This is a genomic window from Bradyrhizobium agreste (assembly GCF_016031625.1).
Lineage (GTDB): Bacteria > Pseudomonadota > Alphaproteobacteria > Rhizobiales > Xanthobacteraceae > Bradyrhizobium > Bradyrhizobium agreste.
Genome location: NZ_JACCHP010000021.1, coordinates 57672 through 173014, shown reverse-complemented (window position 1 = coordinate 173014; position 115343 = coordinate 57672). Strand labels below are relative to the sequence as shown.

The 115343-nt window shown below is 65.1% G+C and carries 95 protein-coding genes, 1 tRNA gene and 1 pseudogene (2 of these 97 cut by a window edge); 44 read left to right on the top strand and 53 right to left on the bottom strand.

The window, feature by feature from the left end; translation table 11 throughout:
- The 3 genes from HZZ13_RS27990 to HZZ13_RS27980 all read right to left on the bottom strand — a co-directional run.
- On the bottom strand, positions 1–1960 hold the 5' portion of the coding sequence (locus tag HZZ13_RS27990; RefSeq protein WP_197962747.1) for an SLC26A/SulP transporter family protein. Its footprint begins 257 nt before the window's first position; only the first 1960 of its 2217 coding nucleotides appear in the window; the start codon lies at positions 1958–1960; the stop codon falls past the left edge of the window.
- A gap of 207 nt (positions 1961–2167) precedes the next feature.
- On the bottom strand, positions 2168–3082 hold the full coding sequence (locus HZZ13_RS27985) for a phosphoribosylaminoimidazolesuccinocarboxamide synthase (protein ID WP_197962746.1): 915 nt from the start codon (positions 3080–3082) through the stop codon (positions 2168–2170).
- A 63-nt stretch (positions 3083–3145) separates the two neighbouring features.
- A complete protein-coding gene (locus HZZ13_RS27980) occupies positions 3146–4063 on the bottom strand; it encodes a pirin family protein (RefSeq protein WP_197962745.1) in 918 nt (305 codons plus the stop codon).
- 157 nt (positions 4064–4220) lie between these two features.
- On the opposite strand from HZZ13_RS27980, the gene HZZ13_RS27975 reads away from it, so the two are divergent.
- Both HZZ13_RS27975 and HZZ13_RS27970 read left to right on the top strand, forming a co-directional pair.
- On the top strand, positions 4221–5276 hold the full coding sequence (locus HZZ13_RS27975; protein ID WP_197962744.1) for a helix-turn-helix domain-containing protein: 1056 nt from the start codon (positions 4221–4223) through the stop codon (positions 5274–5276).
- A 142-nt stretch (positions 5277–5418) separates the two neighbouring features.
- Complete coding sequence (locus HZZ13_RS27970) at positions 5419–6846, top strand: serine hydrolase domain-containing protein (RefSeq protein ID WP_197962743.1); 1428 nt, start codon at positions 5419–5421, stop codon at positions 6844–6846.
- 196 nt (positions 6847–7042) lie between these two features.
- Here HZZ13_RS27970 and HZZ13_RS27965 read toward each other — a convergent pair whose 3' ends face one another.
- Entirely contained in the window at positions 7043–8410 is a 1368-nt protein-coding gene (locus HZZ13_RS27965) for an MmgE/PrpD family protein (protein ID WP_197962742.1), read from the bottom strand.
- Between the two features lie 117 nt (positions 8411–8527).
- On the opposite strand from HZZ13_RS27965, the gene HZZ13_RS27960 reads away from it, so the two are divergent.
- Together HZZ13_RS27960 and HZZ13_RS27955 are read left to right on the top strand one after the other, a co-directional pair.
- Entirely contained in the window at positions 8528–9643 is a 1116-nt protein-coding gene (locus HZZ13_RS27960) for an FUSC family protein (protein ID WP_197962741.1), read from the top strand.
- Between the two features lie 310 nt (positions 9644–9953).
- Positions 9954–10448: a septal ring lytic transglycosylase RlpA family protein gene (locus HZZ13_RS27955; protein ID WP_197962740.1), complete on the top strand. Its 495-nt coding sequence runs from the start codon at positions 9954–9956 to the stop codon at positions 10446–10448.
- 35 nt (positions 10449–10483) lie between these two features.
- Here HZZ13_RS27955 and HZZ13_RS27950 read toward each other — a convergent pair whose 3' ends face one another.
- The 12 genes from HZZ13_RS27950 to rpsT all read right to left on the bottom strand — a co-directional run bounded on the left by HZZ13_RS27950 (position 10484) and on the right by rpsT (position 24615).
- Positions 10484–10972 carry a DUF2867 domain-containing protein gene (locus tag HZZ13_RS27950; protein WP_197962739.1) on the bottom strand — a complete coding sequence of 163 codons (489 nt, stop codon included), beginning with the start codon at positions 10970–10972 and terminating at the stop codon, positions 10484–10486.
- A complete protein-coding gene (locus HZZ13_RS27945) occupies positions 10969–12363 on the bottom strand; it encodes an MATE family efflux transporter (RefSeq protein ID WP_197962738.1) in 1395 nt (464 codons plus the stop codon). Before HZZ13_RS27945 ends, HZZ13_RS27950 begins: the two co-directional genes overlap by 4 nt.
- A 185-nt stretch (positions 12364–12548) precedes the next feature.
- Entirely contained in the window at positions 12549–13844 is a 1296-nt protein-coding gene (murA, locus tag HZZ13_RS27940; protein WP_197962737.1) for a UDP-N-acetylglucosamine 1-carboxyvinyltransferase, read from the bottom strand.
- Positions 13845–14103: 259 nt separating this feature from the next.
- Positions 14104–14571 (bottom strand): inner membrane protein YidI, encoded by a 468-nt coding sequence (gene yidI, locus HZZ13_RS27935; protein ID WP_197962736.1) that lies wholly within the window; start codon positions 14569–14571, stop codon positions 14104–14106.
- A 36-nt stretch (positions 14572–14607) separates the two neighbouring features.
- On the bottom strand, positions 14608–14745 hold the full coding sequence (locus tag HZZ13_RS27930) for a hypothetical protein (RefSeq protein ID WP_197962735.1): 138 nt from the start codon (positions 14743–14745) through the stop codon (positions 14608–14610).
- A gap of 26 nt (positions 14746–14771) precedes the next feature.
- Complete coding sequence (gene gyrB / locus HZZ13_RS27925) at positions 14772–17207, bottom strand: DNA topoisomerase (ATP-hydrolyzing) subunit B (protein WP_197962734.1); 2436 nt, start codon at positions 17205–17207, stop codon at positions 14772–14774.
- Between the two features lie 282 nt (positions 17208–17489).
- On the bottom strand, positions 17490–18233 hold the full coding sequence (locus HZZ13_RS27920; protein WP_197962733.1) for a hypothetical protein: 744 nt from the start codon (positions 18231–18233) through the stop codon (positions 17490–17492).
- Positions 18234–18343: 110 nt separating this feature from the next.
- Complete coding sequence (recF, locus tag HZZ13_RS27915; RefSeq protein WP_197962732.1) at positions 18344–19480, bottom strand: DNA replication/repair protein RecF; 1137 nt, start codon at positions 19478–19480, stop codon at positions 18344–18346.
- A gap of 88 nt (positions 19481–19568) precedes the next feature.
- On the bottom strand, positions 19569–19934 hold the full coding sequence (locus tag HZZ13_RS27910; protein WP_197962731.1) for an endonuclease domain-containing protein: 366 nt from the start codon (positions 19932–19934) through the stop codon (positions 19569–19571).
- Positions 19935–20182: 248 nt separating this feature from the next.
- Positions 20183–21301, bottom strand: a complete 1119-nt coding sequence (gene dnaN, locus HZZ13_RS27905; protein ID WP_036002613.1) for a DNA polymerase III subunit beta — start codon at positions 21299–21301, stop codon at positions 20183–20185.
- A gap of 398 nt (positions 21302–21699) precedes the next feature.
- Complete coding sequence (gene dnaA / locus HZZ13_RS27900; protein WP_197962730.1) at positions 21700–23109, bottom strand: chromosomal replication initiator protein DnaA; 1410 nt, start codon at positions 23107–23109, stop codon at positions 21700–21702.
- 1239 nt (positions 23110–24348) lie between these two features.
- A complete protein-coding gene (rpsT, locus tag HZZ13_RS27895; RefSeq protein ID WP_024338506.1) occupies positions 24349–24615 on the bottom strand; it encodes a 30S ribosomal protein S20 in 267 nt (88 codons plus the stop codon).
- Between the two features lie 413 nt (positions 24616–25028).
- Here rpsT and HZZ13_RS27890 point away from each other — a divergent pair, with 413 nt between their 5' ends.
- Together HZZ13_RS27890 and HZZ13_RS27885 are read left to right on the top strand one after the other, a co-directional pair.
- A complete protein-coding gene (locus HZZ13_RS27890) occupies positions 25029–25346 on the top strand; it encodes a hypothetical protein (RefSeq protein ID WP_025033220.1) in 318 nt (105 codons plus the stop codon).
- Between the two features lie 273 nt (positions 25347–25619).
- Positions 25620–26360, top strand: a complete 741-nt coding sequence (locus HZZ13_RS27885; protein WP_197962729.1) for a polysaccharide biosynthesis/export family protein — start codon at positions 25620–25622, stop codon at positions 26358–26360.
- 146 nt (positions 26361–26506) lie between these two features.
- On the opposite strand, the gene HZZ13_RS27880 is transcribed toward HZZ13_RS27885, so the two are convergent.
- From HZZ13_RS27880 to HZZ13_RS27870, 3 genes are all read right to left on the bottom strand, one after another.
- Positions 26507–27178 (bottom strand): dienelactone hydrolase family protein, encoded by a 672-nt coding sequence (locus tag HZZ13_RS27880; RefSeq protein WP_197962728.1) that lies wholly within the window; start codon positions 27176–27178, stop codon positions 26507–26509.
- Between the two features lie 203 nt (positions 27179–27381).
- Positions 27382–27717 carry a hypothetical protein gene (locus HZZ13_RS27875; protein WP_197962727.1) on the bottom strand — a complete coding sequence of 112 codons (336 nt, stop codon included), beginning with the start codon at positions 27715–27717 and terminating at the stop codon, positions 27382–27384.
- Positions 27718–27741: 24 nt separating this feature from the next.
- Positions 27742–28506 carry an alpha/beta fold hydrolase gene (locus tag HZZ13_RS27870; protein WP_197962726.1) on the bottom strand — a complete coding sequence of 255 codons (765 nt, stop codon included), beginning with the start codon at positions 28504–28506 and terminating at the stop codon, positions 27742–27744.
- A gap of 498 nt (positions 28507–29004) precedes the next feature.
- On the opposite strand from HZZ13_RS27870, the gene HZZ13_RS27865 reads away from it, so the two are divergent.
- The 3 genes from HZZ13_RS27865 (at position 29005) to HZZ13_RS27855 (ending at position 33256) form a co-directional block, all read left to right on the top strand.
- On the top strand, positions 29005–29496 hold the full coding sequence (locus HZZ13_RS27865) for a (2Fe-2S)-binding protein (protein WP_036002624.1): 492 nt from the start codon (positions 29005–29007) through the stop codon (positions 29494–29496).
- Entirely contained in the window at positions 29493–31778 is a 2286-nt protein-coding gene (locus tag HZZ13_RS27860; protein ID WP_197962725.1) for a xanthine dehydrogenase family protein molybdopterin-binding subunit, read from the top strand. Before HZZ13_RS27865 ends, HZZ13_RS27860 begins: the two co-directional genes overlap by 4 nt.
- A gap of 383 nt (positions 31779–32161) precedes the next feature.
- The gene (locus tag HZZ13_RS27855) at positions 32162–33256 is read left to right on the top strand and encodes an HD-GYP domain-containing protein (RefSeq protein WP_197962724.1); all 1095 of its coding nucleotides are present in this window, start codon (positions 32162–32164) and stop codon (positions 33254–33256) included.
- 104 nt (positions 33257–33360) lie between these two features.
- On the opposite strand, the gene HZZ13_RS27850 is transcribed toward HZZ13_RS27855, so the two are convergent.
- Together HZZ13_RS27850 and HZZ13_RS27845 are read right to left on the bottom strand one after the other, a co-directional pair.
- Positions 33361–34941 (bottom strand): AMP-binding protein, encoded by a 1581-nt coding sequence (locus tag HZZ13_RS27850; RefSeq protein ID WP_197962723.1) that lies wholly within the window; start codon positions 34939–34941, stop codon positions 33361–33363.
- Between the two features lie 194 nt (positions 34942–35135).
- The gene (locus HZZ13_RS27845) at positions 35136–35546 is read right to left on the bottom strand and encodes a VOC family protein (RefSeq protein WP_197962722.1); all 411 of its coding nucleotides are present in this window, start codon (positions 35544–35546) and stop codon (positions 35136–35138) included.
- 124 nt (positions 35547–35670) lie between these two features.
- On the opposite strand from HZZ13_RS27845, the gene HZZ13_RS27840 reads away from it, so the two are divergent.
- The 4 genes and pseudogenes from HZZ13_RS27840 to HZZ13_RS27825 all read left to right on the top strand — a co-directional run bounded on the left by HZZ13_RS27840 (position 35671) and on the right by HZZ13_RS27825 (position 38343).
- A complete protein-coding gene (locus tag HZZ13_RS27840; RefSeq protein ID WP_197962721.1) occupies positions 35671–36645 on the top strand; it encodes a Bug family tripartite tricarboxylate transporter substrate binding protein in 975 nt (324 codons plus the stop codon).
- An 83-nt stretch (positions 36646–36728) separates the two neighbouring features.
- A complete protein-coding gene (locus HZZ13_RS27835; protein ID WP_311972757.1) occupies positions 36729–37244 on the top strand; it encodes an ArsR/SmtB family transcription factor in 516 nt (171 codons plus the stop codon).
- An 8-nt stretch (positions 37245–37252) separates the two neighbouring features.
- Positions 37253–37588: pseudogene (locus tag HZZ13_RS27830) on the top strand (SRPBCC family protein); the annotation flags it as partial.
- 17 nt (positions 37589–37605) lie between these two features.
- A complete protein-coding gene (locus HZZ13_RS27825; RefSeq protein ID WP_197962720.1) occupies positions 37606–38343 on the top strand; it encodes a DUF899 domain-containing protein in 738 nt (245 codons plus the stop codon).
- 175 nt (positions 38344–38518) lie between these two features.
- Here the strand turns inward: HZZ13_RS27825 and HZZ13_RS27820 are convergent, their stop codons facing one another.
- On the bottom strand, positions 38519–39763 hold the full coding sequence (locus HZZ13_RS27820) for a S1C family serine protease (protein ID WP_197962719.1): 1245 nt from the start codon (positions 39761–39763) through the stop codon (positions 38519–38521).
- 203 nt (positions 39764–39966) lie between these two features.
- Between HZZ13_RS27820 and HZZ13_RS27815 the strand changes: the two genes are divergently transcribed.
- The 4 genes from HZZ13_RS27815 (at position 39967) to HZZ13_RS27800 (ending at position 42304) form a co-directional block, all read left to right on the top strand.
- Positions 39967–40584: a hypothetical protein gene (locus tag HZZ13_RS27815; RefSeq protein WP_197962718.1), complete on the top strand. Its 618-nt coding sequence runs from the start codon at positions 39967–39969 to the stop codon at positions 40582–40584.
- Positions 40571–40945 (top strand): transcriptional regulator, encoded by a 375-nt coding sequence (locus HZZ13_RS27810; RefSeq protein WP_197962717.1) that lies wholly within the window; start codon positions 40571–40573, stop codon positions 40943–40945. Before HZZ13_RS27815 ends, HZZ13_RS27810 begins: the two co-directional genes overlap by 14 nt.
- A gap of 30 nt (positions 40946–40975) precedes the next feature.
- The gene (locus tag HZZ13_RS27805) at positions 40976–41716 is read left to right on the top strand and encodes a di-trans,poly-cis-decaprenylcistransferase (RefSeq protein WP_197962716.1); all 741 of its coding nucleotides are present in this window, start codon (positions 40976–40978) and stop codon (positions 41714–41716) included.
- Between the two features lie 102 nt (positions 41717–41818).
- On the top strand, positions 41819–42304 hold the full coding sequence (locus tag HZZ13_RS27800) for a Crp/Fnr family transcriptional regulator (RefSeq protein ID WP_197962715.1): 486 nt from the start codon (positions 41819–41821) through the stop codon (positions 42302–42304).
- On the opposite strand, the gene HZZ13_RS27795 is transcribed toward HZZ13_RS27800, so the two are convergent.
- Positions 42243–43070: a metallophosphoesterase family protein gene (locus HZZ13_RS27795; RefSeq protein ID WP_197962714.1), complete on the bottom strand. Its 828-nt coding sequence runs from the start codon at positions 43068–43070 to the stop codon at positions 42243–42245. The genes HZZ13_RS27800 and HZZ13_RS27795 overlap by 62 nt on opposite strands.
- A 205-nt stretch (positions 43071–43275) precedes the next feature.
- On the opposite strand from HZZ13_RS27795, the gene HZZ13_RS27790 reads away from it, so the two are divergent.
- The 3 genes from HZZ13_RS27790 (at position 43276) to HZZ13_RS27780 (ending at position 46242) form a co-directional block, all read left to right on the top strand.
- The gene (locus HZZ13_RS27790) at positions 43276–43962 is read left to right on the top strand and encodes a DNA-3-methyladenine glycosylase I (protein WP_197962713.1); all 687 of its coding nucleotides are present in this window, start codon (positions 43276–43278) and stop codon (positions 43960–43962) included.
- Positions 43963–44112: 150 nt separating this feature from the next.
- Complete coding sequence (locus HZZ13_RS27785) at positions 44113–45711, top strand: hypothetical protein (RefSeq protein WP_197962712.1); 1599 nt, start codon at positions 44113–44115, stop codon at positions 45709–45711.
- A 237-nt stretch (positions 45712–45948) separates the two neighbouring features.
- Positions 45949–46242: a hypothetical protein gene (locus HZZ13_RS27780; RefSeq protein WP_036024052.1), complete on the top strand. Its 294-nt coding sequence runs from the start codon at positions 45949–45951 to the stop codon at positions 46240–46242.
- Between the two features lie 102 nt (positions 46243–46344).
- Here the strand turns inward: HZZ13_RS27780 and dinB are convergent, their stop codons facing one another.
- The 15 genes from dinB to HZZ13_RS27705 all read right to left on the bottom strand — a co-directional run bounded on the left by dinB (position 46345) and on the right by HZZ13_RS27705 (position 67864).
- On the bottom strand, positions 46345–47445 hold the full coding sequence (gene dinB, locus HZZ13_RS27775) for a DNA polymerase IV (RefSeq protein WP_197962711.1): 1101 nt from the start codon (positions 47443–47445) through the stop codon (positions 46345–46347).
- 120 nt (positions 47446–47565) lie between these two features.
- The gene (locus HZZ13_RS27770) at positions 47566–49563 is read right to left on the bottom strand and encodes an acyltransferase family protein (RefSeq protein ID WP_197962710.1); all 1998 of its coding nucleotides are present in this window, start codon (positions 49561–49563) and stop codon (positions 47566–47568) included.
- Between the two features lie 344 nt (positions 49564–49907).
- A tRNA-Arg gene (locus HZZ13_RS27765) sits at positions 49908–49984 on the bottom strand.
- A gap of 63 nt (positions 49985–50047) precedes the next feature.
- Positions 50048–51085 (bottom strand): sensor domain-containing diguanylate cyclase, encoded by a 1038-nt coding sequence (locus HZZ13_RS27760; protein ID WP_197962709.1) that lies wholly within the window; start codon positions 51083–51085, stop codon positions 50048–50050.
- On the bottom strand, positions 51085–54207 hold the full coding sequence (locus HZZ13_RS27755) for a bifunctional diguanylate cyclase/phosphodiesterase (protein WP_197962708.1): 3123 nt from the start codon (positions 54205–54207) through the stop codon (positions 51085–51087). Before HZZ13_RS27755 ends, HZZ13_RS27760 begins: the two co-directional genes overlap by 1 nt.
- Positions 54208–54342: 135 nt before the next feature.
- Positions 54343–55425 carry a branched-chain amino acid ABC transporter permease gene (locus HZZ13_RS27750; RefSeq protein WP_197962707.1) on the bottom strand — a complete coding sequence of 361 codons (1083 nt, stop codon included), beginning with the start codon at positions 55423–55425 and terminating at the stop codon, positions 54343–54345.
- Positions 55422–56432, bottom strand: coding sequence for a branched-chain amino acid ABC transporter permease (locus HZZ13_RS27745; protein ID WP_197962706.1), 1011 nt, complete (start codon positions 56430–56432; stop codon positions 55422–55424). Before HZZ13_RS27745 ends, HZZ13_RS27750 begins: the two co-directional genes overlap by 4 nt.
- Positions 56429–57151 carry an ABC transporter ATP-binding protein gene (locus HZZ13_RS27740; RefSeq protein ID WP_197962705.1) on the bottom strand — a complete coding sequence of 241 codons (723 nt, stop codon included), beginning with the start codon at positions 57149–57151 and terminating at the stop codon, positions 56429–56431. Before HZZ13_RS27740 ends, HZZ13_RS27745 begins: the two co-directional genes overlap by 4 nt.
- On the bottom strand, positions 57148–57936 hold the full coding sequence (locus tag HZZ13_RS27735; protein ID WP_197962704.1) for an ABC transporter ATP-binding protein: 789 nt from the start codon (positions 57934–57936) through the stop codon (positions 57148–57150). Before HZZ13_RS27735 ends, HZZ13_RS27740 begins: the two co-directional genes overlap by 4 nt.
- A gap of 157 nt (positions 57937–58093) precedes the next feature.
- Positions 58094–59278: a substrate-binding domain-containing protein gene (locus tag HZZ13_RS27730; RefSeq protein WP_197962703.1), complete on the bottom strand. Its 1185-nt coding sequence runs from the start codon at positions 59276–59278 to the stop codon at positions 58094–58096.
- Positions 59279–59383: 105 nt separating this feature from the next.
- Entirely contained in the window at positions 59384–61417 is a 2034-nt protein-coding gene (locus tag HZZ13_RS27725; RefSeq protein WP_197962702.1) for an acyl CoA:acetate/3-ketoacid CoA transferase, read from the bottom strand.
- A 103-nt stretch (positions 61418–61520) separates the two neighbouring features.
- Positions 61521–62825, bottom strand: coding sequence for an MFS transporter (locus tag HZZ13_RS27720; protein WP_197962701.1), 1305 nt, complete (start codon positions 62823–62825; stop codon positions 61521–61523).
- Between the two features lie 196 nt (positions 62826–63021).
- Positions 63022–64464 carry a sigma-54 interaction domain-containing protein gene (locus HZZ13_RS27715; protein WP_197962700.1) on the bottom strand — a complete coding sequence of 481 codons (1443 nt, stop codon included), beginning with the start codon at positions 64462–64464 and terminating at the stop codon, positions 63022–63024.
- Between the two features lie 279 nt (positions 64465–64743).
- A complete protein-coding gene (locus HZZ13_RS27710) occupies positions 64744–66480 on the bottom strand; it encodes a putative bifunctional diguanylate cyclase/phosphodiesterase (protein WP_197962783.1) in 1737 nt (578 codons plus the stop codon).
- Between the two features lie 412 nt (positions 66481–66892).
- A complete protein-coding gene (locus HZZ13_RS27705) occupies positions 66893–67864 on the bottom strand; it encodes a sensor histidine kinase (RefSeq protein ID WP_197962699.1) in 972 nt (323 codons plus the stop codon).
- A 179-nt stretch (positions 67865–68043) separates the two neighbouring features.
- On the opposite strand from HZZ13_RS27705, the gene HZZ13_RS27700 reads away from it, so the two are divergent.
- Positions 68044–68883, top strand: a complete 840-nt coding sequence (locus HZZ13_RS27700; RefSeq protein WP_197962698.1) for an SDR family NAD(P)-dependent oxidoreductase — start codon at positions 68044–68046, stop codon at positions 68881–68883.
- Between the two features lie 144 nt (positions 68884–69027).
- Here HZZ13_RS27700 and HZZ13_RS27695 read toward each other — a convergent pair whose 3' ends face one another.
- A complete protein-coding gene (locus HZZ13_RS27695; RefSeq protein WP_197962697.1) occupies positions 69028–70404 on the bottom strand; it encodes a cytochrome P450 in 1377 nt (458 codons plus the stop codon).
- Between the two features lie 272 nt (positions 70405–70676).
- On the bottom strand, positions 70677–71912 hold the full coding sequence (locus tag HZZ13_RS27690; RefSeq protein ID WP_197962696.1) for an LLM class flavin-dependent oxidoreductase: 1236 nt from the start codon (positions 71910–71912) through the stop codon (positions 70677–70679).
- A gap of 475 nt (positions 71913–72387) precedes the next feature.
- On the opposite strand from HZZ13_RS27690, the gene HZZ13_RS27685 reads away from it, so the two are divergent.
- Positions 72388–73587 (top strand): extracellular catalytic domain type 1 short-chain-length polyhydroxyalkanoate depolymerase, encoded by a 1200-nt coding sequence (locus HZZ13_RS27685; RefSeq protein ID WP_197962695.1) that lies wholly within the window; start codon positions 72388–72390, stop codon positions 73585–73587.
- A 30-nt stretch (positions 73588–73617) separates the two neighbouring features.
- Here the strand turns inward: HZZ13_RS27685 and HZZ13_RS27680 are convergent, their stop codons facing one another.
- A complete protein-coding gene (locus HZZ13_RS27680; protein WP_197962694.1) occupies positions 73618–73920 on the bottom strand; it encodes a hypothetical protein in 303 nt (100 codons plus the stop codon).
- 193 nt (positions 73921–74113) lie between these two features.
- Between HZZ13_RS27680 and HZZ13_RS27675 the strand changes: the two genes are divergently transcribed.
- Positions 74114–74482, top strand: a complete 369-nt coding sequence (locus tag HZZ13_RS27675) for a winged helix-turn-helix transcriptional regulator (RefSeq protein WP_197962693.1) — start codon at positions 74114–74116, stop codon at positions 74480–74482.
- Between the two features lie 6 nt (positions 74483–74488).
- Here HZZ13_RS27675 and HZZ13_RS27670 read toward each other — a convergent pair whose 3' ends face one another.
- The gene (locus HZZ13_RS27670; protein WP_197962692.1) at positions 74489–75157 is read right to left on the bottom strand and encodes an MBL fold metallo-hydrolase; all 669 of its coding nucleotides are present in this window, start codon (positions 75155–75157) and stop codon (positions 74489–74491) included.
- Positions 75158–75316: 159 nt separating this feature from the next.
- Here HZZ13_RS27670 and HZZ13_RS27665 point away from each other — a divergent pair, with 159 nt between their 5' ends.
- Entirely contained in the window at positions 75317–76915 is a 1599-nt protein-coding gene (locus HZZ13_RS27665; protein WP_197962691.1) for an alpha-amylase family glycosyl hydrolase, read from the top strand.
- Positions 76916–77096: 181 nt separating this feature from the next.
- On the opposite strand, the gene HZZ13_RS27660 is transcribed toward HZZ13_RS27665, so the two are convergent.
- Complete coding sequence (locus HZZ13_RS27660; protein WP_197962690.1) at positions 77097–78797, bottom strand: alpha-amylase family protein; 1701 nt, start codon at positions 78795–78797, stop codon at positions 77097–77099.
- A gap of 151 nt (positions 78798–78948) precedes the next feature.
- Between HZZ13_RS27660 and HZZ13_RS27655 the strand changes: the two genes are divergently transcribed.
- Positions 78949–79437 carry an MmcB family DNA repair protein gene (locus HZZ13_RS27655; protein WP_036024021.1) on the top strand — a complete coding sequence of 163 codons (489 nt, stop codon included), beginning with the start codon at positions 78949–78951 and terminating at the stop codon, positions 79435–79437.
- A 151-nt stretch (positions 79438–79588) separates the two neighbouring features.
- Here the strand turns inward: HZZ13_RS27655 and HZZ13_RS27650 are convergent, their stop codons facing one another.
- Together HZZ13_RS27650 and HZZ13_RS27645 are read right to left on the bottom strand one after the other, a co-directional pair.
- Positions 79589–80143 carry an ActR/PrrA/RegA family redox response regulator transcription factor gene (locus HZZ13_RS27650; RefSeq protein WP_271541680.1) on the bottom strand — a complete coding sequence of 185 codons (555 nt, stop codon included), beginning with the start codon at positions 80141–80143 and terminating at the stop codon, positions 79589–79591.
- Positions 80144–80337: 194 nt separating this feature from the next.
- Entirely contained in the window at positions 80338–81660 is a 1323-nt protein-coding gene (locus HZZ13_RS27645; RefSeq protein WP_197962782.1) for an ActS/PrrB/RegB family redox-sensitive histidine kinase, read from the bottom strand.
- A 118-nt stretch (positions 81661–81778) separates the two neighbouring features.
- On the opposite strand from HZZ13_RS27645, the gene HZZ13_RS27640 reads away from it, so the two are divergent.
- The 4 genes from HZZ13_RS27640 to HZZ13_RS27625 all read left to right on the top strand — a co-directional run bounded on the left by HZZ13_RS27640 (position 81779) and on the right by HZZ13_RS27625 (position 86058).
- The gene (locus HZZ13_RS27640; protein ID WP_197962689.1) at positions 81779–82582 is read left to right on the top strand and encodes an ABC transporter ATP-binding protein; all 804 of its coding nucleotides are present in this window, start codon (positions 81779–81781) and stop codon (positions 82580–82582) included.
- Positions 82583–82733: 151 nt separating this feature from the next.
- Positions 82734–83552: an ABC transporter permease gene (locus HZZ13_RS27635; protein ID WP_197962688.1), complete on the top strand. Its 819-nt coding sequence runs from the start codon at positions 82734–82736 to the stop codon at positions 83550–83552.
- A gap of 120 nt (positions 83553–83672) precedes the next feature.
- Positions 83673–85001 carry a polyhydroxyalkanoate depolymerase gene (locus HZZ13_RS27630; RefSeq protein ID WP_197962686.1) on the top strand — a complete coding sequence of 443 codons (1329 nt, stop codon included), beginning with the start codon at positions 83673–83675 and terminating at the stop codon, positions 84999–85001.
- A gap of 217 nt (positions 85002–85218) precedes the next feature.
- Positions 85219–86058 carry a M48 family metallopeptidase gene (locus HZZ13_RS27625; RefSeq protein WP_197962684.1) on the top strand — a complete coding sequence of 280 codons (840 nt, stop codon included), beginning with the start codon at positions 85219–85221 and terminating at the stop codon, positions 86056–86058.
- Between the two features lie 345 nt (positions 86059–86403).
- Here the strand turns inward: HZZ13_RS27625 and HZZ13_RS27620 are convergent, their stop codons facing one another.
- Positions 86404–88614 (bottom strand): transglycosylase domain-containing protein, encoded by a 2211-nt coding sequence (locus HZZ13_RS27620; protein WP_197962682.1) that lies wholly within the window; start codon positions 88612–88614, stop codon positions 86404–86406.
- 170 nt (positions 88615–88784) lie between these two features.
- On the opposite strand from HZZ13_RS27620, the gene HZZ13_RS27615 reads away from it, so the two are divergent.
- Positions 88785–89210: a DUF1330 domain-containing protein gene (locus HZZ13_RS27615; protein ID WP_197962680.1), complete on the top strand. Its 426-nt coding sequence runs from the start codon at positions 88785–88787 to the stop codon at positions 89208–89210.
- Between the two features lie 128 nt (positions 89211–89338).
- On the opposite strand, the gene HZZ13_RS27610 is transcribed toward HZZ13_RS27615, so the two are convergent.
- Positions 89339–90565, bottom strand: a complete 1227-nt coding sequence (locus HZZ13_RS27610) for an ABC transporter substrate-binding protein (protein WP_197962678.1) — start codon at positions 90563–90565, stop codon at positions 89339–89341.
- Between the two features lie 276 nt (positions 90566–90841).
- Between HZZ13_RS27610 and HZZ13_RS27605 the strand changes: the two genes are divergently transcribed.
- Positions 90842–91372, top strand: a complete 531-nt coding sequence (locus HZZ13_RS27605) for a methylated-DNA--[protein]-cysteine S-methyltransferase (RefSeq protein WP_197962676.1) — start codon at positions 90842–90844, stop codon at positions 91370–91372.
- Positions 91373–91530: 158 nt separating this feature from the next.
- Here the strand turns inward: HZZ13_RS27605 and HZZ13_RS27600 are convergent, their stop codons facing one another.
- Positions 91531–94320 (bottom strand): [protein-PII] uridylyltransferase, encoded by a 2790-nt coding sequence (locus tag HZZ13_RS27600; RefSeq protein WP_197962675.1) that lies wholly within the window; start codon positions 94318–94320, stop codon positions 91531–91533.
- A 244-nt stretch (positions 94321–94564) separates the two neighbouring features.
- Here HZZ13_RS27600 and HZZ13_RS27595 point away from each other — a divergent pair, with 244 nt between their 5' ends.
- Together HZZ13_RS27595 and HZZ13_RS27590 are read left to right on the top strand one after the other, a co-directional pair.
- Positions 94565–95074 carry an OsmC family protein gene (locus tag HZZ13_RS27595; protein ID WP_197962668.1) on the top strand — a complete coding sequence of 170 codons (510 nt, stop codon included), beginning with the start codon at positions 94565–94567 and terminating at the stop codon, positions 95072–95074.
- 207 nt (positions 95075–95281) lie between these two features.
- A complete protein-coding gene (locus tag HZZ13_RS27590) occupies positions 95282–96085 on the top strand; it encodes a hypothetical protein (protein ID WP_197962667.1) in 804 nt (267 codons plus the stop codon).
- A gap of 136 nt (positions 96086–96221) precedes the next feature.
- Here the strand turns inward: HZZ13_RS27590 and mutS are convergent, their stop codons facing one another.
- Positions 96222–98960 carry a DNA mismatch repair protein MutS gene (gene mutS, locus HZZ13_RS27585; RefSeq protein WP_197962665.1) on the bottom strand — a complete coding sequence of 913 codons (2739 nt, stop codon included), beginning with the start codon at positions 98958–98960 and terminating at the stop codon, positions 96222–96224.
- Between the two features lie 322 nt (positions 98961–99282).
- On the opposite strand from mutS, the gene pcaF reads away from it, so the two are divergent.
- From pcaF to HZZ13_RS27555, 6 genes are all read left to right on the top strand, one after another.
- The gene (gene pcaF, locus HZZ13_RS27580; RefSeq protein WP_197962664.1) at positions 99283–100491 is read left to right on the top strand and encodes a 3-oxoadipyl-CoA thiolase; all 1209 of its coding nucleotides are present in this window, start codon (positions 99283–99285) and stop codon (positions 100489–100491) included.
- 73 nt (positions 100492–100564) lie between these two features.
- Positions 100565–101458 carry a dioxygenase family protein gene (locus HZZ13_RS27575; RefSeq protein WP_197962663.1) on the top strand — a complete coding sequence of 298 codons (894 nt, stop codon included), beginning with the start codon at positions 100565–100567 and terminating at the stop codon, positions 101456–101458.
- A 124-nt stretch (positions 101459–101582) separates the two neighbouring features.
- Positions 101583–102284: a protocatechuate 3,4-dioxygenase subunit beta gene (gene pcaH / locus HZZ13_RS27570; protein ID WP_197962662.1), complete on the top strand. Its 702-nt coding sequence runs from the start codon at positions 101583–101585 to the stop codon at positions 102282–102284.
- On the top strand, positions 102285–102887 hold the full coding sequence (gene pcaG, locus HZZ13_RS27565; RefSeq protein WP_197962661.1) for a protocatechuate 3,4-dioxygenase subunit alpha: 603 nt from the start codon (positions 102285–102287) through the stop codon (positions 102885–102887).
- 282 nt (positions 102888–103169) lie between these two features.
- Positions 103170–104858: a methyl-accepting chemotaxis protein gene (locus HZZ13_RS27560; protein WP_197962660.1), complete on the top strand. Its 1689-nt coding sequence runs from the start codon at positions 103170–103172 to the stop codon at positions 104856–104858.
- Between the two features lie 248 nt (positions 104859–105106).
- Positions 105107–105988, top strand: coding sequence for a phosphotransferase (locus HZZ13_RS27555; RefSeq protein WP_311972756.1), 882 nt, complete (start codon positions 105107–105109; stop codon positions 105986–105988).
- 143 nt (positions 105989–106131) lie between these two features.
- Here HZZ13_RS27555 and HZZ13_RS27550 read toward each other — a convergent pair whose 3' ends face one another.
- The 3 genes from HZZ13_RS27550 to HZZ13_RS27540 are packed head-to-tail and all read right to left on the bottom strand — an operon-like array spanning position 106132 to position 109362.
- Positions 106132–107688 (bottom strand): MDR family MFS transporter, encoded by a 1557-nt coding sequence (locus tag HZZ13_RS27550; protein WP_197962658.1) that lies wholly within the window; start codon positions 107686–107688, stop codon positions 106132–106134.
- Positions 107689–107723: 35 nt separating this feature from the next.
- A complete protein-coding gene (locus HZZ13_RS27545) occupies positions 107724–108887 on the bottom strand; it encodes an HlyD family secretion protein (RefSeq protein WP_197962657.1) in 1164 nt (387 codons plus the stop codon).
- Positions 108880–109362, bottom strand: coding sequence for a MarR family winged helix-turn-helix transcriptional regulator (locus HZZ13_RS27540; protein WP_197962656.1), 483 nt, complete (start codon positions 109360–109362; stop codon positions 108880–108882). Before HZZ13_RS27540 ends, HZZ13_RS27545 begins: the two co-directional genes overlap by 8 nt.
- 156 nt (positions 109363–109518) lie before the next feature.
- Here HZZ13_RS27540 and HZZ13_RS27535 point away from each other — a divergent pair, with 156 nt between their 5' ends.
- From HZZ13_RS27535 to HZZ13_RS27515, 5 genes are all read left to right on the top strand, one after another.
- A complete protein-coding gene (locus HZZ13_RS27535) occupies positions 109519–110013 on the top strand; it encodes a Fur family transcriptional regulator (RefSeq protein WP_197962654.1) in 495 nt (164 codons plus the stop codon).
- A gap of 36 nt (positions 110014–110049) precedes the next feature.
- Positions 110050–111003 carry a DMT family transporter gene (locus tag HZZ13_RS27530; protein WP_197962653.1) on the top strand — a complete coding sequence of 318 codons (954 nt, stop codon included), beginning with the start codon at positions 110050–110052 and terminating at the stop codon, positions 111001–111003.
- Between the two features lie 13 nt (positions 111004–111016).
- Positions 111017–112300, top strand: coding sequence for a flavodoxin-dependent (E)-4-hydroxy-3-methylbut-2-enyl-diphosphate synthase (gene ispG / locus HZZ13_RS27525; RefSeq protein ID WP_197962651.1), 1284 nt, complete (start codon positions 111017–111019; stop codon positions 112298–112300).
- 265 nt (positions 112301–112565) lie between these two features.
- Positions 112566–113462: a TauD/TfdA dioxygenase family protein gene (locus tag HZZ13_RS27520; RefSeq protein ID WP_197962645.1), complete on the top strand. Its 897-nt coding sequence runs from the start codon at positions 112566–112568 to the stop codon at positions 113460–113462.
- 17 nt (positions 113463–113479) lie between these two features.
- Entirely contained in the window at positions 113480–114271 is a 792-nt protein-coding gene (locus HZZ13_RS27515; RefSeq protein ID WP_311972758.1) for an N-acetylmuramoyl-L-alanine amidase, read from the top strand.
- A 37-nt stretch (positions 114272–114308) separates the two neighbouring features.
- Here HZZ13_RS27515 and HZZ13_RS27510 read toward each other — a convergent pair whose 3' ends face one another.
- On the bottom strand, positions 114309–115343 hold the 3' portion of the coding sequence (locus HZZ13_RS27510) for a Na+/H+ antiporter (RefSeq protein WP_197962639.1). 573 nt of this gene lie beyond the right edge of the window; only the last 1035 of its 1608 coding nucleotides appear in the window; the start codon falls outside the window, past its right edge; its stop codon occupies positions 114309–114311.

Genomic DNA, 115343 nt, shown 5'->3' with positions numbered 1-115343 from the left:
CTTCTGCGGGCACCATCACCCCCACGCGTCCCTCGAGGATGAAATGCATGGAATCGGCGGGATCGCCGGCCTGCACGATGACCTCGCCCGCTTCGACCTCGAGACGCTGGCAGCGGCGGATCAGTTCGTCGGCGTCCTCCTCGCTGTCGAGTATCCCCGTGAACCAGTCGCGCAGGCTGGCTTCTTCTCGCACCAGACCCTGATGCTGCGAGATGATCTCGTTCTCGCACCATTCCAGCGCATGATCGAGCTCGGGAATGATGATGACGCCCTCGCCGATGAAATCGCTGGAGCGCAGCACCTTCTCGGCCGCGGCCGACAAGTGCACCAGGATCAGCTCGACGCCCAGATCGGCCGCGATCCGCTTGATCTGGGCGAAACTGTAGGCGGCCGATGAGTCGACGCCCGTAACGAGTTTGAAGTCGAACAGCAGATAGCGGCACTCTGGACGCTGTTGAAGCAGGCGCTTGACGTGCTGGTAGAGCCGGTTGGCGGAGCCGAAGAACAGATAGCTCTGCAGATTGAGCCCCTGGATCTTGCCGCCATGGGCCAGCAGCACCTCCTGGTCGTCACGCGAGCGGTCCAGCGAGGAGCGGTATTCCGATCCGTCGAAGCTGTACTTGACCGATTCCACCCGCGCCGCGCTGAACGCAAAGGTCGCGCAGCCGATGATGACGCCGATCAGGATGCCCGGCACGAAGCCCCAAATGACGATGATCGCGATGATGGCAATCAGCGAGAGATATTCGAGCTTCGAAAGCCGCCTGCGCGATTCGATGATCCATTTGTGCAGCTGGTCTGCGCCGAGATAGAGCAGCAATCCGCCAAGCACGAATTTCGGGATCAAGCCGAGCAGTGCCGGCGCGATCACGAGCATCAGCAGAGACAAGGCCGCAACGGTGAGGCCGGACAGGCGGCCGCGGCCGCCGACGGAGAAATTCAGGATCGAGCGGCTGACCGAGATGCAGCCGGCATAGCCGCCGAGCAGGCCCGTCAGCATGTTCGCCGCGCCGGTGACGTTCAGCTCGCGCTCCAGGTTGGCCTCGCGATGCACCGCCACCTCGATGCCGGTGGTGTTGAACAGTGTGCTCGATGCCGTGACGAAGATCACGGCTGCGAGATTGCCAAGCAAGTCCGGTATTGCGAACCAGGGATACTGGACCAGACCGTCAGTGTGCCAGGGAACCGCAAAGGAAGCGGCCGGCAGCGCTGAGAAGGTCCATCCGAGCGCGCGCGCTTGCTCCGGCGAGATGCCGGAAATCGAGAACGCCAGATGCGCCGCGAGCACGCCGCCGACCAGGATGATCGGCAGTCCGAACGGATTACGCGAACGATGCCAGGTCAGGTATAGCACCAGGGCCATGGCGCAGGCCGCGCCCAGCTCCGAGAGCGCGACCCCGTTGGCTAAGCGCGTCAGCGTGTCGAGCTGCACGGGATGATCCGTGATCACCCGGATTGCGCCCATGACGATCAGCAATCCGGTGGCGCCGAGAAAGCCGCCGACGACGGGATAGGGCACGTAGCGAATGGCACGGCCCATCCGGGTCAGGCCCAATCCGCACAAGACGGCGCCGGTCAGGAGGGTGGACAGGCAGAGGGTGATCAGCACGGGTGAGAGCAGCGGCATCGACGGGTCGATCGCCGCAATGCGTTCGACCAACGAGGCTGCCAGGATACCGGTCACCGCTGCGGTCGAACTATCCGGCGCGGCAATTGCGAAGGGCAGGGAGCTGCCGAGCGCGATGACGGCCGCAAGCACCGCGGAGCTGATGAAGGTCGCCGCGATTCCGTAGGACAGATAGGGCGATAGAGGGCCGGCGAAGATCAGCAGCGAATAGGACAGACCGAAAGTGACGGTCAGGACGCTGGCGGCACTTCCCCCTAATATATCATTCAACGCACGCTTGATCGCCGGACTGAAGCGGGGAGCCGGACTGAAAACAATTGCTGGATCGGTCACGCCGTTGCGCTCGCCCCTGAAAAGTCCGTCCTAGAGCATGATCCGGAAAAGTGTGTAGCGGTTTTCCGAAAAGATCATGCTCAACAATAACCTAAAGCGCAATGACGATTCATCCTAATCGCATCGCGCTTTAGACGACTACCGGCTTAACGCAACAGGATTCTTGTAACTATGAAATATCCGACACTTTTGCGGTGAGGACCGAGCCTAAATCTTCAGCTCTTTCCCCGTCACGCGTCGATACGCTTCCAGATATCGCTTGCTGGTCGCGTCCACCACGCTGGCCGGCAGCGGCGGCGGCGGGGCGTCGCCGTTCCAGCGGCCGGCGCGGCGCTCGACGTCGAGATAGTCGCGCAAGGGTTGCTTGTCGAAGCTCGCCTGCGGCTGGCCCGGCTTGTAGGCGTCCACGGCCCAGAAGCGCGAGGAATCCGGCGTCATCACCTCGTCGATCAGGATGATGCGGCCGTCCTTGTCGCGGCCGAACTCGAACTTGGTGTCGGCGATGATGATGCCCTGCTCGCGCGCCAGCTCCTCGCCGAGCGTGTAGATCGCGCGCGTCATGCTTTCCAGCGTGTAGGCGACCTCGTCGCCGACCACCGCGCGCATCTTCGCGATGGTGATGTTCTCGTCATGGCCGCTCTCGGCCTTGGTTGCCGGGCTGAAGATCGCCGGCTCCAGCTTCTCGCTCTCGACAAGGCCTGGCTTCAGCTTCTCGCCCGCGAGCGTGCCGCTCGCGGCATATTCCTTCCAGGCGGAGCCTGAGAGATAGCCGCGGATCACGCATTCGATCGGAAACACAGTGGTGCGTTTGCACAGCATGGCGCGGCCGAGGATCTGGTCGCGATGAGCCTTCAGTGCCGGCACGGCCGCAACGATCTCGTCGGTGTCCGCGCTGATCATGTGATGCGGCACCACGCCTTCCAGCTCATTGAACCAGAACGCGCTGATCTGCGTCAGCACCGCGCCCTTCATCGGGATGGTTTCGCCCATCACCACGTCGAAGGCGCTGATGCGGTCGGTGGTGACGAGCAGCAGGCGGTCATCGTCGACGGCATAGATATCGCGCACCTTGCCGCGTCCGATCTTGGGGAGCGGCAGGTCGCTGGAGAGCATGGTGGTCATCGGCAAAGCCTTCGCACAGGGAATCCAGCCGCATTCGGTTGCGCGGCCGGACACCGGATTAGCCTATTCCGGCAGCGGAATGAACTCGTGTTCCTGCGGAACTGGCGCGAAGCGGCCGGTTTTCCAGTCCTGCTTGGCCTGCTCGATCCGTTCCTTGCTGGATGAGACGAAATTCCACCAGATGTGGCGCGGGCCTTCCAGCGCATCGCCGCCGAGAAACATCATCCGCGTGGCTTGAAGCGCCTTCACGGTGATGCGGTCGCCAGGCCGGAAGATCAGCAGGCGCGGCCCCTCATAGCGCTCGTTCGCGATCTCGACCTCGCCATCGACCACGTAGATCGCGCGCTCCTCGTGATCGGGATCGAGCGGCACGCTCGCGCCTGCGGCCGCCGTGACCTCGGTGTAGAACCAGGGCGAGACCATCGACACCGGCGAGGTGATGCCGAAGGTCGAGCCCGCGATCACCCGCGCGGTGAAGTCGCGCTCGGAGATCATCGGCAGGTCGCCCGCCGCATAGTGCTGGAACGACGGCGCGATCTCTTCGGAGCCCGCAGGCAGCGCGATCCAGCTTTGCAGGCCGAGCATCTTCTGGCCCGAGGCGCGCTGCGCATCCGGCGTGCGCTCGGAATGCGCGATGCCCCGTCCGGCCGTCATCAGGTTCATCGCGCCGGGCTCGATCTGCTGCACGTTGCCCGCGCTGTCGCGATGCATGATCGCGCCGTCGAACAGATAGGTGACGGTGGCGAGCCCGATATGCGGATGCGGCCGCACGTCCATGCCCTTGCCGGAGACGAACTGCACGGGACCGAAATGATCGAAGAAGATGAAGGGCCCGACCATCTGCCGCTTGCCGTGCGGCAGTGCCCGCCGCACCGCGAACCCATCACCGAGATCGCGCGTGCGCGGCACGATGACGAGATCGAGCGCATCGCAGGACATGGGATCGCCGAGCACGGGATCGTTGTCGGGCATCCAGCTCATGACGGGCTCCTTTTGGCTGTTGGACGCGACGGTAGCAGAATTTCGCATCGCCGTCGCGGCAAAGCTCCGCTAACCCTTGCATGCAGATGGACCTTGAAAAAACGAGCGCAACGAATGATGTTCGGCGGCCTTTAACCGCAACTGTTCGACCCAGCCGATGACCTTTGCCGCAACCGAGCTCGCCTTTCGCGCTGCCAGCGTCGCGCTGCTGCTGGTGCTGGCGGCGTCATTGCTCTCCGAGTTCCGCAATGTGCTGGCGGCCCGCCTCGGCGTGGCCTTCGCGCTCGGCTCGGCGGCGCATGCCGCGAGCTATTCCATCGGCGTGTCGTCGCTCGTTCCGGCCTGGCACGCGCCGCTGATTGCGCTGTCGACCGGCAACATCGTCGTGTTCTGGCTGTTCACGCGCGCGCTGTTCGACGACGAATTTCGGTTGCGCTGGTGGCATGGTTTGATCTGGGCCGCGGTGACCGCCTTCAGCTTGATCGGATGTCTCTGGATTGCGCCCGGCGGCAACGCGCGGTTCTCCGTAACTATAGTGAACCTGATCGTGCTCGGCTTCATCGTGCTCGCAGTGGCGCAGACGATCCGATCGTGGTCCGCCGATCTGGTGGAGCGTCGCCGCCGCCTCCGCCTCTTCATCGTCTGCGCCGCCGCGCTCTATGGCGGGCTGAATGCGGTGCTCCAGATCCTCATTGCCGGGAGCGCGGGCGATATCGCCAATACGATCAATACGGGCGTGCTCGCCTGCATCGTTGCCGCGATCGCCTGTGCAATGCTGCGCGTCGATGGCGCCGATCTGTTTCCGGTTGCGCCAGAGCCCGCACCGGCGCTCGCGCCGCTCCAGCCTGTGGCCGAGGATGCCGACCAGAAACTCATCGACGCCTTGATGCACCTGATGGCGGACGAGCGGATCTATCGCCAGGAGAACATCACCATCGGCGTGCTCGCGACCCGGCTCAAGATTCCCGAATATAGGCTGCGACGGCTGATCAACCAGCGGCTCGGCTATCGCAATTTCAACGTGTTCCTGAACAACCACCGCATCGAGGAAGCCAAGGCCGCGCTCGCCGACCCCAGCCAGGCCGAGGTCCCCGTCATCACCATCGCCATGGACGCCGGCTTCCAGTCACTCGGCCCCTTCAACCGCGCCTTCAAGGCGGTTACTGGCGTGACGCCGACGGAATACCGGCGGCTCAAGGTGAACGCGGCCTAATTTCAAGCTGCTGTAATTACAGCATTATTTCGAAATCGACCAGCTCGGTCCGAGTTCGGCTAGACCGTCTTTCGAATCCGGCGAGCTCGCCTGCAGCTTCTCCCGCTTCCTTGCGGCAAGCGCCCCTTTCAGGAGAAAGCAAGTGACTCGCCGCCGCAAGATCGCCCTCCTCACCGCCACCATCGCCACTGCCGGCCTCGCGCTCGGCGCGGCCCGGGCCCGCGACGTGCCGAAGGTCGCGACCGGCTTCGTCGCCGACATCCTGTGCGCCGAGACGTTCGTTTCCGGCCTCGATCCCAGGCGCAACTTTGCCGAGACCACCGACACCATGCCCGGAGCGAGCCTGATCAGCTGGGCGATGGACTACACGGTCGACCGCGCGCGCAAGGATGTCACGGTGACGCTGTTCGGCCTCGGCCGTAGCCTCGCCGTCTATCGCGAGGGCCTCGGCTGCACGCTCGAGCACGGCGCTGGCATCCTCCCCGTCGAGCTGCCGCCCGACGACAAGCGGCCCGCATTGCTGCCCGAGACCGCCGGCCCCGCGATCGTGCCGCCGCAAAGCCCCGCGCTCGCCGCCGCGCTCGACCGGGCCTTCGCCGAGCCCGCGCAGCCGCCTTACCGCCGCACCCGCGCCATCGTCGTGATGAAGGCCGGCCGTGTCGTCGCCGAGCGCTACGCCGACGGCATCGGCCCCGAAACGCCGCTGCTCGGCTTCTCCATGACGAAGTCGGTGATCTCCGGCCTGATCGGCGTGCTGGTGCGCCAGGGCAAGCTGCAGCTCAACGGCCCCGCGCCGGTCGCGGCCTGGAAGGATCCTGACGATCCGCGCCATGCCATCACCGTCGACCAGCTGCTGCGTCACACGGCGGGCCTTGCGCTCGGCAGCTCGCTGCAGGCCTCGCTCGGCTCCGCCTTCGAGCCGGTCAACCGGATGAAATTCGCCGAGAAGGACATGGCCGCCTATGCCGAGAGCATGCCGCTTCAGACCGCGCCCGGCACCGCGTGGAATTATCACGACGGCAACATCCTCATTCTCTCGTATCTGATCCGCGACGCAGTCGGCGGCACACCGGAGGACGCGCTGCGCTTTGCGCGCCGCGAATTGTTCGCCCCGCTCGGCATGCGCCATGTCGTGCTCCAGCTCGACGGCGCCGGCACGATCGAAGGGTCGAGCGAGATGCTCGCCTCCGCGCGCGACTGGGCGCGCTTCGGCCAGCTCTATCTCGATGACGGCGTCGCCGGCGGCAAGCGCATCCTGCCGGAAGGGTGGGTGACCTATTCGGCGACGGCCACGCCGAATGCGTGGGTCGGCATCGGCGCCGGCTTCTGGACCAACCAGGGCGACAGCTTTGGCGCAAACTTTCGCGTGGCGCACGGCTGGCCGCGCGATGCCTTCTTCGCCAAGGGCACGATCGGGCAGTACACCATCGTGATCCCGTCGGAGCAACTGGTGATCGTGCGCCTGGGACGCTCGCCGAACGCACCGCCGCAAGCCGACGGCGTGTTCGATCTCGTGCGCGATGTGGTGGCCGCAACGCGCGAGAGGGGGAAGATGGCGGGGGCGGATTGAGGTCTTTTCTTACCCTCCCCTGGAGGGGGAGGGTCGATCGCGCGCAGCGCGAGCGGGGTGGGGTGACAGTCTCTCCGCGATGAGCAGTGCCTGAGTGGAGAGATCACCCCACCCCGTCACGCAATCTCGCTTCGCTCGATCGCATGCCGACCCTCCCCCTCCAGGGGAGGGTAAGCAAGCGCCGCGGTGAACTTACTTACCTTCCCAATTCCGTCGCCTGCGCCACGCGATCGAACCGCTCCAGCGTCATGATCGCATCGGCAAACTTCTCCGCGCGCGCGTTCAGCACCGGGCGGGCCAATGTCAGGAATTTCTGCTGCATCGCCTGCGTATCCGGGAAAGAATTCGGCTCCCCGGACGGATCGGCGTAGAGCCGCTCGTGCACGCCGTCGTCCGTGGTGATGCTGACGCGGGCGCCGAAGGGGTGGCTGCGGCCGATCTCGAGGCGATCGTCCTGCACCACGTCGAACTTGTCGGCGAGCGCGTCGATGGCGGCATCGCCCAACCGGTTGTAATCGTCCCAGCCGAACGAACCCTGGTCGAGCGCGAGCGCGCCGGTGAAGAACATCGAGAACTGGCCGCCGACGATCGAGCGCGGGTGGCGCTTGGTCGCGGCATCGCCGGTCAGCGTGATGCCGTTGCGGTGCAGGCCGATCTCGACACGCTTGACCTGGTCCGGCGTCAGATTGTGCTCGCGCCGCATCGCGATCAGCGCGTCGATCGCCGCATGGGTGTAGCGGCAGCTCGGATAAGGCTTCACGCCGATCTTCATCGTCTCATAGGTCTTACCGAGCTCGGCCACCGCCTTGTCCGGGTGCGCATCGTCGGTATAGCCGGCGAGCAGGCCGTGCTTGCCTTCGATGGATTCGGTCGCGCCGACGAAATCGTTGCGCGCCAGCGTCGCGGCGATCACGCCATTCATCGCGGCGGCGCCGACCTGGTAGCGCTTGTTCCAGGCGCCGTTTACCAGAAATTGCAGCGAGCCCGCGGCCTGGCTGCCGGAGACGCCGAACGCGGCGATCAGCTGCTTCTCGGACAGGCCGAACAGCTTGCCGGCGGCCGCGGCCGCACCATAGGTGCCGGCCGTCGCGGTCGGGTGGAAGCCGCGCGCATAATGCGAGGTCGGGTCGAGCGCATTGCCGAGCCGGCAGCACACCTCATAGCCAGCCACGATCGCCGTCAGCACGTCGCGCCCGGAGGCACCCACCATCTCGCCGACGGCAAAGGCGGCCGGCACCACCGGGGCGCTCGGATGCAGCGAGGAATCGGCATGGGTGTCGTCGAAATCGAGCGAGTGGCCGAGCGCGCCGTTGAGGAGCGCTGCCACCGCCGGCGTCCAGGTCTTGGCATCGCCGAACACGGTGGACTCGCCCCTGGTGTCGAGCGCCAGCGCCTCCAGCATCTTCAGCATCGACGGGGTCGATTCCGCCTCGCGCCGTGCCCGAATTGCGCTACCCAGGAAGTCCAGCGTCAGCACCTTGGCGCGCTCCAGCACCTCTGCCGGAATATCCTGGTATTTCAGATTGAAGACATAGGCGGCGAGCGTTGCGGTTTCGTGAGCCATCGTGTTTCCTCGTTTTGGCGCGCAAGTTAGGCGGGCTGATTTGGCCTTTCAAGCGGCCTTGCGGGGGCGGGGATCAGCCATGCTTTTGCTTAGGCGAAGAGGATCGGGATATTCCGTATGACGCGCGCAAGGCAGCTGTTCGAGCAGGTTCGAGCGCGGCGGACGCAATTGGGGCTCGCGATCCGGGTCACGGTCGCCGCGACCGCGGCCTATGCGATCGCGACTGCGCTGCATCTCTTGCTGCCGCTCTGGGCTGTGCTGACCTCGCTGATCGTGACCCAGATGAGCGTCGGCCGCTCGCTGAAGGCGACGCGCGACTACATGCTCGGCACCATCGGCGGCGCGATTTATGGCGGCGCCATCGCGATCCTGATTCCCTATTCCAGCGAGGCGGGCCTGCTCGGCCTGCTGGTCCTCTCCGTCGCCCCGCTCGCCTTCATCGCCGCGATCAATCCGAGCCTCAGCGCCGCCACGGTGACGGCCGTGATCGTGCTGCTGGTTCCGACCATGCATCATTCCGATCCCATGACCTCGGCGATCGACCGGGTCAGCGAGGTCGGTGTCGGCGCGGTCACGGGATTGCTGGTCTCCTTCCTGGTGCTGCCGTCGCCCGCGGTGCGGCAGATCCGCGCCAGCGCGGCGGTTCTGCTCGAGCTGATCGCCGATGCCCTCGCCGAGCTGCTCGCAGGCCTCACGCGCGGCCGCGACAACGACGCGCTGCACCGGATCCAGGACGGCATCGGCAATGCGATGGTCAATCTGAATGCGATCGGCTCCGAAGCCGAGCGCGAGCGCGCGGCGCGCCTGTCGAGCGGCCCGGATACCGGTCCATTGCTGCGAACGATCCTGCGGCTGCGCCACGATGTCGTGATGATCGGCCGTGCCACCGTGGTGCCGCTGCCGGTCGAGGTGCAGCTGCGGCTGGCAGCGCCCCTGACGGAAGTCTCGACCGTGATCGCGCGCTTCCTGCGCTCGGCCGCGGGCGCCTTGCGCGAAGGGGCCGGCGCGCCGCCGATCCATCCCGTGCATGTCGCGCTCCAGCACTACGCCGAGGCGGTCGCGTCCGTCCGTCGGGACGGCCTGATCCGAGGCCACCCCAGCGACACCGCCGAGCGCTTCTTCGCGCTCGGCTTCTCCCTGGAGCAGATGCACCAGAATCTCGGCGATCTCGATCGCGTCGTCGGCGAATGGTCGGAGGCGGCGGCCGACAAGTCGGTGCGCGTTGCCGAGTGAGTTGAGCGCATCCTCGGTGACTCGTTTCGACAGCAATGCATACGTCGCGCGGCTCAGCCGTGAGCGCTGCCTGCGTGTTCTGACGCTGCACGCACAAGGTTCCATCGGGTCATGTTGCTGACGCAATCTCTGTCTTAATCGGCGGGAAGCTAAACACGACGTGAGGACCACTCCGGTTCACACAACGGTTCCGTAGCCAGGGGCTGGCTCGAATCCGCAAAACGATCGGCGCAAGTTGATGAACGTTGCTGCGTTCGCTTGACCACGTTTGCGGTTCTGGAACCGGGCAATCTAAAAAATCACAGGACTTATGATGCTATTCCGCTCGAGCGCCGCAATTTGCGGCGCCCTGCTTGCGCTCGCCATTTCCGCTGCCGTTGCTCGAAGTGAAACGCGTGGGGATCACTCAAGTGCCGTCGTCGATGCCGCCTCCAGCGACGCGATTATTGGCGCGGCGTCCACCTATAATCCGTTCAAGCCCGGCAAGGAGGAGGGCGGTCCGAAGACGGCCTCCGGCGAGCGTTATGATCCCTCTGCCTGGACGGCTGCCATCAAGACGAGTCTGCGCCGGAAATTTGGTGGGGTCGAATTTGGCGCGAGGCCGAAATATGCTCTCGTCGAGGCCGTGGGCAAGAAGGTCATCGTCAAGATAAACGACGTGGGACCACTAAGACCTGGGCGCATCATCGACCTCAATGAGCGGACGATGCGCCATTTCGATCCAAGCATGGACCGCGGTGTCATTCCTGACGTGAAAGTCAGTCCGCTCGCAGGGGACAATTGGACTCCAGGGCCGGTGGGCTGAACACTGCGTGTTCGCTCAATGTCGGCCCGCACAATTCATCGGGCCGGCTCCACGATCCGTCCCATCATGTTGCGGACCACGAGCTTGTGGAAGGGCATGATCAGCGCGAGATAGGTCCGGCCGAGCAAATTGTGCGTGCGCACCAGCGTGGTCGAGGTCACCTGCCGGCTCGCGGCATCGCCGGACACGTCGACGACGATGCGGAAGTCGAGGTGCAAATCATCGAAGCCTGCGACCAGCTGCTCCGGTGTCTCGCTCAGCACCGGAAACAGGCCGATCATGCCGCCTGGGGCCGGCGCGCCCTCGCCCGATGTCTTTAGCCCGAACGGCCTCACCAGAATGTTGCGCAGGCGCAGCAGCGCGTCGATCCAGCGCGGCCCGTGCAGCACCATCCTGGTGCAGGCTTCGCGGGCATTCACCGCCGCGGTGCCGATCTCCACGCGAAACGCATCGGCGAACTGCGCGCCGGCGAGCAGCGTGCTCGCATCGATCTCAGGCGCGACTTCGTGGACCGTTGCTCTCATCCCGCCAGTTTGCGCGCCAGCATCCGGAAGCGCAAGATCAGGAGCCCGGCATAGACGAATGTACCGATCGAGAACCCGATCCAGACGCCGACCGCGCCCAGTCCCGTGTGGAATGCCAGCATCCAGCCGATGGGAAAGGCGACGCCCCAATAGCCGATCGCGGCGAACAGCAGGGTCATTCGGGTGTCGTTGAGGCCACGCAGCGCGCCGCCCACGATGGTCTGGAGGCCGTCGGCGACGAAGAAGCTCGCGCCGACCAGCAGCAATGTCGCCGTCAGCTCGACCGTTGCCGCGCTGGCCTCGCTATGGCCGAAGAACAGCCGTCCGAGCTCGTAGCGGCCGATCACGATCGCGATCGTCAGCGCGGAGACCAGCGCGAGGCCGAGCGTGGCTGCGACGAGCCCCGCGCGCTTCACCGCCGCCGGATCATTGCGGCCGAAGGCATGACCGACCCGCACCGTTGCCGCCATGCCGATGCCGAGCGGCACCATGAAGAGCACGGCGGTGACCTGGAGCGCGATCTGATGCGCGGCAATCGCGGCGGTCGAGATCAAGCCCATCAGCAGCGCCGCCGAGGAGAACAGGCCGTATTCCAGCAGCAGCGAGAACGAGATCGGCGCGCCGATCACGATCAGCTGGCGCATCAAGGGCCAGTCGATCCGCCAGAGGCGGGCGAGCGGACGATAGTCGGCGAACGGCTCGCGCAACCCGGCAATCGCGAGCGCGGCGAGGAAAGTGCCGAGATTGACCAGCGTGGTCGCAAGCCCCGCGCCGAACAGGCCGAGCTCGGGCAGGCCGAACAGGCCGTGGATCAGCGCATAGACCAGCGCGGCATTGACCGGGATCGCCGCCAGCGTGATCCATAGCGGGGCCTGCGGCCGGTTCACCGCGCTCATCATGCCGCGCAGCGCGATGAATCCGAGCGCCGGCGCGATGCCCCAGGCAAGGCCATTCAGATAGTGCTGCGCCAGCGCGGCCGCTCGCGGCATTTGACCGAGCGCGAGCAGGATCTGCTCGCCATAGAGCGGCGAGGCCATCATCGGCAGCGAGATCAGCAGGGCGGCCCACAGCCCGACGCGCAACGAGCGGCGAATGCGCCTGACGTCGCCGGCACCGAACGCCTGCGCCGCCAGCGGCGACACTGCGGACGTCAATCCGAGACCGAAAGTGAAGCTGACGAAATAGACCGTGTGGGCCAGCGCCGCCGCGGCCACCGCCTCCTCGCCGAGCCGCCCGATCATCGCGAGATCGGTCGTGATCATCGCGATCTGCCCGAGCTGGGTCAGCATCATCGGTACGGCGAGCCGCAGTGTCTCGACGAATTCCACGGCAAGGTGGTTCTGCGGCACGCCGGCTTGCGGCTGCGCATGATGTTGGACGGTGTCGAGCATGGCGGCTCAATAGCACAGCCGCGCGTCGAAAACATGGCCCACGTGTCCCGGACGCGCGAAGCGCGAGCCGGGACCCAGAAGCCGTGCGTTCAGCCCCAAGTAATGGGCCCCGGCTCAGCAGCGCATCACTGACGTGCTGCGCTGCGTCCGGGGCACGAGGCCATTATCAGGAGGAGAGGCGGAAGCTACCCCTTCCTCTCCGGCACGCGCTTGATCCTGGCCCCCAGCGCGTTCAGCCGCTCCTCGATGCGCTCATAGCCGCGCTCGATCTGGTCGGCGTTGTTGATGGTCGAAGTGCCCTCGGCGCAGACGGCGGCCAGCAGCATCGCCATGCCGGCGCGGATGTCGGGCGAGGTCATCGTCGCGCCGTGCAGGCGGCTGGGGCCGGCGATGATGGCGCGGTGCGGGTCGCACAGCACGATGCGCGCGCCCATTGCGATCAGCTTGTCGACGAAGAACATCCTGGATTCGAACATCTTCTCGAACATCAGGATCACGCCCTCGCATTGCGTGGCGGTGACGATCGCGATCGACATCAGGTCGGCGGGGAAGGCCGGCCAGGGCTGGTCCTCCAGCTTGGGCACATGGCCGCCGAAATCGTCCTGGATCTTCAATGTCTGATTGGATGGCACGATGAGGTCGTCGCCCTCGATCCGGCAGACGATGCCGAGCCGCTCGAAGCCCATGCGGATCGAGCGCAGATGCTCGACGCCCGCGCGCGCGATGCGCAAGGGCGAGCGCGTCACGGCGGCAAGCCCGATCAGCGAGCCGACCTCGATATGGTCGGGCTGGATCCGGTACGTCGTCCCGCCGAGCGTCGCCTGGCCATGGATGATCATGTTGTTGGTGCCGATGCCTTCGATCCTGGCGCCGAGCGCGACCAGGAAATTGGCGAGGTCCTGCACATGCGGCTCGGAGGCCGCGTTGCGCAAATGGGTGACGCCGTCGGCGGCGACCGCCGCGACCAGCGCATTTTCGGTCGCGGTGACGCTCGGCTCGTCCAGGAACACGTCGGCGCCCGCGAGCTTGGGCGCGCGGAATTCGAGCCGGTCGGTCGCGGTGACCTTGGCGCCGAGCTGCTCCAGCGCCAGCACGTGCGTGTCCAGCCGCCGGCGCCCAATGACGTCGCCGCCCGGCGGCGGGAGCATCACCTCGCCGCAGCGGGCGAGCAGGGGTCCGGCGAGCAGGATCGAGGCGCGAATGCGCACGCACAGCTCGGGATCGAGGTCGGCGGCGCGGATGCTCTTGGCGTGAATGTGAAGCGTGTTGCGTGCGGACCATTCGGCCGACGCGCCGACCGAGCGGACCAGCTCGACCAGCGTCTCGGTGTCGCGGATCCGCGGCACGTTCTCCAGCACGACCGGATGCTCGGTCAAGAGCGCGGCGGCGATGATCGGCAGCGCCGAGTTCTTGTTGCCGGACGGCTCGATCGAGCCCGAGAGCCGCTGACCGCCCTCGACGATGTATTGGATGGGCGCCACGGGGTTCTCGCTGTCCTGGTGAGTGGGAGGCCTGTTTCGGGCGGAAACTACAGAGATTTGAGCGCGGGAGCAATTGTACTGGGCCGTGGTTCGTGCCCGGTCCGTGTAGCCCAGGCGAGGCCGCCAATCCCTCATGGTGAGGAGCGCGGAACGCGCGTCTCGAACCATGCAGGCCCCGATGTCGCCCGTGGTTATCCTGCGAGACGCCCGCTTTCGCAGGCTCCGCAGGATGAGGACGGGAGCTTGTCGCAAGCGAACCTCAAAACAGCCCGATGATATTCCCCACCACGTAGAGGACCGCGATCAGGATCAGGAGGCCCATCATCAAGAAGGAGATTTCGATGGCGATAGCGCCGGTGCCGAGTGTGGCGGCGACAGCAGCAAGGAGCCGTTCCTCCCGGAAGATGAGGGAGAGTACCGAGAACAGGATGGCGAGCAGGCCGAGCGAGATCGCAGTGACCGACGCAATTTCGTTCCAGCTTCGTCCAGCCGACTTCTCAGGCCTCGGAGCCTGATACTCCACGCCCTTCAGCTTCGCGACGATGCGGTCCTTGATGCGATGGCCGGTGTCGACGATCACCTTGTCCGCCGACGGCGGCGGAAACACGATCGGCACGACCCAATGCGGCAGCACCGCCGCCATCAGCGCCAGCACGCCGACAATGCTGCCGATGATGCCGAGGCGGCGTGAGGGCGCGGCGGAGCGGGTCGTTGCGGAGCCGGTCATGACGCGAGGCTTCCCGGCCGGAATGGGCCAACGGGTTCATGCCGTTTCGTCGCGATGGCGGGTGGGGAGGTTCAGGGCACGTGCACCCACGTCGTCATGGCCGGGCTTGACCCGGCCGTCCACGTCTTGCTTCGCCGCAAAAAGAACGTGGATGCCCGGGACAAGCCCGGGCATGACGACCGTCCTAAAGCCATCCGGCCTCAAATATCGATCGTCGCGCTCAGCGAATGTTCCTGGATGAAATCGCGGCGCGGCTCGACCACGTCGCCCATCAGCTTGGTGAAGATGTCGTCGGCCTCGTCGGCCTCCTTGACCTTCACCTGCAGGAGCGAGCGCGCGTCGGTGTCGAGCGTGGTCTCCCAGAGCTGCTCCGGATTCATCTCGCCGAGACCTTTGTAGCGCTGCAGGCTGATGCCCTTGCGGCCCGCGTCGGTCACGGCCTCGAACAGGTCGACCGGGCCGTGGACCACGTGCTCGGTGTCCTTGCGCCGCAGCTTGCCGGAGCGGGCGTAAACGTCCTGGAGCTTGGTCGTGTATTCGTCGAGCTTGCGGGCCTCGGCCGAGCCGAGCAGCGCGTCATCGATGACAGCCGCTTCCTTGACGCCGCGCACGGTGCGCTCGAACAGGAAGCCCTGGCCCTCGACGAATTGTCCGACCCAGCCGCGCTCGACCTCCTCGGCCTGGTTGTCGAGCCGGCTCGCGATGTATTGCGCGGCGGCCGCCGCCTTCTCGGGATCGCCGTAGATCTCCTTGTTCAGCACGCCGGTGATGGCGGCCTGCTCGACCACCTTGCGGTTATAGCGGCTGTGCAGATTGCGCAGGATGCTGCGAACGACACGGGCATCGTCGACCAGCGCGCGCAAGTCGCGCCCGGAGCGGTCGCCGCCGGTGCCGGGAATGTACACGCAGTCATCCAGCCCGGCGTCGATCAGATAGTCTTCCAGCGCCCGCTCGTCCTTCAGGTACTGCTCGGACTTGCCTTTGCTGACCTTATAGAGCGGCGGCTGGGCGATGTAGAGATAGCCGCCGTCGATGATGTCGGGCATCTGCCGGTAGAAGAAGGTCAGGAGCAGCGTGCGGATGTGAGCGCCGTCGACGTCGGCGTCCGTCATCACGATGATCTTGTGATAGCGCAACTTCTCGACCGAGAATTCGTCGCCGATGCCGGTGCCGAGCGCGGTGATCAGCGTGCCGATCTGCTCACTCTTCAACATCGTGTCGGGACGGACCCGTTCCACGTTGAGGATCTTGCCGCGCAGCGGCAGCACCGCCTGGAACTCGCGGTTGCGGCCCTGCTTGGCGCTGCCGCCTGCCGAGTCGCCCTCGACGATGAAGAGCTCGGACTTGGCCGGATCCTTTTCCTGGCAGTCGGCGAGCTTGCCCGGCAGCGAGGACACCGAGAGCGGGCTCTTGCGCGTCAGCTCGCGCGCCTTGCGCGCAGCTTCACGGGCTGCCGCGGCCTGGATCACCTTGCCGACGATCATCTTGGCTTCGCTCGGGTGCTCCTCGAACCAGGCCTGGAGCGCCTCGTTGAGGACGTTCTCCACCGCCGGGCGCACTTCCGAGGACACCAGCTTGTCCTTGGTCTGCGACGAGAATTTCGGATCGGGCACCTTCACCGAGAGAACGGCGGTGAGACCTTCGCGGCAATCGTCGCCGGTCAGCGCGATCTTTTCCTTCTTGGCGTTGGCCTCGGCATAGCCGTTGACCTGACGCGTCAGCGCGCCGCGGAAGCCGGCGAGGTGGGTGCCGCCGTCACGCTGCGGGATGTTGTTGGTGAAGCACAGCACGTTCTCGTGGTAGCTGTCGTTCCACCACAGCGCCGCCTCGACGCCGATGCCGTTGGCTTCCGAACGTACCATGATCGGCGCCGGCACCAGGGCCTTCTTGTTGCGGTCGAGATATTTGACGAACTCCTCGACGCCGCCGGAATAGTGCATCTCCTCGCGCTTCTCGACCGCGTGGCGCATGTCGGAGAGCACGATATTGACGCCGGAATTGAGGAAGGCGAGCTCGCGCAGGCGATGCTCGAGCGTGGCGAAGTCGTATTCGACGTTCTTGAAGGTCTCGGTGGAGGCCAGGAACGTCACTTCGGTGCCGCGCTTGCCGGGGGCATCGCCGACGACCTTCAGCGGTGCGACGGCATCGCCGTGGGCGAACTCGATATAGTGCTCCTTGTTGTCGCGCCAGATGCGAAGCATCAGCTTGCTCGACAGCGCGTTGACGACGGAGACGCCGACGCCGTGCAGGCCGCCGGAGACCTTGTAGGAGTTCTGGTCGAACTTTCCGCCCGCGTGCAGCTGGGTCATGATGACCTCGGCCGCCGAGATGCCCTCGCCCTTGTGGATGTCGACGGGAATGCCGCGGCCGTCGTCGCGCACGGTGACGGAATTGTCGGGATTGAGGATGACGTCGACGCGCGTGGCATGGCCGGCGAGCGCCTCGTCGATGGCGTTGTCGACGACCTCGTAGACCATGTGGTGCAGGCCCGAGCCGTCGTCGGTGTCGCCGATATACATGCCCGGACGCTTGCGGACGGCATCGAGTCCCTTGAGCACGCGGATCGATTCCGCGCCGTAATCGCTCGCGTTAGAGGGCTCGTTTTCGGCAGCGTGCTGCCGAGCAGGTTCTGTCATGAGAGGCCTTCGAGATGTCGCCCGAATCAGCGGCGCAAAGGCGCTGATTTGCGGGGCCATTTGTGCCATGAAAGACCGCTTGCGCCTAGCGCAAAGTATCTCCCGGCAACCCTTTGAGCAGATAGGGTTTTTCGGCCGGTTTTCAAGGCTTTTGAAGGGCGTTTTCGGGCGCTGCAAAAAGCGCGATTCGAGGGCAGTTTTTCAGCCGCGGAAGGCGTGGATTTTGCGGCTCCGGACAGAGTTTGTTCCGAGCCGTCCGGACACCTCGCTGGGCTTTGGGACTCAATACAGCTGCAGCGGTGGCCACGCCTCGCCGTTGCGCCCGACCGTGAGCTCCCAGGTGTCGCCGGCTGCGACCGCGAGCGTGTTCGTTCTGGCCGCATGGCCCGGCATGCTCAGTCCATAGATGTATGTGCCGGGCACGAGGTCCAGCGCGACGGCGTTGGCGCCGGCAGGGCGCGGGATGGTCCGCTGGTTGATCGTGAGCACGGCTTCGTTCTCGCCGATATTGCTGAACACCAGCTTGGCCTGGCCCGCCTCAGGCAGGACGTTGGCGCGGGTTGCGGCCTGCGCATTCTTCTGCACGAGCTGCACCGCGGTGCTGCCCTCCTTGCGATCGAGCTCCAGCGCTGCCGGCCCGATCGGGGAGATGAAGGCAAGGCGCGCGTGATCGGCGCTGACCATCGCCTCTTCCTGCTGCTCCTGCCAGCCGAGCTTTGGAAGCTCGGTGCGATAGAATGCGAGCACGTCGCCGAGCGCCGCAGGTAAGCGCGCCTCTAGCCTGGTCCGGAGCGGCGCTTCGATGCCGGGCATCACGGTGGTGTGGATCCCCCGATAGAGGTAGCGGGTCGGTGCGGGGAGCCTCGCCGCGGGGTCCAGCGTCAGCGCGGCTGAGAACAGCGGCGGCAGGTTCGACACGAAGGCGCCGGCGCTCGCCGCGAGCAGGCAGCTTGCGAGCAGAGCAAGGCCGCACGCAACAAGTTGCCATCGTGCCGGAGCTTGCGTCCCACGCCCCACACTCGCCATGCTCATGCTCCAAGAATATCGCGCCAGTTGTGAAATCCTGCGCGATGGCCGCCTCTTGCAGCCACAAGCAGCTAGTCGTGGCCGCAAACGAGCGGGTTCAATGCGGCGGCCTAGCTGCGGGCCGAGACTCGTCCGCTCTCGACGTCAAACACTTCGCCCCCTGCGCCGATCTCGGCGAAGGCGGCAGGATCCGCACCGGTCAGCCACACCTGCGCGCCGAGCGTCTTCAGCTCGTCGAACAGCGCCGCCCGGCGGTTCGGATCGAGATGCGCGACCACCTCGTCGAGCAGCAGCAGCGGCACGATGCCGGTCATCTCGGCGACCAGGCTCGCATGCGCCAGCACGAGGCCGATCAGCAGCGCCTTCTGCTCGCCGGTCGAGGCATCGCGCGCCGGCATGCTCTTCGGCGCATAGACGACCTGGAGGTCCGTGAGATGCGGGCCGTCGGTGGTGCGGCCGGCGATCGCATCGCGCGGGCGGTTGTCGCGCAGGATCTGGCGGTAGCGGTCCTCGACCGAGGTCGCGGTCTCCGTCAGCAGCGCATTCTCCATCCAGCCGTCGAGCGCGATTTGCGCGGACGGAAATGCGGATCCTTGCGCGCGCGCATTCAGCATGCCGGTGAGCCTTGCCGCGGTCTGGCCGCGCGTGGCCGCCACCGCGACCGCGAGCTCGGCCGTCTCGCGCTCGATCGCGTCGCACCAATGATCGTCGTAATTGCGCGTCTCCAAGAGGCGGTTGCGCGAGCGCAAGGAGCGCTCGAGCGCGTTGATGCGGCTGGAATGTTCGCTGTCGATGGCGAGCACTAGGCGGTCGAAGAAGCGCCGGCGCTCCGAGGCAGGCCCCATGAACAGCCCGTCCATGGCCGGCGTCAGCCACACCATGCGGATATGGTCGCCGAAGGCGCTGGCCGAGCCCACCGGCTCGCGGTCGATGCGGCAGCGCCGGGTGACCGCGGCGTCCGCGCGCGGCGCATCGATGCCGGTGCCGAGCGTGGCCAGCCCCAGCGCCCCCTCGACCTGCGCCGACACCGCCCAGGAGCCGTCGCCCTGATTGTCGGCGACATCCTCCAGCGTCGCCCGGCGCAGGCCGCGGCCCGGCGACAGGAAGGAGATCGCCTCGATGCAATTGGTCTTGCCCGCCCCGTTCGGCCCGACCAGCGCCACCAGGTCAGCCGTCGTCTCGAGCCCCGCCGCCCGGTAATTGCGAAAATGCGTCAGCGTCAGGCGATGAATGCGGGAGGGGGTCATCGATCATTCGTCATGGAGGCGTTTCTTCCCCTCTCCCCTGTGGGAGAGGGTGGCGCCTCACGAACTGAGGCGACGGGTGAGGGGTATCTTACCGCCCGGCAAGCTTTGCAAGGATATCCTCCAGCACAGAGGTAGGCTGCTGAAGTACGTCATTGTTCCAGTAGCGGGCAATTGAGAAACCCTGAGCAGAAAGAACGGCGTCTCTAATTGCGTCACGCCGCGACTCCGCATGCTGACTGCCGTCAATCTCAATCCCGAGACGGTTCTCGAAACAGACGAAATCGAGAATGTAGTTCTCAAGCGGGACCTGTCGGCGAAACTTGTACGCCGCCAGTCGGCGATCCCTCAGCAATCGCCACATCGCAGCTTCCGCGTCCGTCGGCTCGTGTCGCATTTTCTTGGCGAACTGGCGAAGATGCCTGGCCGTTGGCCGATGGTGCGGATCTTGCGGCATCGGCGTTCATTCCGAATGTCGTTGACGCGCGGTGCTTTCACCCTCTCCCCTTGCGGGAGAGGGTGCCGACGCGTAGCGGCGGCGGGTGAGGGGTTGTCTCCACAGTGAAGGTGCGGCGAGAGGACCCCTCACCCGAGTGAGGTTGTGGCTGCTAGCGGAGCTGCCCTCTCCCGCAAGGGGAGAGGGCGCAGCAACGGGCATCGCGTTTGGCACAAGAAGCGGGGTGCGCTGGCGAGGGAACACGCCCCTCACACCCGCATCGGCATCAGCACGTACAGCGCGCTCTTGTCGTCGCGGTCCTGCACCAGGGTCGGCGAGCCGGGGTCGGCGAGGCGGAGCGTTGCGACGTCGCCTTCGATCTGGGCGGCGATATCGAGCAGATAGCGGGAGTTGAAGCCGATATCGAGCGCGTCGGAGGCGTATTCGACCTCGAGCTCTTCGGTGGCGCTGCCGGAATCCGGGTTGGTCACCGAGAGCACCAGCTTGCCCGCCGACAGCGACAGCTTGACCGCGCGGCCGCGCTCGCTCGAAATCGTCGAGACGCGGTCGACCGCGTTCTCGAAATCCTTCTTGTCGACGACGAGCTCCTTGTCGTTGTTCTGCGGAATGACGCGGCCGTAATCGGGGAAGGTGCCGTCGATCAGCTTCGAGGTCAGCACGACGTTGCCGATGGTGAAGCGGATCTTGGCCTGCGACAGCTCGATCGTCATCTCGGCCTCGGTGTCCTCGATCAGGCGCTGCACCTCGCCGACGGTCTTGCGCGGTACGATCACGCCGGGCATGCCCTCGGCGCCCTTGGGCTGCACCAGGTCGAGCTGGGCGAGGCGATGCCCGTCGGTGGCGACACCGCGCAAGGTGGCGGCCTTGGGCGTGCCGGCGGCATGCAGATAGATGCCGTTGAGGTAGTAGCGCGTCTCTTCGGTCGAGATCGCGAACTGGGTGCGGTCGATCAGCCGCTTGACGTCCTTGGCGGCGAGCGAGAACGAATGCGACATGTCGCCGGCCGCCAGGTCCGGGAAATCGTTCTCGGGGAGCGTCTGCAGCGTGAAGCGCGAGCGGCCGGCGCGGATCGCGAGCACGGCGCGGTCGCCGTCGGCTTCCAGCACGATCTGCGAGCCGTCCGGCAGCTTGCGCACGATGTCGTAGAACATGTGCGCCGGCACGGTGGTGGAGCCGGCGGTCGCGGTTTCCGCCGGCAGCGTCTCGGTCACTTCGAGGTCGAGGTCGGTCGCCTTCAGCGACAATTTCGCGTTCTCGGCGCGCACCAGCACGTTGCCGAGGATCGGGATCGTGTTGCGGCGCTCGACCACGCGGTGGACATGGCCCAGCGACTTCAGCAATTGCGCGCGTTCGACCGTAACCTTCATTGCACTACTCGCCCGATCCCTTAGGAAAACACAGCGTTGAGAAGGCCGGGCGGCGGGACGCGCGCCACGGCACCGAAGACCCCGCAAGGCCGGATCATTCCTGCCGATATGACCAAAGCCGTCTGGGTCGTGCAAGGTGCCGCGGATGCCCCGCGGATTCAAGGGATGGGGGCCAGTTCCCCACGATTTACCGGGAGAAACTGCGCCCAGGCACAGGTGCACTCCCTCGCCCCGTTCTTACGGGGAGAGGGCTGGGGTGAGGGGCCTCTCTCCGCGGGTGAACCTGCCGGTTGGACCTGTACCCCCTCACCCGGAATCCGCGCTGCGCGCGCATTCCGACCTCTCCCCGCAAGCGGGGAGAGGTAAAGGAGCCGGGGGTGAAGAGAAGCAATAGGCCTTTATTCCTGAAGCTGGCGCTTCAGCGATTCCACTTCCTCCGACAGCGCGGTGTCCTTGGAGACCAGCGCCTCGATCTTGCGCACCGCGTGCAGCACGGTGGTGTGGTCGCGTCCGCCGAAGCGGCGGCCGATCTCGGGCAGCGAGCGCAGGGTCAGCGTCTTGGCCAAATACATCGCCACCTGGCGCGGGCGGACCACGTTGGCGGTGCGGCGCGAGGACAAGAGGTCGGAGCGGCTGACATTATACTGCCGTGCCACCACGCGCTGGATGTCCTCGATCTTGATCCGCTTCGGCTCCTGCGGCCGCACCAGGTCGCGCACCTCGTGCTCGGCCATCTCCAGCGTCACCGGCCGGTTGTTGAGCTTGGAATGCGCGAGCAGGCGGTTGATCGCGCCTTCGAGGTCGCGGCCGTTATGGGTGATGGTGCGCGCCAGATAATGCAGCACCTCCTCGGGCACCTCGAAAGTCGCATGATGGGCGCGGGCCGCCGCGACGCGCGACTTCAGGATGCCGTGGCGCAGCTCCTCGCCGAGCGATCCCATCTCGACCACGAGCCCGCCGGCGAGCCGCGAGCGCACGCGGTCGTCCAGGCTTTCCAGATCGGACGGCGGACGGTCAGCCGCGATCACGACCTGGCGGCCGGCATCGATCAGCGCGTTCAGCGTGTGACAGAACTCGGCCTGGGTCGACTTGCCCTGCAGGAACTGGAGATCGTCGATGACCAGCACGTCGATGCCGCGCAGCGCTTCCTTGAAGGCCAGCGCCGTCTGCGTCTTCAGCGCGGCGACGAAGCCGTACATGAATTTCTCGGCCGTGAGATACAGCACCTTGCGCTCGTTGCCGGAATTGCCGGCCCAGGTCACGGCCTGGAGCAGATGCGTCTTGCCGAGGCCGACGCCGGCATGGATGTAGAGCGGGTTGAACATCACGGGGTCGCCGCGACGCCCTTCGGCGACCTGGCGCGCGGCCGCATGGGCCAGCGTGTTGGAGCGGCCGACGACGAAGCTCGCGAAAGTCAGGCGCGGATCGAGCGGTGAGCCGCCGAGCGCGTCATGACTGGCGGAGACCGGCGCGGTCGCGGTCGAACGCAATTCCGGCGCCGGCGCGCGGCGCGCCTCGACCGGCGCGGGCACTTCCTTCGGCTGCGCGGAGGGGCGGACAGCGGACCGCACCGTGAGGTCGATGCGATGCACTTCCGGCATCTCGGCCTGCCAGCACGACAGCACGCGCTCGGCGTAATGGGCCTGGATCCAGCTTTTCAGGAATCGCGTCGGCACCGACAGCCGCACGCTCTCGTCCTGCACGCCTTCCAGATCCATGCGTGCAAACCAGCTCGTGTAGACGTCCTCGCCAACACTCGAGCGCAGCCGACCCTTCACGCGTGACCAGCGATCCTGTTCCATTGTCATCGTCTGAAAACTTCTCTTGAGAGATATGGTTGCGTTTGTGAGCGCCATGCAGGGTTCCTGCCACCGTCCCTGAAGTGGCGCGACCTCGAGCGAGTCCATCGTCAGGCATGGCTCGACCGTTCGGCGCGAACGCCGCGGGTCAGATCAGCGATGTCGGAGATGGAGGGGTCGCGAGGTCAGCGCGTACTCGGCGCTCCGTCACACGCGGGAGGCTGGAAATCCGACGGAGCAGAAACGGCATCGTTCGAAGAAAAGGAAACGTGCTGCAATACCGCGTTGAGTCCGTAAGACATGATACCTCCCCGTCCTGCCGTGATCGCCCACGACAAGGTCCTGCGTGTCCGAAAGACAACCGCGCCGTACTCCTGTCGCGGATGCCTGCCCAATGTACTGGTCGCCAGTTCGACGTCGCCACCTTTGCGTGCCGGGGTAGCTTTGCGATGTCTCTCATTTGCGCTTGGCGCGAGCGAGATGATCCCGCTTGGAGACATTCAGGCAATGAGCTACCATTCCCATATTGCTATGGGTTTTGTACCGACATCACTTGTTGAAGCGTCGCCTACGTGCACACCGCCGCCGATTTGCACGCTCGCCCCGTTTCCTAAACCGCGCTGGTCTGAAGATCGTGGGCGCCGCTGACTGGGTTAAGGAATACACTAAGCGGAAAGACTCGCAACGAAATTGATTCACACTTGAGCCGTCAAAAAACTTGACCTCGGTTAACGCCGCGCACGAGTTGTTCACAGGCTCCGAAGCAAGTTTTTGAATCCGTGCACAGAATCGAGAAGGCCGCGCGTCATGTGACAATTCTCGTTCAGCGCCAAATTTTTTTTATAAATTCGTCATGCGCCCGACGTGCGGGCGAATTTTCCAAATGCTTGTCGCTGCTATGTTGATAAGTGATTATCGAGTCATCGCTTTTCGAGACTCGTTTTGCAGGGTAACTCCACATTCACACGCGTTCCGGTGAATCTACGGTGTGCAGAACTCTCGTCGGCCACCGATTCAATTCGCGCCCGCCGCACAGGGGTTTTTGCAACGCGGTGAAGTTTCCGCTGTTGCCGAACATCGGCAGGTAGAACTACCGAACGAAGACCAACGCAGACGATGCAAAACGTCCAAGCGGCGCGTGAGCCTCGCGCGCTTGCGTGATTATGACAGCCAACAAAAAAGCCCGGCGCGAGGCCGGGCTTTTTGACGCGCTGACCGGATCGACCGATCAGGCGATGTCGCTAAAGATCACTTCGCGAGCTTGGCGATCTGCGCGGTGAGGCGCGAGACTTTGCGGCTGGCGTTGTTCTTGTGAATGATGTTGCGCTGGGCGGCGCGCATCAAGGCGGGCTCGGCAGTCGCGAGTGCCTTCACGGCAGCGGCGCGATCGCCGCTCTTGATGGCTTCCTCGACAGTGCGCACGGCGCCACGCATCTGGGTGCGGCGCGACTTGTTGACGGCGGTGCGGCGGGCGATCTTGCGCGTCGCTTTCTTGGCGGAAGTGGTATTGGCCATGGTCTCAATGTCCTTTGCGGGTACCGGTCGCGTCTTGGTCGGGTAGCGCCGGCTTGCTTGACCGCGTAATCGACGCTCGGATTTAGGGTGTTCGGTTGCTGGGCCGTTCCCGGAACATGACCGCCTTGCGGCTGTCTCTGAGGCTCCAAGGTGTCTTCAAGAGAAAGTCCTGAAGCCCAGGGTGCCTGCAACTGCTCAAAGAACAGCGGCGGCGGGATTGCGCCCACCGCCAGTTGGCGCCCTTATAGAGAGGGTCTTTCGCACCGTCAACGCTTTCGGGGGTGGAAACGCGCCTTTGGCAGCCGGGATTTGTGCCGTAACGCCCTGAAGAGGTTGAATTTCTGCCGTCGCCCGGCTATTGGCTGGCATCGTTCCGCAAGGTCGTCCGCTCGGACGACCATCGTAGGTGAGGCATGATCCGCGGCTTTTTCCGACTGATTGGGCTGTTGCTGCTCGCCGGCGGGTTCATCTTCATGGTCTATGACGGCGCCCGCTGGGTGGCCGACCAGACCCTCAAATTCACCCGCTTCGGCCAGTTCTGGAACGACATCAATCAGGCCAGCCAATCCGCCTTCCGCACCTGGGTCGAGGCCAAGGCGCCCTGGCTCTGGACCTCGGTGATCCGCCTGGTGCTGGAGCAGCCGGTCTTTGCCGTCCTCGGCATTCTGGGCATCCTCCTGATGATCCTGTTCCGCCCGCGCAAGCCCTTGATCGGCTATTCCCGGGATTGAGGTCGGCGTGAGCGCGTAAGTTCGCCGCAAGCAAGGTGTCGCTTACCCTCCCCTGGAGGGGGAGGGTCGGTTCACATTGAGCGCAGCGAAATGTGAGCCGGGGTGGGGTGACGGTCTCTCCACATCCAACACTGCCCGTGTGGAGAGATCACCCCACCCCGCTCGCACTTCGTGCGATCGACCCTCCCCCTCCAGGGGAGGGTAAGACACTCAACGCTTTATTAACCATAACCGGTGCATCACTGGAGCTGTCTCGTTGCGAGGATGGGTCCGGTGCCGGTTGCACGCGCGTTTCGATGGTCGAACTTGGCGTCCTTGGCAGCGTCCGCCGCGCTCGCCCTGGGCGGCTGCATGCAGACCGCAACCCCCGTCGCGATGGTGCAGCCTCGTCCCGATCTCGATGCCATGGCCTATGGCCAGCCCTATAATGCGCCGCAGCCGGTCGTCGTCGCCAGCAACGGCGGCGGTGCCATCGCGGCGTTCAGCAATTCCTTTGCCGCCTCGCCGGCGCCGATGCCGGTCGGCTACGCCGCGCCGATGGCGGTGCGCAGCGGCGCCTCCTACCATCTCGATGCCGGCGACAAGCTTCGCGTCGTGGTCTACGGCCAGGAAGGTCTCACCAACAGCTATGCGATCGATGCTGGCGGCTCCATCACCATGCCGCTGATCGGCGCGGTGCCGGCCCGCGGCCGCACCACGGCAGGGCTGGCTGGCGAGATCGCCGCACGCCTGCGCAACGGCTATATCCGCGAGCCTTCGGTGGCGGTCGAGATCGAGACCTATCGTCCGTTCTTCATCCTCGGCGAGGTCCTCGCGCCCGGCCAATATCCTTACGTGCCGAACATGACGGTCGAGAGCGCGGTCGCCATCGCCGGCGGTTTCTCGCCGCGCGCCAAGCGCGACCTCGTCACCGTCACGCACAGCGAGAGCGGCGGCGCCATGCGCGCCGTGGTGCCGCTCGGCACGCCGCTCGCGCCCGGCGACACTGTGTTCGTCGGCGAGCGCTGGTTCTAGATTTCAGTCCAAACCTCTCCTCGTCATTCCGGGGCGCGCGTAGCGCGAACCCGGTATCCATTCATCGACCGGCTCTGACGCCCGATGGATTCCGGGCTCGACGCTGACGCGTCGCCCCGGAATGACGGAAGGCGAGAGCGCCATTCCTATTTCAAATGCTTCGCGAAGAACGCCATGCTGCGCGGCCAGGCGATGTCGGCGCTGGCCTTGTCGTAGCTGGCGCGCTCGTCGCAATGGAAGCCGTGCTGGGCGCCCGGATAGATATGAACTTCGACCTCGGGCCGCTTGGCCCTGATGGTCTCGACGTCGGCGAGCGGAATGCCGGCATCCTTCTCGCCGAAATGCAGCTGGGTCGGCACCTTCGGCGTCTCGTCGGCGAAGCGCACGACGGCGCCGCCGTAATAGCCGATCGCAGCCTTCAGGCCGGTCAATCGCGTCGCCGCGACGAAAGCGATGCTGCCGCCTAAGCAAAAGCCGATGATGCCCACGGGCCCGATGCTCTTCACCGCATCGATCGCAGCTTGCGTGTCGCGCAGCATCGCGGCCCAGTCCGGATTGGCCACGAACTTGCGCGCTTCCGCGATCTCGTCGGGCGAATAGCCCGACTGGAAGTTCGGCGCCGTCCGGTCGAAGATCGACGGCGCGATCGCGACATAACCTTCCCCGGCCAGGCGGTCGCAAACCGAGCGGATGTGGTGATTGACCCCAAAGATCTCCTGGATCACCACCACCGCGCCCTTCGGCACACCGGCAGGGTCAGCGCGATAGGCGCCGAGCTGGAAATTGTCCGAGGCCGTCAGCTTGATGTCTTGTCCCACGCGGGTTGTCCTTCTTGGTTGCTATTTGATTGGGAATTCTGCTCGCTCCACAAACTCGTCATGCCCGGGCTTGTCCCGGGCATCCACGTTCTTGGTGCCGCCCGAAAGATCGTATGGCCGGGACAAGCCCGGCCATGACGATGTTGGCAATATCAGCGCTTGACGGCGTAGATCCGATCACTTTGCGTCACGAAGAACTGCCCTCACTCCCACATCCAGTTCTCGCCGTAATCCTCCGTCCACCCCGCCAGCCGGCCGTGGCGGAATTGCAGGAACAGGCGGTGGCGGTAGGGGATCAGGCGGCTGCCGCCAATGTTGCGCAACGCGAGGTAGATCTCGTGGCCGGGACGGCCCCGCACATATTGCAGCGGCTGCCCGAGCGCGCGTGCGGTCTGTTCGGCATCCATGCCGAAGGCGAGCGGAATGTTGTTCGACAATGTCATGACGAAGGGCTGCCGCGGCGGCACGGCGCCGATCGGCTCGGCCTGCGCGGATAGCGACAGCAACATCGTGCCCGCAGCCAGCATCATCAGCTTCATCGCCTATGTCCCTGCTCGATCGGCCTATGCCGGCAAGTTCTTCAGGAAAGGCACGACCGCGTCAACAAAAGCCTCGGGCTGATCGATGTTGACGGCGTGTCCGGCCGCGGGGATCACGACCTTTTGTGCGCCGGGGATTTTTGCGGCCATGTAATCGGACGCGGCGAGGAACGGGGTGTCGTCGGCGCCGATCACGATCAGGCTGGGCACTCTGATCTCGGGCAGCAGCTCCATCACGCGCGCATCGCGCTGGGTCAGCATGCCGCGCGCGGCAAGGGCCAGTCCCCTGGCGTTGCGATGGTTCGCGGTGGCGCGCTCGCGCGTCGCCGATTTCAGGACATCGAGGCCTTCGCGCTCGAGCCGGTCGGCGGTGGCGAGCGCCCGCGCGTTCCAGGCTTCGCGCGCATCGTCCTTCCTGAAGCCGGGGCCGGTGTCGATGATCAGCAGCGCGCGGGCCCGCTCCGGATGTGCGCGATAGAACGCGAGCGACATGTAGCCGCCGAGCGAGAGCCCGCCGATGATGGCGCGCTCCGCGCCGACCGCATCGAGGATCGCCGCCATGTCGCCGACCGTGAGGTCTTCGCTATAGGCCTTGGGATCGTCAGGGTAATCGGACTGGCCGTGGCCGCGCATGTCCCACAAGATAAGCGTGTGATCCTTCGCCAGCGCGTCGACCTGTCCATGCCACATCGCCGATGTCGAGGAATAGCCATGCGTGAGCAGCAGCGGCGGCCCGTTGCCATGAACTTCGTAGTAGACGTTGACGCCGTCCCGGTTAACCTTCGGCATTGTTTCCTGCCCTTTTTTTCTCGCCGCTCGCTCGGTGCTTCACCCTCCCCTGGAGGGGGAGGGTCGGCTCACATGAAGCGTAGCGACATGTGAGACGGGGTGGGGTGACGGTCTCTCCGCGTCCAACAGTGTCCGTGCGGAGAGATCACCCCACCCCGCTCGCGCTGCGCGCGATCGACCCTCCCCCTCCAGGGGAGGGTTGAGGGTTTCCGTGTGGCGGCACTCTAGCTCGCCAAGTTACCTCGAAGAAACTGCCTGAATGCGATGGCACGCATGCCGGAGGCACGCGCTGTTGTGTCCAGTGGCTGCGTCGCCGCCCCTGGCGCGGCGCACAACGGGAGGATGTGCTGGTCGTTTTTTCGACTCGTTCCAAATTGCATTTGCCTCCGCGCCGGAACGCGATCATTCTCGCCGGCAAGGCTGACGCCAGCCCGGTGGGCGTCCGCCATTCAAGTTGCCGCCGTAAGCGGCTTCATGCACCGGCAGGGGAAGACGCCTATGCCAACTCTCACCATCAACGGGCGGAGTCTGTCCGTGGATGCGGCGAACGACACGCCGCTCCTCTGGGCGATCCGCGAGCAATTGCAGATGACCGGCACCAAGTTCGGCTGCGGTGCCGGGCTGTGCGGTGCCTGCACCGTGCACGTCAACGGCGAGGCCGTGCGCTCGTGCCAGACCATGGTCGGTGACGTCGCCGGCAAGAAGATCACCACCATCGAAGGCCTCTCGGCCAAGGGCGATCACCCCTTGCAGAAGGCCTGGATCGCCGAGCAGGTACCGCAATGCGGCTATTGCCAGTCCGGCCAGATCATGCAGGCGGCCTCGCTGCTCGCCAAGAATCCCAATCCGACCAAGGAAGAGGTGGTCGCCCATATGGACGGCAATCTCTGCCGCTGCATGACCTATTCGCGGATCCAGAAGGCGATCATGCGCGCCGCATCCGAGATGCGCACCGCCTCGGCCACCTCGAGCGAGCGGAGGCCCACATGAACGAGCATGTGAAGAACGTGACACCTGAGACGACGGATCTCAGCCGCCGCTCCTTCCTCGTCGGCACCGCCGCGACCGGCCTCGTGCTCGGCTATGCCGGCGTGCCCGGCATCGAGACGGCAGCCGCCGCGGCGCCCGCCAGTTTCGAGCCGAGCGTGTGGTATGCGATCTCGCCGGACGGTCTCGTCACCGTGACCTGCGGCAAGGCCGACATGGGCCAGCACATCGCCTCCACCATGGCGCAGATCGTCTGCGAGGAATTGGGCGCGAAATGGAGCGACATGCGCGTGCAGCTCGCCTCCAACGATCCCAAGTTCAACGATCCCGTGCTGGGCGCGCAGATCACCGGCGGCAGCTGGTCGACCATGATGAACTTCGACGCCATGAGCCGGGCCGGTGCGGCCGGGCGGATCGCATTGACCGAAGGTGCTGCCGCCGCCATGGGCGTGCCGGCATCGGAGCTGGTGGTGCGCGATTCCATGATCGTGCATCCGAAATCGAAGAAGCAGATGTCGTTCGCCGATGTCGTGAAAAGCGGCAAGGCGACGAAAACCTTCACGCCCGACGAGCTCAAGGCGATCAAGCTGAAGACGCCGGACCAATACACCATGATCGGCGTCTCGGTGCCGCAGCTCGACATCCCCTCCAAGACCAACGGCACGGCCAAGTACGGCATCGACGTGATGCTGCCGGGCATGGCCTATGGCGCGATCGTCACGCCGCCGGTGCGCTTCGGCGCCACGGTGAAATCGGTCGACGACAGCGCGGCAAAGAAGGTGCCGGGCTTCATCAAGGCCGTCACGCTCGACGACAAGACCGGCACGACGTCGGGCTGGGTCGTCGCCGTCGCCAGCACCTATGCCAACGCCAAGAAGGCGGCACAGGCGCTGAAGATCGCCTATGATTCGGGCCCGAATGCGAAGCTGTCGAGCCAGGCGCTGCTCGACGAGGCCAAGCGGCTGCAGGGCCTGGAGGATTCCGGCCAGTTCTTCGTCAAGGACGGCGATCCCAATGCGGCCTTCGGCTCGGCGGCCAAGGTGCTGGAGGCGGAATACACCACCAGCATCAACATCCACGCGCCGCTGGAGCCGATGAACGCCACTGCGGAGTTCAAGGGCGACATCCTGCACATCTATTCCGGCAACCAGTTCGCGACGCGCTCCGGCGCGATCGCGGCGGGCGCGGCCGGGATCGATCCGAAGTTCGTGGTCATGCACCAGATGTGGCTGGGCGGCGGCTTCGGCCGGCGTCTCGATGCCGACATGATGATTCCGGCCGTGCAGGCGGCCAAGGCGGTCGGCAAGCCCGTGAAGGTGATCTATTCGCGCGAGAACGACATGACGATGGATTTCTCGCGGCCGCTCACCTACCAGAAGGTCAAGGCCGGCGTGGACGGCGATGGCAAGCTGATCGCGATCAGCCACGACGTGGTCTCGGCCTGGCCGACCGCGCGCTGGGGAATTCCCGATTTCCTGACGCCTTCGGTCGACAAGAAGGGCCCGCTCGATTCCTTCACGGTGAACGGGGCGGACTTCTTCTACACCGTGCCCAACCATTATGTGCGCGCGATCAAGAACGAGCTCGCGCACAACGCCACGCCCTCCGGCCAGCTTCGCTCGGTGGCGCCCGGCTGGACCTTCTGGGCCGTCGAAAGCATGATCGACGAAATCGCGGCGGCGACGGGCAAGGATCCCGCGCAGTTCCGCATCTCGCTGCTCGACGGCGCCGGCAAGAACGACGGCGGCGCGCAGCGCTTGCGCAACACGCTGCTCGCCGCGATGGGACTGTCGGGCTACGGCACTAAGCAATTGCCGAAAGGCGAGGGCATGGGCGTCGCCTGCGTGTCGTCGCAGGAGCGCGCGACCGCGAGCTGGACGGCGTGCGTGGCTCACGTCGCCGTCGCGCCGTCGGGGGAGGTGACCGTGAAGAAGCTCACGGTCGCTACCGACGTCGGCACGCAGGTGCATCCCGACAACATCCGCGCCCAGGTCGAGGGTGCGGCGCTGTGGGGCCTGTCGCTGGCGATGTACGAGAAGGCGACGCTGACGGACGGTGGCATCGAGCAGACCAATTTCGACAGCTACACGCCCTTGCGCATGAGCCAGACGCCCGAAGTCGCGGTTGCCGTGATCGCCAATGGCGAGAAGGCCACCGGCGTCGGCGAGCCGGCGGTCACCGTGGTCGCGCCGGCCATCGGCAACGCCATCTTCAATGCCAGCGGCGCCCGCGTCCGGGCCCTGCCGATCACGGCGGAGGCCGTGAAGGCGAGCATGAAGGCGTAAGCCGAGCCGCGATTGCCAAATGAGCCGATCCGCCGGAGGGGAAACCTCCGGCGGATTTGCTTAGGATCCTTTCTCTCCGCACGCCGTCATGCCCGGGCTTGTCCCGGGCATCCACGTTCTTCGCGGGCGGGGGACCAAGGCCGTGGATGGCCGGGACAAGCCCGGCCATGACGAAGAAAATTCCCCTTATTGATCAATGCCCGTTCTACTGTGCATGGGGTTGTTTTCGCCGGTTTTGAAGTTCCCCTCCCCGAACCCGATCCCTAAAATTGCGTGCAATTCCCCAAGCCTCCATTGAGCACGCATCTTAAGGGCCAAGGAACCTGATCCGGCTTAGGCTGACAGGCCAATACGCCCGAGGTCCCGGTACTTGTGGGGAAGCCATGAACGCCTCAGCCAAACCCGCCGCCAAACGCCGGCTTCTGCTCGCCTCCGATCGGAGTGACGGCAGCAGCGAGCTCGCCAGCATCTTGAAGGCGGTCGGCGACGTCTCCACAGTGAAGACGGAGGAGATCCCCGCCCAGCCGTCGCGCGATCTCTCCGGGCTCGTGGTCGACATCAACCTGCGCTCGCCCGAGAGCGTGCAGCGGGTCCGCAACAAGCTGCGCGGCGATGCCTATCGTTCGATGCCGCGGCTGTTCGTGCTCGCGGACGCCCTGCATCACGGCACCATGCAGGCCTGGGCGCTCGGTGCGACCGACACCATCTCACGGCCGCTCCAGGCCGAGGCCATCCTGCAGCGCATCCGTGCCGCCTTCCCGGACACCGCGGCCTATGACGCGACCGATCGCGGCAAGACGCTCAACCGCGGCGTCGAGGCGGCGCATGCGGTGCTGACCAAGATGTTCGAGAAGCTGCCGCTCGGCGTGCCCCTGACCTTCGACGACGTCATCGCCGCCGAGAGCAAGATCCTGAAGGCGATCAAGCATTCCTCGCTGCGCGAATGGCTCACCACGGTCGGCTGTCATCATGTCGGCAGCTATCGCCATTGCCTGTTCGTCACCGGCTTCGCCGTCGCCTTCGCCCAGCATCTCGGCATGCGCGAGGACGACCAGCGCCGTCTGACCCGCGCCGCGCTGCTGCACGACGTCGGCAAGGCCTTCGTTCCGGCCTGGCTGCTCGACAAGCCGGGCAAGCTCACCGACGAGGAGATGGCCCAGGTCCGCCAGCATCCGCGCCGCGGCTACGAGGCGCTCGCCGCCCAAGGCGGCTTCCCGCCGGAGATGCTGGACGTGGTGCTGCATCACCACGAATTCCTCGACGGCTCCGGCTATCCGAACGGCCTGTCGTCGAACCAGATCAGCGACATCGTGCGCCTGACGACGATCGTCGACATCTACGCCGCGCTCGTCGAGAAGCGCGCCTACCGCATGCCCTTCACCCATTCGCGTGCGTTCACGATGATGGAAGGCATGGGCGGCAAGCTCGACCAGCAGCTGCTGCAGGCGTTCCGCCCGGTGGCGCTGGGGTCGTTCTAGGCAATCTAGTCCGTCATTCCGGGGCGATGCGAAGCATCGAACCCGGAAATCTCGAGATTCCGGGTTCAACGCTGCGCGTTGCCCCGGAATGACGTGACGTCTTCTTACCCCACCATCTTCCGCAATTCCGCCTTCGCCACCTTCTCCAGCGTCGAGCGCGGCATGTCGTCGACGAACCTGAACTCGCGCGGCAGCTTGAAGTCGGCGAGGCCCTTGCGGCAGGCTTCCATCACGCGATCCTGCAGGTCGGGCGCAGCACCCGCGACGCCGCCCTGCGGGATGATGAAGACCACCGGCACCTCGTCCAGCATCGGATGCTTCTTGGCCACCACCGCGGCCTCGCGCACGCCCGGCACGAGCGCGATCACCTGCTCGATCTCGGAGGCCGCAACGTTCTCGCCGCCCACCTTCAGCATGTCCTTGGCGCGGTCGCCGAACTTGATGAAGCCGTTCTGAAGCCGCTCGACACGGTCGCCGGTGAGGAAGAAGCCGTGCTCGTCAAAACTCTCGCGCGTCGCCCTCTCGTTGTGCAGGTACTCGGCGAACAGCGACAGGCCCCGGATGCCCTTGATCGCGAGATTGCCGGTGTCGCCGACCTCCGTCGGCCGTCCGTCATCGTCGGTGATGCGGATCTGATATTCGGGCGCGGCGCGGCCGATCGACATCGGGATGTTGGGCTGATCGACCTCGCCGACGATGCCGTGGGTGATGGTCTCGGTCATGCCCCACCAGCCGATCGTCTTGACGCCGAAGGCGGCAAAGGCCGGCGGCTCGTTGATTGCGGTGCCCCACAGGCGGAACTTGTGGTCCTTCGGGATCTCCTGCTCGAGCAGCGCCTTCATGCAGAACGGGATTGTCGAGGTCCAGGTCGCGCCATGCTCGCGCGCGACGCCCCAGAATCTGCTCGCGGAGAACCGCGGCTGGATCACGCAAGTGGCTCCGACCCACAGCGTCGCCAGCATGGAATAGGCCAGCGCATTGGTGTGGAACAGCGGCAAGTAGGCCTGGTGCACGTCGGCGGCGTGAAGGTCCTCGTGCGCGGCGTTGATCTTGGCGCCCCACAGCGCGTTGGCATGGGTCCACAGCACCGCCTTCGGCCGCGACGTCGTGCCCGAGGTGTATTGCACGCTGCATGGCGCCAGCGGATCGGTAGCGCGCCGGGGACGATCGGCGCTGTCGGCGAACAGCGATTCGAAGCTGTCGCCGCGCGAGACGCCGCGCGCGGGCGCCGCGCCCGCATCGTGCGAGGTCACCGCCAGCCAGCTCATGTTGCGGCAGTTCTGCGCGACGACTTCCGCATAGGTCGGCTGCGTGATCGCGGCGACCGCGCCGCAATGATCGGCGAAATACGCGATCTCGGCCGGCGCCGAGCGCGTGTTGGTGGTGACCGCGACGGCCCCGAGCTCGACGCAGGCGAACCAGGCCAGCATCGCCTCGATGCAATTGTCGAGATGGATGAGAACATATTCGCCCGGCTTGATGCCGCGCCTGGCGAGGCCGGCCGCGAGCGCGCCGACCCGCTCGTGAAACTCGCCGTAGCTCCAGCGCCGCGCCGGCGCGTCGAACGGCGCCCAGATCAGGAACGGATGATCGCGCCGGACCTCGGCGCGCAGCTTGAGCAGCCAGGGCACGTCGAGCCCATCGAACGGGCCCACGATTCCGGCTGTGGTCTGTTGAACTGGCATGGCTCCTCCCGGTGCAGCCTGCATCCTGCTGGCGGCTGTCTTGTGATGATTGCGTCTTCCTGCCATCGGACGACGCGGGACGCAAATCGGGGGGCGAATCTCTCTCTGTTGTCATTCCGGGATGGTCCGAAGGACCAGACTCGGAATCTCGAGATTCCGGGTTCGGTGCTGCGCACCGCCCCGGAATGACGAGTCTAGTTTTCGTACGACGAGATCTCGATCAGGCTGCCATCGGGATCCCGGCAATAGACCGAGCGCAGCGTGCCGCGGGCGCCTTGCCTCGGGCCCGGGCCTTCCTCGATCGCGACGCCATGTGCCCGCAAATGCGCCACCACCTCGTCCGGCGTGGCCGAAGTGAGAAAGCACAGGTCTTCGCTGCCCGCGGTCGGATGGTCCGCGGTGAACCACTCCGTCTTGTCGGCATCGCGTTGCCGGACGTTGATCCTCTGGTTACCGAATTCAAGGAAAGTCCGCGGCGCTTTGCCGCCGCCGGGATCGAACACCTTGACATCCATGCCGAGAATCTTGCCGTACCACGCAGCACTTGCCGCGACGTCGCTGACATTGATCACGAGATGATCCAGGGCATGAACCTTGACCGTCATGTCTCATCCTTTCGTCGTGATGTGCCCCGCGCACTTTCCGCACTCGGCAAGCTTTGTTACAACCGCAGCGACCCGGCCTTCAAGCCATCCGACCTTCAAGAACAACACTGGGAGAACCCTTGAGATGATCACTCGCCGTACCGCGCTGGGCCTGCTCGCCGCCAGTCCGCTTGCAGCCACCCCGCTGTCGAAGGCCCTTGCCGCCGATTATCCGGCCCGTCCGGTGAAATGGGTGGTGGGCTATCCGCCGGGCGGCGCCACCGACATCCTGGCACGGCTGATCGGCCAGCGGCTGTCGGAAAAGCTCGGCCAGCAATTCGTGATCGAGAACAAGCCGGGTGCCGGGAACAACATCGCGACCGAATCGGTCATCAATGCCGAGCCCGACGGCTACACGCTGCAGCTGGTCAATCCGGCCAACTACATCAACGCCTCGCTCTACGCCAATTTGAAGTTCAACTTCGTGCGCGACATCGCGCCGATCGCCTCGTTCCAGCGCGTGCCGAACGTGATGACCGTCAACAAGGACGTGCCGGCCAAGAACGTCGCCGAGTTCATCGAATACGTGAAGGCCAATCCCGGCAAGGTAAACATGGCCTCGTCCGGCAACGGCACCTCGGTGCATCTGTCCGGCGAGATGTTCATGGCCATGACCGGCTGCAAGATGCAACACGTGCCCTATCGCGGCGCCGCGCCCGCGATCACCGACATGCTCGCCGGCCAGGTGCAGGTGATCTTCGACAACATGCCCTCGATCATCCAGCACATCCGCTCCGGCAGCCTGCGCGCCATCGGCGTCACCACCACGGAACGGTCGCCGCAGCTGCCCGACGTGCAGCCGATCGCCGACACCGTCAAGGGCTATGAGGCGAGCGCGCTGTTCGGCATGGGCGCGCCGAAGAACACGCCGAAGGAAATCATCGCCAAGCTCAACGCCGAGGTCAACGCGGTGATCAAGGAGCCCGACATGGCCAAGCGCCTGGTCGAACTCGGCGGCGAGCCGCGGCCCCAGACCCCCGAGGCGTTCGGCGAGGAGATCAAGGCCGAGACCGAGAAGTGGAAGAAGGTCGTCGAGTTCGCCGGCCTGAAGGTCGAGTAGAAATCTCGTGATGACGAGGGAGAGAGCCCTGCCGTTCGGCAGGGCTTTTTTCTTGGCTGCGTCCAGCAACAGATCACGCAGTCGTGCGGATCCGCACCTGCGGGTTCCGGCTTGACGTCGTCGCGCTCGCGTCTATACTAAACCACATGGTTAAGTATCAGGACGAGACGCTGGACCGGACTTTTGCGGCGCTGTCAGACCCGACGCGGCGTGCCTTGCTGGCGCGCCTCGGCGAGCAGGACGGCCTGTCGGTGAGCGAGCTGGCGGCGCCGTTTCCGGTGTCGCTGCCGGCGATCATGAAACATCTCGACGTGCTCACGGACGCCGGGCTGATCGTGCGCGAGAAGACCGGGCGCACGGTCGCATGCCGGTTGACAGCGCAGCCGATGGAGCAGGCGATGAACTGGCTCAATCGCTATGCGCAGTTCTGGTCCCACAATCTCGATCGCCTCGCCGCCTTCGTGGAGGAAGAGACATGGCCAACGCAGCCGCCAACGCCGCCGAACACCCGGCAGAACGTCCAAGCCTCACGCTCACGCGCCGGCTCCGCGCGCCGCCGCAAAAGGTCTACGCCGCCTGGACGCAAGCCGCGCAGCTAGCGCAATGGTTCGGGCCGCCGAACATGAAGCCGGCTTCGCTTCAAGCCGAACTCGACGTTCGCGTCGGCGGCCGGTTTCGCATCAGCTTCACCCGCGACGACGGTGAATATTTCGAGGCCGGCGGCCGCTATCGCGAGGTGATGCCGAACGAGCTGCTCGTCTTCACCTGGGCCTGGCATTCGACGCCGGAGCGTGAATCGCTGGTGACGATCTCGCTGAAGCCGGATGGCGCCGGCACCCTGATGATCTTCCATCACGCCCAGTTCTTCGACGAGACCGCGCGCGACAACCACCAGCGCGGCTGGAGCTCGTTCTTCGACAAGCTCGATGCTTTCGTCGCCTGACCCCAAGGGAGAACGCCATGCAGCAACATCAGATCGTCTCGCGCGAGCAATGGATCATCGCGCGCAAGGCCCTTCTGGCTCACGAGAAGGAGTTGACGCAGGCCCGCGAACGGCTCGCCGAGGAGCGGCGCGGGCTTCCCTGGGTCAAGGTCGACAAGACGTACGAATTTGAAGGGCCGAACGGCATCGTGTCGATGGGCGACCTGTTCAAGGGCCGGCCGCAGCTCATCGTGCAGCACGTGATGTTCGCGCCTGACTGGGACGCGGCCTGCAAGAGCTGCTCGTTCTGGGCCGACGGGTTCGAGCGCATGGTGCCGCACCTGGCCGCGCGCGACACCGCCATGGTTGCGGTCTCGCTGGCCCCAAGCGCAAAGCTCGAGGCTTTCAAGAAGCGGATGGGTTGGACCTTCGACTGGGTTTCCTCAGGCCGCAACGATTTCAACCGCGATTACGGCGTGACGTTCTCGCCCGAGGAGGTCGCGACCGGCAAGCCGATGTACAATTTCGGCACCACGCCGATCTACGGCCCCGAGCTGCCCGGCATCAGCGTGTTCTACCGCGACGAGGCCGGCGCGATCTTCCACACCTATTCCTGCTTCGCCCGCGGCCTCGATATGATGAACGCCGCCTATCAATATCTCGATCTCACCCCGCTCGGCCGTCACGAGGAAGGCCTGCCCTATCCAATGGATTGGGTCCGCCTGCGCGACCAGTACGAGCCGCAGCCGGCGAAGGCGGCGTGCTGTCACGGGTGAGGGAGCGGGCCGCGCCGCGAACTCTACTCTGTCACCGTCACCCTGAGGTGCCGGAGCGAAGCGGAGGCCTCGAAGGGCGGCGGCCCAGCTGCATCCGGGCCGATTCATCCTTCGAGGCTCACACTGCGTTGCAGTGTGAGCGCCTCAGGATAACGGAGTTGGTTGCATCGCTTTCCTACCGCTTCGCGTCCGCCTGTTCCGCCGCATTGCACGAGATCAGCATCGTGTACGGCCGGGCGTTGGCGGCGATGTCGGTGGTCTTGAGCTCGCTCTTCGGCTCGGCGGTCTGATAAGGCACGACGGAATTGTCGAGGAAGTCGCGCAGCACGCCGGTCTTGATGGCGAAGTTGATATTTTCAGGGATGTTGCCGGTCGCCACGGCAATGCGCAAGGCTGGGATCTTTCCGGTGACCACGCCCACGACCTGACCGGTGCCGTCGAACAGCGGCCCGCCGCTGTTGCCGGGCTGCACGGGTGCGCTGATCTGCAGGAAGCGCGAGTCGTTGCGCATGCCGCTGAGCGAGCTCACGATGCCGGTGGTCACGCTGAAGTCCGAGGTCAGGATGCCATGATAGGGAAAGCCGATCGCGACGACGGAATCGCCGGAGCGGATCGAGCGGTCGCGGATCCGGGCAAAGTCCTTGAAGGTCGTCGTCGATGGCGCCTGCAGCAAAGCGAGATCGTTGTTGGCGTCGCTCGAGACGACGCGCAGCACCATTGCGGTCTCGCCGGTGAGATTGCCCTTGATGTCGCCGACGCAGCCGTCGATCACATGGTGATTGGTGACGATGTGCCCGCCCGTGCTGACGACGAATCCGGTGCCGCTCCTGCCTCGGGCCGGTTTGCCGCCGGCCGGCGGTGTCGCCTGCTTCTCCGCCGCCGCTGCCGGCTTGGCCGCAATCTTGGTGAAATCGCCCGCCTTGTCGAGCCCGTCGACTTTCACCTTGCTCACGCAATTGGTCAATGCCGCGATCACCGGCCCAGTCGATGTCAGATCGAAATTCAGAACGGCGCGGCCGGCAGTTGCCACCATGAGGCTCGCCTTCTGAAACGTCCGCACGACATTGAGCGGCATGACCGCCGTGAGCATGTTGGACTGATACGCCGTCGCGTACAGCCTGGCTTGCTCCTGCCCGTCAAAGGTCACGTCGATCGCGGCGCTCTCGCCCTTGTTGAAGCGGTAGCTCGGACTCGCAAAGGCGAGCAACCAGGTGCCGGCGGCATTTTTGCTCACTACCAGGATGACGCCGTTTGCATAGGGCGTCGTCGCCGCGCAATGGGAGAAGGCGCCCGTCTCGTCATTGCTGAAGGCGCCGCCGACCCAGTTGCCGACATTGACGGTGCCGAACGGCCCCGCCGCATTCGCCGCGACCGCACTCGCCTGCAACACGAACGCAACGACCAACGACCTCAACCACATACCAGCCCCCGGAAAACACGCCTGGATCCATCCTATCCGCGAGGGTAGGTGAGACGCAACCGTCAGTTGTCCGCTTTCGTCGTCCGGCTGCCCGCAGCAGTTCGGGCTTGCATTTACTTTGCGGTGCCATATACTTTACAATACAAAGTAACTGGGCCTGTGGTCCCGCAATTCCCGGGTGGAACGAGGTTTTGGCGTTGCCGATGCGCGATCTCGACAAGGCGCTGGCCGACATCGTGACGATCCGCAGCCAGATCGCGGCGGGCACCGCCTTCCGCGGCTACGGCCCGGCGACGATGGTGGCGACCGGCGCTGTTGCGCTCATCACCGCCGTACTGCAATTCTGGTTGCTGGATGATCCGACCGGCGAGCCGCTCGGTTTCTTCATCGGCTGGTTCATCGCCGCCGCGCTCTCGGGGCTGATCATCGGCGTCGAGATGCGCGCGCGGTCGCGACGTCATCATTCCGGTCTCGCCGACGCGATGATTCACCAGGCGGTCGAGCAGTTCCTGCCGGCGGGCGTTGCCGGAATTCTGTTCGCGGTGGTGATGTGGAAGTTCGCGAGCGAGACGCTGTGGCTGCTGCCGGGCCTGTGGCAGATCCTGGTGTCGCTCGGCATCTTCGCCTCGGTCCGCTCGCTGCCGCGCACCGTCGCGCTCGCCGGCGCCTGGTATTTCGTGTCCGGCTTCGCGGTCGTGGTGCTCGCGAGCCGAACCCACACGCTGTCGCCATGGACCATGGGCCTGCCCTTCGTGATCGGGCAATCGTTGATGGCGGCCATTCTGCATTTCGCGTCCGGAGACAACGATGTCGAAGATTGACAGCGCGCCCTTCTCCTATGAAGGGCTCGACCGCGTGATCCACGAGAAGGCGAGGCTCGGGCTGCTGACCTCGCTGATGGCGCATCCCAAGGGGCTGGCATTCGGCGATCTCAAGCAGCTCTGCGGCCTCACCGACGGCAATCTCAGCCGGCACCTTGCCGTGCTGCAGGAGGCCGGCCTCGTCGAGGTGACCAAGGGCTACGAGGGCAATCGCCCGCACACCACCTGCCGCCTCACCAAGGCCGGCCGCCGCCGCTTCCTCGATTATCTCGCCGTGCTCGAGCGGCTGGTGCGCGACGCGGCGAAGGCCGCCGGCCGCGAGGCGCCGCCGCTCGGCCGCCTCGGTGTCGCCTCGACCTGATCCTCCCCTTTTTTGACCGGAGACTTTGCAATGCAAAGTGACATCACGTCCCGTAACGAGAAGCTTCATGTCGGCATCATCATGGACGGCAACGGCCGCTGGGCGACGCGGCGTGGCCTGTCGCGCGTGCGCGGCCACGAGGCCGGCGTCGAGGCCATCCGCCGCATCGTCGAGGCCGCGCCCAAGCAGGGCATCGGTACGCTGACGCTTTACGCCTTCTCCACCGACAATTGGCGGCGGCCGAAGGCCGAGGTCGCGGCGTTGATGACCTTGCTGCGCTTCTACCTCGCCAACGAAGTTCAGAGCCTCGTCAAGAACGGCGTGCGCCTCTCCGTCATCGGCCGCCGCGACCGCCTGCCCGACGGCATCGCCGCCGCGATCGCGCGCGCCGAGGCGGCTACCGCCGATGGCCGCACGCTGCACGTGCGCATCGCCGTCGATTATTCCGCGCGCGACGCCATCCTCAATGCCGCCGCGAAGGCGGCCGCGCTGACCAGCCTGACCCGCGAAGCCTTCTCGCAGCTGGTCACTGGCGAGGCTGGCCTTCGCGACGTCGACCTCATCATCCGCACCTCCGGCGAGAAGCGGCTGTCGGACTTCCTGCTTTGGGAAGGCGCCTATGCCGAGCTGCACTTCACCGAGCGGATGTGGCCCGAATTCGATGCCGGCGATCTTGCCGAGGCGCTCGCCGCCTTCCATGGCCGCGAGCGCCGCTTTGGCGGCCTCCAGGCCATCCTGCCAGGCGACGTGCCCTCGCTCTCCCGGGTGTGACGCGCCTCGCGCGCCAGCCGGCCCCCGCTGATTGCCGCCCGGCATGGATCGTGCTCTAGTCGTCCGGCGTTGGGTATCCCCTCGCGACAGGAGCTTTCGCACATGCGTGCAGTCCTCGATTATTGCACAGGCGGAACGGAGCGGCAGCTGGCCGCCGGCACGATCATCGTCGCCGAGGGAGGCACCTCCGGCCATCTCTACGTGCTGATCCAAGGCAGGCTCGAGGTGCTCAAGGGCGAGATGGTGGTCGCCACCGTGACCGAGCCCGGCGCGGTGCTGGGTGAGATGTCCGTGCTGCTGGGCCAGCCGCACACCGCCACCGTGCGGGCCTGCTCCGACGCCATCGTCTACGAATTCGAGGATGCCGCCTCGTTCCTCGAGAAGGAGCCGGGCGTGGCGCTGCTGATCGCAAAAATGCTGGCGCAGCGGCTCAACGTCGCCAACACCTATCTCGCCGATCTCAAACGGCAATATTCCGACCACGGCACGCATCTGGCCATGGTCGGCGAGGTGCTGCAGAGCATGATCAACCTGCCGCCGCTTGAGGTTTCGCCAGGCTCGGATCGGCAATCCGATCCAAGAATGTGAGCCAGTCGGGCGGCGCCTCGATGGGGGCAGCGGGCCGCCGCAGCGGCGCATTGAGGTCGATCCACTGCGCCTCGCCGGCCGCGAGCCAGAATGCCTTGTCGGCATCGAGATCGAGCACGATGCAGGTCGGGGGACGGCCGGGTTGCAGGCCCGTGTTGAAGACCCAGGTCTGGCCCAGCCGGTCGAACCACGATCCATTGCTGATGAAGGGCGATTGATGCACATGGCCCGAGATCACCATCGACGGCTGGTATTGCATGATCCACTGCACCAGCTCGACGTCGCCGAAGAAGCGCTTGCCGCCCCAGCTCGTCGGTGAATCCGCCGGCGGCGCATGATGCGCCCAGATCCAGCGCGGCGGCCGGACGGCCGCGGCGTCGCGCAATTGCTCGACGAGGCGTTGCTTGACCTGGGGTCCGTCCCACCACGGGCACACCGTGAAAAGGGTATCGCCGACGGTGAGGCTGTCGCCGTCGCAGGCGATGCCGAGCTCGCGCACCTCCGAGATCCAGCGCGAAATCTTCTCGCCTTCGGCGTTGCGCTCGTCGAGATCGTGATTGCCGGAGCAGAGGATCACGCGGGTCGTCGCGGCCAGCAGCGCGAGGTACTTTTTCACCACCACGATCTGGGCGCGGAAATCCACCATCGAGCCGATGTCGAGCGCGTCGCCGGCGAAGATCACGAGGTCGAATCGCGGCGCCGCGCTGACCAGCCAGTCGAGCTGAGGCAGCGAATAGTGCAGGTCGGCCACGACCAGGCAGCGCATGGAAAATCCGACGGCCAGAGATCAAAATGTCAGGGAATTCCAAAACGGCATAAAGCAAGAAGCAGACCAGCCCGGCCGGCCCTTTGCGTCAATCCTATGAGCGACAGCATGCTGCGCCCCGTCGCAGAGCGCAAGGCGGCAATGCGGGCTGGACCGGATCGCCGAATTCTGATGTCGTGGCTCATCCTCGAGAGCGCGTGTCCACATGACCCCCTTCAAGACCATTCGCGCCCGCGCCGAGAAGCGCAAGGGCGGGCCCAAGGCGCTGGAAAAATTGATGCCGGCCAGGCCGGACCTCAAGCGGCTGGCCAAGCTTGGCGACGACCGTATCCTCGCCGAAATGACCAAGCGGGTGTTCTGCGCCGGCTTTGCCTGGAGCGTGATCGATTCCAAATGGGACGGCTTCGAACAGGCCTTCCTGCATTTCCTGCCCGCCAAGCTCAGCTTCCAGCCCGAAGACTATTGGGAGGGCCTGCTCCGCGACGCACGCATCGTGCGCAACGGTGCCAAGATCATGTCGGTGCGCGACAACGCCGTGTTCGTCCAGGAGATCGCGAAGGAGCACGGCAGCTTCGGCAAGTTTCTGGCGAAATGGCCGTCGTCCGACGAGATCGGCCTGCTCGATCTCCTCAACAAGCGCGGCAGCCGGCTCGGCGGCAACACCGGCCAGATGCTGCTGCGCTTCGTCGGCTGGGACGGTTTCGTGACGTCCAAGGACGTCGTGGCCTGCCTGCGCGATGCGGGTCTCGACATCGCCGAGGAGGTCAAGTCGAAGGGCGATCTCGCCAAGGTGCAGGCGCAGTTCAACGCCTGGGCCGAGGAGACCGGCCTGCCGTACACATATCTGTCACGTATCTGCGCGCTGTCCGTCGGCGAGAACAGGAGCGAGTAGATCGCGCCGCCCCTGCGTATAGGATGTTGCAATCGGCCTGGCCGCACGCAAGAATATGAGAAGCGCAGAAAGCCGCGAGAGCGCTGGCCTTCTGATCGACGATGATGCTTGGCGCGCCGATCGAGCCCCGAGCGAATGTCGGAGGCCGCCATGGTGATGTTCAATTTCAGGAAGCTCACGACAACCGGCTTTGACGAAGACGCGCTGACAACTAGCACGGCCGACGAGCTGGTTTTCAATTTCGGTTCGCTGACGACGAGCGGCGATCTCGCCAACGGGATATCCGCCAACGCGGACCGTGTCATGATCGACAACTTCGGCCGGATCACCACGAGCGGGCTCGGCGCGGCTGGTATCGTCGTGCTCGGCGATGACGCACAGATCCGCAATTTCGGGTCGGTGATCACGCAAGGCGGCTCGTTCGATCCGGATCCGAACGTGGACGGGGACGAAGTCACCTCGGACGCGATCATCGTGTTCGGCGACCGGTTCGTGATGATCAACGATGGTACATTGCGCGTGCACGGTGACTTTGCTTCCGGCATGTCCGGGATCGGTGCCGACGGCACGATGATCAACCATGGCCGCATCGACAGTTCTGCATTCGCATCCGTCGTGATGGCCGGGTTTGGCGACCGGATTCACGCGATCAATGCAGGCGATGTGGTGTTCAGTGGCGATGAGGCCGTCGCGATGCTGCTGTTCGGTGAAGGGGCTCGAACGCTCAACACCGGCAGGGTGATCATGAACGGCGACGGCAATGCAGGGATCGGTGCTGCGGCGTCGGGCGCTGAGGTTACGAATCGAGGGCTGATCGAAATCAACGGCGACGAATCGACGGCGATGGCCGGATTTGGCCGCGGTCATCACCTGGAGAATTTCGGACGGCTGGTCGTGCATGGCGATCTCGCTTTCGGAATGGCCTCTGCCGGACGCGATCTCGAGCTGGTCAATGCCGGAACCATCGTCACCGAAGGCGATGTCGCCATCGGCGTCGCTCTCGGCGTGAACAGGTTCGGTTTTCGTTCGATGCAGGACGGCGATTTCGAGAACAAGGGGGTGATCCATACTCACGGCGATGGCTCTGCCGGTGTGATCCTCGGCGGCACCGGGTCGCACTTCGTCAACAGCGGCAATATTGCGACGGATGGTGGCGCAGCTGCCAGCCCGACGCTGGGTAACATCCATGCCGCTGGCGTCTTGGTGTCCGGCGTCGATGTGCTGGTCGAGAACAGGTCGGATGGCGCGATCCGGAGCAGTGATCCTGCCTCCGCCGCCGTCGAGCTCAACGCCATGATCCGCCCGGGGCTATCCAACGCCGAGACGTCATCGCGCCTCGACAATGCAGGCCTGATCAAGGCAGCGGGGACCGCAATTCTCGGCGGCGATGGGCGCGAGACGGTGGTCAATCATGGCAGCATCGTCGGCGACGTCGTGCTCGGCGACGGTGCCGACACGTTCGTCCTCGGTTCACATGGCCATCTCGCTGGAAAGCTCTATCTCGGCGGCGGCAATGATCTCGTGCGCATCGAAAGGGACGCAGGCTCGATGCGCGTCGCCGATTTTGCCGCGGGCACCACAAGCGGCGATGCCGTCGATCTCTCGGCCTATTTCTCCAGCTTCGACCAGGTGATGGCGCATAGTCGCCAGGCGGGAAGCGACGTCGTCGTCGAACTCGGTCACGATCGCTTGGTGCTGGAGCATGTTCAGCTCGCCGCCCTGAACGGCGGCGATTTCGTACTGACCTGAGCACGGCGGTGTGAAGCCGGCATGGCGACGAGCCGGAACGAATGGTTCAATGATGTGCATCCTGTGGCGCTTCCGTGCCCTTGCCGCGGCCGATGAAACTTCCGATCACGAAATACATTTTTCAGGAACATTTGTCCGCAGCACCTGTTCGGGACTCTGAGCCAGGCGCACAAGGGCGCAGGGAATGCTCGCTCCCGCCCGGCTCGATGACAACCGGATCCAGCAACGGAGCAGCTCATGAAGCTCACATCTGAACAGGTGAAGCAGACCGTCAACCAGCTCGGCGCTCAGGTGCTGCCCGACGAACATCCGGCGATGCCGCAGCTCAACAGCATGTTCGGCGAGCACACCTTCTTCGTCGACGAGATGGGCCTCAAGGTCCTCGAGCCCACGGGATCGCTTGGCAGCGACCGCCAGAGCGGCGAGGTCGTCAGCCTCGCCGATTGGGGCGATTCCGACCTGACGCGCCTGATGGCGCACGAGCCCGAGCCGACCGGCGTGATCGTGGTGTTCGAGCACGTGCGGCATTGAGCGGCGCGAGCGCGATCGATCTCCAACGGTGGCGGGTCGGCGGATCCGCCACCGATCGTCGCGCTCGGTGCGCCTTGTCGTCGAAGATAGCTCGGGCCGCGTTCAGATGCCCAGCGTCAGCTGCGGCTCCGACTCGCCGGCGGCATGAAGCGACGACAGCGAAACCCCCAGCAGCCTGACGCGCTTGGGCAGCGGCATCTCGGCTTCGAGCAGGCCGCAGGCCAGCCGTTCCAGGTCGTCGCGTCCGGCAACGGCCGCCGCGACCGATCGGCTGCGCGTGATGATCTCGAAATCGGCGAACTTGATCTTCAGAGTGACCGTGCGGCCGCGATTGCCGGCCGCCTCGCAATGCCGCCACACCTTGTCGACGAGCGGCCTGAGCTCGGCGACCAGCGCGTCGAACGCGTCGAGGTCGGTCGAGAACGTGTTCTCCGCGCCGACGGATTTGCGGATCCGGTTGGCGCGCACGGGGCGTTCGTCGACGCCGCGCGAGATCCAATAATAGTACGCGCCCGACTTGCCGAAATTCGCGTTCATGAACTCCAGCGATTGGTTGCGGATGTCGCGGCCGGTGAACAGGCCGAGCGCGTTCATCTTCGCAGCCGTCGCCGGACCGATGCCGTGGAATTTGCCGACCGGCAGCGTCTCGACGAAGGCCGGCCCCATCTCCGGCGAGATCACGAACTGGCCGTTGGGCTTGCGATGATCGGACGCGAGCTTGGCCAAGAACTTGTTGTAGGAGATGCCGGCCGACGCGGTGAGGCCGGTCTCGGCCTTGATCTTCGCGCGGATCTTCAGCGCGATGTCCCGCGCCAGCGGGATGCCTTGCAGGTTCTCCGTGACGTCGAGATAGGCCTCGTCCAGCGACAGCGGCTCGATGACGGGCGTGTGCTCGGCAAAGATGTCGCGGATTTGCCTGGAGATCGCCTTGTAGACCTCGAAGCGCGGCCTGACAAAGATCAGGTCGGGACATTGCCGCTTCGCCGTCACCGACGGCATGGCCGAGCGCACGCCGAACCTGCGCGCCTCGTAGCTCGCAGCCGCAACGACGCCGCGTTCCGCGGAGCCGCCGACCGCGACCGGCTTGCCGCGCAGCTCCGGATTGTCGCGCTGCTCCACCGACGCATAGAACGCATCCATGTCGATGTGGATGATCTTGCGCACGGCCGCGGCTGCGCCAGGCATCGTGTCGGATTCGCTCATGGCGAGATGATACAATTGCGCGAGAAGAAGCGCGAGGTGCCAGATGCTTCCGTCGATCTGGCGGCTGAATTGAGCTGCACAATCGCGGCAGGCTCTCAGGCTTGTGACGAGAGGCGCTCGTCAGTTCCGTTCAGTCGGGATGGTTTCGTCTCGGCCGCGATCCCTATGGAGGGGTGGAGGCTCTCCCTTGCCACGGATGAACTCAAGGAGCTGGTTTGAGGCTCCGTCGCCAACTCGTTGCGCACCCGCGACTGTGAGGTGATTGACGTCCCAATAGAGCCAGAGACCGTCCATCGCGGTCGGACACTCGGCTTCTCCGCACAGATAGCGTTCTGGATAGAGCAGAAAGACCTGGTCCGGATAACGGCTCCGGATCTCCTCGAGCATCGCATAGAACTCGCGATTGTCGGCCTGCACGCGGTCGAGGGGCACAGCAGGACAGGCCTTGCTTGCTGCGTGCCAGAGGGGTCCCGGTGCGAAGCGGGACATCGCGCTGCGGCAGCCCGGCTCGACTCCGGGTGCTATGATCAGGAAGCGCCGTCCGCTGCCGCCCAGCTCATGGATCGTGTTCTCGATGCCAGCCCGCCAGACCTGCAGGGCCGATGCATTGACCTCCGGCGCGAGCTCGTTGCGGATCGCATTGCCGTAAGTCATCCAGGATTGACTGAGCACGATTGCGGCCTGGTTCTGCCTGATCGCGGCGAGATAGGTATCGCGCTGGCGTTTGCAATCCTGCGAGCCGTCGAAAGCGATTCGCACGAGGCCGACGAGCAACGGACAACCTTCGGCCGTATAGGCCTCTCCCCGGACGGCGGCGCGCTTTGCCGCCGGGTCCAGCGCTGCGACATAATGCTCGGCGAAGGAGTCGCCAAGCACTTGCACGCCAACGCGGTCGCTCAACGACCCGAAGGCACATTTGGATTGTGCGCTCTTGGCGCACGGCCAGAAGCCGAATCGCTGCAGATCGGCGACCTCGCGGGCCTGTGCCGGGAGCCGCCATGGCCAGCCATCTTGGCGGTTGGCCACAAATGCAACAATCGCGAGCGAGACGATCGTCGCGGCGGCGGGGCCGGCGACTCGCAGCAGTGACGAGCGACGCTCGCGATACGGCTTTTCGATCAGCCGATACATCAGCGCAGCCAGCATTATCGCAAGGGCGATGATCAGCACTTTCACCACAACCGACTTGGCGTCATCGCCCATGATATAGTTTGCGTAGACGATCAGGGGCCAGTGCACGAGGTAGAGCGAGTAGGACACCAGCCCGATCCCCGCAGTCAGCGGATTGGTCAGGACAGGCGAAAGGACGTGACGCTCGCCCGCCAAGATCACGCAGGCTGCACCCAGGCATGGGATGAGGGCTGTCGCACCAGGGAACGAAGTCGCATTGTCGAAGCTGACAACCGCGTAAGCGATCAAAGTGAATCCGGCGGCAGCCAACAGCGAGCGCGCTCCGGCCGGGAAGGTCAGCCTCTGCTCCGCAAAGATGACCAGCGATCCGATCGCAAATTCGAAGGCGCGGCAGGTCGGCAGGTAGAAAGCACCCGAGCTGTCGGTTGCGAGTGTCGCTTGCGCGACGCCAAGCGAAAGAATTGCGCTGCCAAGAATGAGCAAAGGCAGTGCGCGGCCGAGCAATCTGCGTCCCAGCAGAATGAACACGGGCCAAAACAGATAGAATTGCTCCTCGACGGCCAGCGACCAGAAGTGAAGCACGGGGCTGGGATCGGCCGAGTTGGCAAAATAAGCGTGGCTGCCGCGCCAGAAGTAGAAATTCGAGACCGATCCGAGCGTTGCCACGACGTCTTGAGCCAGGCCCTTGAAAAGCTCTGGAGAGAACCAGAGGCCACCGACGGCCAAAATGCCGACAATGGTGACGATCGCTGCGGGAAAGAGGCGTCGGATGCGGCGCTCGTAAAATCGCTGGATTGAAAATTCTCCGCGATCAGCCTCGCTGAGAATGATCCGAGAGATCAGATAGCCGGACACGACGAAAAACAGGTCGACCCCGACAAAGCCACCGCTGAACGGCGGAACGTCCAAGTGATAGAAGAATACGCTGAAGACGGCGATCGCTCGGAGCCCGTCAATGTCGCGTCGATGGGATAGCTTTGTAATCAAGTGCTGAATCCATTGGCGGCGGTTCGTCGGACTGCGGATTCGCGCGCACCCGCTCGCCTTTAGCGAGCCCGCATGAATTCTTCAACCGCAGAACGGGCTGAGTTCTCCCCCAATCGGCCTCGCCCCAGTCAAGCCGTCTCCGTCAGAAACGGCAATCCATCCGATGCTGCTGCGAAAAGGCGCAGGACCTTAACATGGTGCTCGGCGCGTCGCTTCCGCATTGACGAACGAACTTTGGAAAGACCTCTGAAATACAGCTGCGCGACCGCAAGCTCTCGGTCTAGGTTCGCTGCCGAGCCGAGGGTTGGCGAGAAACAGGAATTTCTAGCGATCTAGTCAACGACTGGCGCACCCGACACGATTCGAACGTGTGACCTTTGCCTTCGGAGGGCAACGCTCTATCCAGCTGAGCTACGGGTGCAGTTGCAGGTTCATTTAGCCGATTGGCGCGGGGCGGGCAACCGCTTCTCGCTGGAGCGCTTCTTCAAGCCGTTTTGCGCCTGACCGGGGCCGGAACCGGCTTGCCGCCGCAGGCGGCGAATTCGGCCAGCACCCGTTCGGCGCAGATGACGCGGTTGCGGCCGAGGCGTTTGGCGGCATAGAGCGCCTCGTCGGCAGCGCCGAGCAGCCGGTCCGGGCCGCCGTCGGTCCCATCAGGAATATGGCTGGCGACACCGACGCTGAGGGTGACGTGGTCGCCGGCGCCCGCAGCGCCATGGGCGATCGCCAAGGCCATCACGGCGCTGCGGATCCCCTCGGCCACCATGCAGGCGCCGTCGCAATCCAAGTCCGGCAGGATCAGCGCAAACTCCTCGCCGCCATAGCGGCTGGCGAGGTCGAGCGGGCGCACCGCGTGCCGGCTGACGACGGCCGCGACCGCGCGCAGGCACTCGTCGCCGCTCTGGTGGCCGTGCTGGTCGTTGAACAGCTTGAAATGGTCGACGTCGACGAACAGCAGCGCCAGCGGTTTCTGCGTGCGCTGGGCGCGGGCCCACTCGCCGAGCAGCATCTGGTCGAAGGCGCGGCGGTTCGACAGGCCGGTGAGCCCGTCCTTGGTGGCGAGCTCCTTCAGCGCCATCTCGGCGCGCTTCTGGTCGGTGAGGTCGCGCAGCGTCTCCACCACCGCGATCAGGTTGCCGGCCTCGTCGTGGATCGGGCCGGCATCGATGGCGAGATAGAGCTGGCTGCCGAGCTTGGGCATCACGCACCAGTTCTCCGCGGAGAAGCCGAGCCCGTTGTGGCCGCGCGCGGCATATTCCGGATAGTACTGCGGCAGCTGCTCGGGCCGGTCGAGCGCGACGAGGTCGGCAAGGCAAGGGCGCTTCGTCTCGTAGAATGCCTGCCAGTGCTTGCTGGTGCCGATCACCTCCGAGGCGGCGACCCCGGTCAGCCGCTCGCAAGCCCTGTTCCAGATCACGACGCGGCGCTTCGGGTCGATCACGAAGGTCGGCACCACCAGGTGCTGCATCAGCCGTACCGCGTAGGAATCGGCGACGTCGATGCTCTTGCGCGACTTCGCCATCACGCGACCGCCGCCACGGGCAGGGCCCCGGGCAAGCCATCGCCGGGACCGAACAGCTTGCGCACCTCGCTGGCCGGCTTCGGCGCGCTGAACAGGTAGCCCTGCATCTGCGTACAGCCGAGCGCGCGCAGCATGTCGCGCTGCGCCGCGGTCTCGACGCCCTCGGCGACCGTGGTCATGCTGCTGGCGGCCGCGATGTTGACCACGGCCTGCACGATGACGGGCGAGCCCGTGGCCTGGGCGATGTCGACGACGAAGCAGCGGTCGATCTTGATCTTGTCGAACGGGAAGCGCTTCAGATAGCTCAGCGAGGAATAGCCGGTGCCGAAGTCGTCGAGCGCGATGCGCACGCCGATGGATCGCAGCTGGTGCAGGATCGAGAGCGCCGCCTCGTCGTCGCGGATCAGCACGGCCTCGGTGATCTCGAGCTCGAGCCGCCGCGGGTCCAGCCCGGAGGCGGCGAGCGCGCCGGCAATCCGCAGCGCCAGGGTGTCGCATTTCAGTTGAACCGGCGAGACGTTGACGGCGACGCGCACATGCGCCGGCCAGGTCGCCGCCTCGTTGCAGGCCATGCGCAGCACCCAGTCGCCGAGCTCGTTGATCAGGCCGGTGTCCTCGGCGACCGGAATGAACTCGGCCGGCGACACCATGCCGCGCTCGGGATGGCGCCAGCGCAGCAGCGCCTCGCAGCCGGACACTTCGTTGGTGCGCAGGTCGACCAGCGGCTGATAGTGAATCTCGAAGCCGCCGTTCACCAGGGTCTGGCGCAAATCCTGCTCCATGCTGAGGCGCGCCTTGGCGCTGGCATCCATCGCCGGCTCGAAGAAACGGTGGGTGCGGCGGCCCTCGGCCTTGGCGCCGTACATCGCGAGGTCGGCGTTCTTGATCAGCTGGTCGAGATCGGCGCCGTCCTGCGGCGCCAGCGCAATGCCGATGCTGGCATCGGTCGAGAGCTGGTGGCCGAGGCAATGATACGGCTGGCGGATCGCCTGGTAGATCCTCGTCACGAAGGACAGCACGTCAGCGGGGGACTGAATCCCGGTCTGAATCACCGCGAACTCGTCGCCGCCGAGCCGCGCGATCAGGTCGCCCTGCTTCAGGCAGCCGCGGAGACGGCCCGCGATCGCCTTCAACAGCTCGTCGCCGACATGGTGGCCGAGTGAATCGTTGATGCCCTTGAACTCGTCGACGTCGATATAGAGCAGCGCGAACTGGCAGCCGTCGGCGACCTTCGCCAGCTCGCGTGCGATCTGCTCGCAGAACAGCGTGCGGTTCGGCAGGTCGGTGAGGGAGTCGTAGTGCGCAAGGTACGCGATCTTCTCGTTTGCCAGCCGGCGCTCGGTGACGTCTTCGACGACGTTGATGATGTAGCGGACCTCGTCGGCATGATCGCGGATGCCGATGCGCTTCGACGTGAGATAGCGCGGTCCCATTCTCGGCATGTCCCAGGGGTGTTCATCGAGGAAGACGCCATCGGGACACCGCAACACCTTGTCGTCCTCGGCTGCGACCATCTCGGCAATTTCCGAAGGAAACGCATCGTTCGCAGTCCTGCCGACGATCTCCTCGCTCGACATGCCGAAGCGGGACTCGGCCACTTGGTTGACCAGCAGGTAGCGGCGGGTGCGCGCGTCCTTGACCGTGATCTGCGTTGGAATGTGATCGATGATCTGGCGCAGGAACGTGCGATTGCGGTCGCGATCCTGCTCGAGGCGCCGCCGCTCGGTGACGTCTTCCATGGTCGCGACCCAACCGCCCTCGGCCAGAGGCTTGCTGACGATGTGAATCGTGCGTCCGTCCGGAATCTCCATCTCGGTCGAGCATCCCTTGCCCTCGGCAATGCTGCGCAGAACCGGATCGCCGTACTCACGCAGGTTGCCATCGTAGGTCCCGGTGGCCTTCCGGTGCTGCAGCAGGTCGTAGAAATGGCAACCCGGCTTCACCACCTCGGTCGATAGGTCAAACATTTCTATGTACCGCCGGTTGCAGAGCACGAGCCGGTCCGACGAGTCGTAAAGCACGAGGCCTTGTGTCATGTTGTTCAAGGCGGTATCGAGCCGCCGTCGCTCCGCTTCCAGCTGCTCTTGCGCCGCGCGGTTCTGCCGGCCGATCTGGCGGATGATCAGATAGAGGATCAGCGCGATCACGGCGGCCGAGAAGCCTGCCGTAGCGACCAGGAAGCCGGTCTGCTGCCGCCAGTCCGCGAGCGCAGCCGACATGGTGTTGGTCGCGACGATGATCAGGGGAAAATGATTCAGGGACGCGGCCGAGCCGAGCCGCTCCTCGTCGTCGAGCGGACTCCTGACGCGGAGCGTGTGCTGACCGCCCTTGGTCAGCACCTTCTGCATCAGCGGCGCATTCTTGAAGCTTCGTCCGATCAATTCTTCGATATGCGGATAGCGCGCCAGCATCTTGCCTTCGCGATCGAACAGCGAGATCGCCGTGCCCTCGGCAAGCGCGACGGATGCGAAATATTGCTGGTAGCTGTCGGGGTTGATCCGTCGGACCATTACGCCCAGGAAGGCACCGTCGGCCCCGTTCAGCCGGCGCGCGACGATCGTGGTCCATTTGTCGAGGATGAAGCTGCGGACGGATTCCAGGATGACCGGCTCGGCCGTCGGATCGGATTTGAACGTCTGGAAGTAAGCGCGCGAGGAGACGTTGATCTTGGGCGGCGGCTGGGTCCGCGACCAGTTGATCAGCTCGCCGTCGGCGTCGTAGATCGCGATGTCGCCGAGATAGGACACGGAGCTGATCTTGCTGCGCAGCATCTGGTTCGTCGCGAGCCCGGAGATGCGCTCGCGGAACATCGCGGGCGAGGCGATCTCCGGCAGGTTCATCTGCCCGATCACATCGCCGGCGACGACGTTGGAATCTTCAAATTGCTGATCAAAGTGCCGCGCGATCAGCTGCACCGTGTTTTCCAGCTCGCGCTCGCGGTTGGCGAGGGCCCGCTCGCGGAATTCGCCGACGGCCATGGCGGTGACGGTGAAGATGCCCGCGACCAGCAACACGCCGCACAGGGTCAGCCACAGCACCGGCCCGCGCCGAAGCGCTGCCTCCCAGCCGTTCTTCACGGCTAGGGACGTTACGGCTGCAATCCCTGACAAGACCTGGCGCATTCCCCCCTCCCTGGAAGGGCAGGAATACACCACACAAATGGCCTAAACCTTAGGAAAGCCAGTTACCTGGACATTAATCCCATTGCGTGAGCGCACCCATGCAACGAACCCCTGCGCTGCACCATTAATCTTCGCTTAATGCGAGGCGCCCTCGCTCTTGCCGCCGCCATGGCGCAGCCGCCCGACCACGCCGGTCGGGAAGAAATAGACGCTGGCGATGAACAGCAGCCCGAGCCACAGCAGCCAGCGGTCGGGATGCAACAGCCCAGGCAGCAGCGGCAGGCCGGCTTCGTCCGCCGCCTTGGAAGCGACGCCCATCAGCGACTGCAGATAGTTCTGCGCGAGGATGAAGATGGTGGCGCCGATGATCGCGCCGTAGATCGTGCCCATGCCGCCGATCACCACCATCAGCAGGATGTCGAGCATGATCGAGAAGCTCAGCGATGTGTCGGGGCCGGCATAGCGCAGCCACAGCGCGTTCAGGATGCCGGCGCTGGCGGCGACGAGGGCGGCGAGGCAGTTGGCATAGGTCAGGTGGAAGACGGTGCGGAAGCCGAGCGCCTCGGCGCGAAAGCGGTTCTCGCGGATCGCCTGCAGCACGCGTCCGAACGGCGAGTTCACCACGCGCAGCAGAGCGAGGATCATCAGGCCCGAGATCGCGAACACCAGGTAGAAGGTCAGGATGCGGCCGTTGATCTCGAAGCCGAACAGGTTCTTGGAGATCAGCACCGTGCCGGGGCGCAGCAGCTCCGGCAGCTGGAAGCTGCGGCCGTCCTCGCCACCGGTCAGCCAGGACAGCTGCGAGGCCAGCACCTGGAAGGCGGAGGCGACCGCGAGCGTGATCATGGCGAAGAAGATCGCCGCGACCCGCAGCGAGAACAGCCCGATGGCGAGCGCGAGCAGCGCCGCGAGCGGCAGGCCGGTGACGATGCCGGTGGCGACCGCGGCCCAATTCGGACCCATGCCGTAAAGCGCGATCGCGATGGCGTAGCTGCCGATGCCGTAGAACATGGTGTGGGCGAACGACACCGAGCCGGTATAGCCGAGCAACAGGTCGTACGAGGCGACCAGCGCGGCGAACACGCAGATCTTGGCCGCGACGTTCAGCGCCTTGGCGCCCGGAAACAGGAATGGGGTCGCCGCCAGCGCCAGGATGATGACGACGAGAAGGAGCGTGAGGACGCGGCTGCGCGGCGGGTCGCCCGAGAGGATCATCATCGGCTGGTCACCGCATAGAGGCCGCGCGGCCGCCACATCAGAATGGCGACCATCAGCAGGATGTTGGAGACGAGGGCGAGCTTCGGCACCAGGAAGCCGCCGTAATTGGCGACCATGGCGACCAGGATCGCGCCGATGAAGCAGCCGCCGATCGATCCTAGCCCGCCGATGATGACGACGATGAAGATCAGCACGGTGAGGTCGTCGCTCATGGAGGCGTGGACCTGCTCGCGATAGAGCGCCCACATCACGCCGCCGAGGCCGGCCAGCGCCGATCCCGTCATGAACACGCCGAGAAACAGGCGGCGGATGCGATAGCCGAGCGCCTCCACCATCTCGCGGCTCTCGACGCCGGCGCGGATCAAGAGGCCGAGCTTGGTGCGGTTGAGCACGAGCTGGATCGCGATGAAGACGCCGAGTCCGATCAGCATCGCCAGCACGCGGTACTTGGCGATCGCGACGTCGCCGATGATGAAGGAGCCGCGCAGCGAGGCCGGCAGCGGCATCGGGATGATCTGCGGTCCCCATAGCGCATAGAGCGTCTGCTCGGCGACGATCAGGCCGCCGGTCGTCATCAGGATCTGCTTCAAGTGCTGGCCGTAGACCGGGAGGATCAGCACGCGCTCGACGACGAGGCCGAGCGCGCCCGATACCGCCATCGACAGCAGCGCGGCCGGAGCCAGCACCGCAAGGTTCGTCCAGAGCGAATCGGCCTGGATGGACGCCGCGAACGGCGCCAACACCAGGGTCGCGACATAGGCACCGACCGCGATGAAGGCGCCATGGCCGAAATTGAGCACGTCCATCAGGCCGAACACCAGCGTGAGCCCTGAGGCCATGATGAAGATCATCATGCCCATGGCGAGGCTCGCGACGGTCAGGGTCAGCCAGGACGAGGTCGATCCGATCAGCGGGATCATCAGCAGCGCGAGCGCCACCGGAAGCAGGATCGGCGCGAGATCGCGCTTCGGCTTCGGCAGCGGATCGGTTGCGGCAAGGTCTGTCACTGATGCGCCTCCAGGCTCAGGCCGAGCAGCCGCTCCTGCAGCGGCACGTCGGCGGCGAGCGCCGCCATCTCGCCGCGATGAACGATGGTGCCGTTGTCCATCACCAGCACGTTGTCGCCGAGCTCGCGGGCAGCAAAGAAATTCTGTTCGACCAGGAGGATCGTCGCGCCCTTGCGCTTGATCTCCTTCAGGCACTCGATCAGCGCCATCACGATGGCGGGCGCGAGGCCCTTGGTCGGCTCGTCGATCAGGAGCAGCTTGCGCGGCTCGACGATGGCGCGGGCGATCGACAGCATCTGCTTCTGCCCGCCCGAGAGGCTTCCCGCGCGCGACAGCCAGAAGCGGCGCAGCGCCGGGAAGAAACCGAAGATCCAATCCAGCTGCTTGTCGTCGAGCGGCGCGTCGCGCGCCGCCAGCACCAGGTTCTCCTTGACCGTGAGGTCGGAGAACACCGCCATGCTCTCCGGCACGTAGCCGACGCCGCGCCGCGCGATGTCGGGCGTCGCAAGGCTCTCGATGCGCTCCCCTGCCAGCGTGATCTCGCCCCTCGAGGCCTGCCACAGCCCCATGATGGTGCGCAGTGTCGTGGTCTTGCCGGCGCCGTTGCGGCCGAGCAGCATCGTGACCTGTCCTTGGGGGACGGCGAGATCGATGCCCTGCAGGATGTGATAGCGGCCGATATGGGTGTGCACGCCGGAGAGCTCGAGGAGATCGGTCATGCTGCGCTCCCTGCGGCGGTCGCTGCAGCATTCTTGGGCGCAACGCCGAGATAGGCTTCCTGTACGATCGGCGAGGCGATCACCTCGGCAGGCACGCCGTCCGCTACCAGCTGCCCGTTATGCAGCACGATGATGCGGTCCGCGAGCGAGCGCACCACGTCCATCTTGTGCTCGACCAAGAGGATGATCTTGCTCCTGTCCTGCTTGAGCTGCGCGATCAGGTTGAGGACAACAGGCACCTCGTCGATGCTCATGCCGGCGGTCGGCTCGTCGAACATGAACACCTTTGGCTCCAGCGCGATCATCAGCGCCACTTCGAGCTTGCGCTGATCGCCATGCGACAGCGCGGTAGCAGTGACGCCGCGGCGATTGCCGAGCGCGACCTGGTCGAGAATGGCGTCGGCGCGCGCGATCAGGTCGCGGCGCACCATCCAGGGCCGCAGCATGTCGTAATGCGTGCCATTCGCCGCCTGCACCGCCAGGCGGACATTCTCTTCCACGGTGAGATTCGGAAACAGATTGGTGAGCTGGAACGCGCGTCCGAGACCCGCGCGGGTCCGCATCGGTGCGGAATGCTCGGTGATGTCGGCGCCGTCGAACAGGATGCTGCCGCCAGATGCCCGGAGTTGGCCCGAGATCAGATTGAAATAAGTAGTCTTGCCGGCGCCGTTCGGCCCGACGATGGCGGTGAGCTCGCCCGGGCGAAACGTGCAGGAGACATTGTTGACCGCGACGTGGCCGCCGAAGCGGATGGTGAGGTCGCGGGTTTCGAGGGTGAGCGGCATGTTCGTAAGGTGTCTCGGCGGGGTGATACACCTCTCCCCGAAGGGGAGAGGTCGATTTGCGCAGCAAATCGGGTGAGGGGGCTCGGGTCCCACGAGAGGGCGGTACCCCTCACCCGGCGCTTCGCGCCGACCTCTCCCTATGGGAGAGGTGACCAACTCACCGCTTGTTGCGGACGGGAACGTCCATGTCCTCGATCTTCAGCTCGCGCACCGGCTCGAGCACGGCCCAGGCGACGTTCGGATCGACCTTGACCTTGAAGTGATACATGCTCTGCAGCGCCTGATGGTCCTCTTTGCGGAACACCATCTTGCCCTTCGGCGTATCGAACTCCAGGCCCTCCATCGCACTGATCAGCTTCTCGGTGTCGGTCGATTTCGCCTTGGTGACGGCGGCGACGACGGACATCGCGGCGGCAAAGCCGCCCGCGGTGAAGAAGTCCGGCGGCGCGTTGAAGCGCTTCTGGTGCTCGGCGACCAGCCAGTCGTTCACCGGGTTCTTCGGGATCTCGTAGAAGTAATAGGTCGCGCCTTCCATGCCGGGCAAACCCTTGTAGGCCGCGAGCGCCGGCAGGATATTGCCGCCGGTGGACAGCTCGATGCCGTAGCGCTTCGGATCCATGTCCTGGAGCTTGGCCAGCGGATTGCCGGCGCCGGCCCAGATCACCCAGATCACCTTGCGGCCCGGCTTGTCCTTCAGCGCATCGAACAGGCGCTGGCCGACCGCAGTGAAGTCGGTGGTCGAGGTCGGGGCATATTCTTCCGCCGCGAGCGTCGCGCCGGTCTTGGCGAGAGCCTCCTTGAAGGCGGCGACGCCGTCGCGGCCGAAGGCGTAGTCCTGCGCCAGCGTCGCCACGGTGACGCCCTGCTTGCCGATCGCGACCGCGTTGGAGATCGCGTCCTGCGAGGAGTTGCGCGCGGTGCGGAAGATGTAGCGATTCCACTTCTCGCCGGTAATCTGGTCCGCGACCGCGGGCTCGACGATCAGGATCTTCTTGTTTTCCTCGGCAACGGGAAGGATGGCGAGCGCCGCGGCCGAGGACGTCGTGCCGATCGCGATGTCGGCCTTGTCGTCCTGATAGGCCTCCGAGAGCGCCGCCTTGGCCAGGTCCGGCTTGCCCTGGTCGTCCTTGGTGATGATGACGATCTTGCGGCCGTCGAGCGTCATGCTGCCCTTGGTGGCGTACTCGAAGCCCATCTTCAGTCCGGTCTCGGTCTGCTTGGCGTAGGCTTCGAGCGGACCGGTCTTGCCGTGGATCAGCGCGATCTTGAGATCGTCGGCGAGCGCGGAGGTGCCCGCACCGAGCGCAAGGATGGTTGTTGTTATAATGAGTGATCGACGCACGATGGTCCCTCCTGATCTAAAAGTTTCTGCCAACAGCGATTTGCACAACGTTACGAACATTGCAATTAAACCTTCCGGCGGAGTGCGCTTGCGCGTGAGCATGTATCATTTTTGAGCCTGGCTCGCTGCGTGCGCCGCGCCGGCCTCGACCTGGCGCCAGTCCGACTGGGCCTCCTCCGCGCTTTCGAAGATGTGCGGCGCGACGCCGCGCTTCTCCAGGGCTTCGCCGAGCTTGATGCGCAGGAAGCCCGACGTGGTGTAGCGCGACACGCCGGAATAGAAGCGGTCGACGAGGCTGCGCACCATCGCCGAATAATCGTCCATCAGCTCCGGCAGGATGGAAAAATTGTCATAATTGACGATGGCGTAGACCCGGCGTCCGAGCGGCGCCAGGCGGGCCTCGACGATGGCAGCGATGGTGTCGATCTCCGCCTTGCTGCGCAGCGGATAGCGCTCGAGATTGACGAAGAACAGGTTCTGCTGCTCGTCCAGCGTGAAGCGCTGGTCGAGCGGAATAGTGAGCAGGCGCTCGCGCAGCTCCATCAGCCCGTCGCCGAAGATGCGCGCATCCATCAGGGCGGGATCGCGCGGGATCATCGGCTTGAAGTCCATCAGGCGCAGGATGGCGCGCTCGATGTCGATGCCGGGCGCGACCTCGATGAGCTCGAGCCCGCCCGGGCGGAGCTCGAACACGCAGCGCTCGGTGACGTAAAGGGTGCGCTGCTTGCGCGCGGCGGCAAACGGGCCGCTGAAGGTGACGTGCTCGACGCGATCGACGAACTTGCGCGACTTGGCCTCGTCGAGAATGGCGAGCTTGCCGTCCTTCACCGCGATGCGCTGCTTGCCGGCGCCGAAGGTGCCGACGAAGACGACTTCCTTGGCATTCTGGCTGATGTTGATGAAGCCGCCGGCCCCGGCAAGCTTCGGTCCGAACTTGCTGACGTTGAGGTTGCCGGCGCGATCGACCTGGGCGAGGCCGAGGAAGGCGGCATCGAGGCCGCCGCCGTCGTAGAAGTCGAACTGATAGGGCTGGTCGATCACCGCCTGCGTGTTGATCGCCGCCCCGAAATCGATGCCGCTCGCGGGGATGCCGCCGATCACGCCGGGCTCCGCCGTCAGCGTGATGAGATCGATGATGCGCTCTTCGTTGGCAACCGAGGCGATTCCTTCCGGCATGCCGATGCCGAGATTGACGACGCTGTTGGCCTTCAGTTCCAGCGCGGCGCGCCGGGCGATGATCTTGCGCTCGCTGATCGGCATCACCGGCAGGGAGGCGGCGCGGACGCGGATCTCGCTCGAGAACGCCGGATTGTATTGCGTGCCGAACGTCTGCCAGTGGTTCTCGGGCCTCGACACCACGACGCAGTCGACGAGGATGCCGGGAATCTTGACCTGGCGCGGATTGAGGCTGCCGGCCTCGGCGACGCGCTCGACCTGGGCGATGACGATGCCGCCGGAATTATGCGCGGCCATGGCGATGGCGAGCGCCTCCAGCGTCAGGGCCTCCTTCTCCATGGTGAGATTGCCGTCGGGATCGCCGGTGGTGGCGCGGATGATCCCGACATCGATCGGGAAGGTCTTGTAAAGCAGACACTCCTCGCCGCGCAGCGTGATCAGCTCCACCATATCCTCGGTGGTGCGGGCGTTCAGCTTGCCGCCGCCGTGCCGGGGGTCGACGAAGGTGCCCATGCCGACGCGGGTGATATGGCCAGGTCGGTGCGCGGCGATGTCGCGGAACAGGTGCGTGATGACGCCCTGCGGCAGGTTATAGGCCTCGATCTGGTTCGCGATCGCGAGCTGCTGCAGTTTCGGCGCAAGGCCCCAATGCCCGCCGATCACGCGCCGCACCAGGCCTTCATGTCCGAAATGATTGAGGCCGCGCTGCTTGCCGTCGCCCTGGCCGGCCGCATAGACCAGCGTCAGATTGCGCGGCTTGCCTTGGGTGTAGGGCGCATCGCCCTCGTGGGAGAGATACAGCTCCTCCAGCGCGATCGCGATCTCCTCGGCAAAGCCGATGCCGACGAAGCCGCCGGTCGCCACCGTGTCGCCGTCGCGAATCAGCATGACGGCTTCATTCGCCGAGACGACCTTGCCCTTCTCGGAGTTGCGCAAGTAAGGCAGAGCTGGATGATGGCTCACGGCGTTCCTCCCGTTCCCTCGACCGCATGCCGTTGTTGTCGTTGATCTTATCGCGGGGAGCAGGCCTGGAATAGGTCGCGCCCCGCGACAAGGGGCATCAGGACTACATTATCTTGCGCGTTTCGGTGGCGAAATAGACCGAGACGACGGTGATCAGCGCCAGCGCGATCATATAGAGCGAGATCGGCCAGGTCGCCGGCGCATAGGCCGTCATCAATCCCGTCGCGATCAGCGGCGACAGCGCCCCCGCGAAGATCGAGGCGAGGTTGTAGCCGAGCGAGACGCCGCTATAGCGCACCTTGGTGCCGAACAGCTCCGACAGGAAGCTCGCCTGCGGCCCGTACATCGCGGCATGGCCGACGGCAAGGCCGAGCACGATCGCGATCCAGGCGTATTGCGGGTTCTTGGTCGCGAGCAGCATGAACAGCGGGAACGACATTAGCGCCGAGAATACCGCGCCGAAGATGTAGATCGGCCGCCGCCCGAGCCGGTCGGAGAGCGCGCCGAAGGCGGGGATGGTGAAGGTCTCGATCGCCGCGCCGATCAAGACGCCGTTAAGCATGTCCTGCTTGTTCATGCCGAGCGATTGCGTGGCATAGGCGAGCACGAAGGTCGCGTAGATGTAGAAGAAGCCGTTCTCGGCGAAGCGCGCGCCCATCGCGAGCAGGATGTTCTTCGGGTACATCCTGATCGCCTCGAGGATCGGCATCTTCACCTCCTGCTTGGTATCCTTGACCTTCTGGAACTCCGGCGATTCCGCGATGGTGAAGCGGATCCATAGCCCGACCAGCACCAGCGCGATCGAGAACAGGAACGGGATGCGCCAGCCCCAGGCGTAGAGCTGCGCGTCGGTCAGCACCGCCGACACCACGGAGAACACCAGCGTGCCGAGCACGAGGCCGAGCGGGGCGCCGAGTTGCGGCCAGCTGCCGTAGAAACCCTTCTTGTCCGCGGGTGCATGCTCGAACGCCATCAGCACCGCGCCGCCCCATTCGCCCCCTAAGCCGAAGCCCTGGATCAGGCGGCAGGTTACGAGCAGGATCGCAGCCCAGATGCCGGCGGTCTCGTAGGTCGGCAGGAAGCCGATCGCCGCGGTCGCCGCGCCCATGATCAGCAGCGTCAGATAGAGCATGGTCTTGCGGCCGATCTTGTCGCCGTAATGCCCGAACACGACGCCGCCGAGCGGCCGCGCGACGAAGCCGAGCGCGTAGGTTGCGAAGGCCAGCAGCGTTCCCATCATGGGGTCGAAGGTCGGAAAGAACAGCTTGTTGAAGATCAGCGCGGCGGCGGTGCCGTAGAGGAAGAAGTCGTACCACTCGATCGCCGTGCCGATCAGGCTCGCTGTGGCGACCGTGACGTGCGAGGGCTGTCTCGTCTGCAGCTGATGGACCGAGATCGCATCACTCATCTTGCGTCCTCCCTGGTTTGAGAATGCGCATGTGCAGCATGCGTCATTGTGCAAAGCGAAGAGCAAGCTCCGCGCCAGATGCCACAGGCTTGCGCAAAATGGCTGAAAACCCAGCAGATTCAGCCACGGCATCGGCAAAGCGCGGCCAGGCCGTGTGTCCGGAATCCGAGACTCCGAACATTATCAGTCTCGAAACTCAGACGGAGGCGGGTCCCGAGGCGAGGCCGAACTTGGCGAGCTTCTTGTAGAAGGTCGCGCGCGAGATCTGCAGCATCCTGGCGGCCTCGGTGATCTGGCCGTTGCTGGCGGCGAGCGCCTGTTCGAGCGTGTGCTTCTCGAACTCGGCCTCGGCTTCGGCATAGGGCACCACCATTCCGGCCGGGCGCTCGGGCGGTGCAAGCCTGACTTCGGTGCCGATAGGGAGGATGCGGGCGAAATCCTCGCCGGTCAGCCGCCCGGAATCGCTGAGGATCAGCGCACGCTCGAGGATATTGCGGAGCTCGCGAACATTGCCCGGCCAATCATAACGGGCGAGCGCGGCGAGCGCGCTCGGCGTGATCTTCGCCTTGACGTAATCGCCCGACGCGCTGATGTCGTCGAGCAACCGGGCGCAGATGTCGGGGAGATCGTCGAGGCACTGACGCAGCGGCGGCAGGTCGACCGAGAGCACGTTGAGGCGGTAGTAGAGATCGGCGCGAAATGCGCCGTCGCTGACGCGCTTGCGCAGGTCGACATTGGTCGCGGCGATGACGCGCACGTCGACCCTGGTGATCTTGTCCGAGCCGAGCGGCTCGATCTCGCGCTCCTGCAGCACGCGCAGCAGCTTGGCCTGCAATTGCAGCGGCATCTCGCCGATCTCGTCGAGGAACAGCGTGCCGCCGTCGGCAATGCGGAATTTGCCCTCGCGTCCCCGGCGGTCGGCGCCGGTATAGGCGCCCGGCGCGGTGCCGAAGAACTCCGACTCGATCAGCGTCTCGGGGATGGCGGCGACGTTGACGCTGACGAACGGCTTCTCGGCGCGCGCGGAGGCGTTGTGGATCGCCTGCGCCAGCATCTCCTTTCCCGTCCCGGTCTCGCCGGTGAGCAGGACCGTGACGCTCTGCCGCGCGGCGCGGCGTGCGAGCTCCTTGGCCCGCGCGATGGCAGGCGTCGTGCCGACGAAATCGGCGAAGGTGAAGCGCGCCGCGCGGGCGTTGGACAATTGCCGCCGCGCCAGCCGCAGATCGCTCTCGAGCTGGGCGACACGGGCGAGCAGGGGTTTCAGACTTTCGAGATGATCATAGAGCACGAAGCCGATCGCGCCGATCACCATCCCGTTCTCGTCCTCGATCGGCATGCGGGTGACGACGAGCTGCTCGCCGCCGAGCTCCATGATGTCGAGCAGGATCGGCTCGCCGGTCTCGGCCACCTTCCGCATCAGGCTGTTCGGGATGACCTCCTCGATCGGCCGGCCGATCGCCTCGCTGGCATGGTCGAGGCCGAGGGCTGCAAGATATTTCTCGTTGACGTAGACGACGCGCCCGCCGCGATCGATCGCAATCGCGCCCTCGCAGAGCTTCTCCAGCCGCTCGAACAGCGTCTCCATCGCGCGCGCACGGAGATAGGCGGGATCGCTGATCGAGGAGGAGGCGGCAGGCATGAGATACCTCGGGGAGGTCTCCCTGTGTATTAGCAAAAGTGCAGCGATTTCAAAGGGGGAAATGGGGCTGAAGCCAGCTCAGCAGTTGCTATCGTCCCGGCGCGCGAAGCGAACCCGGGACCCATACCCCCAGGGAGCAATTTGGCGAAGACTCGGAGTGGGAGCGTCGCTCAGCAACTGCGCCCTGTGGTTATGGGTCCTCAGATGCGCAATTGCGCATCATAGCTCGCGCTTTGCGCGCCCCGGGACGACATTGAGATTGGAGCGGCGCCTTCGCCCCTACCGCCGGTACCCGCTCGCCCGCGAATAGCCCTGGCGGTTCTGTTGCGCCGGGCGGGTTGCCACGCTGACCCGCGCCTCGCTCGAGGCGGGCGTTGCGAGCTTCAGCTCCTCCAGGAAGATCGGCCGGGAGAAGTAATAGCCCTGGGCGTAGCGGATCTTGGTGGCGGCCTGCAGATAGGCCAGCTCCTCGTAGGATTCGAGGCCTTCGGCGATCACCGTGATGCCGAGCGCCTCGCCTAAGGATTCGATCGCGCGCAGGATGCCCTGGCTGCGCGGGCGCTTATGGATGTCGGTAATGAAGGAGCGGTCGATCTTGATCTCGTCGGCGGTGATGTCGGCCAGCGCCGAGAGCGAGGAATAGCCGGTGCCGAAATCGTCGATGGAGATGCCGACGCCGAGCTTGCGGAACATGGGCAGAATCTCGGCCTGAAAATGATTCTTCGCGACGAAAGCATCTTCCGTCACCTCGATCATGAACCGCTGCGGAAAGCCGGTCTGCTCCAGCGCCTGCGCAAAGCTGCGCATGAATTCGGGATTGCCGGCCTGCCTGGCGGCGACGTTGATGCTGATGGTCGCTTCCGGGCCGAACGTGTCGTTGATCAGGTCGATCGACTTGACGATCTCGGTGAGCACGAGATGGGTCAGCTCGTCGATCAGACCGAGCTCGCCGGCAAGATTGATGAACGAGCCGGGCGCCTGGATCACGCCCTCGTCGTCGCGCAGGCGCACCAAGGCCTCGATGCCCTTCACCGCCTGGGTGCGGATGTCGACCTTGGACTGGAAGGCGCAGCAGAAGCGCTTTTCCAGGATGGCGAGCCGCAGCGACTGCTCGACCTTCATCCGCGCCTGTGCCTCGCGCTCCATGCTGGCATCGAAGAAGGCGGCAAGTCCCTTGCCGTTGTTCTTGATGCGGTACATGGCGATGTCCGCATTCTGCCGCAGCGTCTCGAAGCTGCGTCCATGGTCGGGATAGAGGCTGATGCCGACCGAAGTCGAGGCGAACACTTCCGAATGGTCGATGAAGAACGGCGCGGTCAGCCGCTCCAGCGTCGATTGCATGAATTCGGCGACTTCCTCCTGGCTCTGGATCGGTGACAGCAGCAGCAGGAATTCGTCGCCGGATATGCGCGAGAGCATGTCGGAATCGCGCAAGTCCCGTCCGAGCCGCTTCGACAGCTCGACCAGCAGCGCGTCGCCCACGGCGTGGCCGTAATAGTCGTTGATGTGCTTGAAATTGTCGACGTCGAGAAAGGCCAGCGCAAAGCGTTCGCCGCCGCGGTCGCGCGCGAGCAGGGCATTGGCGCGGTGCTCGATCACGCGGCGCGAGGGCAGCCCGGTCAGCTCGTCGAAATAGGCCGAGCGGAACAGCTGGTCCTCGAAATTCTTCTGCTCGGTGATGTCTGAGGATGCCGAGATCAGAAGCTCGCGTCCGTCGAGACGAACGGGGCGATGGGTCGTGAGCAGCACCTTTCGCGCAGCGCCGACGTGAAGCGCTTCCTCGGTCACGACCGGCTGCCCGTCGCTCAGGGCCTGGCGGCAGGCTTCGCGCCGCGGCGTCAGATCGGGTGAAGGACGGCTGCCATCCAGGCCGAGCTGCGCGGCGGCGGCATCGTTGACCAGCAGCAGCTCGCCATGCGCGTCCTGCACGGTGAGGCCGGCCGGCAGCATTCTAACGATTTCCTTGAGAAAACCGAGCTCGGCTTCAGTCGCGCCGGAATATTGATTGTCGTTCATAGAAGTCATGAATCTTGTTGTTTCAGCGCGCCTTTGCAATGGGCGCGATCTTGCGCGGTTCCCTCTTAAGCTTGGTTAAGGGGTCGGGCGAAATACGGGGGTGTTTTGGAGAAAACTTGCGGCGATCCGACGCGCGCGGGCGATCGTCATTAACGGAGCGTCAACGCCGCATGAAAAACTGCGATCAGAGTGCTTTTGAGTCTGACGCAGGATGAGACGTGGCTATGGGCACCGACTGTCTCCACAGCGTCATGGCCGGGCTTGTCCCGGCCATCCACGCCTTTCACGCGGCACAAAGAACGTGGATGCCCGGGACAAGCCCGGGCATGACGACTTCTGCAATATTCAAATGCGATTGCCCTGCCCGCAAGCGGGGGAGGGAGCGCACCTTCCACGTTGCGACACTTGAGCCTTACCGCTCGTCGCTTCGTGGAATTCGACACTGCATGATGCAATGCAGCCCGGTTTTCAGATACGAGATCTCGGTTTTGCCGTCGAAAGCCGACAGTGCCGATTTCAAGAGCTGGGTGCCGAAGCCGGGCTCTGACACCTTGTCGACGCTCGGTCCTTCGGTTTCGTCCCAGGTGATCGTCAGGCGGTCGTCGGTGATGGTCCATGACACCTGCAACAGACCGCGCGGCGCGGAGAATGCGCCGTACTTGCCTGCATTGGTGGCAAGCTCGTGAAACATCAATGACAGCGTGACCGCGAGCTTGGCCGGCAGGAACAGTCGCTCGCCGTTGAGCGTGAAGCGGACATGGCCGTAAGGCCCGAGCTCTGAGATTAGCAGGTCGCGGATGTCGCAGCCGGCCTTGTCGATCCGCGAAATCAAATCATCGGTTGCGGCCAGCGAGCGCAGCCGCGGATCGACCCGCGCCCAGACCTGCGGCTGGTCGTGCAACACCTGGTGCACCACGGCGTGCACCGTCGACAGCTTGTTCTTCAGCCGATGCTGGAGCTCCTCAACCAGCAGCTTGCGATAATCTTCTTCCTCGATCAGGCGTCTGGAAATTCGGCGCTGCTCGGCCAGCATGGTGCGATAGTGCTCGACACCCCAGATGGTGATCGCGCACACGGCCCAGTAAAGCGCCAGCAGGACAAACCGCGCGCGATCGGCAAAAGCATCGCCGAAATTCAGGACGACGCCGAGCATGCCGCCGACGAGCGCTGTCACGATGCCGATGCGGAACCCGCCCAGGGCCGCCGCAAAGAACACGGCCGGGAAGTACGGCGTGAAATAGATGTCGGGACGAACCTGAGCGAGGCCCCAGCGGACCAGGGTCGAGAGCAGCAGGCAGACCACCGCAAAGCCGATGCTCAGACCGAGCGGGGGCGGCGCTGCACCCTGCCAGCCCTTGCGGAACTCCTCGATCAGCTTCCTCATGCGCTGCCCGGTTGCGATAGGCGCTCGACGAACGAGCGGCCCGCGAGGATGTTACGCATGCCGCCAGTAGAAGCATAGCTTGCCTTGTCGGAAGCGGGCAGGAATAGTGACCGCTGCGGCGACGGCGGCGGCCGGCATTCGCCATTTGGCATCAAATCACTCGAAAACAGGAACATTCCATGGGCAGGCTGGACGGCAAGGTTGCGGTGATCACGGGGGCGACGAGCGGCATCGGATTGCGCACTGCGGAAGTCTTCGTTGCCGAAGGTGCCAAAATTGTGATTGCAGGCCGGCGCGTACCGGAAGGCGAGGCGCTGGCGAAGCAGCTCGGGGATAGTTGCGTCTTCCAGCAGACCGACGTCACCGTCGAAGCGCAGATGCAGGCGCTGATCGCGCTCGCGGTCGACAAGTTCGGCAGGATCGATTGCCTGTTCAACAACGCCGGCGGGCCGGCACAGACCGGCGGCATCGAGAGCCTCGAGGTCGAGCGGTTCGATGCGGCGATGGCGACGCTGGTGCGCAGCGTCATGCTCGGCATGAAGCACGCCGCGCCCTACATGAAGAAGCAGGGCGGGGGCAGCATCATCAACAATGGCAGCATTGCCGGCCGCCTCGCCGGCTTCTCGTCGTCGATGGTCTATAGCGCGGCCAAGGCGGCGGTGATCCACCTCACCAAATGCGTGGCCATGGAGCTCGGCGAATCCAACGTCCGCGTCAATTCGATCTCGCCCGGCGCGATCGCGACCGGCATCTTCGGCAAGGCGCTGGGGCTCTCGACCGATGCCGCCGAGAAGACGCCGGCGGTGATGCGCGAGGTCTACAAGACCGCGCAGCCGATTCCGCGCGCCGGCCTCCCCGAAGACATCGCCCATGCCGCAGTGTTCCTGGCCAGCGACGAATCCAGCTTCGTCAACGGCCACGACCTCGTCGTCGACGGCGCCATGACCGGCGGCCGCAACTGGAGCCAGCAGCAGCAGGGTTATGTGGCCTTGCGCAAGGCGTTCGACCAGGGGGCGTAGGAGCAGGTCTCGTGCCCCGGACGCAGCGCGGCGCCCCTTCGGCGACGCGCTGCAGAGCCGGGGCCCATCTCTCCAAGCAGCACGTGTGGTAAGATTCTGGGTCCCGGCTCGCGCTTCGCGCGTCCGGGACACGAGAGCTCAGCGCTAAACCGCCCTCACTCGCACCCGCAATCCGTCCCGCGGCTTCGGGATCGGCCACATCTGCCAGTCCGGCTTGTAGCCCGGCGCGAGCGACACCTCGATGTTCTCCAGGAAATGCCGCGCGAAGCATTTCGCCTGCATGTAGGCGAAGTGCAGGCCGAGGCACATATGCGCGCCGCCGCCGAACGGCACGAAGGCGAAGCGGTGGCGGCCGCGCTGCGCGTCCTCGGTGAAGCGCAGGGGATCGAAGCGGTCCGGCTCCGGCCAGATCTCCTTCATGTGGTGGGTATAGAGCGGATTGATGCCGACCGCGGTGCCGGCGGGGATGGCAAAACCCTTGAAGCTGAAATCGCGCATCGCGCGGCGCGGCATCGACGGCACCGGCGGCTTGAGCCGCAGCGCTTCCTTGAACGCCATCTCGGTCAGCGGCATCTTCTCGAGAGCGTCGAAGCTGGTCGGCGCGCCGGAGGCGAGGCCGAGCGCGAGCACCTCGGCGCGCAAGCGATCCTGCCAGTCCGGATTGGCGGCGAGCTCGCCGATGAAGGAGGTCAGCGACGAGGTCAGCGTGTCGTGCGCGGCCATCATCAGGAAGCTCATATGGTCGATGATGTCCTGGTCCGACAGCAGCGCGCCGTCCTCATGGGTGGCGCGGCAGAGCTGCGAGAACAGATCGTCGCCACCATGATTGCCGCGCCGCAGCGGAATCTGCTCGCGGAAATAGGCGATGATGCGCTTGCGTCCCTTCACGCCTCGCGCCATCTGGGTGCCGGGCAGGGGGCGGCGGACCGGGGTGACGGCGGCGGCCACCATGTCGATGAAGGCGCGGTTGATCTCGTCGACCTCGGGCCCGATATCGGCGCCGAGGAACGAGGCCGCGGCGAGATCGAGCGTGAGCTGCTTCATCGCCGGATACAGCTGCATCTCGCCCGCCTTCGCCTTCCACTGCGCGACGCGCGCGGAAATGCCGCGGTCGAGATCGCCGAGATAGGACTTCATCGGCCCGGACTTGAACGCGACCGAGAGCGCCTTGCGATGCAGGCGATGCTCCTCGAAATCCAGTAGCATCAATCCACGCGGAAACAACAGCCCCAGCACCTTGTCCCAGCCATGGGTCGAGGAGAACAGCTTCTGCTGGTCGAACAGCACGAGCTCGTTGGCCTCGGGCCCGAGCAGCACGACATTGGTCTCGCCGAAAAAATGCGTGCGGTAGACCAGGCCGTATCTGGCGCCGTTCGCTTCGATATGGCCCTTGGGATCGGCGAGCACCTGAAAGGTCTTGCCGATGATCGGCCAGCCTTCGTCACCGGGAATGTGGGTCAGCTCGTTGCGCCTGGGCGGCGTGAACGGAAGCGCAGGGGCGGCCACATTCTGCATCGACATGACGATTGCTCCGGTTGCGGGCCTGGCGAGCATAGCACGATACTGGAACGATGGCTCGGCGGGGGCCGTGCAGGTTATCACAGCGGAGATCGTCATCCCCGCCTAGTGCGCAATTGCGCACGGGGGCGGGGATCCATAACCACAGGAAGCAGTTGTGCGCGAAGCTCCCACTCCGAGTCTCCGCCAAACTCCTCCCTGTGGGTATGGGTCCCGGATCTGCGCGCGCTTGGGGCGCGCTTGTCCGGGACGACGATGGAGATTGGCTTCGCGCCCTACCGCTTCGCCGCTTCCTTCTGCAGATCCGGCGCGTTGACGGCGGGGATGGCGACGCGGCCGGGGCCGGTCACCTTCAGCGCCTCGGCGGCCTTCTCGTTCTCCATGATCTTGGCCATCACGGCCTGGCCCGCACGCTCGAAGATCGCACGGTTCTCGATCACGAATTTTTGCGACCTGCGCAGCCCGTCGATATAGCCGTTGATCTCCGGCACGACGTAGCGCGCCACCATGTCCCAGCTCCGCCGCGTATTTTCCGGATTGGCCCAGTCGTGCACGAAGCCGATGATGGCGCCGACGCCGCCGGAGACCTGCATCACGTTCTTGATGGTCTTGACGAGATCGTCGGGCGTGCCGATCGTGGACGCGGCCCCCTCGACGAAGGCGGTTTTGTCGACGGCCTCGTCGGGCGATGAGAACGCGGTGAGGCCAGGCCGCTGCAGCGTGCCGACATTATACTCGTTGTGCCAGCGCATCAGCCCGGCGCCTGCCTCACGGCGGGCCTGTTCACGCGTTTCGGCGATGTGCCAGGTCAGCAGCACGCGCCAGTCGGCGCGGCGCACCGTGGTGCCGTGCTTCTTGGCGGCATCCTCGGCGAACTGCCATTGCTGCTGCAGCGACATCAGGCCCTGCGTCGTCATCGAGCCCAGCGAGATGATGCCGATGCCGTATTTGCCGGCCAGCGTCATGCCGGAGGGCGAGATCTGCGAAGCCACCACGAACGGCATCTCCTCCTGCAAGGGCAGGATCTGCAGCGCGGCGTCGTTCATGGTGAACCAGTCGCTTCTGGCGGTGACGCGCTCGCCGTTGAAGAGGCGGCGGATGATGCCGATTGCCTCGTCCTGGCGGTCGCGCTGCGTCATCGGATCGATGCCGAGCGTGTGCGCATCGGAGGCGAGCGCGCCCGGTCCGGAGCCGAAGATGGCGCGGCCGCCGGTCATATGGTCGAGCTGCACCATGCGCTGCGCAACGTTGAAGGGATGATGATAGGGCAGCGACACCACGCCGGTGCCGAGTTTGATGCGCTTGGTGCGCTCGCCGGCCGCGGCCAGGAACATCTCGGGCGAGGCGATCATCTCCCAGCCCGAGGAATGATGCTCACCGCACCAGAACTCGTCATAGCCGAGCGCATCCAGCTGCTCGACCAGGTCGAGATCGCGCCGGAACTGCAGCATCGGATGCTCCCCGATCGGGTGATGCGGGGCAAGAAAGGCTCCGAACTTCAGGCGCGCCATGGCGTTCTCTCCGGCTGAATTTTCTGTTTGTTGGCCGTGTCAGGCTACGTGCCTGACGGCACGAACGCAATCATGCGATGTCCCGCGCGGTGGAATGCAGGCATGCGTCGTTGCGAGCAGATGTTGCGTATTCCTCGCCCGCGTCGCGCTTCGTCACGATAACGACACGGCTGCACGATTGGGCCGGTCCGTTCATTCGCGTTCGACACCTGGGTGTCGAACGCTTCACAATCAGCACGCGCAGAATGCCTCGCCTCGCTCGCGCTGTTTGTGACATTCGTCATAATCGGCGCCGCATTTCCGGCGCGGATGCGCCGCGCATCGGCACGAGATCGAGGCATTGCGGTTAATAGTGCGGATTCCTGCGGATTTCCTGCGAATTCATCGAGATTGACAGCGCACGGTCTTTTTATTTTGCGTCGCAGCAACTATCTGGTTGAGCTCGACGTTAAACGTCGCCCACCAGGAAATTGCCGTGTCCTTAGCCAGAAATATCGACCTCTTGAGACGTCTGCCCCGCCTGGACGGACTGCGCTTGCCCGAGCCCGGCCGCGGTGCAGATGGATTCAGCCCGCTGCAGGAGGTCACGGACTTCGGCGACAATCCCGGCGCCTTGCGCATGTTCGCGTTCGTGCCGGCGCAATTGCAGCGGCCGCGCGCGCTGGTCGTCGTGCTGCATGGCTGCGGGCAGACCGCGGCCGCTTACGACCTCGGCGCGGGCTGGTCGACGCTCGCGCAGCATTACGGCTTTGCGCTGTTGATGCCCGAGCAGCAGCGCAGCAACAATGCCAACACCTGCTTCAACTGGTTCAATCCCGAGGACACCGCGCGGGACTCTGGCGAGCCGCGTTCGATCCGCGCCATGATCGCGCACATGGTGAAGACCCATCGCATCGATCCCGGGCGCGTCTTCATCACCGGCCTGTCGGCGGGCGGCGGCATGACCTCGGTGATGCTCGCGACCTATCCGGAGATCTTCGCGGCCGGCGCGATCATTGCCGGGCTGCCTTACGGCATCGCCTCCAATCTGCGCGAGGCGCTCGACGGCATGTTTCATTCCCCGGCGCGTCCCGCACGCGAGCTCGGCGATCTCGTGCGCAGCGCCTCCGATCATCGCGGGCCCTGGCCGAGGGTCTCGGTGTGGCACGGCAGCGCCGACCGCACCGTCAATCCCGGCAATGCCAACGAGATCGTTAAGCAATGGCTCGACCTGCATGGCCTTCCCGACGTGCCGATGGCGGAGACCAATGTCGACGGCTATCCGCGCCAGGCCTGGTGGGACAAGGACGGCGAGACGCTGGTCGAGTCCTATGCCATCACCGACATGGCGCACGGCACGCCGCTCGGGCTCGCCGACAACGATCGGCGCTACGGCATCGAAGGCGCCTTCCTGATCGAGGCAGGCATCTCCTCGTCCTACCACATCGCGAAGTTCTTCGGCCTCACCGGCTGGATTGCGGACGCTGCGACGACGAAGGCGGACGCCAAGCCTGTCGTGAAGTCCGCCACGAAGCCTGCCGCAAAACCGGCGCTCTCGCCCGCACCGCATCTCGCCCGCTCGATCCGCGCCGCGGTCGCCGCGGAGCCGGCCAAACCGCCGCGCGAGAAGGCGCGCGGCTTCGACCTCGGCCAGATCATCACGCGCGCGCTCACGGCCGCGGGGCTGATGAAGTAGCCCCGCCGTCGTTTCAGCTCCGCGACAAAGCTACCCCGTCTGATCGATCACCTCGATCGGCGTCACCGTCACCTCGCCGCCCGAGACCTTCCGCGTCATCTCCTGATAGTGCTTGAAGAAGTCGCGCGATTGCAGCGTCTTTTGCGCGGCATCGTCGGCGACGCTGGCGAAGTGGAGATAGCTGCCGTCGTCGCGATGCTTCAGGCAGCGATAGCCGATCCTCCCCTTCAGCTCCGCATCGGCGTCGATCGCCCTGATGAAGCGGCCGATCTCCCGGTGCCATTCCTCCGTCGTGCCGTTCCTGAACTGGTATCTGATCATGAAGTGCTTCATGTGACGCTCCTTGCTTCGTGTGCGTCATCATCTGCGCGCTCGATACGATCCTGCAAGTACGGACAAAATTGATAGTATGGACTTTTTCGCCGTTGCTCCTATCCTCATCGCATAGCGTTTTCGAGCGAAGTGGATACCGGTTCGCGTCAAGAAAACGCGTCAAAACAAGAATCTTCCACATGGAGGAAACGACATGGCGAAGACGTCCCCCGCGCGCACCTGTCCGGTTGCGGCGTTTCAGAAGATGATCAGCGGCAAATACAAGCTGCGCATCGTCTGGGATCTCAAGGACGGCCCGCGCCGCTACGGCGAGATCAGAAGCGGCCTGCTGCGCGGCGCGTCAGGCAGCGCCGAGATCACCCCGCGCGTGCTCAGCCGCGAATTGAAGGCACTGACGATGAGCGGCCTGATCGACCGCAAGGATTTTGGCGAGGTCCCGCCCAAGGTCGAGTATCGCCTCACACGCAAGGGCAAGAGTTTTGTGCCCGTCGTCGCCGCCATTCGCGAATGGGGCGAGCGTAATCTCAGCGAGACGGCGGCGCTCGCAGACGCCGCCGAATAGATACACCTACATCTCGCCGGTGATGAACGGATTGGTCATCCGCTCCTGGCCGATGCTCGAGCCGGCGCCGTGGCCGCAGATGAAGCCGACGTCGTCGCCGAGCGGCAGCAGTTTCGTCAGAATCGAGTTGATCAGCGTGGCGTGACTGCCGCCGGGCAGGTCGGTGCGTCCGACCGAGCCGGCGAACAGGACGTCGCCGACATGGGCAAACCGCAGATCGTTGTTGAAGAACACCACGCTGCCGGGCGAATGACCCGGACAATGCAGGACGTCGAACTGCAAGCCGCCGATCGACACGCTGTCGCCCTCGTCGAGCCAGCGGTCCGGCGTGAAATCGCGTCCTCCGGTCATGCCGAAGCGCGCGCCGCTTGCCACGACATTGTCGAGCAGGAACTTGTCTGCGACATGCGGCCCCTCGATCGGCACGTTGAGCGCATCGCGCAGCTCGGCCGCGCCGCCGACGTGGTCAATATGGCCATGGGTCAGCCAGATCTTCTCCACGGTGACGCCGGTTTGCTTGATCGCATCCAGAATCTTCGGCACGTCGCCGCCGGGATCGATCACCACGGCCTTCTTGGAAGGCTCGTCCCAGATGATGGTGCAGTTCTGCTCGAACAGCGTCACGGGAACGATGATCGCGCCCGCCTTGGCTTTGGTGTCGTTTTGCTCGGTCATGGCCTCACAATGCCGATTTTTGCCGGGCCGCCAAGCAAAGATTCGCCCCCGCGCCGGGGAACAACTGTCACACGGCCGTCCCAATTGGCCGGCCAATTTGAACCGGGGCGTTGCTGTCGCGTTCTCCCGCGCAAGGCGGCAGATTTTGGGGTCTTCGGCATGGCTCACGACAACGAGAATTGGTGGCGCGACGGCGTCTTCTATCAGATCTATCCGCGCTCGTTTCAGGACTCGAACGGGGACGGCGTCGGCGATCTCGCCGGCATCCTCAAGCGGCTGCCTTACGTCAAATCGCTCGGCGTCGATGCGATCTGGCTGTCGCCGATCTTTCCCTCGCCGATGGCGGATTTCGGCTACGACATCTCGGACTATGTCGGCATCGAGCCGCTGTTCGGCACCATGGCGGATTTCGATGCATTGCTCGCGGCCGCCCATGACAACGGCCTGAAGCTGATCCTCGACCTCGTGCCGAACCACACCTCCGACCAGCACCCCTGGTTCGTCGAAAGCCGGTCCTCGCGCGACAATCCCAAGCGCGATTGGTACATCTGGCGCGATCCGGCGCCAGGCGGCGGCGTGCCGAACAATTGGCTGTCCGAATTCGGCGGCAGCGCGTGGGCTTTCGACGAGACCACGGGGCAATATTACTACCACGCCTTCCTCGCCCAGCAGCCGGATCTGAACTGGCGCAATCCCGACGTCCGCGCCGCGATCTGCGACGTGATGCGGTTCTGGCTGGACAAGGGCGTCGACGGCTTTCGCGTCGACGTGATCTGGCACCTGATCAAGGACGCCGAATTCCGCGACAACCCGGCCAACCCGCATTACGTCGAGGGCCGCCCGCCGAACGAGAGGATCCTGACGCAATATTCCACCGACCAGCCGGAGGTGCACGACGTCATCGCCGAGATGCGGCGCGTCACCGATTCCTATGGCGCGCGCGTCCTGATCGGCGAGATCTATCTGCCGCTGCACCGGCTCATGGCCTATTACGGCAACGACCTCACCGGCGCGCAGATGCCGTTCAACTTCGCGCTGCTCTCGACCTTCTGGAGCGCCCGCTCGATCGAGAAGATCATCGAGGACTACGAGAAGGCGCTGCCGCGCGGTGCCTGGCCCAATTGGGTGCTCGGCAATCACGATCGCCCCCGCGTCGCGAGCCGCGTCGGGCCCGAGCAGGCCCGAGTCGCGGCGATGCTGCTGCTGACGCTGCGCGGCACGCCGACGCTCTACTACGGCGACGAGATCGGCATGCACCAGCTTGCGATCGCGCCGGAGGACGTGCGCGATCCCTTCGAGAAGAACGTGCCTGGCATCGGCGTTGGCCGCGACGGCTGCCGCACGCCGATGCAGTGGGATTCCTCGAATTTCGCCGGCTTCTCCGAGGTCAGGCCGTGGTTGCCGCTGCCGGAGGACCACATCCGCGAGAATGTCGCCAATCTCGAATCTGATGCGCGCTCGATTCTGTGCCTCTACAGGCGCCTGATCGGCTTGCGGAAGAGCTGTCCCCCGCTGGTCGCAGGCGATTATCATCCGATCGCCGCGCAAGGCGATCTCCTGATCTACCGCCGCGAGGCCGGCGGCAAGGCCGTGATCGTGGCGCTCAATCTCGGCCCCGATCCGGTCGCGGTGACCACCAGCGCGATCCGGTTCGGCAGCAGCATCCTGCTGTCGACGTTCCTGGATCGCGAAGGTGAGGAGATCGAAGGCGTGCTGAACCTGCGCGGCAATGAGGGCGTGGTGGTGGCGCCGCCGTAAACTATCGTCCCGGACAAGCGCAGCGCGACGACGAAAGGGATGCCCACCGCTATCTCCTCGTCATTGCGAGGAGCCCTTGCGACGAAGCAATCCAGAGTCTTTCCGTGGAAAGATTCTGGATTGCTTCGCTGCGCTCGCAATGACGATTGTTGAGGCGGCGGGGCAGACCCGACATTTCGAGCTAGCTCGGATGCTTCTTCCGGCCTACGGCGTCGTCGTCGATGTCGCTCCGCTTCAACAGATAATCCAGCCCGCCGACCCGGTACCAGCGGTAGCCGTACGGCTCCAGCACGACGCGATGCTGGCCGCGTTTGTCGGCGTGGCTGTGGTCCTCCGCGAGCAGGTTGATCAGGAGCTTCCCGGCATCGCCGGGCAGTCCGGCCGAGAACGCGACCTCGCGCGGCTTCTCGTCGAGATTGTGCACGAACAGCACCGAATTGTTGCGCCAGTCGTAGCGCATGATGAACACGGCGGGATCGCGCACGGCAATGACGGTAAAATCGCCCCAGCCGACCTCAGGGACCTCCTTGCGCATGCGGACGATGCGCTCGGTCCAGTTCAGCATGGAATTCGGATCGCGCCGCTGTTTTGCGACGTTGACGTGCGGAAAGCCGTAAGGGCCCTTGTCGATGACCGGGCATGCCGGCTTGTCGCTCTTGGTGAAGCCGCCATGCGGCTCGGTCGACCATTGCATCGGCGTGCGCGCGCAATTGCGCTCGGGCAGCGAGAGATCGTCGCCCATCGCGATCTCGTCGCCGTAGCGGATCACGGGCGTCCCCGGCAACGTGCACATCAGGCTGTAGGCGAGCTCGAGCCGCCTGCGATCGCCGCCCAGCATCGGCGCGAGCCGCCGGCGGATGCCGCGGTCGTAGAGCTGCATGTCCTTGTCGGGGCCGAATGCCTTGAACACCGTTTCGCGCTGTGACTGGGTCAGGCGTCCGAGATCGAGCTCGTCGTGATTGCGCAGGAACAGGCCCCATTGCGCCGTCGCCGGCCGCGGCTTGGTCGCCTTCAGCGCCTTCGCCAGGGGGCGCGAGTCGGCGGATGCCAGCGCATAGAACAGGTGCTGGTTGACCTGGAAGTTGAACATCATGTGCATGCGGTCGGCGTCGCGACCGAAATATTCCATGTCGGTCTTCGGCAGCACATTGGCTTCGGCGAGGATGATAGCGTCGCCCTGCCGCCATTGCAGGAATTCGCGGAAGGCGCGCAGCATGTCGTATTGCTCGACCGGCTTCTTCACCTTCGCGCCCTTGGTCGCGATCACGAAGGGTACGGCGTCCATGCGGAAGCCGGAGACGCCGAGCTGGATCCAGAAGCCCATGATCTTCAGGATCTCGGCCTGCACATGCGGGTTCGAGGTGTTGAGATCCGGCTGGAAATCGTAGAAGCGATGGAAGTAATAGGCGCCCGATTCCTTGTCGCGCGTCCAGGTCGATTTCTGCACGCCGGGGAACACCATGCCCTTATTGGCGCCGGCCGGCTTCTTGTCCGACCACACGTACCAGTCGCGATAGGGCGAGCTCTTGTTGCGCCGCGCTTCCTTGAACCAGTGGTGCTGGTCCGAGGTGTGATTGACGACGAGGTCGATGATGACGCGGATGCCGCGCTGCTTGCAGCCATGGGCGAATTCGACGAAGTCGCCGAGCGTGCCGTAGCGCGGATCGACGCTGTAATAGTCGGCGATGTCGTAGCCGTCGTCGCGGCCGGGCGAGGTCTGGAACGGCATCAGCCAGATCGTGGTGATGCCGAGCCCGTGCAGGTAATCGAGCCGCCGCAACAGGCCCTTGAAATCGCCGACACCGTCGCCGTCGGCGTCCATGTAGGAGCCGACGGACAGGCAATAGATCACACCGTTCTTGTACCAGAGATCGTCGATCATGCGCGGGCGGCCTGGATGGTTCCGCCCGGGTGCGGCGGCTGCGTGATAAGTGTTGACGGCGAGAGCGGCCGGGCTCGCGCCAAGTGGCGCGCCCCGGAATGACGGGTGGGAGACAGTGTCGGCCATTGATGGAATCGGCTATCCTCCCGCCATGGACAACACCGCCCGCATCACCCTCGTGCCGCCGCCGGATCGCCGCCAGTCGGAGACGGCGCTGGCCATCGCCCGCGGCACCGCGCGTCTGTTGCGCTCGCTCGGCTTCTCCTGCATCAGCGAATTGCCGCTGCCGTCGGGCCGGCGTGCCGATCTCGTCGCGCTGAACGAGCGCGGCGAGATCTGGATCGTCGAGATCAAGTCGTCGGTCGAGGATTTGCGCGCCGATCAGAAATGGCACGAATACCGCGCCCATTGCGACCGGCTGTTCTTCGCCTTCACGCAGGATCTGCCGTGCGAGATCTTCCCCGATGACACCGGCCTGATCGTCGCCGACGCCTACGGCGCGCACCTGCATTGCGAGGCCCCCGAGCACAAGCTCGCCGCCGCCACGCGCAAGCAGATGACGGTGCGGTTCGCGATGGCCGCGGCCTTGCGGATCAACCGCCTGGTCGATCCGCAGGGCCACGCGGATTTTTGGGAGTAGGATGCTCCCGTGTCCCGGAGGCGCTGCAGCGTGAAACGCTGCCGCGCAGAGCCGGGACCCAGTCCGTAGGATGGGTGTAGAGCGAAGCGAAACCCAGTGCGCGGCGCGAATGAGGTGGGTTTCGCTTCGCTCTACCCACCCTACGACACCGTTACCTCGGCGCGCGCTTGGCCAGGATCCGCTGCAGCGTGCGCCGGTGCATGTTGAGCCGGCGCGCGGTTTCCGAGACGTTGCGGTTGCACATCTCGTAGATGCGCTGGATGTGCTCCCAGCGGACGCGGTCGGCCGACATCGGGTTGGCCGGCAGCTCGGATTTGTCCGTGTTGGTCGAGAGCAGCGCGGCGACGACGTCGTCGGCATCCGCGGGCTTGGAGAGATAGTCGATCGCGCCCATCTTCACCGCGGTGACCGCAGTGGCGATGTTGCCGTAGCCGGTCAGCACGATCGCGCGCGCATCCGGCCGCTTCTTCTTCAGCGCCGAGACGACGTCGAGGCCGTTGCCGTCGCCGAGCCGCAAATCCACCACCGCGAAGGCGGGCGCCGATTTGCCGATCTGCGCCAGTCCGTCCGAGACCGTGTCGCATGACGTCACCGAAAAGCCGCGGCTCTCCATGGCCCGCGACAAACGCTCCAGAAACGGCTTGTCGTCTTCAACGATGAGCAGCGAGCGGTCGGTCTGTTCGTTCAGTTCGGCAATGGCGTTCAAGGTTGTGTCCTCTCTCCAGCGCATTGACATATGGCGCCGTATCGGGGCGGTGCCAAGGCGGCAAATCGTCGATCCGCCCCGTCGTGCGACGCAAGGTCGCGGTCTCAAGCGCGATGAATTGCCATCGCGCTCGCGATTCTTGTTTTCAGCATGATCCTATCGGAAAACCGCAGAACACTTTTCCGGGATCATGCCTATTCTATTGTTTCTTCGCGCGTCTCGATAGCCTCAAAACGCTGTCTCGGCCATGTGATCTGAACCACCGCACCATGGTCCGGAAAGATCCGGTTGGTAAACGAGACCTTGGCGCCGGTGCGCTCCAGCAAGGTGCGCGCGATGAACACGCCGAGACCGAGTCCGCGCCGTTCGGCGCCGCCATCATCCTGGGGGCGTCGCCGCGACAGATAGGGCTCGCCGATCCGGTTGAGGATGTCGGGTGGAATGCCCGGTCCATCGTCGGAGATCACGAGCTCGATATGGTCCTTGTTCCACCAGGCGTTCACCTCGACGGTGGTGCGGGCGAAATCGACCGCGTTCTCGACGATGTTGCCGATGCCGTAGAGGATCGCGGGATTGCGCGAGCCGACCGGCTCGGCCACTGCTGCCACCGCGATCCGCACCTTGATCTCGACGCCGAAATCGCGGTGCGGCGCCACCACCTCCTCGATCAGCTCCGACAGCTTCATGCGGTCGAACGGCGCGCCGGTGGGGGAGAGCTGGGTGATCTTGCTGAGGATGTCGCGGCAGCGCTGGGCCTGCTCGCGCAAGGTCTTCAGGTCGGCGGCGATGCTTGGGTCCTTCACCGTCTTGTCCAGCTCGCGCGAGATCAGGAAGATGGTTGCGAGCGGCGTGCCGAGCTCGTGCGCGGCCGCGGCAGCAAGGCCGTCGAGCTGGGTCAGATGCTGCTCGCGCGTCAGCACCAGCTCGGTCGCGGCCAGCGCGTCTGCGAGCTTGCGCGCCTCCTCGGTCACCTGGAAGGAGTAGAGGCTGGTGACGCCGATCGCGAGCGCGATCGAGAGCCAGACCCCGACGAGATAGATCGGCGGCAGCACCAGGGGGTCGTCGGAATCCCACGGCAACGGGAAATGGAAGAAGAACAGGACCGACGCGCAGGCCACCGCGAGCAGGCCGAGGCCGAAGGTGAAACGGGCCGGCAGCGCCGTGGCCGAGATCAGCACGGGTGCGAGGAACAGGAACGAGAACGGGTTCTGCAGTCCGCCGGTGAAGAATAACAGGCCCGCCAGCTCGACAATGTTCAGCGCGAGCAGGCCGGCCGCCTGCATCGGCTCCAGCCGCTGCATCGGATTGGCCGCGGTCTGGAGTGCGAGGTTGAGCGCCGCCGACAGGGCGATGATGCTGACGCAGGGAACGATCTCGACGTTGAACTCCAGCCCCTGTGCCACGATGAAGATCGCGGCGAGTTGCCCCAGCACCGCCAGCCAGCGCAGCCGCAGGATCGTGTCCAGCCGGATATGCCGCTGCGCGTGGCGGAAGTCGGAATCGGCAATTTCGGTCATATCGGCCAATGTGGCGGCGCCTTCCAAGGTCACGAACGCTGGGCTGACGGAACCGCCCGGTGAGGGCCCTTACATCGAGCCTTGCGCTCGCCGATGCAATAGCAGAAGAACGGCCAGCATGACCGAGAATGGCAAGGCTTCAAGTCGGCCGACTGTCGCGGATCGAGGTTCGTCCGCGGCAATTGCCGTCGATCGCCTCGTCAAGGTCTACAAGCAGACCCGCGCCGTCGACGACATCTCGTTTACGCTGCCCCGCGGCAGCATCACCGGGCTGCTCGGCGGCAACGGCGCCGGCAAGACCACGACCATCGCGATGATCATGGGCCTGGTGCTGCCGACCTCCGGCCGCGTGCAGGTGCTCGGTCATGAGATGCCGGACGAGAGCGCATCCGTGCTGGGGCGGATGAATTTCGAGAGCCCCTATGTCGACATGCCGATGCGGCTCACGGTGCGGCAGAACCTCACCGTGTTCGGCAAGCTCTATGCGGTGAAGAACCTCGCTGACCGCATTGCGAGGCTCGCCGCAGATCTCGACCTCGGCGACTTCATCGACCGTGCCAACGGCAAGCTCTCCGCCGGGCAGAAGACCCGCGTGGCGCTGGCGAAGGCGCTGATCAACCAGCCCGAGCTACTGCTCCTGGACGAGCCGACCGCCTCGCTCGATCCTGATACCGCCGATTGGGTGCGGGCGCATCTGGAGCAGTATCGCCGGGACCACAACGCCACCATTCTCCTGGCCTCGCACAACATGCTCGAGGTCGAGCGGCTCTGCGACCGCGTCATCATTATGAAGCGCGGCCGCATCGAGGACGACGATACGCCCGAGTCGATCATGGCCCGCTACAACCGCACCACGCTGGAGGAGGTGTTCCTGGACGTCGCGCGCGGCCGGGCCAACGGCGCGAAGGAGGCGGTGCGGTGAGGGGGCTCTCGTGTCTCCGCAGTCATTCCGGGGCGCGCGGAGCGCGAGCCCGGAATCCATTTCGCGACGTTTGCTGCGGGCCGATGGATTCCGGGCTCGATGCTACGCATCGCCCCGGAATGACGACTCCTTTCACGATGAAGGAGCTGCCATGACCGAGCTCGCCCTCCACCGCGGCATCTCGCTCCATCGCATCGGCGCGATGATCCTGCGCTATTGGTATCTCTTGCTGTCGTCCTGGCCGCGGCTGCTCGAGCTGCTCTATTGGCCGGCGCTGCAGGTCATCACCTGGGGCTTTCTGCAGCTCTACATCGCGGAGAACGCCAATTTCTTCGCGCGCGCCGGCGGCACGCTGATCGGCGCCGTCATCCTCTGGGACATCCTGTTCCGCGGCCAGCTCGGCTTCTCCATCTCGTTCCTGGAGGAGATGTGGGCGCGCAACCTCGGCAATCTCATGATGAGCCCCTTGAGGCCGATCGAGTTTCTGCTGGCGCTGATGGTCATGAGCCTGATCCGGCTTGCGATCGGGATCATTCCGATGACCCTGCTCGCCCTGTTCCTGTTTCACTTCAACGTCTATGCGCTCGGCCTGCCGCTGATCGCGTTCTTCTGCAATCTGATCTTCACGAGCTGGTCGGTCGGCATCTTCGTCTCGGGCCTCGTGGTGCGTAACGGCCTCGGCGCCGAGAGCATCGTCTGGACCTTGATGTTCGCGATCCTGCCGCTCGCCTGCGTCTACTATCCCGTCAGCGTGTTGCCGGTCTGGCTGCAATACGTCGCCTGGGCATTGCCGCCGACCTATGCCTTCGAGGGAATGCGCGCGCTGCTGATCGAGAAGACCTTCAGGACCGATCTGATGCTGGAGGCGTTGATGATCAACGCGGGTCTCTTGGCTGCATCTTTTGGGGCATTCCTTGCCCTTTTGCGCAGCGCAAAGCGGCACGGCTCGCTGCTGTCGGGCGGCGAATAATGTCACTTTCCCGTGGATTCACGCTGATTTGGTCTTTTCGGGCACGTAGATGTACGGAACCATGCATTGACGCAATATTGCGCATTCGGCAGTATGCTGCGATGCGAAGAGGATTATAATATGCCTATTGGTGAGTTTGGCGGCGCGCCGCCCCTGGCGGCAGAAGGCAGTCCGGTCCTGACGACGCCGATGTACTGGATGTACGAGATGGCGCACGCCTCTCTCAATCCGGCTCGTGCGGTCACCGACGCGACCAAGCTGCTGTTTCAGAATCCCCTCAATCCCTGGTCGCGCACCGAGGTCGGCAAGTCGGTCGCCGCGGCCTGCGAATTGTTCGAGCGCACCACGCGCCGCTACGGCAAGCCGGAATGGGGCCTCAACGACACCGAGGTCAACGGCATCCGCGTCCCCGTCGAGATCCGCTCGGTCTGGGAAAAGCCCTTTTGCAAGCTGCTCTACTTCGACCGCAAGTTCACCCGTCCGCTGCGCAGCCCGCAGCCGCGCGTGCTGATCGTGGCGCCGATGTCCGGCCATTATGCGACGCTGCTGCGCGGCACGGTCGAAGCCTTCCTGCCGGCGCATGAGGTCTACATCACCGACTGGGCCGATGCCCGCATGGTGCCCTTGAGCGAAGGCCGCTTCGATCTCGACGATTACATCGACTATGTCATCGAGATGCTGCATGTGCTCGGCGGCAACACCCACGTGATGGCGGTGTGCCAGCCCTCCGTCCCCGTCGTCGCGGCCGTCTCCATCATGGAAGCGCGGCGCGATCCGTTCGTGCCGACCTCGATGACGCTGATGGGCGGCCCGATCGACACCCGCCGCAATCCGACCGCGGTGAACGACCTCGCCCAGGAGCGCGGCATCGACTGGTTCCGCAACCACGTCATCACCAAGGTGCCGTTCCCGCATCCGGGCATGATGCGCGACGTCTATCCGGGATTCTTGCAGCTCAACGGCTTCATCAGCATGAATCTCGACCGGCACATGGATGCGCACAAGCAGCTGTTTGCCCATCTGGTGAAGGGTGACGGCGACCTCGCCGACAAGCATCGCGACTTCTACGACGAATATCTCGCGGTGATGGATCTGCCGGCCGAGTATTACCTGCAGACCGTCGACACCGTGTTCGTGAAGCACGCGCTGCCGAAGGGCGAGATGACCCATCGCGGAACCCGCGTCGATCCCTCCAAGGTCAAGCGCGTCGCGTTGATGACGGTCGAAGGCGAGAACGACGACATTTCCGGTCTCGGTCAGACCGAAGCGACGCATGCATTGTGCAGCGCGATTCCCGATCATCGCCGTGTTCATTACGTCCAGAAGGGCGTCGGACATTACGGCGTGTTCAACGGATCGCGTTTCAAGTCGGAGATCATGCCGCGGATTCACGACTTCATGGTTTCGGCTGCGAATCCTGCTTCGTTGCGGGCGCTTGCGGCTGAATAACCCTGAATTTCGGCTTTCCCGTCGAAATTTCGGCCTCTGCCGGGGCCTCCGGCAGGGGCAAGTTCCCGCCAGATTCGCGGTATTTAGGTAGTTTTATAGGAGTGAGTCTGCCCTCACCCTTTGGGGGTGTCGCATGCATCCAGCGGGGGCGAAAATTGATGGTTCCAACCCCAGTCTGTAGGGTCTCCCGGACGCCTGACCGCTGTATATTGGGCAAATGATTTGTTTTTGCGCCGAGCGCTTTCCCTGGCGGCGGTTATGGCAGAATCCGGGCGCTCTCCTGCCCCCCGGACTGACAGACATGGCCACACGCGCACTCCTTTATCGTCGGCCCCACGAACCAAAGACCCTCGTCATCACCCACGGATCGCAATTCTTTGCGATTCGACTGAGAAGACACCGCCGCGCGCGCCGCTACACGCTCAGAATTCATCCGAGCGACCGCGAAGCCATCCTCACCATGCCGCCGCGCGGCACGCTCGCCGAAGCCAAAGACTTCGCACAGCGTCACGGTGCGTGGATCGCTGCGCGTCTCGGCCGCTTGCCGAAGGCCGCACCCTTCCAGCCGGGCACGGTGATACCGCTGCGCGGCACGCCGCATCGCATCGTCCATCGCGCCGGTCAGCGCGGCACGGTGTGGACCGAGGTGCGCGACAGCGGTGAGCGCATTCTCTGCGTCGCCGGCGGCCTCGAGCATGTCGACCGCCGCGTCAGCGATTTCCTCAAGCGCGAGGCGCGCCGCGACCTGCAGCGCTCGGCGGAGGTCTACGCTGCCGAGCTCGGGGTCAGGGTCAAGCGGCTCTCGATCCGCGATCAGTCCAGCCGCTGGGGCTCCTGCACCTCGGCCGGCTCGCTGTCGTTCTCCTGGCGCCTGATCCTCGCCCCGCCCTTTGTGCTCGACTACCTCGCCGCGCACGAGGTCGCCCATCTCGTCGAGATGAACCACTCGCCGCGCTTCTGGCGCGTCTGCGGCAAAGTCTGCCCGTCGATGGAGCGCGCCAAGAAGTGGCTCGACACCTGCGGCAACGATCTGCACCGGTACGGTGTCGAGGATTAGGACGGCGCTACCAATCCATCTCCGTCGTCCCGGACAAGCGCAGCGAAGCGGAGCGCAGATCCGGGACCCATAACCACAGAGAGAGGTTTTGGCGAAGACTCGGGGTTACGAGTTGCGTGCCGAAGCTCCTTTCTGTGGTTATGGATCCCCGCCTTCGCGGGGATGACACCCAGGGTGAGGCGAGAGCTTGCCGACTACTCCCTCCAGGAGGGAATGACACCCGAGTTCGTGCTTCAACCGTCCGTGCCGCCCGCACAAGCCGTTGATTTTGCTATCGTCGGCTACTGTGCATGGGGTTGTTTTCGCAGTTTTTGTTTCGAGACCCCGACTGGCCGCAGCCTGCGCTCACCGATTCCCGCCAAACAGCCGATCCATGAGCCAGCCATCGAGTCCGGCGGCGGCCTCGGGGCGCACATTGGCGCGCGTCGGAGGCGGCGGGCGATAGCCGCCCGCGTTCGCTTGTGGCGGTGCGCCGGGCGTCGGCGGCGACACCTGCGCGGCCGCCTGCGCGAGGTTCGATAGGCCCCAGCCGCTAGGGGAGCTCGGCAAGGCTGCCACCGGCACGCCCTCGTGTGCGGCCTTCATGAAGCGCGACCAGACTTCGACCGGCAGGCCACCGCCGGTCGCCTTCTTGGTCGGCGAGTTGTCGTCGTTGCCGAGCCAGACGCCGGTGACGAGGCTCGCGGTGTAGCCGATGAACCAGGCGTCGCGATAATCCTGGCTGGTGCCGGTCTTGCCGGCCGCCGGCCAGCCCGGGATCTCCGCCTTCTTGGCGGTGCCCGATATCAGCGTCTCCCGCATCATCGCATTCATCATGCCGACATAGCGGGGGTCGATGACCTGATTGCGCTCCTCCGGCTGGCGCATGTAGAGCAGCTTGCCGCCGAGCGTCCTGATCCGCGTGACGACATGCGGCGCCACTGCGAGGCCGCCATTGGCGAACGGCGCATAGGCGCCGACCAGCTCGACCACGGAGACTTCCGACGTGCCGAGCGCGATCGAGGCGTTGGGCTCGAGCTTGGAGGAGATGCCGAGCCGGTGCGCGGTGCGCACCACGTTCTTCGGCCCGACCTCGAGGCCGAGGCGGATGGCGACGGTGTTGAGCGACATCGCCAGCGCCTGGGTCAGCGTCACCGCGCCGAAATATTCGTGGGTGTAGTTCTCAGGTCTCCAGCCCTTGACCTCGATCGGCGCGTCCTGGCGCATCGTGTCCGGCGTCAGCCCCTGCTCGAGCGCGGTCAGGTACACGAACGGCTTGAATGAGGAGCCCGGCTGGCGCTTGGCCGTGACCGCGCGATTATACTGGCTCTCGGAATAGTTCCGCCCGCCGACCATGGCGCGCACCGCGCCGTCGGGCGTCATCGCGACCAGCGCGCCCTGGCTGACGTTGAACTTCACGCTCTTGGCCGCGAGCTCGTCGATGATGGCGGCTTCCGCCACGCTCTGCAGCTTCGGATCGATGGTGGTCTCGACCTTGATGCTCTCGTCGATCTGCCCGACCAGATCGTCCAGCACCTCGCCGATCCAGTCGGCGACGTAGTTCACCGTGCCGGCGCCGGCCGGCTTCACGTTGTAGGAGGGATGGCCGATCGAGGCCTTCGCCTGCGCGTCGGTGATGAATTTCGCGTCCGCCATCGTCGCGAGCACTACTTGCGCCCGCGCTTCGGCGCCTTCGGGGTTGCGGTTCGGCGCAAGGCGGGACGGCGACTTGACAAGGCCCGCCAGCATCGCGGCTTCCGCGACCGTCACGGTCTTCGCCGACTTGCCGAAATATTTCTGCGCCGCCGCCTCGACGCCGTAGGCGCCCGAGCCGAAATAGACGCGGTTGAGGTAAAGCTCCAGGATCTCGTCCTTGGAATGCTTGCGCTCCAGCCAGATCGCGAGCTCCGCCTCCTGCAGCTTGCGCTGCATGGTGCGCTCCTGGGTCAGGAACAGGTTTTTCGCGAGCTGCTGCGTCAGGGTCGAGCCGCCCTGCGAGACGCCGCGATGAAGCACGTTGGTGACGAGGGCGCGCAGGATGCCGACCGGGTCGATGCCGAAATGCGAATAGAAGCGGCGGTCTTCGATGGCGATGAACGCCTTCGGCAGGTAAGGCGGCAAATCCTTCAGCGCGACATTGGCCCCGGCCATCTCGCCGCGCTGCGCCAGAAGGCTGCCGTCGATGCCGACGATCTGGATCGTCGGCGGGCGCTTGGGGATTTCCAGCGACTGGATCGGCGGCAGATGCGCACCGACATAGATCACGACGCCGATCACGGCGATGACGCCCCACAGGCTCAGCACCGCGCCCCAATAGACCAGGCGGCCGAGGCCGGCACCGAAGCGCGACTTCGACCGCCGCTTGGCGCCGCTGCGGCTGGCTGGCGCTTTGCGCTCGCGCGGCGGCTCGTCGCCGGCACCCTCGCCCTTGCGCTTGGCGGTTGGTTTGGCGGATTTCTTCGGCTTGTCGTCGCCGCCGGGAACGCGGTCTGCCGGGGTGAGGCGCAGATCGGCGAGCGCCGCGGGCAAGCCGAACAGCGGCTCCTTCCGCGCACCCTTTTTCTTTCCCCACGCCATACGCAAAACGCCCGGTCAGCCCGCCCCGCCGAGACGCTAGCGGTCGCTGTTTAAGGCCGGGTTACCCCGGCGTTAACGCGCGATTAGGAGATGCGGCATTCGCCGGCCGCAGTTCCGCTTCCGGGATGCCGGAGCTAGGATCGCGCGTGTCAATAAAAAGAGGGAGCGCCATGGGCCATATCGATCCGACCAAGGAGATCTTCGCGCAATTCCGGGAGAACGATCGCCCGGGCCCGATCCACATGCTCAACCTGGTGCGCCTGCGCAAGGAGGCGGCCTATCCTGACGGCCGCAAGGCCAGCGGCGCGGAAGCCTATGCGGCCTATGGCCGCGACAGCGGCCCGGTGTTCGAACGTCTCGGCGGCCGCATCGTCTGGCAGGGCAAATTCGAGCTGATGCTGATCGGTCCGCAGGAGGAACGCTGGGACCATTGCTTCATCGCCGAATATCCGAGCGTCGCCGCCTTCGTCGAGATGATCCGCGACCCCGTCTATCGTGAGGCGGTGAAGCACCGCCAGGCCGCGGTGGAGGATTCGCGGCTGATCCGGCACGCCGTGCTGCCGGTCGGGAAGAACTTTGGGGAGATACCGACCTGAATGTCATGCGGCGAATCTCTCGCCATCGTCATGGCCGGGCTTGACCCGGCCATCCACGACTTCCCTTTGGCCAAGAACGTGGATGCCCGGGACGAGCCCGGGCATGACGTCGCAGAGGCAGAAGCCCCCTAGCCCGAGGGGCCCGTGTCCTCGATGATCGGTCCGAACAGCTCCCAGCGTTCGCCGTTGAACTTCATCATCTGCATCTGCTTGTTGACGCGATAATCGTTGGGGCCCGTGTTGATCTTGATGCCGGGCAGCGCCAGGCTCGGTACGTAGCCCTTGATATTGGCGGCCTGCTTCATGACGTTCTCGCGCGTCAGATCGTCGCCGCATTGCTTCAAGACCTGCACCAGCAGCTCGGCGACCGAATAGGCGTAGGTGTTGACGGTGTTGAGCTTGTCACCTTCGGGGAAATATTTGTCCATGAAGGCGAAGAAGGCCTTCACGCCCGGATCGTCCTTCCACTGGGGATCGCCCGGATCCTTGCCGTAGTTGGTCGAGATGATGCCCTTGGAGATGTCGAGGCCGGCCGGCTTCAGCGTCGCCGACACCGGGCTCGCGTTGATGTCGAGGATGTGCACGGGTGTCCAGCCGAGATCGGCGAGCTTCTTGATCGCCTGTGCCGCGAATTTCGGCGTCGAGGCGTCATAGAACAGATCAACCCCCATCGACTTCAGCTTGACCACCTGCGAGTCGACGGTCGGGTCGGTCACCTCGTAGGAGACCTCGCCGACGATCATGCTGGCGGCCTTGTCGCCGAGACCGCTCTTGAGGCCGGCCAGATAGTCGCGGCCCATGTCGTCGTTCTGGTAGAGCACGCCGATCTTGGCGTTGGGATGATTGGCGAGAATGTATTTCGCGTAGATCCGCCCCTCGGACACGTAATTGGGATTGTAGGCGATGGTCCAGGGATAGTTCTGCGGATCGTTGAAGCGCGCGGCGCCGGTCGAGGCCAGCAGCTGAGGGATCTTCTTGCCGTTGAGGTACTTCTGCACGGCGGCGTTCGCGGCTGTGCCGATCAGCTGGAACGTGAACAGCACTTCGTCGCCTTCGACGAGCTTGCGCACCTGTTCCACGGTCTTCGGCGGCGAATAGGCGTCGTCATATTGGATCAGGTTGATCTTGCGACCGTTGATGCCGCCCTGATCGTTGATCATCTTGAAGTACGCGGCCTGGGTCTTGCCGATATTGGCATAGACCGAATAGGCGCCGGAGAACGGCACGGTCTGGCCGATCTTGATCTCGGTGTCGCTTGCGCCGGTGTCGTATTTCTTCTGGGCGAGGGCCTGGCTGGTCGAGACTGCGACGGCGAACGCCGCCGTGGCAGCTAAGAAGGCTCTGCGATTGTTCATGTTGGTTCGTTCCTCCTGACGGAATTTTCGGCCGATGGTCTTTCTCCGTTGATTGCAACGGTCGCCATCGCTGCCGAAGATTGTGGAGGAAGGTTCGCCGCAGCGCAAGGATCGCGGCGCTGTGCTGGTGCGTCTCAGGCGAGAAACATCGCAATCAGCGCGATTGCCGCCGGCAGTGCCTGTAAGGTGAGCTCCCCAAAGCATCAGCTTTCGGGTGGACGTTAGCACGACCGCCATGGCAAGTGCGATCGACGTGTTTCGACCGCCTGGTGTCGCATGCCTGTCCGATCAACCAAGATGCCTGAACGCTTCGGCCTCGATCGCCTGGCGACGCCGATCGGGATCGCGCTGCTGGTCACCGATGCCGAGGGCAGGCTGCGGGCGCTCGACTGGCATGATTACGAGCAGCGGATGCGCGAGCTGTTGCGCCTGCATTATGGGACCGTCGATCTCAGCGATCGGCCGGCGCCGGCAGAGATGCGCACCGCGCTGTCGGCCTATTTCGAAGGCGAGCTCGGCCAGCTCTCCGGCATCGCCTGGCGCACCGCCGGCACGCCGTTCCAGCAGAAGGTCTGGACCGCGCTCGCACAAATTCCCGTCGGCACCACGCTGAGTTACGGCGCGCTCGCCGCAAAGATCGGCATGCCCAAGGCGATTCGCGCCGTCGGCCACGCCAACGGCTCCAACCCGATCAGCGTGGTGCTGCCCTGTCACCGCCTGATCGGCGCGAATGGCTCGCTGGTGAAATACGGCGGCGGCCTCGCGCGCAAGCGCTGGCTATTGCGGCACGAGGGCGTGGAGGTGTGAAGGGCTAAAGCGCCAACCTCACCACTCGTCATTCCGGGGCGCGCGTAGTGCGAACCCGGAATCCATTTGTCCGCGTAACCGGTGGCTCGATGGATTCTCAGGTGCGCAATTGCGCACCTGAGTTCGCCGCTGCGCGGCGCCCCGGAATGACGAGAAGCTCAAGCCGCCGGCTGCACTGCCTTGTCGCCGGCCATCACATGGGTCAGCGCGCTCTTGATCGCGGCCTGGCGCGTCGGCGCATTGATCTGTGCGCCCAGGAGGTCGGTGACGTAGAACACGTCGCGTGCGCGCTCGCCGAAGGTCGCGACATGGGCCGAGGCGATGTTGAGATTGAGCTTGGAGATCGCGGTGGTCAGCTCGTAGAGCAGGCCGGGCCGGTCGAGCCCGGAGACCTCGATCACGGTGTAGCGATCGGACCATTGGTTGTTGATGGTCACCTCCGGCTCGAGCACGAAGGGCTTTGCCTTGCTGCGCACGGTGCGCCGCGCCACCACTTCGGGCAGGCGCAGCTTGCCCTCCAGCACGTCCTCGATCATCTCGCCGATGCGCGTGGCGCGCCGGCCCTCGTCCTCGTCGCGGTCGTATTCGCGCGAGATCGAGATCGTGTCGAGCGCACGGCCGTCGGTCGTGGTGTAGATCTGGGCGTCGACGATGTTGGCGCCGGCCGAGGCGCAGGCGCCGGCGATGATCGACAGCAGCCAGGGATGGTCGGCGGCGAAGATCGTCAGCTCGGTGACGCCGCGCACCTCGTCGAAACCGACATTGATCGCCAGCTTGTGGCCGGCCTGCTCGCTGGAGCGGACGAAACGGGCATGCCGGATCTTGCGCGGCAGCTCGACCTTGAGCCAGTAGGCCGGATAGTGCCGGCCAATATAGGCGTCGAGCTCGTCCTTCGGCCATTCGGCGAACGCCATGCGGAATTCGGCGTGCGCGGCGGCGAGCCGCTTGCCGCGGTCGACTTCCGAGAAGCCGCCGGTCAGCACCGGCTCGGTCTCGTAGTACAGCGAGCGCAAGAGCTGCGCCTTCCAGCCGTTCCACACGCCCGGCCCGACGCCGCGGATGTCGGCGGTGGTCAGGATGGTCAGCAGCTTCATCTGCTCGACCGACTGCACCACGGCAGCGAAGTTCTCGATGGTCTTGCGATCGGAGAGGTCGCGCGACTGCGCGACCGTGGACATCGTCAGGTGCTCCTCGATCAGCCAGGCCACGAGCTCGGTGTCACCAGGGCTGAAGCCGAGCCGGGGACAGAGCCGCCGCGCCACCTTGGCGCCGGCGATGGAGTGATCCTCGGGCCGGCCCTTGGCGACGTCGTGCAGCAGCGTCGCGATGTAGATCACCGCGCGATGCTCGGGCCGGATCTTGCGGAACAGGTCGCTCGCCAGCGCGAACTCCTCGATGCCGCCGCGCTCGATGTCCTGCAGGAAGCCGATGCAGCGGATCAGGTGCTCGTCGACGGTGTAGTGATGATACATGTTGAACTGCATCATCGAGACGATCTTGCCGAAGGCACGGATGAAATGACCGAGCACGCCGGTCTCGTTCATCCGCCGCAGCACGATCTCGGCATTGTCGGAGGTCAGGATCTCCATGAACAGCCGGTTGGCCTCGGGATTTTCGCGCAAGCCGGCGTTGATCAAGCCGAGCGAGCGCGTCACGTCGCGCATCGCGTCCGGATGGAAGGCGAGGTTGTTCTTCTGCGCGAGGCGGAAGATGCGGATCAGGTTGACCGGGTCGTGCTTGAACACGTCGGGCGCGGCGATATTGATGCGGTTGTTGTCGACGATGAAGTCGTCGCTGTCGGGGACGCGCCGCTTCACCGCGGTCGGTCGCAGCCGCGCCATCATCCGGCTCAGCACCGGCGCGGGCTTGGCCTGCTGGTCCTCGAGCTTGGCGCAGAGGATGGCGGTGAGGTTGCCGACTTCCTTGGCGACCAGGAAGTAATGCTTCATGAAGCGCTCGACGTCCTGCATGCCGGGATGCGAGGTGTAGCCGAGACGGATCGCGATCTCGCGCTGGAGATCGAAGGACAGGCGCTCCTCGGCGCGGTTGCAATAGAAGTGCAGATTGCAGCGCACCGACCAGAGGAAATCGGCGCAGCGGCGGAAGGTGCGATATTCCTGCGCGTCGAACACGCCGCGCCCGACCAGCTCGTGGGTATCGCGCACGCGGTAGACGTATTTGGCGATCCAGAACAGCGTGTGCAGGTCGCGCAAGGCCCCCTTGCCGTCCTTGACGTTGGGCTCGACCAGATAGCGCGATTGGCCGCCGCGGCGGTGGCGCTCCTCGCGCTCGGCGAGCTTTGCGGTGACGAATTCGGACGCGGTGCCCTGCACCACTTCCTTGTCGAAGCGCTCGACCAGCTCCTCATAGAGCGGCTTGTCGCCGGTGAGGAACCGCGTCTCCAGGATCGCAGTGCGGATCGTCATGTCGCCGCGCGCCTGCCGGATCGATTCGTCGACCGATCGCGTGGCGTGACCGACCTTCAGCCCCATGTCCCAGAGGCAATAAAGGATCGCTTCGGCGACCTGCTCGCCCCAGGCGGTCTGCTTGTAGGGCAGGATGAATAGCAGATCGATGTCCGATTCCGGCGCCATCAGGCCGCGGCCGTAGCCGCCGGTCGCCACCACCGCCATGCGCTCGGCGCCGCTCGGGATCGGCGAGCGGTAGAGATGGCGCGTCGCGGCCGAATACAGGATGCGGATGATCTCGTCCTGCACGTGGCACAGCCGCTCGGCGCAGCGGCGGCCGTGGCGGTCCTTCAACAGGATCGCCTGTGCGGCGGCGCGCGCCGCGATCAGCTCCGCCTTGAGCAATTGCGCCATCGCCGTGCGGAACGCGTCCTCGCGCCCCTCGTGCTTCTCGGCGAGCGCATCGACCGCCGCGGTGATCCGCGCAGTATCGAAGCGCTCGTCCACCTGTGGCTTTTGCTCAGTCGCGACGCTGTCCATGTCTCACCGGATATAAGAGGTGACAGGCGCTGTCACGAGACATTCGCAACGGGACGACCGGCGAGTTTCGCCACGCAGATGAATCGGCCCCGACCCCCGTATCGGCGGCCCGGGTAACGTCATGAATGTGCTCAGATTTTTCTCTTGGATCCCGGCTGCTCATGACTGCCTCCACCAATCATGGGCTGACACCAAACCAATAGCCCTCTATACCGCTCGTCGATATCCCCCGGGAGAGAACAAGATGGACGCCGCAGAGCTGCGCCAGATGCAGGCCCCGATCAAGGAGCGCTACAAGACCGATCCCAAGGCTGCGCTGATCACGCTGAAGGCCAAGGGCTCCACCGACAGCGACGGTATCGCCTGCAAGGTCGAGACCGGCCGCGCCATCGCAACGGCCGGCCTCCACCCTGCCACCGGCGGCTCCGGCCTCGAGCTCTGCTCCGGCGACATGCTGCTCGAAGCCCTGGTCGCCTGTGCCGGCGTCACGCTGAAATCGGTCGCGACCGCGATCGAGGTGCCCTTGAAGACCGGCAACGTCTATGCCGAGGGCGATCTCGATTTCCGCGGCACGCTCGGCATCGACAAGGAGGCCCCAGTGGGTTTTGCCGAAATTCGCCTGCGCTTCGAGGTCGACACGTCAGCGCCGCAGGACAAGCTCGATCTGCTGCTCAAGCTCACCGAGCGATATTGCGTGGTCTACCAGACCATCAAGAACGGCCCGAAGGTTTCGGTGTCGATGCAGCGGATGTGACTCTCTTACCCTCCCCTGGAGGGCTCCGGGACGAGCGTAGCTCGCCCGTGGTCAATCGCGCGCAGCGCGAGCGGGGTGGGGTGATCTCTCCACTCGGGCGCCGTATCCGTCGAGAGACTGTCACCCACCCCGTTTCATATTTCGCTGCGCTCAATATGAGCCGACCCTCCCCCTCCAGGGCCCTCCAGGGGAGGGTAAGAAGAAAAAATGTCCCTCGACCTCCTCTTCCTCCTCTTCCTGCTCCTGCGCATGGCGATCGCGGCGGCGTTCGTGGTGACGGCGTCGATCATCACCGAACGCTCCGGACCGGTGATCGGCGCGCTGATCGCGACCCTGCCGGTCTCGGCCGGGCCGTCCTACGTCTTTCTTGCGATCGATCATGACGCCACGTTCATCGCGCAGGGCGCGCTCGCCAGCCTGCCGGTCAATGCGGCGACGATCTTCATGTGCCTCACCTACGTTGTGCTGTCGCAGCGGCACACTCTCGTGGTGAGTTGCGGAAGCGCTTTCGCGGTATGGATCGGGATGGCCTCGATCATCCGCCAGTTCGACTGGTCGCTCACGGCGGGGCTTGCCGCCAACCTGATCGCATTCGGCATCTGCATTCCACTGCTCGCGCGCTATCGCCATGTGAAGATGCCGCTGGTGTCGCGCCGCTGGTACGATGTGCCGATGCGCGCGGCGCTGGTTGCGACCCTCGTCGCCATCGTGGTTTCGACATCGAGCTGGGTCGGCCCGCGCATCAGCGGCATCATCGCGCTCTTTCCCGTGGTGTTCTCCAGCATCATGGTGATCCTGCATCCGCGCATCGGTGGACCGCCGACCGCCGCCGTGCTCGCCAACTCCGCCTGGGGCCTGCTCGGGTTTGGCATGGCGATTGCGGTGCTGCATCTCGGCGCCGCAAACCTTGGCTCCCCGATCGGCCTCAGCATGGGACTTGCCACCTGCATCGTGTGGAATCTGACGTTGTGGTGGCTGGGGCGGAGGAAGAAAGTCGTGCCGGCGAAGTAGCTTGCAGTCATTCCGGGCGATGCGCAGCATCGAACTATGGTGCGCAATTGCGCACCTGAGAATCTCGAGATTCCCCGGTGCGCAATTGCGCACCTGAGGTCTGGTCCTTCGGACCATCCCGGAATGACGGTCTCATCTACGATTTCGGCAGCTTTGCCTTCAGCGCGTACAGCGCGTCGAGCGCCTCGCGCGGCGACATCTCGTCGGGTTGCAGCGCCTTCACCGCTTCCATCAACTGCTCGGCCTCGCTCGGCGGCGCGGCTTCAGTGGCGGCGCGCGTGGGCACCGCGAACAGCGGCAGATCGTCGACGAGCGCTCGCGCGGTCTGGCCGCGGTCCTGCGCCTCCAGCTTCGACAGCACCGATTTGGCGCGCGTGATCACCGCCGGCGGCAGGCCCGCGAGTTTCGCCACCTGGATGCCGTAGGAGCGGTCGGCCGAGCCCGGCAGCACCTCGTGCAGGAACACGACGTTGCCCTGCCATTCCTTCACCCGCACCGTGGCGTTGAACATGCGCGGCAGTTTTGCCGCGAGCGCGGTCAGCTCGTGATAATGCGTCGCGAACAAGGTGCGGCAGCGGTTGCTCTCGTGCAGATGTTCGATCGCGGCCCATGCAATGGAGAGGCCATCGAAGGTCGCGGTGCCGCGGCCGATCTCGTCGAGAATGACGAGCGAGCGCTCGCCGGCCTGGTTCAGGATCGCCGCGGTCTCGACCATTTCCACCATGAAGGTGGAGCGGCCGCGGGCGAGATCGTCGGCTGCGCCGACGCGCGAGAACAGGCGGTCGACGATGCCGATGCGCGCGCGCGTGGCCGGCACGAAGCTGCCGATCTGGGCCATCAAGGCGATCAGCGCGTTCTGGCGCAGGAAGGTCGATTTACCGGCCATGTTGGGACCGGTCAGCAGCCAGAGCTGACCTGACTTCTGCGCCGGCGCGGGGGACAGGTCGCAGGCATTGGCGATGAACGGCTCGCCGTTGCGCTTGAGCGCCTGCTCGACCACGGGATGGCGGCCGGCCTCGATGGCAAAGCTGAGCGAACCGTCGACCTCGGGCCGCACATAGTTCTCGTCGACCGCGAGCTTGGCCAGCGAGGTCGCGACGTCGAGCCGCGCAAAGCCCTGCGCCGCGGCGCGCAGGTCGTCGCTGATCGCGAGCGCCTTGCCGCAGAGCCGCTCGAAGATCTCGAGCTCGAGGCCGAGCGCGCGATCGCCGGCATTGGCGATCTTGGCCTCGATCTCGCCGAGCTCGGAGGTGGTGAAGCGCACCTGTCCCGCCAGCGTCTGGCGATGGATGAAGGTCGCGTTCAGCGGTGGCGACATCAGCTTGTCGCCGTGCTGGGCGGTGACCTCGACGAAATAGCCGAGCACGTTGTTGTGTCGGATCTTGAGGCCCTTCACAGAGGTCGCGTCGGCGTAGCGCGCCTGCATCGAGGCGACCACGAGGCGCGAGGCGTCACGCAGGTTTCGCGCTTCGTCCAGTGCCGGCTCGTAGCCCTGGCGGACGAAGCCGCCGTCGCGCTTGATCAGCGGCAGCTGTTCGTCGAGCGCGCTGGCGAACTCGGCAGCAAGCTCGCGCGACGGCCGCTGCAGCGCCGCCATCACCGCCGCGATCTCCTGCGGCGGCTGATCCAGCTCGGAGAGCCGCGTCAGCACCTGGTCGGCGGCGATGATGCCGTCGCGGATGCCGGCGAGGTCGCGTGGTCCGCCCCGGCCGACCGAGAGCCGAGCCAGAGCGCGCGACATGTCGGGCGCGCCGCGCAGGATGCTGCGGATGTCCTCGCGTGCGGCGGAATCGGCCACGAAGGCGCTGACTGCGTCCAAGCGCCTGCCGATCGCCGGCGCATCGGTCAGCGGCGCCGCCAGACGCTGCGCCAGCAGGCGGGAGCCTGCCGAGGTCACGGTGCGGTCAATGGCGTCGAGCAGCGAGCCGCGGCGTTCGCCGGCGAGCGTCCGCGTCAGCTCGAGATTGGCGCGCGTCGCCGGGTCGATCGCCATGGTCGCGCCCGAGGCCTCGCGCGCCGGCGGCGACAGCGGCGGATGCTTGCCGACCTGGGTGCGGTCGACATAGGTGACGGCGGCGGCCGCGGCGGTGGCTTCCAGGCGCGTCAGCTGCGCGAGCCCGTCCATGGTCGCGACGGCAAAGTAGTCGCACAGGCGCTTCTCGGCGGTGGCGCCGTCGAAGACGTCGCGGGTCAGCGGCGTCACCGCCGGCAGCTCGCGCAGGATCTGGCCGAGCTCGTTGTCGCCAAAGAGCGCGTCGGTGACGATCGCCTCGTTCGGGTTGATGCGCGCCAGCGTCGCGGCGAGCTCGCCGCCCGAGACCTCGGTGACCATGAATTCGGCGGTCGAGATGTCGATCCAGGCAAGGCCGAAGCGGTCGCCGCCGGCGCTGGAGCGGGCGCGCGCGATCGCCAGCAGGTAATTGTTGGCACGCGCATCCAGCAGCGTGTCCTCGGTCAGGGTGCCCGGCGTCACCAGCCGCACCACGCCGCGGCGCACCACGCTCTTGTTGCCGCGCGCTTTCGCCGCCGCGGGATCCTCGGTCTGCTCGCACACCGCGACCCGGTGCCCGGCGCTGATGAGACGATGCAGATAATCCTCGGCGCGCTCGACCGGCACGCCGCACATCGGGATATCCGCGCCCTGGTGCTTGCCGCGCTTGGTCAGGACGATGCCGAGCGTCTTTGAAGCGATCTCGGCGTCCTCGAAGAACAATTCGTAGAAGTCGCCCATCCGGTAGAACAGCAGCAAGCCCTGATGCGCGGCCTTGATCTCCAGATACTGCTCCATCATCGGCGTGACGCGCGCGGCAGCCTCGGCCTGCGGCGCGGGCGCTTCGTCGGCGGGCGGAACTTGTATCGGCTGTTGCATCGTCATGGGCGGCGCAACCTACAAAATTTCGGCACCTGCTCCTATTTGCTTTGGCCGGGGAGGGGAGGTTTTCCACGTTGTCCGCGTGAGGGCGCGAGGTGCTGCCACATTCTCGGTCGTCATTCCGGGATGCGCCGGCAGGCGCAGACCCGGAATCCATCGGGCCGCACGTCACGCTGACAAATGGATTCCGGGTTCGCGCCAAATGGCGCGCCCCGGAATGACGTCTGCCCCGCGAAACCGTCAATTGACCTGCCGCGGGCGCCCTCCTAAAACTCCGCCGACATTGAAGAATTTGGCCGAACCGCGGCATTCAGGGAGAACAACGATGCGTGACGTCTTTATCTGCGATGCCGTGCGGACCCCGATCGGCCGTTTCGGCGGCTCGCTCGCCAAGGTGCGTGCCGACGATCTCGCCGCCGCCCCGATCAAGGCGCTGATGGCCAAGCACCCCAATCTCGACTGGGCGCAGGTGGACGAAGTCTTCTTCGGCTGCGCCAACCAGGCCGGCGAGGACAATCGCAACGTCGCGCGCATGGCGCTGCTGCTGGCGGGCTTGCCGGATTCGGTTCCCGGCCAGACCCTGAACCGGCTCTGCGCCTCCGGCCTCGATGCGGTCGGCGCCGCCGGCCGCGCCATCCGTTCCGGCGAGATCGAGCTCGCAATTGCCGGCGGCGTCGAGTCGATGACCCGCGCGCCCTTCGTGATGGGCAAGGCGCAGGAGGCCTTCTCGCGCTCGGCCGAGATCTTCGACACCACCATCGGCTGGCGCTTCATCAATCCGCTGCTCAAGGCGCAGTACGGCGTCGATGCGATGCCGGAAACCGGCGAGAACGTTGCCGAGGAGTTCCAGGTCTCGCGCGCCGATCAGGATGCCTTCGCCATCCGCTCGCAGCAGCGGGCAGGCGCCGCGATTGCGGCGGGCTATTTCGCGGAAGAAATCACGCCCATCACGATTCCGGGCGGCAAGGCCGGTCCTGTTACGGTCGACAAGGACGAGCATCCGCGCCCCGAGACCACGCTTGAAGGCCTCGCCAAGCTGAAGCCGATCGTGCGCAATCCCGGCACCGTGACGGCCGGTAACGCCTCCGGCGTCAATGACGGCGCTGCCGCCATGATCCTGGCCTCGGAAGCGGCCGTGAAGAAGCACGGCCTGACGCCGCGGGCGCGCATTCTCGGGCTCGCCTCGGCCGGCGTGCCGCCGCGCATCATGGGCATCGGCCCGGTGCCGGCGACCCGCAAGCTGATGGAACGGCTCGGCAAGAAGATCAGCGATTTCGACCTGATCGAACTCAATGAGGCCTTCGCCTCGCAGGGCATTGCCTGCCTGCGCCAGCTCGGCGTCAAGGACGATGCCGATTTCGTCAATCCGCACGGTGGCGCCATCGCGCTCGGCCATCCGCTCGGCATGAGCGGCGCCCGCCTCGCACTCACTGCCGTGCACGGCATGGAGAAGCGCGGCGGCAAGCTCGCGCTCGCCACCATGTGCGTCGGCGTCGGCCAGGGCGTCGCGGTTGCGATCGAGAAGCTGAACTGACGGGACGCTGCGCGTCCATCATCCCGGAGCCGGGTGCTAGCCCGGCCATGACGCAAGGTGAGAGGACCGTCCCATGATCATCGAGCGCGAGCAGGACGTCACGGCCGCGGCACTGGCGGTGATGGAGCGGACGTCCGATCCGCGGCTGCGCGAGATCATGGTCTCCCTGGTCAAGCATTTGCACGCCTTCGTCCGCGATGTCAGGCTGACCGAGAAGGAGTTCCGCGACGCCACGGCGATCGTGGCCGAGCTCGGCAAGCTGACCACCGACACGCATAACGAAGTCGTGCTGATGGCGGGGTCGCTCGGCGTCTCCTCACTGGTGTGCCTGCTCAACAATGGCGATCACGGCAATACGGAGACCGATCAATCGTTACTCGGGCCGTTCTGGCGGTTGAATTCGCCCCGGGTCGAGAATGGCGGATCGATCGTGCGCTCGGAGACACCGGGCGCGCCGCTGTTCGTCAGCGCCCGTGTCGTGGACAAGGATGGTCGTCCGGTCGCCGGGGCGGAAGTCGATGTCTGGCACGCCTCGCCGGTCGGTCTCTACGAGAACCAGGACCCCGAGCAGGCCGACATGAACCTGCGCGGCAAGTTCACGACCGATTCAGACGGGCGCTTCGCGTTCCGCTCGGTGATGATGGTCGGCTATCCCATTCCGACCGATGGTGTCGTCGGCCGCCTGCTCGCGGCGCAGGGCCGCCACCCCTACCGTCCCGCGCATCTGCACGCCCTGATCTTCAAGCCAGGATTCAAGGTGCTGATCTCGCAGGTGTATGATCCGAGCGACCCCCATATCGACAGCGACGTGCAATTCGGTGTGACACGGGCGCTGATCGGCAAATTCGTGCGCCACGATACGCCGCATCCGACGGCGAAGGACGCCTCCATGCCTTGGTATTCGCTCGACCATACCTACCGGCTCGAGGTCGGAGAGGCCGTGCTTCCGCGGGCGCCGATCAGGTAGGAGCGGCCGGCTGCCATGCGCGGGGAACGCCGCTAAACCGGCTTTCCCAAATTAGTTATATCCTATAATGATTGGTGAAAGCGTTGACCGGCCGGAGCGAAAATGGCCGGGGAGGAGTTCGCCAATGACATTCATCTATCCGACCGGCAGCAACGCGGCGCATCCGCTGCCGCTGTCGCCCGACTACAAGAGCTCGATCAAGCGCGCGCCGAACAAGCCCTTGATCCCGATGCCCCATACGCTGTCGGAACTGACCGGGCCGGTCTACGGCCACGAGACCGTGCGCGAGGGCGACAACGATCTGACCACCCAACACAGTGGCGAGCCGATCGGCGAGCGCATCATCGTGCACGGCCATGTGCGCGACGAGGACGGCCGCGGCGTGCCGAACTCGCTCGTCGAGATCTGGCAGGCCAATTCCTGCGGCCGTTATGTCCACGTCCGCGATCAGCATCCGGCGCCGCTCGATCCGAATTTCACCGGCGCGGGCCGCACCGTGAGCGATGCGTCCGGCTATTATCGCTTCGTCACCATCAAGCCCGGCGCCTATCCCTGGGGCAATCACCACAATGCCTGGCGGCCTGCGCACATCCATCTCTCGGTGTTCGGCTATTCCTTCGTCACCCGCCTCGTGACGCAGATGTATTTTCCGAACGATCCCTTGTTCCCGTTCGACCCAATCTTCAACTCTGTGCCCGACGAGAAGGCGCGGGCGCGGATGGTGTCGTCGTTCGACCTAGAGAATACCCAGCCCGAATGGGCGCTGTGCTACCGCTTTGACATCGTGCTGCGCGGCAAGAACGCCACACCCATGGAGAACCATTAAGTGCAAGAGTCCGTGAAGCCCGACGGGATCACCCCATCGCAGACCGTCGGTCCGTTCTTCAAATACGGCCTGACGCCGACTGGCGAGTACGCCTGGAACGACGCGTTCACCAATTCGACGCTGACCCCGGACGTCTCAGGCGACCGCATCCGCATCGAGGGCAGGGTGTTCGACGGCGACGGCGTTGCCGTGCCGGACGCCATGCTGGAGATCTGGCAGGCGGATGCGCAGGGCCGCTTCGCCGATCCCCAGGACAAGCGCGCGCTGCCGAATGCGAGCTTCCGCGGCTTTGCCCGCTGCGGCACCGACAAGGAGGGCAATTATTCTTTCGAGACCATCAAGCCGGGCGCGGTGCCCGATCCCGCTGGCCAGCCGCAGGCGCCGCACATCCTGGTTGCGGTGTTTGGCCGCGGCATGCTTAGGCACCTCTACACCCGCATCTATTTCAGCGATGAAGCCGGCAACGCCGCCGATCCCGTGCTGGCGCTGGTGCCTGCCGATCGCCGCGCCACGCTCATGGCGGTCCGCGAGGCCGGCAAGCCGGTGTACCGGCTCGACCTGCACTTGCAGGGCGACAACGAGACGGTGTTCTTCGACGTGTGAAGGCAAGCCGTGCCGGGGAGGCCTGCGCCTCGGCACGCCTAGCTCATTCGGCGCATCTATCTCATTCGGCGCATCGGACTCGGCGCTGCGCCGCCCCGTCAGACTCAAACGTTCTTTTTGGGCGTCTATGCGTCAGCCTCGCTGACTCAATACCGATGACCTGACGTCCAAATCCCGTATTCGTGCGGGGTTCGTGAAATACAATTTCGGCGCGAAGCAATCCCGTATTTACCGTATTGGTCTAGTGTGACGGGAGTTTCGACGTCGACCTGGATTGTTTTCATGAAATTTCGTTTGTCCTTGTCCTCTGCGATCGTTGCGTTCGGCATCGTTCTCGCCATTGGCTTTGCCGCTGTGGTTTCAACCAGCCTGTACGCCCTAAAAGAGCTTAAGGTCGGCGGTCCGCTCTATTCCGACATCAAGCTCGGCAACGACCTCATCGCCGACATCCTGCCGCCGCCCGAATACGTTATCGAAGCCTATCTCGAGGCGACGCTGGCCATGCGCGAGCCGGATCAGCTGGCGGCGCACGGCGAACGCCTGGTCCAGCTTCGCAAGGACTACGACGAGCGCAAGGCGTTCTGGGTCTCCTCCAGCCTCTCGGCCGACCTCAAGACCGCGCTGGTGTCGAAATCCGATGCGGAGGTGCAGAAATTCTGGAAGGCGTCGGATCAGCTTCTGGCGGCGCTCAAGGCCAAGGACGCGGCGGCCTCCGAGCGCGCCTATGCGCAGCTCAAGGAGGCCTATACCGCGCACCGCGCCGTCATCGACAGCATCGTCGACAGTGCGAACAAGCAGAATGCTGCCATGGAGAAGCTGGCCGCGGACCGCGACAGCGCGATGCTCTATATCCTGCTCGGCGTCTCCATTGCCGTCCTCGCCTTCGTTACCGCCGGCCTGCTCGGTGTTGCCCTCGGCGTGGTGCGCCCGATCGTGCGCATGACCGACACGATGCAGAAGCTCGCGACCGGCGATCTCGCCGCCGACATTCCGTTCGCGCAGCGCCAGGACGAGGTCGGCTCGATGGCGGGCGCGCTCGTGGTGTTCAAGCAGGCGGCGGTCGAGAATTCCCGTCTGCGCGAGGAGCAGTTGCGGCAGGAGCAGGCGGCGGCGCTCGCCAAGCGCTCCGCCCTGCACCAGATGGCCGAAACGGTCGAGCGCGAGACCGGCCGCTCGGTCGATACCGCGACTGCGGCGACGCAGGGCGTGGAGCAAGCCGCTTCCGGCCTCTCCGAGATCGCAAAGTCGCTCTCGGCGCAGTCGCAGGCGGTCGCAGCGGCCTCGACGCAGGCGCTCGGCAGCTCGCAGGCCGTCTCCGCTGCGGCCGAAGAACTAAGCGCCTCGATCCGCGAGATCGCGAGCCAGGTCGCGCGGACCAGCACCGTCACCAAATCGGCGGTCGCCGGCCGCGAGCAGGCGCGTTCGACCATTCAGGCGCTGGCCGGATCGGTGAAGAAGATCGCGGAGGTCTCCGACCTCATCGGCGGCATCGCAGGCCAGACCAACCTCCTCGCGCTCAACGCGACGATCGAGGCGGCGCGCGCGGGCGAGGCCGGCCGCGGCTTCGCGGTGGTTGCCGCCGAGGTGAAATCCCTGTCCGACCAGACCGCCAAGTCCACCGAGGAGATCGGGCGGCTGATTGCCGAGATCCAGGCCTCGACGCAGGCCGCGGTCGATGCCGTCGAAGCCATGGGAGGCCACATCGTCGAGATCGATGGCGTGGCGACCTCGGTCGCTGCGGCGATGGAACAGCAGGATGCCGCGACCCGGGAGATCACGCGGTCGATTTCCGAATCGGCCTCCGCGGCGAAGGAGGTCTCCGCCAAGATCGGCGACGTCAGCCGCGATGCCGCCTCCGTCAACGCGCGCGCCGCGGACGTGAGGCAGGCGATCGCCGGGATGGCGGCCAATCTCGAGCAGCTGCGCTCGGTCGTGGTGCGAACCGTGCGCGACTCGACCGCCGCCGCGTGAGCCGGCGGTAGCCGCTGGTGCCCGGGCAGGTGATCGTGCAGTATTATGGCGCGGGACAGGGGCATCGTGGTTCATGACATCTCCACAATTGCCGGCGGTCGTTGAGCCCGCCCGACTGACGGCCGCGCTGCGCAAGGCGGATGCGCTGGACGCCGGCGCCGTGCGCGAGGTGAAGGTGCTGCATCAGCGCGACACCGTGGTGTCGCATATCGTCAGGCTTCGACTGCGCTACGTCGGCGAATCCGCCGGTGCTCCGCAGTCGCTGGTCCCCCAATTCCGCGTTCGCCAAGCGCCTCGCCAATGGCGGCCGGCGCGAGGTGGACTATTACACGCAGCTGGTGCCGCAGATGCCGCCGGGACTCGTGCCGCGCTGCTTTGACGGACATTTCGACGAGGACAGCCTCGCCTGGCATCTGCTGCTGGAGGATCTCACCGACAGCCACGAGGTCGCGACAACCTGGCCGGTGCCGCCGTCGCGCGCGCAGACGTTCGCCATCGTCACCACGCTGGCGCGCTGGCATGCAGCCTGGTGGGACCATCCGAGCCTAGGCGACAGCGTCGGCACCTGGGCGAGCGTGGAGGAGAGCGCGCAACGCATGGAGACGTTCGCGGGGCATTACGATCGCTTTGCCGATCTGCTCGGCGATCGCCTCGGCGAGGAGCGGCGGATCCTCTATCGTCGGCTCATCGATCAGTCGGAGCGGCTGTCGCAGCGTTACCATTCACGCCGCCACCTCAGCATCACGCATGGCGACGCCCATGTCTGGAATTTCCTGCTGCCGCGCACGGGCGTCGATGACACCGTGCGCATCTTCGATTTCGATCTTTGGAGCATCAACGTTCCGACCCACGACCTCGCCTACATGATGGCGATGCATTGGTATCCGGAACGCCGGCAGGCGCTCGAACGGCTGCTGCTCAATCTCTACCACGACACACTGGTCGAGAGCGGCATCACCGGCTACACGCGCGGCGCGCTCGATCGCGACTACCGCTGGGCGGTGCTCTGGCAGATCACGCGGCCGGTCTGGCAGTGGAGCATCAACATCCCGCCGCTGATCTGGTGGAACAATCTGGAGCGCGTGTTTGCGGCCGTGGATGATTTGGGCTGCGAGGAGCTGTTGGGATGATCTCTCGTGCCCCGGACGCAGCGCAGCACGTAAGTGATGCGCTGCTGAGCCGGGCCCAGGTCCGACAGCAGAATGGGTCCCGGTTCTGCGGCGCATCGCTACGCGCTGCACCGCGCCCGGGACACGAGACCGCCAGCCGGTGCCTACTCCATCACCGCATGCTCCGGCCCCGCCGCCTGCTTGCGCAGCGTGGCCTTGGTCGAGCCGATCAACAGAGCGAGCGGGATGGTGCAGAGAACGAAGAGCATCACCAGCTGGTAGTCGTGTGCGAAGGCGATGATCTGCGCCTGCACGCTGACCATCCGGTCGGCCATGGCGCGGCCGGCATCGGTGGACAGATTGATGAGGCCGCGGACATCAGGCATCTGCAGCGCGTGGTTGAACGGGTTGACGTGCTCGGAGAGGATCGCGTAGGTCCGCCGCGTGCCCTGCGTCAATTGGGCGATGACGATGGAAATACCGACCGAGCTTGCGACGTTGCGCATTAGGGTCAGCATCGCGGTGCCGTCGGTGCGCAGCTCGTTCGACAGCGTCAGGAACGCCACGGTCGAGAGCGGCACGAAGACGAGGCCGAAGCCAAAACCCTGGATGACGCTGACGGTGACGATTTCCGGCACCTGGGTCAGATCGGTCCATCCGGTCATCTGGAACAACGAGCCCGCGGTCAGCGTCAGGCCGGAGATGATCAGCGTGCGCGCCTCGAAGTAGCGCATCATCCGGCCGACCAGCATCATGGCGAAGAAGGTGCCGAGCCCTCGGCTCGCCAGCAAGAGGCCGGCGGTGATGATGGGATAGCCGATCACATTCTGCATGTAGGGCGAGGCCAGCGCCATGGTCGAGAACAGCACGAGCCCCATCACGATCATGAACAGGCAGCCGGTGACGAAGTTGCGGTCCCGGAACAGGGCGAAGCGGATGAACGGGGTCGAGGTCGTGAAGGAATGCGCGAGGAAGAAGTAGAACGCCACGGCCGAGACGATGAACTCGGCGAAAATCTCGTTCGACTCCAGCCAGCCCAATTGCTCGCCGCGGTCGAGTGCGAGCTGCAGCGCGCCGATCGCAGCCGCCAGCGCGGCGAAACCGAACCAGTCGAATCTGAGGCTGAGGTCCTTCCTGGTCTCGTCCATGAAGACGATCAACCCGAGCACCGTGATGAGGCCGAACGGCAGATTGACGAAGAACACCCAGTGCCAGGAATAGGTCTCGGTCAGCCAGGCGCCCAGCGAGGGTCCCATGATCGGACCCATCATCACGCCCATGCCCCAGATCGCCATTGCCTTGGCGCGCTCCTGGAGCGTGTAATAGTCGAGCATGGCCGATTGCGACAGCGGCACCAGGGCGGCGCCGAACACACCTTGCAGCAGGCGGAACAGCACCATCTGGTTGATGTCCTGCGCGAGGCCGCACAGCACCGAGGCCATGGTGAACCCGGCCGAGCAGATGATGAAGATGCGCTTGCGGCCGAAGCGGTTGGCGATCCAGCCCACCGGCGCCGTCATGATCGCGGCGGCGACGATGTAGGAGGTCAGTACCCAGTTGATCTGGTCCTGCGAGGCCGACAGCGTGCCCTGCATGTAGGGCAGCGCGACGTTGGCGATGGTGGTGTCCAGCGCCTGCATGATGGTCGCGGTCATGGCGCAAATCGTCACCATGTTCCGGCGCAGGCCGGGGACCATCAGGCTGGCATTGGGGCCGGACATCGGAACGGTCCTTGCTCTTAGTCCTGGTCTTTGGCCTAGTCTTTATCTTGGCCCGCGGTCGCCGACAGGCCGAGCAGGCCGGCGAGCGAGCGCCGATGGCCGGTGTCGATGGTGGCGTAGACGCTCATGCCGGCTTTCAGCTTCCGCACATATTTGTCGGTCTCGTCGAAATAGATGCGGATCGGCACGCGCTGCACCACCTTGACGAAATTGCCGGTGGCATTTTGCGGCGGCAGGATTGCGAATTGTGCGCCGGTGCCGGGCGAGAGCGAACCGATCTTGCCCTTGAAGACATGATTCGGGAACGCGTCGACCTCGAGCGTGACCGCCTGGCCTTCGGTGACATAGGTGAGATCGCTCTCCTTCGGATTGGCGTCGACCCAGGGATGGGCGACGTCGATGATGGAGAACACCGGCGTGCCGGCGGCGACATAGCGGCCGAGCTGGATCTGCTCGACCTGCGTCGCGACGCCACCCATCGGCGCGCGCAGCACGGTATGGTCGAGATTGCGCTGGGCGTCGTCGAGCTTGGCCTTGGCCTGCACATAGGGAGGAAACTGCTCGAGCGGCAGATCGGGGTTGCCGAGCAGTTGCGTCCTGGCGTTGGACAGCTGCTGCTTGACGAACTGCGTCTGTGCGCCGGCCGTCACCAGCGCGTTGGCGGCGTTGTCGAGATCGAGCTGAGAGCCGAAATTGTTCTTCACCAGCGCCTGCTTGCGCTCGACGTCGCGCTGCTTCAGCTCGACGCCCTGCTGCGCAAGGTTGAGCATGTCGCCGTAGATCTTGATGTTGGCAACGAGGTTGTCGTAGGTCGTGCGCGCCTGGGCGAGCTGCGCCTTGGCTTCATCCACTGCGAGGCGGAATGGAACGGGGTCGATCTCGAACAGCTCGTCGCCCTGCGTAACGACCTGACCTTCTTTCACGACGACTTTCAGGATCTTGCCGGAGATGTCGGGCGTCACCAGCACCTTCTGTGCGCCGACATAGGCATCGTCGGTGCCGACATAGCGGCCCCCATGCAGATAGAAGGTGACGCCGCCGATGGCGACGATCACCGGCAGCACGACCAGGAGCAGGAAACGGCGATAGCGGCGCAGGCCGGCCATCAGGCGCCGGCGCGGATCGGTGCCGGCCTTCTTGGTCGGCTTGCCGCTGTCGCCCTTCTGCTCGGGCTGGAACTTGATGACCTGATCAGCCATAGCGCTGCTCCTTGCGTGCTTGCTCCGCGCCTGATGTCTGGATCGCGGTTCGCACGTTTTCCTTGATGGTCTCGAGTTGGGTGAGGAGGCGGTGCGCATCCGCCGGATTGATGCCGTCGAGTGCGTTCGCGGTGAGCTCCGACTTCAGGCCGCTCATGCGGCCGAGCAGCTGCCGCCCGGCCTTCTTGAGGTAGAGGCGCTTGACCCGCCGATCGGAAGCGTCGCTGCGGCGCTCGATCCAGTCGTTGTCGCAGAGCTTGTCGATCAGCCGCGTCAGGGTGATCGGCTGCATCTCCAGCAGCTCGGCGAGCTCCGACTGCTTCATGCCCTCGCTGCGCTCCACCTTGGCCAGCACCGCCCATTGTGCGCGGGTGATGCCGAAGCGCGACGCCTCCTTGTCGGCGTAGACGCGCAGGAGGCGGTAGAGCTCACCGAGCGTGAACAGGAAATTCTGGTCGACCGACCCGCGCGTCATGAGCTTCGTCTCCAATAAGCTTTGCATATAATAAGCAAGCTTACGATTATTTCAGGGCCGAGTCGCGCGATGCTGTCCCGCGGGAGGAGCATGGCTGGCAGCCGGGCGGCTCGTCGTGCTTTGGGTTCCCCCGCCGAAATGCTAGAAGACGGCTACATGAGCCTCGCAAAGCCGGCATTCCCCGCGCCCGACCATGATCACGGCCGCTGCACCGCGGACGCGCTCGCGCATGCCGAAGTGGTCTGCGAGCAGCGCGCGCAGAAATTCACGCCGATCCGCCGTCAGGTGCTGGGTGCTTTGCTCTCCAGTCACCGCCCGCTCGGCGCCTACGAGATCATCGACGAGCTCGCCAAGTCCATGGCGCGGCCGGCGCCGATCACGGTCTATCGTGCGCTCGATTTCCTGATGGCCAACGGCCTCGTGCACCGCATCGAAAGCCGCAATGCCTATCTCGCCTGCGCCGCCCACGACCACGATTCGACCTCGGCGGTGGCGTTCCTGATCTGCGAGCGCTGCGGCCTGGTCGGCGAGATCCCCTCGTCATCCTTCGCCAAGGACCTCAACGCCGCTGCGCGCAGCTCAGGCTTCGCGCCAAAGCTGTCTGTGGTGGAGATCACGGGCGTCTGCACGCATTGTCAGAAAATGTCTTGAAGCAACAACGGCGCAAAGCCGGATTTTTGGGAAGAAATGTCCGCAACCGAAGCCATACCGTCCGCCGGCCGTCCCCTCAGTGCCGGCGCCATCGCCCTGATGCTCATGCTGTGCCTGACCTGGGGATTCAACCAGATCGCGGTGAAGCTGGTGCTGCCGGACATTCCGCCCATGCTCCAGGCCACCATCCGCTCGATGGGCGCGCTGCCGGTGCTGTTCCTCATCGGCACCTTTCGCGGTGTCAAATTCTTCGAACGTGACGGCACCTGGAAGCCGGGCGTGATCGCCGGGCTGATGTTCGGCATCGAATTCGTGCTGATCTTCCAGGGACTGCGTCTCACCTATGCTTCGCGTGCGGTGGTGTTTCTCTACACGGCGCCGTTCTTCGTTGCGCTCGGCTCCTACCAGGTGCTCGGCGAGCGCCTCGGCGGCTCGCAATGGCTCGGTCTTTCCATCAGTTTTGCCGGCGTGGCGCTTGCGATCGGCGTCCCCCAGCCCAATGTCAATTCGCATGTTCTGCTCGGCGACCTCATGATCGTCGGGGGTGCCGCGCTGTGGGCCGCGACGACGCTGGTTGCCAAGGGCACGCGGCTGCGCTTCGCCGCGCCCGAGAAGGCGCTGGGATATCAGGTCGCGACCTCGGTCCCGATCCTGGGGCTGGCGGCTTGGCTGTTCGGCGAATCCATCACGCACATGCCGGCCCCGCTCTCGCTCGGCCTGATGGCGTTCCAGGCGATCTGGGTGGTGGGAACCACGTTCACGCTTTGGTTCGCGCTGGTGAAGGCCTATTCGGCCAGCAAATTGTCGGCTTTTACCTTCATCACCCCTTTGTTTGGCGTGGTGGGTAGCTATTTCATCATGCACGACAGCCTCAGCCTGACATTCGGGGCCGCAGCGGTCCTTGTAATTGCTGGGCTTTTTCTGGTTAACCGTCCCAGCTCATCAGCTGCGGCGCCGCGCGATGCATTGCTGAACGTCACCAAAACCTGATATTTGGACCGCCATGAACAAGCTCGAAAACTCTCTCGATTCAGACATTGCGGGCCCGGCGCCCCGGCACCGGACCACCCAGGTCAAGGTCGGCAACGTCGCCGTGGGCGGCGGTGCGCCGATCGTCGTGCAGTCGATGACCAACACCGATACCGCCGATGTCGAAAGCACCATCGCCCAGGTCGCAGCGCTCGCGCGCGCAGGCTCCGAGATGGTCCGCATCACTGTGGACCGCGAGGAGGCCGCGGCCGCCGTTCCGCATATCCGCGACGGGCTCGCCAAGCGCGGCATCAACACGCCCCTGATCGGCGACTTCCATTATATCGGCCACAAGCTGCTCGCGGCCTATCCGGCCTGCGCCGAGGCGCTGGCCAAATACCGCATCAATCCCGGCAATGTCGGCTTCAAGGACAAGCGCGACACCCAGTTCGCGGACATCATCGAGATCGCGAACAAGAACAACAAGCCGGTGCGCATCGGTGCCAATTGGGGCTCGCTCGACCAGGAGCTCCTGACCAAGCTGATGGACGAGAATGCCGCATCGCCGAACCCGCGCGACGTGCGCGCGGTGACGCGCGAGGCCATGGTGCAGTCGGCACTGCTCTCGGCCGCGCGCGCCGAAGAGCTCGGCATGCCCAAGGACCGCATCATCCTCTCCGCAAAGGTCTCGGCGGTGCAGGATCTGATCGCGGTCTACCAGGAACTGGCTCGCCGGTCGGACTACGCCATCCATCTCGGTCTCACCGAGGCCGGCATGGGCTCGAAGGGCATCGTGGCGTCCTCGGCCGCGCTCGGCATTCTCCTGCAGCAGGGCATCGGCGACACCATCCGCATCTCGCTGACGCCCGAGCCCGGCGGCGACCGCACCCGCGAGGTGCAGGTCGGCCAGGAGCTCTTGCAGACCATGGGCTTCCGCACCTTCGTGCCGCTGGTAGCAGCCTGCCCCGGCTGCGGCCGCACCACCTCAACCACGTTCCAGGAACTGGCCCGCTCGATCCAGGATTTCATCCGCGACGAGATGCCGACCTGGAAGACCAAGTATCCCGGCGTGGAAGAGCTCAACGTCGCGGTGATGGGCTGCATCGTCAACGGCCCCGGCGAATCCAAGCACGCCAATATCGGCATCTCGCTGCCCGGCACCGGCGAAGCGCCGGCCGCGCCCGTCTTCGTCGACGGCAAGAAGTTCCGCACGCTGCGCGGCCCGACCATCTCCGCCGACTTCAAGGCGCTGGTGATAGACTACATCGACCAGCGCTACGGCCAGGGCACCAAGGTGCCGGTATCAGCGGCGGAGTGATTTCACTCCGCTAAGGCGTCATACTCCGCCGTCGTCCCGGACAAGCGCGCCTCAAGCGCGCGCCGATCCGGGACCCATAACCACAGAACCTCGTGGTTTTGGCAGTTGTCACTCCGAGTATTCGCCAAATCTAATTCTGTGGCTATGGGTCCCGGATCTGCGCTTGCGCTTGTCCGGGACGACGACTGCATTTGCGGCGCGGATTGCACATCCGTCATCGTGCGCGTTACGATGACTCCCAATCAAGATGATCGGGAGAAACGCCATGAGCTCACTCGCCGGCAAGCAGGGCCCGCGCTATCGCCACACCGCTGAAGACGGCGCACCATACGAGACGCTTCGGGTCGAAAAGCTCACACCCATCATCGGTGCGGAGATCTCCGGCGTCGATATCGGCAAGCTCGTCTCCGATGATGCCCGCTCCAACCGGCAGATGGACGAGATCCACCGTGCGCTCGCCGAAAACCTCGTGATCTTCTTCCGCGACCAGCACATCACGCCGCAGCAGCACCTCGCCTTCGGCCGCAAGTTCGGGGAGCTGCATGTCCATCCCGCCGCTCCCCACGACGACGAAGACCCGGCCTTGATGAAGATCTATGCGGACAAGAACTCGCCGCGCGCCAATGGCGAGGGCTGGCACTCCGACGTGTCCTGCGATCTCGAGCCGCCGATGGGCTCGATCCTCTACATCAAGCAATGTCCGCCGCGCGGCGGCGACACGCTGTTTGCCAACATGTACGCGGCCTATGAGGCGCTGTCGGAGCGCATGAAGGTCTATCTCGACGGCTTGACGGCGCTGCATGACGGCGAGCCGATCTATCGCGGTCTCTATGCGAATTATGGCGTCGCCGACCGTCCCTCCTATCCCCATGCCGAGCATCCCGTCGTGCGCACGCATCCGGTCACCGGCAGGAAAGCGCTCTACGTCAACCGCGGCTTCACCCGCCACATCAACGGCATCCCGCGCGACGAGAGCGATGCGATGCTCGCCTATCTCTACCAGCACGCCGAGAACCCGCTATTCCAGTGCCGCTTCCGCTGGACCGAGAACACGATCGCCTTCTGGGACAACCGCTGCACCCAGCACCGCGCGATGTGGGACTACTGGCCGCATACACGCTCGGGCACGCGCGTGACGGTGAAGGGGGAGCGGCCGGTGTGAGCAAGTCGTGGCGCGCCATCGCCGCCATTGCTGTTTTGCTGATCCCGTCTCTATTTTCGTCCGCTGACCAAAGCCAAGCGGCCGGGCCGCGGAAGGCTGCAAAGCCGAAACCAAGGCTCTCCCTGCCGGAGAAATGCGAGCCGCGAAAACTCCGCATCGTCGTGGATGTCGGCCACACCGCGGACTCCTACGGTGCGTTGAGCGCACGCAACGATCCGGAGTTCGGCTTCAACTTCCGGCTCGCAAGCCTGATCGCGGCGAAGCTCAAGTCTGAGGGCTTTGCCGCAACCCGTCTGCTCGTCACGGACGGCAAAGCGCGACCGAGCCTGTTCAAGCGCGTCAGCGTCGCGAATGAAAGCCGTGCCGATCTCTTCCTGTCGATCCATCATGATTCGGTGCCGGACAAGCTGCTCGAGACCTGGGAATTCGACGGCGCAAAGAGCTATTTCAGCGATCGTTTTTCGGGCCACTCGCTGTTCGTGTCGCAGCAGAATCCGCACTTCGTCACCAGCTTGATGCTGGCCCGCATGATCGGCCGGCAGTTGAAGGAGCAGGGCCTGCGCTATGCCAGCCAGTACACTCTGCCGGTGATGGGCCGCCACCGGCGCCAGCTGCTGGACAAGGATGTCGGCGTCTATCGCTACGACGGGCTCGTCGTGTTGTCGCGCACGCGGAGCGCCGCCGTGCTGCTCGAGGCCGGCTCGATCATCAATCGCGACGAGGAAATGGAGATGAACTCGCCCGAGCGGCAGGAGGCCGTCGCGGGCGCCGTTGCGGGGGCACTGAGGGAATTTTGCGAGAGACGGTAGTTGGCTCAGGTGCTTCCACGCTCGCAATGACCAAAGGCTACAGCGGCCCGCCGCTATATTCCCGGTTCGCCAGGCTCGCCTCCTCCAGATCCAGATCGCGCTCGATCCGCCGCCGCGTCTCGTCGGTAATCTGGCCGTCGCGCAGGAGGTTGTGGATGAATTTGCGCTCGGCGGCGATCAGGTCGCGGGTCAGAGCGGTGCCGGCGGCGGAGATGTCGTGACGGTCGGGATCGAGCGAGGCGGGGAGCTGGTTGAGGCGGATCTCGTGGCGGGCGCGCAGCAGCCGCATCACCTCGTCGGAAACCTCTTTCTCCGCGGTGAGCGCGTCGAGCGATTTCAGCGCGGCCTCCAGCGCCTGACGCCGCGCGGCGATCTCCGCCTCGTGCTCGGCGGCATGCTCGTGACGGCCGGCTTCGGCGACGCCGAGCCAGCGCACGACCGGCGGCAGCGTCAGACCGACGCCGATCAGCGTCACGAAGATGACACCGAAGGCGACGAACAGGATCAGGTCGCGATACGGAAACGCCTCGCCATCCGGCAGCGCGAACGGCAGCGCCAGCGCGGCGGCCAGCGACACTGCGCCGCGTACGCCGGTGAAGGCGAGCACGAACGGCCATTGCCATGGCGGCGACGGATCGCGCTCGCGCAGCGACCTGGAGAGCATTCGCGGCAGATAAGTCGCGGGATAGAGCCAGGCAAAACGCGCGATCACGACGATCATCAGGACCACGGCGGTCGCGATGAGAATGTCGTCGAGCGGAAAAGTCTTCGATTTCTCGTACAGCGCGCGCATCTGGAAGCCGGTGAGCAGGAACAGCATGCCCTCGATCAGGTAGATCACGAGATCCCAGAAGAAGATGCCTTGCAGGCGCGTCGCCGAGGAGATCAGCAATGGACCGTTCCAGCTGACATAGAGCCCGCAGGCCACCGTTGCGATCACGCCGGAGCCGCCGACGTGCTCGGGCAGCCAGTACGAGACATAGGGCGTGATCAGCGACAGCGTCAGCTCGACCTGCGGATCTCCGGACCATTTGCGGAAGCGCAAGGAGAGCCAGCCGACGCCGATGCCGAA

Bases quoted from the DNA above. Each gene is read 5' to 3' on its own strand.
- HZZ13_RS27590 (WP_197962667.1), top strand. From the start codon at position 95,282: ATGTCCCTCGACCTCCTCTTCCTCCTCTTCCTGCTCCTGCGCATGGCG.
- HZZ13_RS27800 (WP_197962715.1), top strand. From the start codon at position 41,819: ATGCGTGCAGTCCTCGATTATTGCACAGGCGGAACGGAGCGGCAGCTG.
- HZZ13_RS27620 (WP_197962682.1), bottom strand. From the start codon at position 88,614: ATGGCGTGGGGAAAGAAAAAGGGTGCGCGGAAGGAGCCGCTGTTCGGC.
- HZZ13_RS27815 (WP_197962718.1), top strand. From the start codon at position 39,967: ATGCGCGATCTCGACAAGGCGCTGGCCGACATCGTGACGATCCGCAGC.
- HZZ13_RS27920 (WP_197962733.1), bottom strand. From the start codon at position 18,233: ATGGCGAGTGTGGGGCGTGGGACGCAAGCTCCGGCACGATGGCAACTT.
- HZZ13_RS27750 (WP_197962707.1), bottom strand. From the start codon at position 55,425: ATGATGATCCTCTCGGGCGACCCGCCGCGCAGCCGCGTCCTCACGCTC.
- HZZ13_RS27540 (WP_197962656.1), bottom strand. From the start codon at position 109,362: ATGACGCGCGGGTCGGTCGACCAGAATTTCCTGTTCACGCTCGGTGAG.
- HZZ13_RS27910 (WP_197962731.1), bottom strand. From the start codon at position 19,934: ATGCCGCAAGATCCGCACCATCGGCCAACGGCCAGGCATCTTCGCCAG.
- HZZ13_RS27670 (WP_197962692.1), bottom strand. From the start codon at position 75,157: ATGACCGAGCAAAACGACACCAAAGCCAAGGCGGGCGCGATCATCGTT.
- HZZ13_RS27735 (WP_197962704.1), bottom strand. From the start codon at position 57,936: ATGCCGCTCACCCTCGAAACCCGCGACCTCACCATCCGCTTCGGCGGC.
- HZZ13_RS27615 (WP_197962680.1), top strand. From the start codon at position 88,785: ATGGGCCATATCGATCCGACCAAGGAGATCTTCGCGCAATTCCGGGAG.
- HZZ13_RS27810 (WP_197962717.1), top strand. From the start codon at position 40,571: ATGTCGAAGATTGACAGCGCGCCCTTCTCCTATGAAGGGCTCGACCGC.
- HZZ13_RS27805 (WP_197962716.1), top strand. From the start codon at position 40,976: ATGCAAAGTGACATCACGTCCCGTAACGAGAAGCTTCATGTCGGCATC.
- HZZ13_RS27560 (WP_197962660.1), top strand. From the start codon at position 103,170: ATGAAATTTCGTTTGTCCTTGTCCTCTGCGATCGTTGCGTTCGGCATC.
- HZZ13_RS27695 (WP_197962697.1), bottom strand. From the start codon at position 70,404: ATGTCGATGCAGAATGTGGCCGCCCCTGCGCTTCCGTTCACGCCGCCC.
- HZZ13_RS27520 (WP_197962645.1), top strand. From the start codon at position 112,566: ATGAGCTCACTCGCCGGCAAGCAGGGCCCGCGCTATCGCCACACCGCT.
- HZZ13_RS27610 (WP_197962678.1), bottom strand. From the start codon at position 90,565: ATGAACAATCGCAGAGCCTTCTTAGCTGCCACGGCGGCGTTCGCCGTC.
- HZZ13_RS27575 (WP_197962663.1), top strand. From the start codon at position 100,565: ATGATCATCGAGCGCGAGCAGGACGTCACGGCCGCGGCACTGGCGGTG.
- HZZ13_RS27965 (WP_197962742.1), bottom strand. From the start codon at position 8,410: ATGGCTCACGAAACCGCAACGCTCGCCGCCTATGTCTTCAATCTGAAA.
- HZZ13_RS27855 (WP_197962724.1), top strand. From the start codon at position 32,162: ATGAACGCCTCAGCCAAACCCGCCGCCAAACGCCGGCTTCTGCTCGCC.
- HZZ13_RS27875 (WP_197962727.1), bottom strand. From the start codon at position 27,717: ATGAAGCTGATGATGCTGGCTGCGGGCACGATGTTGCTGTCGCTATCC.
- HZZ13_RS27820 (WP_197962719.1), bottom strand. From the start codon at position 39,763: ATGTGGTTGAGGTCGTTGGTCGTTGCGTTCGTGTTGCAGGCGAGTGCG.
- HZZ13_RS27705 (WP_197962699.1), bottom strand. From the start codon at position 67,864: ATGAGGAAGCTGATCGAGGAGTTCCGCAAGGGCTGGCAGGGTGCAGCG.
- pcaH (WP_197962662.1), top strand. From the start codon at position 101,583: ATGACATTCATCTATCCGACCGGCAGCAACGCGGCGCATCCGCTGCCG.
- HZZ13_RS27975 (WP_197962744.1), top strand. From the start codon at position 4,221: ATGACCTTTGCCGCAACCGAGCTCGCCTTTCGCGCTGCCAGCGTCGCG.
- HZZ13_RS27595 (WP_197962668.1), top strand. From the start codon at position 94,565: ATGGACGCCGCAGAGCTGCGCCAGATGCAGGCCCCGATCAAGGAGCGC.
- HZZ13_RS27955 (WP_197962740.1), top strand. From the start codon at position 9,954: ATGATGCTATTCCGCTCGAGCGCCGCAATTTGCGGCGCCCTGCTTGCG.
- HZZ13_RS27680 (WP_197962694.1), bottom strand. From the start codon at position 73,920: ATGAAGCACTTCATGATCAGATACCAGTTCAGGAACGGCACGACGGAG.
- HZZ13_RS27715 (WP_197962700.1), bottom strand. From the start codon at position 64,464: ATGCCTGCCGCCTCCTCCTCGATCAGCGATCCCGCCTATCTCCGTGCG.
- HZZ13_RS27545 (WP_197962657.1), bottom strand. From the start codon at position 108,887: ATGGCTGATCAGGTCATCAAGTTCCAGCCCGAGCAGAAGGGCGACAGC.
- HZZ13_RS27795 (WP_197962714.1), bottom strand. From the start codon at position 43,070: ATGCGCTGCCTGGTCGTGGCCGACCTGCACTATTCGCTGCCTCAGCTC.
- HZZ13_RS27655 (WP_036024021.1), top strand. From the start codon at position 78,949: ATGGACAACACCGCCCGCATCACCCTCGTGCCGCCGCCGGATCGCCGC.
- HZZ13_RS27710 (WP_197962783.1), bottom strand. From the start codon at position 66,480: ATGAACGACAATCAATATTCCGGCGCGACTGAAGCCGAGCTCGGTTTT.
- HZZ13_RS27635 (WP_197962688.1), top strand. From the start codon at position 82,734: ATGACCGAGCTCGCCCTCCACCGCGGCATCTCGCTCCATCGCATCGGC.
- HZZ13_RS27950 (WP_197962739.1), bottom strand. From the start codon at position 10,972: ATGAGAGCAACGGTCCACGAAGTCGCGCCTGAGATCGATGCGAGCACG.
- rpsT (WP_024338506.1), bottom strand. From the start codon at position 24,615: ATGGCCAATACCACTTCCGCCAAGAAAGCGACGCGCAAGATCGCCCGC.
- HZZ13_RS27690 (WP_197962696.1), bottom strand. From the start codon at position 71,912: ATGGCGCGCCTGAAGTTCGGAGCCTTTCTTGCCCCGCATCACCCGATC.
- HZZ13_RS27760 (WP_197962709.1), bottom strand. From the start codon at position 51,085: ATGGCGAAGTCGCGCAAGAGCATCGACGTCGCCGATTCCTACGCGGTA.
- pcaF (WP_197962664.1), top strand. From the start codon at position 99,283: ATGCGTGACGTCTTTATCTGCGATGCCGTGCGGACCCCGATCGGCCGT.
- HZZ13_RS27930 (WP_197962735.1), bottom strand. From the start codon at position 14,745: ATGCCCGGGCTTGTCCCGGGCATCCACGTTCTTTTTGCGGCGAAGCAA.
- HZZ13_RS27960 (WP_197962741.1), top strand. From the start codon at position 8,528: ATGACGCGCGCAAGGCAGCTGTTCGAGCAGGTTCGAGCGCGGCGGACG.
- HZZ13_RS27945 (WP_197962738.1), bottom strand. From the start codon at position 12,363: ATGCTCGACACCGTCCAACATCATGCGCAGCCGCAAGCCGGCGTGCCG.
- HZZ13_RS27625 (WP_197962684.1), top strand. From the start codon at position 85,219: ATGATTTGTTTTTGCGCCGAGCGCTTTCCCTGGCGGCGGTTATGGCAG.
- gyrB (WP_197962734.1), bottom strand. From the start codon at position 17,207: ATGACAGAACCTGCTCGGCAGCACGCTGCCGAAAACGAGCCCTCTAAC.
- HZZ13_RS27605 (WP_197962676.1), top strand. From the start codon at position 90,842: ATGCCTGTCCGATCAACCAAGATGCCTGAACGCTTCGGCCTCGATCGC.
- dnaN (WP_036002613.1), bottom strand. From the start codon at position 21,301: ATGAAGGTTACGGTCGAACGCGCGCAATTGCTGAAGTCGCTGGGCCAT.
- dnaA (WP_197962730.1), bottom strand. From the start codon at position 23,109: ATGACAATGGAACAGGATCGCTGGTCACGCGTGAAGGGTCGGCTGCGC.
- HZZ13_RS27840 (WP_197962721.1), top strand. From the start codon at position 35,671: ATGATCACTCGCCGTACCGCGCTGGGCCTGCTCGCCGCCAGTCCGCTT.
- HZZ13_RS27645 (WP_197962782.1), bottom strand. From the start codon at position 81,660: ATGACCGAAATTGCCGATTCCGACTTCCGCCACGCGCAGCGGCATATC.
- HZZ13_RS27660 (WP_197962690.1), bottom strand. From the start codon at position 78,797: ATGATCGACGATCTCTGGTACAAGAACGGTGTGATCTATTGCCTGTCC.
- HZZ13_RS27755 (WP_197962708.1), bottom strand. From the start codon at position 54,207: ATGCGCCAGGTCTTGTCAGGGATTGCAGCCGTAACGTCCCTAGCCGTG.
- HZZ13_RS27530 (WP_197962653.1), top strand. From the start codon at position 110,050: ATGTCCGCAACCGAAGCCATACCGTCCGCCGGCCGTCCCCTCAGTGCC.
- HZZ13_RS27860 (WP_197962725.1), top strand. From the start codon at position 29,493: ATGAACGAGCATGTGAAGAACGTGACACCTGAGACGACGGATCTCAGC.
- HZZ13_RS27890 (WP_025033220.1), top strand. From the start codon at position 25,029: ATGATCCGCGGCTTTTTCCGACTGATTGGGCTGTTGCTGCTCGCCGGC.
- HZZ13_RS27780 (WP_036024052.1), top strand. From the start codon at position 45,949: ATGAAGCTCACATCTGAACAGGTGAAGCAGACCGTCAACCAGCTCGGC.
- HZZ13_RS27790 (WP_197962713.1), top strand. From the start codon at position 43,276: ATGACCCCCTTCAAGACCATTCGCGCCCGCGCCGAGAAGCGCAAGGGC.
- HZZ13_RS27700 (WP_197962698.1), top strand. From the start codon at position 68,044: ATGGGCAGGCTGGACGGCAAGGTTGCGGTGATCACGGGGGCGACGAGC.
- yidI (WP_197962736.1), bottom strand. From the start codon at position 14,571: ATGACCGGCTCCGCAACGACCCGCTCCGCCGCGCCCTCACGCCGCCTC.
- HZZ13_RS27740 (WP_197962705.1), bottom strand. From the start codon at position 57,151: ATGACCGATCTCCTCGAGCTCTCCGGCGTGCACACCCATATCGGCCGC.
- HZZ13_RS27535 (WP_197962654.1), top strand. From the start codon at position 109,519: ATGAGCCTCGCAAAGCCGGCATTCCCCGCGCCCGACCATGATCACGGC.
- HZZ13_RS27845 (WP_197962722.1), bottom strand. From the start codon at position 35,546: ATGACGGTCAAGGTTCATGCCCTGGATCATCTCGTGATCAATGTCAGC.
- HZZ13_RS27640 (WP_197962689.1), top strand. From the start codon at position 81,779: ATGACCGAGAATGGCAAGGCTTCAAGTCGGCCGACTGTCGCGGATCGA.
- HZZ13_RS27985 (WP_197962746.1), bottom strand. From the start codon at position 3,082: ATGACCACCATGCTCTCCAGCGACCTGCCGCTCCCCAAGATCGGACGC.
- HZZ13_RS27600 (WP_197962675.1), bottom strand. From the start codon at position 94,320: ATGGACAGCGTCGCGACTGAGCAAAAGCCACAGGTGGACGAGCGCTTC.
- HZZ13_RS27980 (WP_197962745.1), bottom strand. From the start codon at position 4,063: ATGAGCTGGATGCCCGACAACGATCCCGTGCTCGGCGATCCCATGTCC.
- ispG (WP_197962651.1), top strand. From the start codon at position 111,017: ATGAACAAGCTCGAAAACTCTCTCGATTCAGACATTGCGGGCCCGGCG.
- HZZ13_RS27850 (WP_197962723.1), bottom strand. From the start codon at position 34,941: ATGCCAGTTCAACAGACCACAGCCGGAATCGTGGGCCCGTTCGATGGG.
- HZZ13_RS27665 (WP_197962691.1), top strand. From the start codon at position 75,317: ATGGCTCACGACAACGAGAATTGGTGGCGCGACGGCGTCTTCTATCAG.
- dinB (WP_197962711.1), bottom strand. From the start codon at position 47,445: ATGAGCGAATCCGACACGATGCCTGGCGCAGCCGCGGCCGTGCGCAAG.
- HZZ13_RS27785 (WP_197962712.1), top strand. From the start codon at position 44,113: ATGGTGATGTTCAATTTCAGGAAGCTCACGACAACCGGCTTTGACGAA.
- HZZ13_RS27825 (WP_197962720.1), top strand. From the start codon at position 37,606: ATGCAGCAACATCAGATCGTCTCGCGCGAGCAATGGATCATCGCGCGC.
- HZZ13_RS27865 (WP_036002624.1), top strand. From the start codon at position 29,005: ATGCCAACTCTCACCATCAACGGGCGGAGTCTGTCCGTGGATGCGGCG.
- HZZ13_RS27550 (WP_197962658.1), bottom strand. From the start codon at position 107,688: ATGTCCGGCCCCAATGCCAGCCTGATGGTCCCCGGCCTGCGCCGGAAC.
- mutS (WP_197962665.1), bottom strand. From the start codon at position 98,960: ATGACGATGCAACAGCCGATACAAGTTCCGCCCGCCGACGAAGCGCCC.
- recF (WP_197962732.1), bottom strand. From the start codon at position 19,480: ATGACCCCCTCCCGCATTCATCGCCTGACGCTGACGCATTTTCGCAAT.
- HZZ13_RS27630 (WP_197962686.1), top strand. From the start codon at position 83,673: ATGCCTATTGGTGAGTTTGGCGGCGCGCCGCCCCTGGCGGCAGAAGGC.
- HZZ13_RS27870 (WP_197962726.1), bottom strand. From the start codon at position 28,506: ATGCCGAAGGTTAACCGGGACGGCGTCAACGTCTACTACGAAGTTCAT.
- HZZ13_RS27720 (WP_197962701.1), bottom strand. From the start codon at position 62,825: ATGAGTGATGCGATCTCGGTCCATCAGCTGCAGACGAGACAGCCCTCG.
- HZZ13_RS27675 (WP_197962693.1), top strand. From the start codon at position 74,114: ATGGCGAAGACGTCCCCCGCGCGCACCTGTCCGGTTGCGGCGTTTCAG.